General features: G+C 69.7%; 100 protein-coding genes and 2 pseudogenes (1 of these 102 only partly in view). 46 read left to right on the forward strand and 56 right to left on the reverse strand.

All coding sequences use genetic code 11. The features are described 5' to 3' along the window. On the forward strand, positions 1-302 hold a 302-nt coding region (locus BM060_RS20165), incomplete at its 5' end, for a transposase (RefSeq protein WP_143096598.1). A gap of 150 nt (positions 303-452) precedes the next feature. On the opposite strand, the gene BM060_RS20170 is transcribed toward BM060_RS20165, so the two are convergent. Both BM060_RS20170 and BM060_RS20175 read right to left on the reverse strand, forming a co-directional pair. Then, on the reverse strand, positions 453-1,445 hold the full coding sequence (locus tag BM060_RS20170; protein WP_074982339.1) for an asparaginase: 993 nt from the start codon (positions 1,443-1,445) through the stop codon (positions 453-455). A gap of 60 nt (positions 1,446-1,505) precedes the next feature. After that, entirely contained in the window at positions 1,506-2,948 is a 1,443-nt protein-coding gene (locus BM060_RS20175) for an alanine/glycine:cation symporter family protein (protein WP_074982341.1), read from the reverse strand. 181 nt (positions 2,949-3,129) lie between these two features. Between BM060_RS20175 and BM060_RS20180 the strand changes: the two genes are divergently transcribed. From BM060_RS20180 to BM060_RS20240, 13 genes are all read left to right on the forward strand, one after another. Then, a complete protein-coding gene (locus BM060_RS20180; protein ID WP_069865235.1) occupies positions 3,130-3,945 on the forward strand; it encodes a helix-turn-helix domain-containing protein in 816 nt (271 codons plus the stop codon). A 188-nt stretch (positions 3,946-4,133) separates the two neighbouring features. After that, positions 4,134-5,009, forward strand: coding sequence for a MurR/RpiR family transcriptional regulator (locus BM060_RS20185; RefSeq protein WP_074982344.1), 876 nt, complete (start codon positions 4,134-4,136; stop codon positions 5,007-5,009). Between the two features lie 76 nt (positions 5,010-5,085). Beyond that, a complete protein-coding gene (locus BM060_RS20190; protein WP_074982346.1) occupies positions 5,086-5,349 on the forward strand; it encodes a hypothetical protein in 264 nt (87 codons plus the stop codon). Next, entirely contained in the window at positions 5,342-6,868 is a 1,527-nt protein-coding gene (locus BM060_RS20195) for a sodium:solute symporter family protein (protein WP_074982348.1), read from the forward strand. The genes BM060_RS20190 and BM060_RS20195 overlap by 8 nt, the downstream gene beginning before the upstream one ends. Then, on the forward strand, positions 6,850-7,554 hold the full coding sequence (locus BM060_RS20200) for a creatininase family protein (RefSeq protein WP_074982350.1): 705 nt from the start codon (positions 6,850-6,852) through the stop codon (positions 7,552-7,554). Before BM060_RS20195 ends, BM060_RS20200 begins: the two co-directional genes overlap by 19 nt. Continuing rightward, complete coding sequence (gene iadA, locus BM060_RS20205; protein WP_074982352.1) at positions 7,551-8,756, forward strand: beta-aspartyl-peptidase; 1,206 nt, start codon at positions 7,551-7,553, stop codon at positions 8,754-8,756. Before BM060_RS20200 ends, iadA begins: the two co-directional genes overlap by 4 nt. A gap of 522 nt (positions 8,757-9,278) precedes the next feature. After that, positions 9,279-9,956 (forward strand): thermostable hemolysin, encoded by a 678-nt coding sequence (locus tag BM060_RS20210; protein WP_074982355.1) that lies wholly within the window; start codon positions 9,279-9,281, stop codon positions 9,954-9,956. Continuing rightward, on the forward strand, positions 9,946-11,412 hold the full coding sequence (locus BM060_RS20215; RefSeq protein WP_074982358.1) for an AMP-binding protein: 1,467 nt from the start codon (positions 9,946-9,948) through the stop codon (positions 11,410-11,412). The genes BM060_RS20210 and BM060_RS20215 overlap by 11 nt, the downstream gene beginning before the upstream one ends. 11 nt (positions 11,413-11,423) lie before the next feature. After that, on the forward strand, positions 11,424-12,110 hold the full coding sequence (locus BM060_RS20220) for an iron-containing redox enzyme family protein (protein ID WP_074982559.1): 687 nt from the start codon (positions 11,424-11,426) through the stop codon (positions 12,108-12,110). Then, positions 12,097-12,903 (forward strand): SDR family oxidoreductase, encoded by an 807-nt coding sequence (locus BM060_RS20225; RefSeq protein WP_074982359.1) that lies wholly within the window; start codon positions 12,097-12,099, stop codon positions 12,901-12,903. Before BM060_RS20220 ends, BM060_RS20225 begins: the two co-directional genes overlap by 14 nt. Beyond that, on the forward strand, positions 12,900-13,541 hold the full coding sequence (locus BM060_RS20230) for a tetratricopeptide repeat protein (protein WP_074982362.1): 642 nt from the start codon (positions 12,900-12,902) through the stop codon (positions 13,539-13,541). The genes BM060_RS20225 and BM060_RS20230 overlap by 4 nt, the downstream gene beginning before the upstream one ends. A 2-nt stretch (positions 13,542-13,543) precedes the next feature. Further along, complete coding sequence (locus BM060_RS20235; RefSeq protein ID WP_074982365.1) at positions 13,544-14,206, forward strand: response regulator; 663 nt, start codon at positions 13,544-13,546, stop codon at positions 14,204-14,206. Beyond that, positions 14,203-15,570 carry a sensor histidine kinase gene (locus BM060_RS20240; RefSeq protein WP_074982367.1) on the forward strand — a complete coding sequence of 456 codons (1,368 nt, stop codon included), beginning with the start codon at positions 14,203-14,205 and terminating at the stop codon, positions 15,568-15,570. The genes BM060_RS20235 and BM060_RS20240 overlap by 4 nt, the downstream gene beginning before the upstream one ends. Positions 15,571-15,585: 15 nt before the next feature. On the opposite strand, the gene BM060_RS20245 is transcribed toward BM060_RS20240, so the two are convergent. Genes BM060_RS20245 through otsB form a run of 3 tightly spaced genes read right to left on the reverse strand, consistent with a single transcriptional unit; the run spans position 15,586 to position 19,594 of the window. Continuing rightward, positions 15,586-16,998, reverse strand: a complete 1,413-nt coding sequence (locus BM060_RS20245; RefSeq protein ID WP_074982369.1) for an alpha,alpha-trehalose-phosphate synthase (UDP-forming) — start codon at positions 16,996-16,998, stop codon at positions 15,586-15,588. After that, complete coding sequence (locus BM060_RS20250; protein WP_074982371.1) at positions 16,983-18,776, reverse strand: glycoside hydrolase family 15 protein; 1,794 nt, start codon at positions 18,774-18,776, stop codon at positions 16,983-16,985. The genes BM060_RS20245 and BM060_RS20250 overlap by 16 nt, the downstream gene beginning before the upstream one ends. Then, entirely contained in the window at positions 18,773-19,594 is an 822-nt protein-coding gene (gene otsB / locus BM060_RS20255; protein WP_074982373.1) for a trehalose-phosphatase, read from the reverse strand. Before otsB ends, BM060_RS20250 begins: the two co-directional genes overlap by 4 nt. A gap of 346 nt (positions 19,595-19,940) precedes the next feature. Between otsB and BM060_RS33385 the strand changes: the two are divergent. Then, positions 19,941-20,131, forward strand: a pseudogene (locus BM060_RS33385) (helix-turn-helix domain-containing protein); the annotation flags it as partial. A 35-nt stretch (positions 20,132-20,166) separates the two neighbouring features. Here the strand turns inward: BM060_RS33385 and BM060_RS20265 are convergent. Beyond that, positions 20,167-21,693 (reverse strand): DHA2 family efflux MFS transporter permease subunit, encoded by a 1,527-nt coding sequence (locus tag BM060_RS20265; protein WP_074982375.1) that lies wholly within the window; start codon positions 21,691-21,693, stop codon positions 20,167-20,169. Positions 21,694-21,877: 184 nt separating this feature from the next. Between BM060_RS20265 and BM060_RS20270 the strand changes: the two genes are divergently transcribed. Further along, complete coding sequence (locus BM060_RS20270; protein WP_074982377.1) at positions 21,878-22,345, forward strand: MarR family winged helix-turn-helix transcriptional regulator; 468 nt, start codon at positions 21,878-21,880, stop codon at positions 22,343-22,345. On the opposite strand, the gene BM060_RS20275 is transcribed toward BM060_RS20270, so the two are convergent. After that, positions 22,346-24,097 (reverse strand): GGDEF domain-containing protein, encoded by a 1,752-nt coding sequence (locus BM060_RS20275; RefSeq protein ID WP_074982379.1) that lies wholly within the window; start codon positions 24,095-24,097, stop codon positions 22,346-22,348. Beyond that, entirely contained in the window at positions 24,097-25,134 is a 1,038-nt protein-coding gene (locus tag BM060_RS20280) for an extracellular solute-binding protein (protein WP_074982381.1), read from the reverse strand. The genes BM060_RS20275 and BM060_RS20280 overlap by 1 nt, the downstream gene beginning before the upstream one ends. 1,231 nt (positions 25,135-26,365) lie before the next feature. On the opposite strand from BM060_RS20280, the gene BM060_RS33010 reads away from it, so the two are divergent. The 3 genes from BM060_RS33010 (at position 26,366) to BM060_RS20295 (ending at position 30,574) form a co-directional block, all read left to right on the forward strand. Continuing rightward, positions 26,366-26,770, forward strand: coding sequence for a DUF2946 domain-containing protein (locus tag BM060_RS33010; protein ID WP_009620314.1), 405 nt, complete (start codon positions 26,366-26,368; stop codon positions 26,768-26,770). A gap of 97 nt (positions 26,771-26,867) precedes the next feature. Further along, the gene (locus BM060_RS20290) at positions 26,868-29,180 is read left to right on the forward strand and encodes a TonB-dependent receptor (protein ID WP_074982383.1); all 2,313 of its coding nucleotides are present in this window, start codon (positions 26,868-26,870) and stop codon (positions 29,178-29,180) included. An 8-nt stretch (positions 29,181-29,188) separates the two neighbouring features. Further along, positions 29,189-30,574 (forward strand): PepSY-associated TM helix domain-containing protein, encoded by a 1,386-nt coding sequence (locus BM060_RS20295; protein ID WP_074982385.1) that lies wholly within the window; start codon positions 29,189-29,191, stop codon positions 30,572-30,574. Here the strand turns inward: BM060_RS20295 and BM060_RS20300 are convergent. After that, entirely contained in the window at positions 30,550-31,671 is a 1,122-nt protein-coding gene (locus BM060_RS20300; RefSeq protein ID WP_074982387.1) for an ATP-NAD kinase family protein, read from the reverse strand. The genes BM060_RS20295 and BM060_RS20300 overlap by 25 nt on opposite strands. A 187-nt stretch (positions 31,672-31,858) precedes the next feature. On the opposite strand from BM060_RS20300, the gene BM060_RS20305 reads away from it, so the two are divergent. After that, the gene (locus BM060_RS20305; protein ID WP_009620307.1) at positions 31,859-32,041 is read left to right on the forward strand and encodes a PA1571 family protein; all 183 of its coding nucleotides are present in this window, start codon (positions 31,859-31,861) and stop codon (positions 32,039-32,041) included. 39 nt (positions 32,042-32,080) lie between these two features. On the opposite strand, the gene pdxB is transcribed toward BM060_RS20305, so the two are convergent. Then, the gene (pdxB, locus tag BM060_RS20310) at positions 32,081-33,229 is read right to left on the reverse strand and encodes a 4-phosphoerythronate dehydrogenase PdxB (RefSeq protein WP_074982389.1); all 1,149 of its coding nucleotides are present in this window, start codon (positions 33,227-33,229) and stop codon (positions 32,081-32,083) included. Between the two features lie 143 nt (positions 33,230-33,372). Here pdxB and BM060_RS20315 point away from each other — a divergent pair, with 143 nt between their 5' ends. From BM060_RS20315 to BM060_RS20325, 3 genes are all read left to right on the forward strand, one after another. Then, positions 33,373-34,773, forward strand: coding sequence for an MATE family efflux transporter (locus BM060_RS20315; RefSeq protein ID WP_074982391.1), 1,401 nt, complete (start codon positions 33,373-33,375; stop codon positions 34,771-34,773). A 63-nt stretch (positions 34,774-34,836) separates the two neighbouring features. Beyond that, complete coding sequence (locus BM060_RS20320; RefSeq protein WP_074982393.1) at positions 34,837-35,034, forward strand: hypothetical protein; 198 nt, start codon at positions 34,837-34,839, stop codon at positions 35,032-35,034. Positions 35,035-35,072: 38 nt separating this feature from the next. Then, entirely contained in the window at positions 35,073-35,468 is a 396-nt protein-coding gene (locus tag BM060_RS20325; protein WP_074982395.1) for an OsmC family protein, read from the forward strand. 24 nt (positions 35,469-35,492) lie between these two features. Here the strand turns inward: BM060_RS20325 and BM060_RS20330 are convergent, their stop codons facing one another. Genes BM060_RS20330 through BM060_RS20340 form a run of 3 tightly spaced genes read right to left on the reverse strand, consistent with a single transcriptional unit; the run spans position 35,493 to position 37,371 of the window. After that, positions 35,493-35,750 (reverse strand): DUF2790 domain-containing protein, encoded by a 258-nt coding sequence (locus BM060_RS20330; protein ID WP_083426802.1) that lies wholly within the window; start codon positions 35,748-35,750, stop codon positions 35,493-35,495. Continuing rightward, positions 35,747-36,313 (reverse strand): cytochrome b, encoded by a 567-nt coding sequence (locus BM060_RS20335; RefSeq protein ID WP_074982397.1) that lies wholly within the window; start codon positions 36,311-36,313, stop codon positions 35,747-35,749. Before BM060_RS20335 ends, BM060_RS20330 begins: the two co-directional genes overlap by 4 nt. Further along, positions 36,310-37,371, reverse strand: coding sequence for a catalase family peroxidase (locus BM060_RS20340; RefSeq protein WP_074982400.1), 1,062 nt, complete (start codon positions 37,369-37,371; stop codon positions 36,310-36,312). The genes BM060_RS20335 and BM060_RS20340 overlap by 4 nt, the downstream gene beginning before the upstream one ends. A gap of 170 nt (positions 37,372-37,541) precedes the next feature. Here BM060_RS20340 and BM060_RS20345 point away from each other — a divergent pair, with 170 nt between their 5' ends. The 7 genes from BM060_RS20345 to BM060_RS20375 all read left to right on the forward strand — a co-directional run bounded on the left by BM060_RS20345 (position 37,542) and on the right by BM060_RS20375 (position 44,185). After that, positions 37,542-38,051, forward strand: coding sequence for a sigma-70 family RNA polymerase sigma factor (locus tag BM060_RS20345; RefSeq protein ID WP_058489505.1), 510 nt, complete (start codon positions 37,542-37,544; stop codon positions 38,049-38,051). After that, positions 38,048-38,797 carry an anti-sigma factor family protein gene (locus BM060_RS20350; RefSeq protein WP_074982402.1) on the forward strand — a complete coding sequence of 250 codons (750 nt, stop codon included), beginning with the start codon at positions 38,048-38,050 and terminating at the stop codon, positions 38,795-38,797. Before BM060_RS20345 ends, BM060_RS20350 begins: the two co-directional genes overlap by 4 nt. Before the next feature lie 289 nt (positions 38,798-39,086). Next, positions 39,087-41,690 (forward strand): TonB-dependent receptor, encoded by a 2,604-nt coding sequence (locus BM060_RS20355; RefSeq protein WP_074982403.1) that lies wholly within the window; start codon positions 39,087-39,089, stop codon positions 41,688-41,690. Positions 41,691-41,943: 253 nt separating this feature from the next. Then, entirely contained in the window at positions 41,944-42,543 is a 600-nt protein-coding gene (locus tag BM060_RS20360; protein ID WP_074982406.1) for a biliverdin-producing heme oxygenase, read from the forward strand. A gap of 67 nt (positions 42,544-42,610) precedes the next feature. After that, a complete protein-coding gene (locus tag BM060_RS20365; protein WP_074982408.1) occupies positions 42,611-43,021 on the forward strand; it encodes a YbaN family protein in 411 nt (136 codons plus the stop codon). Positions 43,022-43,391: 370 nt separating this feature from the next. Then, positions 43,392-43,754, forward strand: coding sequence for a YajD family HNH nuclease (locus BM060_RS20370; protein ID WP_009620259.1), 363 nt, complete (start codon positions 43,392-43,394; stop codon positions 43,752-43,754). Positions 43,755-43,843: 89 nt separating this feature from the next. Continuing rightward, positions 43,844-44,185, forward strand: coding sequence for an FKBP-type peptidyl-prolyl cis-trans isomerase (locus BM060_RS20375; RefSeq protein WP_074982411.1), 342 nt, complete (start codon positions 43,844-43,846; stop codon positions 44,183-44,185). Positions 44,186-44,197: 12 nt separating this feature from the next. Here BM060_RS20375 and thiM read toward each other — a convergent pair whose 3' ends face one another. The 5 genes from thiM to BM060_RS20400 form a co-directional block, all read right to left on the reverse strand. Beyond that, a complete protein-coding gene (gene thiM, locus BM060_RS20380; protein ID WP_135499991.1) occupies positions 44,198-45,061 on the reverse strand; it encodes a hydroxyethylthiazole kinase in 864 nt (287 codons plus the stop codon). A gap of 61 nt (positions 45,062-45,122) precedes the next feature. Continuing rightward, complete coding sequence (locus BM060_RS20385; protein ID WP_074982413.1) at positions 45,123-46,142, reverse strand: hypothetical protein; 1,020 nt, start codon at positions 46,140-46,142, stop codon at positions 45,123-45,125. A gap of 110 nt (positions 46,143-46,252) precedes the next feature. Beyond that, a complete protein-coding gene (locus BM060_RS20390) occupies positions 46,253-46,789 on the reverse strand; it encodes a cysteine hydrolase family protein (RefSeq protein WP_074982415.1) in 537 nt (178 codons plus the stop codon). A gap of 70 nt (positions 46,790-46,859) precedes the next feature. Further along, entirely contained in the window at positions 46,860-47,477 is a 618-nt protein-coding gene (locus BM060_RS20395; protein ID WP_074982418.1) for an FMN-binding negative transcriptional regulator, read from the reverse strand. 103 nt (positions 47,478-47,580) lie between these two features. Then, a complete protein-coding gene (locus BM060_RS20400; protein WP_009620247.1) occupies positions 47,581-47,811 on the reverse strand; it encodes a hypothetical protein in 231 nt (76 codons plus the stop codon). A 232-nt stretch (positions 47,812-48,043) separates the two neighbouring features. Between BM060_RS20400 and BM060_RS20405 the strand changes: the two are divergent. Continuing rightward, positions 48,044-48,193 (forward strand): annotated as a pseudogene (locus BM060_RS20405) (con-10 family general stress protein); the annotation flags it as partial. 61 nt (positions 48,194-48,254) lie between these two features. Here the strand turns inward: BM060_RS20405 and BM060_RS20410 are convergent. The 4 genes from BM060_RS20410 to BM060_RS20425 all read right to left on the reverse strand — a co-directional run bounded on the left by BM060_RS20410 (position 48,255) and on the right by BM060_RS20425 (position 52,767). Next, complete coding sequence (locus BM060_RS20410; RefSeq protein ID WP_074982421.1) at positions 48,255-48,914, reverse strand: hypothetical protein; 660 nt, start codon at positions 48,912-48,914, stop codon at positions 48,255-48,257. A gap of 78 nt (positions 48,915-48,992) precedes the next feature. Next, positions 48,993-49,853, reverse strand: coding sequence for a LysR family transcriptional regulator (locus BM060_RS20415; protein WP_074982424.1), 861 nt, complete (start codon positions 49,851-49,853; stop codon positions 48,993-48,995). A gap of 339 nt (positions 49,854-50,192) precedes the next feature. Further along, positions 50,193-51,350 (reverse strand): cyclopropane fatty acyl phospholipid synthase, encoded by a 1,158-nt coding sequence (cfa, locus tag BM060_RS20420; protein ID WP_074982427.1) that lies wholly within the window; start codon positions 51,348-51,350, stop codon positions 50,193-50,195. A 37-nt stretch (positions 51,351-51,387) separates the two neighbouring features. Further along, positions 51,388-52,767: a nitronate monooxygenase gene (locus BM060_RS20425; RefSeq protein ID WP_074982429.1), complete on the reverse strand. Its 1,380-nt coding sequence runs from the start codon at positions 52,765-52,767 to the stop codon at positions 51,388-51,390. A 401-nt stretch (positions 52,768-53,168) separates the two neighbouring features. Between BM060_RS20425 and ccoN the strand changes: the two genes are divergently transcribed. Together ccoN and BM060_RS20435 are read left to right on the forward strand one after the other, a co-directional pair. Next, a complete protein-coding gene (ccoN, locus tag BM060_RS20430) occupies positions 53,169-54,605 on the forward strand; it encodes a cytochrome-c oxidase, cbb3-type subunit I (RefSeq protein WP_074982432.1) in 1,437 nt (478 codons plus the stop codon). A gap of 11 nt (positions 54,606-54,616) precedes the next feature. Further along, complete coding sequence (locus BM060_RS20435; protein ID WP_245323031.1) at positions 54,617-54,826, forward strand: hypothetical protein; 210 nt, start codon at positions 54,617-54,619, stop codon at positions 54,824-54,826. Positions 54,827-55,415: 589 nt separating this feature from the next. Here BM060_RS20435 and BM060_RS20440 read toward each other — a convergent pair. Further along, a complete protein-coding gene (locus BM060_RS20440) occupies positions 55,416-57,695 on the reverse strand; it encodes a nitric-oxide reductase large subunit (protein WP_074982434.1) in 2,280 nt (759 codons plus the stop codon). Positions 57,696-57,885: 190 nt separating this feature from the next. On the opposite strand from BM060_RS20440, the gene norR reads away from it, so the two are divergent. Beyond that, positions 57,886-59,451 (forward strand): nitric oxide reductase transcriptional regulator NorR, encoded by a 1,566-nt coding sequence (gene norR / locus BM060_RS20445; protein ID WP_074982436.1) that lies wholly within the window; start codon positions 57,886-57,888, stop codon positions 59,449-59,451. Positions 59,452-59,502: 51 nt separating this feature from the next. On the opposite strand, the gene BM060_RS20450 is transcribed toward norR, so the two are convergent. Beyond that, a complete protein-coding gene (locus BM060_RS20450) occupies positions 59,503-61,476 on the reverse strand; it encodes a BCCT family transporter (protein WP_074982438.1) in 1,974 nt (657 codons plus the stop codon). A gap of 361 nt (positions 61,477-61,837) precedes the next feature. Here BM060_RS20450 and BM060_RS20455 point away from each other — a divergent pair, with 361 nt between their 5' ends. Both BM060_RS20455 and BM060_RS20460 read left to right on the forward strand, forming a co-directional pair. Further along, positions 61,838-62,182, forward strand: a complete 345-nt coding sequence (locus BM060_RS20455) for a DUF3302 domain-containing protein (protein ID WP_074982440.1) — start codon at positions 61,838-61,840, stop codon at positions 62,180-62,182. Position 62,183: 1 nt separating this feature from the next. Beyond that, positions 62,184-63,143 carry an HlyD family secretion protein gene (locus tag BM060_RS20460; RefSeq protein ID WP_074982442.1) on the forward strand — a complete coding sequence of 320 codons (960 nt, stop codon included), beginning with the start codon at positions 62,184-62,186 and terminating at the stop codon, positions 63,141-63,143. A gap of 333 nt (positions 63,144-63,476) precedes the next feature. On the opposite strand, the gene BM060_RS20465 is transcribed toward BM060_RS20460, so the two are convergent. The 5 genes from BM060_RS20465 to BM060_RS20485 all read right to left on the reverse strand — a co-directional run bounded on the left by BM060_RS20465 (position 63,477) and on the right by BM060_RS20485 (position 68,630). After that, positions 63,477-64,019: a PqiC family protein gene (locus BM060_RS20465; RefSeq protein ID WP_074982444.1), complete on the reverse strand. Its 543-nt coding sequence runs from the start codon at positions 64,017-64,019 to the stop codon at positions 63,477-63,479. A 28-nt stretch (positions 64,020-64,047) separates the two neighbouring features. Then, a complete protein-coding gene (locus tag BM060_RS20470) occupies positions 64,048-65,685 on the reverse strand; it encodes a PqiB family protein (RefSeq protein ID WP_074982447.1) in 1,638 nt (545 codons plus the stop codon). Continuing rightward, on the reverse strand, positions 65,666-66,313 hold the full coding sequence (locus BM060_RS20475; RefSeq protein ID WP_074982450.1) for a paraquat-inducible protein A: 648 nt from the start codon (positions 66,311-66,313) through the stop codon (positions 65,666-65,668). Before BM060_RS20475 ends, BM060_RS20470 begins: the two co-directional genes overlap by 20 nt. Then, on the reverse strand, positions 66,310-66,906 hold the full coding sequence (locus BM060_RS20480) for a paraquat-inducible protein A (protein ID WP_074982451.1): 597 nt from the start codon (positions 66,904-66,906) through the stop codon (positions 66,310-66,312). The genes BM060_RS20475 and BM060_RS20480 overlap by 4 nt, the downstream gene beginning before the upstream one ends. A gap of 140 nt (positions 66,907-67,046) precedes the next feature. Next, positions 67,047-68,630 carry a GMC family oxidoreductase gene (locus BM060_RS20485; protein WP_074982453.1) on the reverse strand — a complete coding sequence of 528 codons (1,584 nt, stop codon included), beginning with the start codon at positions 68,628-68,630 and terminating at the stop codon, positions 67,047-67,049. 100 nt (positions 68,631-68,730) lie between these two features. Between BM060_RS20485 and BM060_RS20490 the strand changes: the two genes are divergently transcribed. After that, entirely contained in the window at positions 68,731-69,744 is a 1,014-nt protein-coding gene (locus BM060_RS20490; protein ID WP_074982456.1) for an AraC family transcriptional regulator, read from the forward strand. Between the two features lie 852 nt (positions 69,745-70,596). On the opposite strand, the gene BM060_RS20495 is transcribed toward BM060_RS20490, so the two are convergent. The 9 genes from BM060_RS20495 to BM060_RS20535 form a co-directional block, all read right to left on the reverse strand. Beyond that, positions 70,597-73,107, reverse strand: a complete 2,511-nt coding sequence (locus tag BM060_RS20495) for a fused MFS/spermidine synthase (RefSeq protein ID WP_074982458.1) — start codon at positions 73,105-73,107, stop codon at positions 70,597-70,599. A 124-nt stretch (positions 73,108-73,231) separates the two neighbouring features. Then, entirely contained in the window at positions 73,232-74,806 is a 1,575-nt protein-coding gene (locus BM060_RS20500) for an arylsulfatase (protein ID WP_074982460.1), read from the reverse strand. 99 nt (positions 74,807-74,905) lie between these two features. Beyond that, positions 74,906-75,919 (reverse strand): HAD family hydrolase, encoded by a 1,014-nt coding sequence (locus tag BM060_RS20505; RefSeq protein WP_135499993.1) that lies wholly within the window; start codon positions 75,917-75,919, stop codon positions 74,906-74,908. Positions 75,920-75,933: 14 nt separating this feature from the next. Continuing rightward, a complete protein-coding gene (locus BM060_RS20510; protein ID WP_074982465.1) occupies positions 75,934-77,247 on the reverse strand; it encodes a BatD family protein in 1,314 nt (437 codons plus the stop codon). After that, on the reverse strand, positions 77,244-78,830 hold the full coding sequence (locus tag BM060_RS20515) for a VWA domain-containing protein (protein ID WP_074982467.1): 1,587 nt from the start codon (positions 78,828-78,830) through the stop codon (positions 77,244-77,246). Before BM060_RS20515 ends, BM060_RS20510 begins: the two co-directional genes overlap by 4 nt. A 1-nt stretch (position 78,831) precedes the next feature. Then, positions 78,832-79,833: a vWA domain-containing protein gene (locus BM060_RS20520; RefSeq protein ID WP_074982469.1), complete on the reverse strand. Its 1,002-nt coding sequence runs from the start codon at positions 79,831-79,833 to the stop codon at positions 78,832-78,834. Continuing rightward, positions 79,820-80,326, reverse strand: coding sequence for a DUF4381 domain-containing protein (locus tag BM060_RS20525; protein WP_074982470.1), 507 nt, complete (start codon positions 80,324-80,326; stop codon positions 79,820-79,822). Before BM060_RS20525 ends, BM060_RS20520 begins: the two co-directional genes overlap by 14 nt. Continuing rightward, positions 80,323-81,273, reverse strand: a complete 951-nt coding sequence (locus BM060_RS20530; RefSeq protein WP_074982471.1) for a DUF58 domain-containing protein — start codon at positions 81,271-81,273, stop codon at positions 80,323-80,325. The genes BM060_RS20525 and BM060_RS20530 overlap by 4 nt, the downstream gene beginning before the upstream one ends. A gap of 13 nt (positions 81,274-81,286) precedes the next feature. Continuing rightward, complete coding sequence (locus BM060_RS20535; protein ID WP_074982474.1) at positions 81,287-82,267, reverse strand: AAA family ATPase; 981 nt, start codon at positions 82,265-82,267, stop codon at positions 81,287-81,289. A gap of 290 nt (positions 82,268-82,557) precedes the next feature. On the opposite strand from BM060_RS20535, the gene BM060_RS20540 reads away from it, so the two are divergent. The 3 genes from BM060_RS20540 (at position 82,558) to BM060_RS20550 (ending at position 85,791) form a co-directional block, all read left to right on the forward strand. Further along, positions 82,558-83,889, forward strand: coding sequence for an OmpP1/FadL family transporter (locus BM060_RS20540; RefSeq protein WP_083426804.1), 1,332 nt, complete (start codon positions 82,558-82,560; stop codon positions 83,887-83,889). A gap of 65 nt (positions 83,890-83,954) precedes the next feature. Next, entirely contained in the window at positions 83,955-84,623 is a 669-nt protein-coding gene (locus BM060_RS20545; RefSeq protein WP_074982477.1) for a DUF3313 domain-containing protein, read from the forward strand. A gap of 142 nt (positions 84,624-84,765) precedes the next feature. After that, on the forward strand, positions 84,766-85,791 hold the full coding sequence (locus tag BM060_RS20550; RefSeq protein ID WP_074982478.1) for an AraC family transcriptional regulator: 1,026 nt from the start codon (positions 84,766-84,768) through the stop codon (positions 85,789-85,791). 69 nt (positions 85,792-85,860) lie between these two features. On the opposite strand, the gene BM060_RS20555 is transcribed toward BM060_RS20550, so the two are convergent. Together BM060_RS20555 and BM060_RS20560 are read right to left on the reverse strand one after the other, a co-directional pair. Continuing rightward, positions 85,861-86,367, reverse strand: coding sequence for a DUF3015 domain-containing protein (locus tag BM060_RS20555; RefSeq protein ID WP_074982479.1), 507 nt, complete (start codon positions 86,365-86,367; stop codon positions 85,861-85,863). A 133-nt stretch (positions 86,368-86,500) separates the two neighbouring features. Next, positions 86,501-88,114, reverse strand: coding sequence for a mechanosensitive ion channel family protein (locus BM060_RS20560; protein ID WP_501037489.1), 1,614 nt, complete (start codon positions 88,112-88,114; stop codon positions 86,501-86,503). A gap of 698 nt (positions 88,115-88,812) precedes the next feature. Between BM060_RS20560 and BM060_RS20565 the strand changes: the two genes are divergently transcribed. Then, positions 88,813-90,159, forward strand: a complete 1,347-nt coding sequence (locus tag BM060_RS20565) for a chloride channel protein (RefSeq protein WP_074982485.1) — start codon at positions 88,813-88,815, stop codon at positions 90,157-90,159. Positions 90,160-90,358: 199 nt separating this feature from the next. Here BM060_RS20565 and epsC read toward each other — a convergent pair whose 3' ends face one another. Continuing rightward, a complete protein-coding gene (gene epsC / locus BM060_RS20570; RefSeq protein ID WP_074982486.1) occupies positions 90,359-91,309 on the reverse strand; it encodes a serine O-acetyltransferase EpsC in 951 nt (316 codons plus the stop codon). 314 nt (positions 91,310-91,623) lie between these two features. Between epsC and BM060_RS20575 the strand changes: the two genes are divergently transcribed. After that, positions 91,624-93,195: a GGDEF domain-containing protein gene (locus BM060_RS20575; RefSeq protein ID WP_074982488.1), complete on the forward strand. Its 1,572-nt coding sequence runs from the start codon at positions 91,624-91,626 to the stop codon at positions 93,193-93,195. 22 nt (positions 93,196-93,217) lie between these two features. Here BM060_RS20575 and BM060_RS20580 read toward each other — a convergent pair whose 3' ends face one another. The 3 genes from BM060_RS20580 to BM060_RS20590 all read right to left on the reverse strand — a co-directional run bounded on the left by BM060_RS20580 (position 93,218) and on the right by BM060_RS20590 (position 95,799). Then, positions 93,218-93,457 carry a hypothetical protein gene (locus BM060_RS20580; protein ID WP_074982492.1) on the reverse strand — a complete coding sequence of 80 codons (240 nt, stop codon included), beginning with the start codon at positions 93,455-93,457 and terminating at the stop codon, positions 93,218-93,220. Between the two features lie 1,123 nt (positions 93,458-94,580). Continuing rightward, positions 94,581-95,222 carry a DUF1109 domain-containing protein gene (locus tag BM060_RS20585; RefSeq protein ID WP_074982495.1) on the reverse strand — a complete coding sequence of 214 codons (642 nt, stop codon included), beginning with the start codon at positions 95,220-95,222 and terminating at the stop codon, positions 94,581-94,583. Then, positions 95,209-95,799 (reverse strand): sigma-70 family RNA polymerase sigma factor, encoded by a 591-nt coding sequence (locus BM060_RS20590; RefSeq protein ID WP_074982497.1) that lies wholly within the window; start codon positions 95,797-95,799, stop codon positions 95,209-95,211. The genes BM060_RS20585 and BM060_RS20590 overlap by 14 nt, the downstream gene beginning before the upstream one ends. 232 nt (positions 95,800-96,031) lie before the next feature. Between BM060_RS20590 and BM060_RS20595 the strand changes: the two genes are divergently transcribed. The 4 genes from BM060_RS20595 to BM060_RS20610 are packed head-to-tail and all read left to right on the forward strand — an operon-like array spanning position 96,032 to position 98,402. Next, positions 96,032-96,319, forward strand: coding sequence for a BufA1 family periplasmic bufferin-type metallophore (locus BM060_RS20595; RefSeq protein WP_074982499.1), 288 nt, complete (start codon positions 96,032-96,034; stop codon positions 96,317-96,319). Between the two features lie 16 nt (positions 96,320-96,335). After that, positions 96,336-97,169 carry an MNIO family bufferin maturase gene (gene bufB, locus BM060_RS20600; RefSeq protein WP_074982502.1) on the forward strand — a complete coding sequence of 278 codons (834 nt, stop codon included), beginning with the start codon at positions 96,336-96,338 and terminating at the stop codon, positions 97,167-97,169. Then, positions 97,166-97,924, forward strand: coding sequence for an HvfC/BufC N-terminal domain-containing protein (locus BM060_RS20605; protein ID WP_074982507.1), 759 nt, complete (start codon positions 97,166-97,168; stop codon positions 97,922-97,924). The genes bufB and BM060_RS20605 overlap by 4 nt, the downstream gene beginning before the upstream one ends. A 10-nt stretch (positions 97,925-97,934) precedes the next feature. Next, a complete protein-coding gene (locus BM060_RS20610; protein ID WP_074982508.1) occupies positions 97,935-98,402 on the forward strand; it encodes a DoxX family protein in 468 nt (155 codons plus the stop codon). Between the two features lie 11 nt (positions 98,403-98,413). Here the strand turns inward: BM060_RS20610 and BM060_RS20615 are convergent, their stop codons facing one another. The 12 genes from BM060_RS20615 to BM060_RS20670 form a co-directional block, all read right to left on the reverse strand. Beyond that, the gene (locus tag BM060_RS20615; RefSeq protein WP_074982510.1) at positions 98,414-99,199 is read right to left on the reverse strand and encodes a cyclase family protein; all 786 of its coding nucleotides are present in this window, start codon (positions 99,197-99,199) and stop codon (positions 98,414-98,416) included. Continuing rightward, on the reverse strand, positions 99,196-100,179 hold the full coding sequence (locus tag BM060_RS20620; RefSeq protein WP_074982512.1) for an NAD-dependent epimerase/dehydratase family protein: 984 nt from the start codon (positions 100,177-100,179) through the stop codon (positions 99,196-99,198). Before BM060_RS20620 ends, BM060_RS20615 begins: the two co-directional genes overlap by 4 nt. Beyond that, complete coding sequence (locus BM060_RS20625; protein WP_074982514.1) at positions 100,170-101,162, reverse strand: fumarylacetoacetate hydrolase family protein; 993 nt, start codon at positions 101,160-101,162, stop codon at positions 100,170-100,172. The genes BM060_RS20620 and BM060_RS20625 overlap by 10 nt, the downstream gene beginning before the upstream one ends. Next, on the reverse strand, positions 101,159-101,731 hold the full coding sequence (locus tag BM060_RS20630) for a cupin domain-containing protein (protein WP_074982516.1): 573 nt from the start codon (positions 101,729-101,731) through the stop codon (positions 101,159-101,161). Before BM060_RS20630 ends, BM060_RS20625 begins: the two co-directional genes overlap by 4 nt. Positions 101,732-101,742: 11 nt before the next feature. Further along, positions 101,743-102,516, reverse strand: a complete 774-nt coding sequence (locus tag BM060_RS20635) for an SDR family NAD(P)-dependent oxidoreductase (RefSeq protein WP_074982518.1) — start codon at positions 102,514-102,516, stop codon at positions 101,743-101,745. After that, on the reverse strand, positions 102,513-103,703 hold the full coding sequence (locus BM060_RS20640; protein WP_074982521.1) for an MFS transporter: 1,191 nt from the start codon (positions 103,701-103,703) through the stop codon (positions 102,513-102,515). Before BM060_RS20640 ends, BM060_RS20635 begins: the two co-directional genes overlap by 4 nt. Before the next feature lie 160 nt (positions 103,704-103,863). Further along, positions 103,864-106,335: an efflux RND transporter permease subunit gene (locus BM060_RS20645; protein WP_074982523.1), complete on the reverse strand. Its 2,472-nt coding sequence runs from the start codon at positions 106,333-106,335 to the stop codon at positions 103,864-103,866. Positions 106,336-106,338: 3 nt separating this feature from the next. Beyond that, positions 106,339-107,403 (reverse strand): WD40/YVTN/BNR-like repeat-containing protein, encoded by a 1,065-nt coding sequence (locus BM060_RS20650; protein WP_074982524.1) that lies wholly within the window; start codon positions 107,401-107,403, stop codon positions 106,339-106,341. Positions 107,404-107,608: 205 nt separating this feature from the next. After that, entirely contained in the window at positions 107,609-108,976 is a 1,368-nt protein-coding gene (locus BM060_RS20655; RefSeq protein WP_074982525.1) for a DUF1329 domain-containing protein, read from the reverse strand. A 14-nt stretch (positions 108,977-108,990) separates the two neighbouring features. Next, a complete protein-coding gene (locus BM060_RS20660) occupies positions 108,991-110,661 on the reverse strand; it encodes a DUF1302 domain-containing protein (protein WP_074982526.1) in 1,671 nt (556 codons plus the stop codon). 86 nt (positions 110,662-110,747) lie between these two features. Next, positions 110,748-111,872: an FAD-dependent oxidoreductase gene (locus BM060_RS20665; protein WP_074982527.1), complete on the reverse strand. Its 1,125-nt coding sequence runs from the start codon at positions 111,870-111,872 to the stop codon at positions 110,748-110,750. 141 nt (positions 111,873-112,013) lie between these two features. After that, positions 112,014-112,233 carry the 3' portion of a Rieske (2Fe-2S) protein gene (locus tag BM060_RS20670; protein WP_074982528.1) on the reverse strand. Its footprint extends 128 nt past the window's final position, so only the last 220 of its 348 coding nucleotides appear in the window; its start codon lies beyond the right edge, outside the window; the stop codon is at positions 112,014-112,016.

Here is a 112,233-nt window from a genome sequence, read left to right on the forward strand (position 1 = left end):
ACCGGGATCGCTGGCGGATCGAGCTGTTTTTCAAATGGATCAAGCAACACCTGAAGGTCAGGCGTTTCCTGGGCCGTAGCGAGAATGCCGTGCGCCTCCAGATTCTCTGTGCGCTGATCAGCTACTTGCTGCTGAACCTTTACCAACGCAGGACGGGAACGCGGCAGAGCCTGTGGATGCTGATGGTGGAGGTACAGGCGACGCTGTTTCAGCGTCCTGGCCTGGAGGCTGAACGTTACCGACGACGGCAAGAGCGAATACGCGAGATCAACCTGCGTCAGGGGCAACTGTTAATAGCATGAGGCGTGCCGGACAGCAGTGCGCGTTCGCGGGAATGACGGGTTAGAGATCGGAGCACGGGGCCAAGAGCCGCAAGCGAAACCATAGTCTCACCCCATATGAAAAATGCCGTTCCTCCCATGGAGAGAAACGGCATCAGGCCCAGGAAGCACCTATTCGGCCAGCTCCCCACACAGATCCAGGCCAAACCAACGCTCAGCCTCTTCCACGCCCAGCCCCGCACCCAACAGGGCGAACAACTTACCCAAAGCCGCCTCACGGGTCATACCACCACCAGACACCAGTCCAGTGTCGCGCAGACGACTACCTGCGGCGTAGGTATCGAACACCACACTACCCGCCGGACACTGACTGATAGCAGCCAGCAGCACCCCACGCTTACGGGCCGCGCCCAGCGCAGCAAGCAAGGCTTCATTGTCGGAAGGACCGGTACCACTGCCATAGCACTCCAGCAGCAGCCCCTGCACGCCGCTATTCAGCACAGCCTCCAACTGTTCGGCCTGCAGCCCGGGGAACAACGGCTGCACAGCCAGCTTCACCGTCTGGCGCGTCTGGCGGTAATCCAGGGCAGACGGCACCTGCCCTGCACGCTGGCCATCGCGATGACGCGGCAGCGTGGTAAAGGCGTCGAAGGCTTCGCTATGCAGCTTGGTGGCACGCGCGCCGTGCAGCAGCGCGCCGCCGAAGTAGAGCTGCACATCACTGGCCTGGCCACCTTCCAGCACGTCCAGGGCGCCGCCAAGGTTGGCCCAGGCATCACTGCCGGGCGCACCGGCGGGCAACATGGAGCCGGTCAGCAACACCGGCACATCCAGCCCCAGCAGCACAAACGACAGCGCCGCCGCGGTGTAGGCCAGCGTGTCAGTGCCATGCAGCACCAGCACGCCGTCATGGCCGCCCTGCTCCACCGCGTCGACTATGGCGTCGCGCATGGCCAGCCAGTTCGCCTGCTGCATGTTGGCGCTGTCCAGCAGCGGCTGCATTTCCCGGAAGGCCCAGGCGAAGGTCGGCTGCCGGCCACTGCCGGCCAGCCACTCGCGCATGCGCGCCTCGAAGCCGCTGGCCGGGGCCAGGCCCTCGGGGGTCTGCAGCATGCCGATGGTGCCGCCGGTGTAGAGGACGAAGAGGTTCTTGACTGCGCGCATGGGCTGATCCTGCGTTCTTGTAGTGGCGCGGGCCGACCGCCGGGACGACCCGCGCGGCCGTCAGCCCTGCGCCTGCGGCAGGCCGGCGGGGATTTCGCGGGCGGCCTCGGCGCGCTGGCTGGCCGGCCAGGCTTCGCGGTCCAGGTCGAGGTCGGCGAACTGGGCGGAGTCGAACACCGGCTGCTGAACGCCGGCGCGACGCTGTGCATCGTAATCGCCCATCACCCGCAGGCCAACCTTGAACAGCAGGGCCAGGGCCAGCAGGTTGACGAAGGCCAGGCAGGTCATGGTGATGTCGGCGAAGGCGAACACAGTGGACAGGTTCTGCACCGAGCCCCAGACGATCAGCGCCAGCACCAGGGCGCGGTAGCCGATCAGCACCAGGCGGTTGCGGCTGAGGAACTGCAGGCTGTTCTCGCCCAGGTAGTAGTTGTAGAGGATGCAGGTGAAGACGAACAGCGACAGCGCGACGCTGACGAACAGCCGGCCCCAGTCACCGACCACCGCGGCCAGGGAGTTCTGCGTGAGGACGATGCCGTCGCCTTCGAAGCCCGGGGTGTAGAAGCCCGAGAGCAGGATCAGCAGCGCGGTGCAGGTGCAGATGACGAAGGTGTCGAGGAACACGCTGAAGGCCTGTACCACGCCCTGCGCGGCCGGGTGGCGCACGGCGGCCACGGCGGCGACGTTGGGCGCGCTGCCCAGGCCCGCTTCGTTGGCGAACACGCCACGCTTCACGCCCATGACGATGGCGCTGCCGAGCAGGCCGCCGAACGCGGGATCGAGGCCGAAGGCGCTCTTGAAGATGGTTTCCAGCATGGCCGGGACGTGCTCGATCTGGCTGCCGATCACGTACAGGGTGACGCCGATGTAGGCCAGGGTCTTGACCGGCACCAGCAGGTCGGAGACCGCGGCGATGCGCTTGATGCCGCCGATGAAGACGATGGCCAGCAGCACGGCCAGGGCGATGCCGGTGTGCTGCGGGGCGAAGCCGAAGGCGTTCTGCAGCGAATGGGTCACGGTGTAGGACTGCAGGCCGTTGAAGGCGAAGCCGTAGGTCACCAGCAGCAGCACCGAGAACACCACGGCCATGCCCTTGAGCTTCAGGCCGTGCTGGATGTAGTACGCCGGGCCGCCGCGGTACAGGCCGTCGCCGTCGGCGCGCTTGTAGACCTGGGCCAGGGTGCACTCGAAGAAGCTGCTGGACATGCCCACCAGCGCGGTCACCCACATCCAGAACACCGCGCCCGGGCCGCCGAGGGTCACGGCGATGCCGACGCCGGCGATGTTGCCCGCGCCCACGCGCCCGGCGAGGCTCAGCATCAGCGCCTGGAACGAGCTCAGCTGGCCGGCCTGGCCGCGGATGGATTCCTTGAACACGCCGAACATGTGGCCGAAATGGCGGAACTGGACGAACCGGGAGCGCAGGGTGAAGTAGCTGCCGAGTCCGACGATGAGCACGATGAGAACCTTCCCGGAAAGGAAGTCGTTGAGCGCTTCGAGCATGGGGTGTGACCTCGATTCTTGTTCTTCGGTTGGAAGAGAGGCGCCAGGCGCGCGGGTTGGGCCTGGCGCTGGCGGGCAAGGTTGGCCAAGACGAGGGGACGTGACAATTTCGCATCTTGTTACGTTCTGGCGCGAGTTGATGCTAGGCTTGCGTCACTCGCATCACACCGGAATACCGTCGATGTCCGATCACCTGGGCGAAAACCTCAAGCTCGCCTGCAGCCACTACCGCTCTATCTCCGAGGTCTGCCGCCAATTGCAGATCAACCGCGCGCAGTTCAACAAGTACCTCAGCGGGCAGAGCCGCCCCACCCCGTTCAACCTCAAGCGCATCGGCGACTTCTTCGGCGTCGAGGACTACGAGCTGGGCCTGCCGCCGGAACAGTTCGCCCGCCTGATCGGCGCCCGCGCAAGCCAGGCCGGCGTGCAGGCGAACGACCCGCTGCTGCGCCTGCTGGAACCACTGCGCGAGCAGGGCGGCAACCTGTCGCGCTACTGCGGCTACTATTTCGAATACTCCAACTGCATGTCGGTGCCCGGCAGCATCCTGCTGTCGCTGGTGCACCTGTGGGAGGAGGACGGCAACTTCCTGTTCGAGCGCCAGGAGCGCCAGGAACGCTCCAGCAGCACCGACGTGCAGGCCGAGGACTGGGTGCGCTGTCGCTACCTGGGCGCGGCCTTCCAGCTGCAGGACCGGCTGTTCCTGATCGACTACGAGTCGCTCACCGTCAACGAGATGAGCCAGACCATCCTCATCCCCAGCTTCAAGAGCCGCATCACCCGCCTCAACGGCCTGAAGACCGGCGTCTCCAGCGGCGACCGGCGCACCCCGGCGTGCACCCGGGTGGTCTGGGAATACCTGGGCGCGGAGATCAACCGGATCAACGCCTACCGCCAGGTGAAGCTGTACCGCCCGGACGACCCGCGCATCGACGACGACGTGCGCGAGCGCCTGAGCGTGGGGCCGATCCGCAACGGCCTGTTCGAGATCGAATGACCGCCGCGATCAGGCTCCGGGCGCGGGCCTGATCCAGTCGCACAAGTTCTTCGGAATATTCCCTCCCAACTATTCAGCGAGGCCGATAAGTGCCTGCCTGTAAATTAATTTTCAGGCAACACGAAAAGTAAAAATCGATTTCCAGACAGCAGCGCTTTCCAGGCACAAGCGCAGCGGGGCCCGCCGCCATGTCCGATGAACCTTCCCATTTGCTGCTCGGCGCCATCGCCCGCGCCCGCCCGGGTTATTCCCCGGCCTTCCGCAAGCTGGCCGACTTCGTGCTGAACAACGCGCTGGCGGTCTCCACCATGAACATCGACGAGCTGGCCAGGGCCGCCGGCGTCTCGGTCGCCACCATCAACCGCTTCGCCCACCGTTGCGGCTGCGACGGCTACCCGCCCTTCCGCGCCACGCTGCGCAAGCTCTACGAAAGCGCCTACGCCCCGGTGGAGAAGCTGCGCCTGGGCCTTGCGCGGGACATCGGCGCCGCCGGCGTCGTGCGCGAATCCCTCGATAGCGCCGCCGGCAACATCCGCCGCAGCCACGAGCTGCTGCAGGACGAGCAGGTGCGCCGCGCCGTCGAGCTGCTCGCCAACGCCAGCCAGGTGTACGTCGCCGGCCTCGGCGTCAGCGCCATCCACGCGGCCTTCGCCGCCAACTGCCTGGAGCCGTTCCGCGCCGGGGTCAAGGACCTCGCCGCCATGGGCGGCGTCGAGTCGGCCCTGCGGCGGATCAACGTGCTGCGCGCAGGCGACCTGGTGATCGGCATCGCCCTGCCCCGCTATTCGCGCGGCATCGTCGAGCTGCTCGGCCTGGCCCGCCAGCGCGGCTGCAAGGTGCTGGCCCTCACCGACGGCCCGGCCTCGCCCATCGCCACGCTGGCCGACACCGCGCTCTACGCGGTTGCGGAGCACCCGCTGCTGTACGCCTCCAACGCCGGCATGGTCGCGCTCATCGAGGCCCTGGGCGCGGCGCTGGCCCAGCACACCGGCGATTCGCTCGAAGCCATCAGCGCCCAGACCGAACGGCTGCTGCCCTACCTCTACCTGGACGAGCCTCCGTAGCCCGCCCTAACACGCACATGCGGGCCCCGCGTTCGCCGGGGCCCCTCACCACACTTCGCATTCAGGAGCAGTAACGATGGGCGTCTGGGAAAACCGATTCGAGCGGGGCTGGTTCCTCGTCTTCATGTTCATGTACGGGCTGATCATGCTGCCGCTGCCCTGGTACTACAGCGAAACCTACGTGGCCGGCCCCTGGGGCGTGCCGCTGTTTCTCTTCGGCTGGATCGTCCACGGCGGCGTGGTCATCGCACTCACCGCGCTGTTCGCCGTGCAATGCCTGAAGCGCCCGGAATACCGCGGCTTCCAGGCGGAACCGGAAGGAGCCGACACGCATGTCTGACATCGATCATCTGCTGACGCCCACGCCCGGCCCCTTCCTGCTGACCATGGGCGTCTACTTCCTGGTCATCGCCGCCATCGGCTACGTCGCCGCGCGCCAGACGCGCGACATGAAGGAGTTCCTGGTGATGGGCGGCAAGGCCGGCGCCATCGTCTCGGGCATCGCCTATTTCGCCACCCAGTACAGCATGAGCACCTTCATGGGCGTGCCGGCCATCGCCTACGGCAACGGCTTCGCCGGGATGAGCATCACCATCCCCGGGGTGGCCTTCTCCATGCTGATTCCCGCGCTGCTGGTCGGCCGCCGGCTGATGGAACTGGGCCGGCGCAACCACTACCTGACCATGAGCGACTACCTGGCCGACCGCTACCAGTCCTCGCCGATGCGCGCCATCCACGCCATCGCCATGGTGGTGTTCCTGGTCGCCATGACCGGCGCGCAACTGGTGGGCGCCGGCATCATCGTCAAGACCTTCACCGGCTACCCGGAGTGGGTCGGCGTGGTGGTGACCGGTGGCATCGTGATCCTCTACTGCATGTACGGCGGCATGCGCGGCGCCATGCTAACCGACGTGCTGCAGGGCAGCCTGATGGTGCTCACCGCGGTGGTCACCTTCGTCATCTCCGTCCGCGCCGGCGGCGGCCTGGAAGCCATCACCGCGCAGCTGGCGACGGACAGCCCCGGCCACCTCGCCCACCCCGGCAGCAAGGGCGAATACGGCTGGAGCGTCTACGTCACCATGATCCTGATGTGGAGCTTCTTCACCATCGGCCAGCCGACGCTGTTCACCAAGTTCTACGCCATGAAGAGCCACGCCGTGCTGTTCAAGAGCGTGCTGCTGGGCACCCTGGGCATGCTGGTCTCGGCCACCCTGATCGAGTGGGCCGGGGTCAACGCCTTCATCTCGCTGCCGGGCCTCGTCGGCCGCGACGCCGACTTCGTGGTGCCGATGCTGCTGCAGCGCTCGCTGGACCCGATCCTGGCCTCGGTCATGATCGCCGGCATCGTCTCGGCGGGCATGTCGACGGTGTCGGCGCTGATGGTGGTGGCCACCGGCGGCATCAGCCGCGACCTCTACCAGAAGCTGATCAACCCCGCGGCCAGCGACGCCAGGGTGCTCCGGCTGTCGCACTGGGTCACCCTGCTGATCGGCCTGGCCGGCATCGCCATCGGCGTGCTCAAGCCCGCCAGCATCTTCGAGATCGTGCGCTTCGCCTTCGGCGGCCTGGGCATCTGGGTCATCGCCGTGATCCTCGGCATGTACTGGAAGCGCGCCACCGCCGCTGGCGCGCTGGCCGGCGTACTGCTTGGCGAGCTGTGCTTCGTCGTGCTGAAGGCCGGCTGGCTGGACGGCTGGCTGACCTTGCGGACCGACCCGCTGCTGCCGGCCTGGCTGCTCGGCATGGCCGTCGCCGTGGTCGTCAGCCTGGCCACCCCGGCCGTCGAACGCGAGGTGCTGGAACGGCACTTCACAACCGCCCGCAATGACAGGAGCAAGCCATGTTCATCGGCGACATGAACTGGATGCAGGTGGAGCGCCAGGTGCAGTTGGACGACCGCGTCCTGCTGCCCCTGGGCAGCACCGAGCAGCACGCCTACCTCAGCCTGATGACCGACGTGATCCTCGCCCAGCGGGTGGCCATCGAGGCCGCCGAGCCCCTGGGGCTGCCGGTGTTCCCGGCCCTGCCCTACGGCATGACGCCCTACTTCGGCGACTTCCCCGGCACCGTCTCGCTGCGCCCGGCAACCTACTTCGCGCTGCTGGTCGACGTGCTGGACAGCCTGCACCAGCAGGGTTTCCGCCGCATCCTGCTGGTCAACGGCCATGGCGGCAACTGCCCGGTGCAGGCGGAAATCCAGCAGTGGCTGTGCCGGCACCCGCAGGCGCGGGTCAAGCTGCACAACTGGTGGAGCACGCCGCGCACCCTGGCGAAGGTCCGCGAGATCGACGCGCTGGCCTCCCATGCCTCGTGGATGGAGAACTTTCCCTGGACGCGCATCCCCGGCCAGACCCCGCCCGAGGAACGCAAGCCCATGGTCGACCTGTCCCGCCTGCGCCAACTGGGCGCCCAGGCCGTGCGCGCCTACATCGGCGACGGCAACTACGGCGGCGCCTACCACAAGGACGACGCGCTGATGCAGGAGCTGTGGCAGGTCGGCGTCGAGGAAACCCGCGAACAACTGCAAGGCGGCTGGGCCGAATGACGATGACCAACGCGGCTCCCGCGCCGCCGGCGTTCCTGTTGCTGCGCGGCGGCGAACTCTACGCCCCCGAGAAGCTCGGCCAACGCGACGTACTGATCGGCGGCGAACGCATCCTGGCGATCGCCGAGCATCTGCAGGCGCCCAACCTGCCGGGTTGCCAGGAAATCGATGCGCGGGGCCTGACGCTCTGCCCCGGCCTCATCGACCAGCACCTGCACCTGATCGGCGGCGGCGGCGAAGCCGGGCCCCACAGCCGCACGCCGGAGGTGCGCCTGTCCAGCCTGCTGGAAGGCGGCATCACCACCGTGGTCGGCCTGCTCGGCACCGACGCCATCACCCGCCACCCCGAATCGCTGCTGGCCAAGGCCCGCGCCCTGAACACCGAGGGCATCACAGCCTTCATGCTGACGGGCGCCTACGGCGTCCCGACGCCCACCATCACCGGCAGCATCCAGCGCGACATCGCCTTCATCGACCCCATCATCGGGGTGAAGACGGCCATCTCCGACCATCGCTCGTCCGCGCCGGGCATCGGCGAACTGTCGCGCATCGCCGCCGAAGCCCGGCTCGGCGGCCTGCTGGGCGGCAAGGCGGGCATCAGCGTGTTCCACCTGGGCAACGGGCGCCGGGCGCTGGAGCCGCTGTACGGCATCCTCGAACACAGCGACATCCCCATCGGCCAACTGCTGCCGACCCACGTCAACCGCACGGCCGCGCTCTACGAGGCGGCGATCCGCTTCGCCCTGGACGGCGGCAACATCGACCTCACCAGCGGCATCAACCCCGAACTGGGCGCCAAGCAGGCGCTGAAGTCCAGCCGCGCGGTGATCCAGGCGCTGAGCGCGGGCGTCGCGCTGCAGCGGCTGACCATCAGCTCGGACGCCAACGGCAGCCAGCCGGTGTTCGATAGCGACGGCCGGCTGACGGGGCTGGCCCTGGCGGGGTGCAAGAGCCTGATGAATGAGCTGCGTGATCTGGTCCTGCGCGAGCGACTACCGCTGGAGCAGGCGCTGCGGCCGTTCACCAGCAACGTGGCCGACCTGCTGCGCCTCCAGGGGCGCAAGGGGCGCCTGGCTGTGGGGTTGGAGGCGGACGTTCTGTTGCTGGATGAGCGGTTGGAGTTGGTGCAGGCCTTTGCGCGGGGGCGGCAGGTGGTGCTTGGTGGCAGGGCTTGTCTGTGGGGGACGTTTGAGGGGGAGTGAGTTTTTTGGGGGCCAGATGGGAGGTAATGGTGCTGGACTCGGCTTCGTCCCCTCTCCCTAACCCTCTCCCTGAAGGGAGAGGGGACCGTTCGGTGTACTTGGATGTTCTGAAGTCAGCCGGCAGCGCCGAAGGTTTCCATTTGAAACCTACCTTTTCTCGGCACGAACAAGCCCCCTCTCCCTTCAGGGAGAGGGCTGGGGAGAGGGAACGGCATCCACCCAACACACCAAAGCCTCCGGTAAACACCCGTTCGCGAGCAAGCTCGCTCCTACAACAGCAAAGCCGACGTAGGATGGGTTGAGCGAAGCGATACCCATCGCCAAGGCCGCACGGGTTTCGCAAACTCAACCCATCCTACGAAAAGCCCCTCGACGCAGCCGGCAGGACCGTTGCACCTACCACGGCAAGTCCCCCTCCAGAACCCGCTCCACGCCTGAACACCCCCGCCCCCGCTTCAGACTGCATTCAGATTCGCTGCCGATACTCCCCTCCAGCCGCCAGTCCCGCTTGGGGGGAACGACATGACACAGACACAATGGAACGCCCTTTTTCCATTGCGCTTCGGCACCCATGCCGAGCGCATGGCCAGCCTGGTCCTGCGCCGCGCGGGCGAACCCGGCCGCGAGGCGCTGGAGGCGTTCATCCACGAGCGCTTCGAGCGCATGCACCATGCCGACGTGCAGCACTTCCTGCCCGACCTGCTCGGCCTGTACGACAGCCAGGGCCGGCTCAGCGCCGCGGTGGGCATCCGCCTGGCGGCCGGCGGGCCGCTGTTTCTCGAAGGCTACCTGGACGAACCGCTGGAAGCGCCGGTGTCACGCCTGGCCGGGCGCATCGTCGGGCGCGACGAGCTGGTGGAGGTGGGCAACCTGTCCGCGCTCAGCGCCGGCAGCGCGCGGCTGATCATCGTGGCGGTGACCTGGCTGCTGGCCGCCCGCGAGCTGAACTGGGTGGCCTTCACCGGCGCCGCCAGCCTGGTCAACAGCTTCCATCGCCTGGGGCTGGAACCGAGCGTGCTGGGCCACGCCGACCCCGCCCGGCTGAACGGCGAAGGCGCCAGTTGGGGCAGCTACTACGAGCAGCATCCGCAGGTGTTCGCCGGCGACATCCGCTACGGCCATGCGCAGCTGGAGCGCAACCGGGTGTTCGAGCGCCTGGGCTTTCCCCTGCTGCTGACGGAGGCCGGCCATGCAGCCTGAACTGCAAGCCTTCCGCCAGCGCCTGGAGGAACACGCGCGGCTTCCGGGCGAGCCCATCGCCCTGCGCGGCGCCAACGAACGCTATAGCCATGCCCAACTGCTGGAGCAGGTGCAGGCCCGCGAGGAACTGCTGCGCCAACAGCCGCCGGGCGTCGTCGCCTTCGCCCTGGACAACGGCCCCGAAGCGCTGTTCTGGGACCTGGCGGCGCTGTTCGGCGAGCGCCCCTGCGTGCTCCTGCCGCCGTTCTTCAGCCCGGCCCAGCGCGCCCATTGCCTGATGCAGAGCCAGGCCACGCTGGTGCTGGCCCCGGCCGAGCTGCACGACGAATTGCGCGAACTGGGCTTCAGCCCCGGCGAGCCGTTCTGGTGGCGCCCATCGGTGATGGATGCCGGCATGCCGCCGGGTACCGCCAAGCTCACCTATACCTCCGGCAGCACCGGCGCGCCCAAGGGTGTGTGCCTGTCCGCCGCGGCGCTGCTGCAGGTGGCCAACGAGCTGGAGCGGGCCAGCCGCCCGGCCGAGCCCGCCAGCTACCTGGCGGTGCTGCCGCTGGCAGTGTTGCTGGAGAACCTCGGCCTGTACGCCGCGCTGCTGGCCGGCGCCAGCATCACCCTGCTGCCGCAGGCGCAGTTGGGCATCAGCGGCGCCAGCGGGGTCGACTGGCAGCGCCTGCTCGGCTGCGTGGCGCTCAGCGGCGCGCAGAGCCTGATCCTGGTGCCGCAACTGCTGCTCGGCCTGGTCAGCGCCATCGAGCGCGGGCTGATGCGCGTCGGCCCGCTGCGCTTCGTCGCGGTGGGCGGCGCGCCGGTATCGGCCAGCCTGCTGCAGCGCGCCGCCGCCGTCGGCCTGCCGGTGTACGAGGGCTATGGGCTGTCCGAATGCGCCTCGGTGGTCTGCCTCAACCGCCCCGGCGAGCAGCGCCCGGGCAGCGTCGGCCGGCCGCTGCCGCACGCCGAGATACGCCTGGCCGAGGACGGCGAGGTGCTGGTGCGCGGCGCCACCCTGCTCGGCTACCTGGGCGAGCCGCCCTGCACCGGGCAGTGGTGGCCCACCGGCGATCTCGGCCGTTTCGACGCCGAGGGCTACCTGTACCTGGCCGGGCGCAAGAAGAACCAGTTCATCACCAGCTTCGGGCGCAACGTCAACCCGGAATGGATCGAGGCCGAGCTGAGCCAGGGCGGCGCCATCCTCCAGGCCTTCGTCCATGGCGAGGGCCTGCACCAGAACCTGGCGCTGCTCTGGCCGCTGGACCCGCAGGCCAGCGACGGCGACCTGGAGCAGGCGGTGCAGCGCTGCAACGCCGCCCTCCCCGACTACGCCCGGGTGCACGCCTGGCGCCGCCTGCCGCGGCCCTTCAGCGCCGCCGAGGGCACCCTCACCGCCAACGGCCGGCCACGTCGCGCGGCCATCCTCGAACGCTACCGCAACGAACTCTTTTCCCTCGTGACCGAATGAGGTTCAACACCATGGCATTCTTCGACACCCTGCAATCGGCCACCGCCCAGGAGCGCCAGGCGCTGTTCGGCGTACCGGTGATCCGCGACGCCCTGGACGGCGTCGTCAGCCTGGAGGGCTACGTCGCCTTCCTCACCCAGGCCTACCACCACGTGCGCCATACCGTGCCGCTGATGATGGCCTGCGGCGCCCGCCTGCCCCCGCGCCTGGAGTGGCTGCGCAAGGCGGTATGCGACTACATCGAGGAAGAGTACGGCCACGAGCAGTGGATCCTCGACGACATCGCCGCCTGCGGCGGCGACCCCGAGCAGGTGCGCAACAGCCGCCCGGCGCTGCCCATCGAGCTGATGGTGGCCTTCCTCTACGACCTGATCGCCCGCGACAACCCGGTGGGCCTGTTCGGCATGGTCAACGTGCTGGAGGGCACCAGCATCGCCCTGGCCACCCAGGCCGCCGGCAACATCCAGCAGGGCCTCGGCCTGCCGCCGGGCGCCTTCGGCTACCTGAGCTCCCACGGCGCCCTGGACCAGGACCACATGGCCACCTACCGCACGCTGATGAACCGCCTGGACGATGCCGCCGACCAGCAGGCGGTGGTCCACGCCGCCAGGGTGGTGTACCAGCTGTACGCCGACATGTTCCGCGGCCTGCCGCGGGCCCGGGCCGGCCTGGGTGAGGTGCAGCATGCGCCTGCCTGACTGCCGCGCGGTGCTCACCGGCGCCAGCGGCGGCATCGGCCTGCAACTGGCCGAACAGCTGTGCGCCGCCGGGGCCCGGGTGCTGGCGGTCAGCCGTCATGCGGGCCCGTTGGCCGAGCTGCGGCGGCGCTACCCGCAGCAGCTGCTCTGGGCGTGCGCCGACCTGCGCACGGCCGGAGGCCGCCAGGCGGTGGTCGAGGCGGCGTGGCAGATGGGCGGCGCCAACCTGCTGATCAACGCCGCCGGGATGAATCGCTTCGCCCTGCTCGACCAGTTGGACGAACAGGCCCTGGACGACCTGCTGGCGTTGAACATCACCGCCACCCTGCAGCTGACGCGGGTGATGCTGCCGCTGCTGCGCGAGCAGCCCCACGCCCTGGTGCTGAACGTCGGCTCCACCTACGGCTCCATCGGCTACCCCGGCTATGCCGCCTACTGCGCCAGCAAGTTCGCCCTGCGCGGCTTCTCCGAGGCCCTGCGCCGGGAGCTGGCCGACACCCCGGTGGACGTGCTCTACGCCGCCCCGCGGGCAACCCGCACCAGCATGAACTCGGCCGCCGCCACGGCGCTGAACCTGGCCCTGAAGGTGGGCATGGACGACCCGCGCGACGTCGCCCGGGCGGTGCTCGACGCCGTGCAGAAGAACCGCAGCGAGCTGTACCTGGGCTGGCCGGAGAAGCTTTTCGTGCGCCTCAACGGCATGCTCCCCGGCCTGGTCGACCGCGCCCTGCGCAAGCAACTGCCACTGATCCGTCGCTACAGCGACGCCAACACCCGGGAGCCCCTGGAATGAAGCGCCTGATCCTCATCTTCCTGCTGGCCATCGCTCCCTTCGCCTGGGCCCTCGACCCCGCCGGCACGCAGCGCCTGGCCGCCCTCCAGCAACGCTGGGCGCAGATCCAGTACCAGTTGCCGGAGGCCCAGCGCGCCGCGGCCTTCGAGAAGCTCGCCGGCGACAGCGAAGCCTTCACCCGCGAGCAACCCGGCGCCGCCGAAGCCTGGATCTGGAACGGCATCATCACCAGCAGCTGGGCCGGCGCGGTCGGCGGCCTCGGCGCCCTGGGCAAGGTGAAGAGCGCCCGCGCCAGCCTGGAGAAGGCCCTGCAGCTCGACCCCGGCGCGCTGCAAGGCTCGGCCTATACCAGCCTGGGCGCCCTCTACGACCGAGTGCCGGGCTGGCCGATCGGCTTCGGCGACGCCGACAAGGCCGAGGCCATGCTGCGCAAGGCGCTGCAGATCAACCCCACGGGCATCGACAGCCTGTACTTCTGGGGCGACCATCTGTACCGCGAGGGCCGCTACGAAGAGGCCCGCAGCGCCCTGCAGAAGGCCCTGCAGGCCCCGCTGCGGCCGGGGCGCGAGCTGGCCGACCAGGGCCGCCGCGGCGAAATCGATGCTTTACTCAAGGCGATCAAGGACAAGCAGGACTGAGCATGCGGCTATTGCTGGTAGAGGACGACAGCGCCCTGGGCGAAGGCGTGCGCACGGGGTTGCGCCAGGAGGGCTACACCATCGATTGGCTCAAGGACGGCGCCAGCGCGCTGCACGCCTTGCAGCACGAGGCATTCGACCTGGCGGTGCTCGACCTCGGCCTGCCGCGCATGGATGGCGTGGAAGTGCTCAAGCGCCTGCGCGCCGGCGGCGCCAACCTGCCGGTGCTGATCCTCACCGCGCGCGACGCCACCGAGGACCGCATCGCCGGGCTGGACGCCGGCGCCGACGACTACCTGGTCAAGCCCTTCGACCTGGACGAGCTCAAGGCCCGCCTGCGCGCCCTGCTGCGGCGCAGCGCCGGGCGCGCCCGGGTGCTGATCGAACATGCCGGGGTGAGCCTCGACCCGGCCACCCAGCAGGTCAGCTACCAGGGCCAGCCGGTGCTGCTGACGCCCAAGGAATACCTGCTGCTGCACGAGCTGCTGGCGCAGCCGGGCAAGGTCTTCACCCGCGAGCGCCTGACGCAGCTGCTCTACGGCTGGGACGAGGAAGCCGAGAGCAACACCCTGGAGGTGCACATCTACCACCTGCGCAAGAAGCTCTCCGGCGACCTCATCCGCACCGTGCGCGGCATCGGCTACCTGGTGGAAGGCCAGGCATGAGTTCGCTGCGTCGGCGCACCCTGCTGCGGGTGACGGCCCTGCTGCTGCTCGGCACCGGGCTGCTGGCGCTGTACAACTACCACGACAGCAGCCACGAGATCGCCGAGGTCTACGACGCCCACCTGGCGCAGAACGCCCGCCTGCTGCAGGGGGTGATGAGCATGCCGCTGGACGAGGCCGGGCGGCGCAACCTCTACGCCGCCTTCGACGAGGCGCTGAGCCAGGTCGGCCGGCACCGCGTCGGCCATCCCTACGAGAACAAGCTGGCCTTCCAGGTGTGGCGCGAGGATGGCCAGATCCTGGTGCACACGCCCAGCGCGCCCACCTTCAGCGCGCCGCTGCGCACGCCGGGGTTCGCCAACTACGAGGTGGAGGGCCGGCACTGGCGCGGCTTCCTGCTGCCGGTGCCGGCGCAGAAGCTGCTGATCTGGGTGGGCGAGCGCGACGACGTGCGCGAGGACCTGGTGGGGCGCATCGTCCGCCACACCCTGCTGCCCTTCATGCTCGGCAGCCTGGCCCTGGTGCTGCTGGTGTGGCTGGCCATCGGCTGGGGCCTGCAGCCGCTGCAGAACATGGCGAAGGTGATCCGCGCCCGCCACGCCGACTCCCTGGAGCCGCTGCAGCTGGTGCCGCTGCCCAGGGAACTGGAACCCATGCAGGCCGCGCTCAACCGCCTGCTCGGCCAGTTAGAGGCGCTGCTGCGCCGCGAACACCGCTTCATCGCCGATGCCGCCCACGAGATGCGCACGCCCCTGGCGGTGCTCCGCCTGCACGCGCAAAACGCCTTGCAGGCGCGCAACGAGACCGAACGCCGCGAGGCCCTGGACTTCCTCATCGGCGGCGTCGACCGCCTGAGCCGGGTGGTCAACCAGTTGCTCACCCTGGCCCGCGTCGAGCCGCAGCTGGCGCAGCGCCAGTTCGCCCCGGTGGACCTGGCCGCGGTGGTCACCGACACCCTCGCCGAACTCACCCCCTGGATACTGCGCCAGGGCCTGGAGCCGGTGCTGGAGATCGAACCCGGCGACTACCGCCTGGACAGCGACGCCGGCGCCATCGGCATCGCCCTGCAGAACCTGGTGACCAACGCGGTGAACTTCTCCCCGCCCGGCGGGCTGGTCCGCATCGGCCTGCGCACCGATGGCGCGCATTTCGAGCTGGCCGTCGAGGACCAGGGCCCGGGCATCGCCGAAGCGCACCTGGAGCGCGCCTTCCAGCGCTTCTACAGCGAAGGCAACGAAGGCGGCGCAGGGCTGGGGTTGTCCATCGTCGCCATGATCATGCAGCGCCTGGGCGGCAGCGCGAGCCTGGCCAACCGCGCGCAAGGCGGCCTGCGGGCGTGCCTGCGCCTGCCGCGGGGGCGGTGAGCGGGCCCGGCCGGCTCAGCGGTTGGCCCCGCGGCTGGACAGCCAGTTCAGCGGCACGCCAGGGCGCGTCAGGGCCTCGATGAAGCCGTGGCCCCAGTAGCGGATGTGGTTGGCCTCCAGCACCGAATACATCTCCTGGTGGCGCGCCTGGCGTTCTTCCAGCGGCATCTCCAGGGCGCGCTCGATGGTGTCGGCCAGGGCGTCGCGGTCATGGGGGTTGACGATGAGCGCGGCGCCCAGCTCGGCGGCGGCGCCGGCGAACTGCGAGAGGATCAGCACGCCGGGGTCGGCCGGGTCCTGCGCTGCGACGAACTCCTTGGCCACCAGGTTCATGCCGTCGCGCAGCGGCGTGACCAGGCCGATGCGCGCGCGGCGCATGACCAGGGCGATGTCCTCGCGGCCCAGGTTGCGGCTGACGAAGCGCAGCGGCACCCAGGAGACCGCGGCGAAACGGCCGTTGATGTGCCCCACGCGGGCGCTCACCGCAGCGTCGATCTCGGCGTACTCGGGAATCTCCTGGCGGCTGCCGGGGGCGATCTGCAGGCAGGTCACCTTGCCTTGCCGCTCGGGGTATTTCTCCAGGAAGCGCTCGTAGGCGTCCAGGCGGTTGGTGATGCCCTTGGAGTAGTCCAGGCGGTCCACCCCGACCATCAGCGCCCGGCCCACCAGGCTCTCCTCCAGCTTGGCGGCCAGCGGGCCGTGTTCGGCCTCCTCGGCCAGATGGCGGAAGCCCTCGACGTCCACCCCCACCGGGAACACGCCGACGCGGAAGTGCTGGTGGCCCAGGCTGAAACGCCGCGAATCGGGGGTGGCCGCGCCCACCACGCGGGTCAGGTAGCGGGCGAAGTTGTCGGCGTCGTTCTCGGTCTGGAAGCCGATCAGGTTGTATTCGGTGAGCGCGCGCACCAGTTCCTCGTGGTGCGGCAGCGCGGTGAGCAGGTCCGGCGGCGGCATGGGGATGTGCAGGAAGAAGCCGATGCGGTTGCGGTGGCCGCGCTCGCGCAGCGCCACGGCCAGGGGGATCAGGTGATAGTCGTGGACCCACAGCACGTCGTCCGGCTGCAGCAGCGGGCTCAGGCGCTCGGCGAAGAATTCGTTGACGCGCAGGTAGCCGCCGAAGTCGGCCTCGGTGAACTCGGCCAGGTCCACCCGGTAGTGCAGGATCGGCCAGAGGACGCGGTTGGCGAAGCCGTTGTAGTACTCCTGGAAGTCCTGCGGCGGCAGGTCGGTGACCATGTAGGTGATGTTGTCGTTCTGCAGGGTGGTCGGCTCGGCCGGCACCTCCGCCACCTGGCCGCTCCAGCCGAACCACAGCCCCTCGCGCTCGCGCAGGGTGGCCGCCACCGCCACGGCCAGGCCGCCCGGCGCGGGCCGGCCCTCGGCATCGGGCATGCCCACCCGGTTGGAAATCACTACAAGCCGCGACATAGGCCCTCCTCCCAGCTCATGGACAGACGCATGGCGGTGTTGATCAAGCCGGCCATGGAGTAGGTCTGCGGAATGTTGCCCCACATCTCGCCGGTGTGCGGATGCAGGTCCTCGGACAGCAGGCCGAAGCTGTTGCGCGCGGCCAGCAGCTCGGCGTACAGCTCGCGGGCCTGGTCGCGGCGGCCGATGGCGGCCAGGGCGTCCAGGTACCAGAACTTGACCACCAGGAAGGCGGTCTCCGGCACCCCGAAGTCGTCGGCGGCGGCGTAGCGCAGCAGGTGGCCGTTGACGTTCAGCTCGCGGCCGATGCAGTCGACGGTGGCGACGAAGCGCGGGTCGTCGGCCTCGATCAGCCCCAGCTCGTGCATCAACAGCACGCTGGCGTCGAGGTCGTCGACGCCGAAGCTGCCGGTGAAGGACTGCCGCCGCTCGCTCCAGGCCTCGCGCAGGATGCCCTCGCGGATGCGCATGGCCTCCTTGCGCCAGCGCGCCGCCGAGTCGCCGTGGCCCAGGCGCGCGGCGATGCGCGCCACGCGGTCGCAGGCGGCCCAGCAGAGCATCGCCGAATGGGTGTGCACGCGCTGCCGGCCGCGGTATTCCCAGATGCCCGCGTCGGGCACGAAGGCGTTGCGCGCGGCGCGCTCGGCCAGGCTTTCCAGCAGGCGCAGCATGCCTTCGTCGCCGGGATGCGGCAGGCGCTGGTCGACGAAGCTCTGCAGCACCGCCAGCACCACCGAGCCGAACACGTCGTGCTGCACCTGCTCCACCGCCTGGTTGCCGACGCGCACCGGGGCGTGGCCGAGGAAGCCGGCCAGGTCCGGCTCGATGCGCTCGCTCAGGTCCATGGCCGGGACCACGCCGTACAGCGGGCGCAGCTCGGCGCCCTCCACCGCCACCGTGGTGATGAAGTCGACGTAGCGTTCCATGGTCTTGGTGGCGCCCAGGCGGTTCAGCGCCAGCACCACGAAGTAGGCGTCGCGCAGCCAGCAGTAGCGGTAGTCCCAGTTGCGCTGGGTGCCCGGCGCCTCGGGCACCGAGGTGGTCACCGCGGCGATGATCGCCCCGGTCTCCTCGAAGCTGCACAGCTTCAGGGTGATGGCCGCGCGGATCACCACGTCCTGCCATTCGAAGGGGATGGCCAGCGAGCGCACCCACTCGTACCAGCCGGCGCGGGTGCGTTCGAGGAAGCTGCGCACCACCTGCTCGGGGGATTCGTCCAGCGGTTCGTCGACGCCCATCACCAGGCTCACCGGGTGCTTGAGGGCGAAGGGCGTTTCCTGCATGACGTAGGACAGCGGCGCATCGGTGGTCAAGCGCAGCGCCTGGTCGCCGCCCAGGTAGCGGATGTGGCTGGAGCCGGCCACCGCCTCGCACGGCTTGCCGTAGTGGTGCGTGGGGCGCATGCGCAGGGTCACCCGCGGCAGCCCCTGCACCGGCTCCACCAGCCGGCACAGCTGCGCCGGGCGGAAGTAGCGGCCGTACTGCAGGAAGCGCGGGGCGAAGTCGGTGATGCGCACGGCGTTGCCCGCGGCGTCGGTGAGGGTGGTGCGGATGATCGCGGTATTGGGCTGGTATTCCGAGTGGCTGCTGACCATGCCGTCGAGCAGCACGTCGCAGAAGCCCTTTTCCTCGTCGCCGGCCAGCAGCCGGGAGAAGGCCGGGTCGCCGTCGAAGTTCGGGTAGCACCACCACACCAGGCGCGCCTGCCGGTTCACCAGGGCGGCGACGCGGCAGTTGCCGATCAGCCCCAGGTCCAGCGCGCCATTGTGCTTGCTCATGCCTGTGTCCTCCTCGTGGCCTGAATGAGTGTCTCGCGCACCGCGCGCGGATGGTCGAAGGCGGCCCGGGCGCCGGGCGCCATGCGCCCGACCGAAAGGCCCAGGCCGTGCAAAAGCGGCATCAGCGCCAGGGCCGGCTCGTCGGTATGGTCGTCGCCGATGAACAGCGGTCGGCGCCCGGCGAAGGGCGGCTCGCCGAGGAAGCGGCGGATGGCCTGGGCCTTGTCGCTGGTGTGGGCCAGCACCTCGAACACCATCTTCCCCGGCAGCAGCCGCAACCCGGCGCCCTCGGGGCCGCGCAGCAGGCGCTCCAGAGCCGCCGCCAGGGCCAGGCCGGCCTCGGGCGCGGCGCGGTAATGCAGGGCCAGGCTGCTGCCCTTGTCCTCGGCCAGCACGCCGGGGTGGCGCCGGGCCAGGGCCAGCAGCTGTTCGCGCTGCGGCGCGCCAAGATGGGCCGCCGGCAACTGTTGCATGGGCTGCCCGCCAGCCAGGCGCCACTGCGCGCCGTGGCCACCGCTGGCCGGCAGGCTCAGGGGGGCGAACAGGTCATCAAGCTGCGCCAGCGGGCGTCCGCTGACCAGCGCCAGGGCGCCGTCCAGTTGGCGATGCAGGCTTTGCAGGGCGGCGCGCAGGTCGTCGGGGACGCGCACCGCGTCGGGAGTTTCGACGATATCCAGGAGGGTACCGTCGACATCGAGAAAGAGCGCGCAGGGTGCGTCGCGCTCGCTCAACCAGTCATCGAGCAGGGCCCTGGCCGAGGCATCACCGCAAGCAGCAATGGCCGCGTCGGCCAGACCTGAATCGATCGGGCGGGACATGGGCCGATCTCCACGTTTCGGGCCGCCCGCGAAGAGCCGCTGCGGACGACGAAGCGAATGAGAATCCAAAAGACTAACACGGGAAAATCCACCGGGCGGCCAGCGCGCCGGCTGCATCTTCCACCCTGGGACGGACCTTCCGGGGGCCCGGCAAGTTCAGCAAGGTCCATGCCTTGGCGCCCTGCCCGGCTGCCGCCCGCGCCGCCACGATGCCCGGCCTGCCGGGGCTGGCGCCGTTCGTCGTGTACCGCTCGCGGGCAAGCCGCCGCTCCCCGGCCGCAGTGTGAATGCCCACAAGCGGTGCGCTGGCTAGACTGGCGGGAACCCCGGGAGCCGACCGATGGATGCCCTGATCAACGCCGCCGCCCGCGCCCTGGCCCGCGGGGAGCCGTGGCCCGCGCGCGCTGCCAGGTGGCCGAGGCGGAAATCGCCTTCGCCGACCGCGAGCTGGGCTGGCCGGTGGCGCGCCTGGAAGCGGCGCAGGCCACCCTGGAGGCCCACGGCGACCGGTTGAACGCCGCCCAAGTCCGGAGACTGAATGACCCGCCGTGCCCCGCGCGGGCACGGCGGCCCTAGTGGTCCGCCACCGCCACCCGCGCCTTGCCGCTGAACGGCGGGCGCGTCAGCCAGATCACGCTCATCAGTATCAGGAAGATCCAGCCCAGGGCGTGGAACAGCTCGTTGAAGCTGATCTGGTAGGCCTGCTGGGTGATCATCTGGTTCAGCAGGCTGGCGCCCAGGTGCGAGTCGCCCTGGCCCAGCAGCTCCAGGCTGTTGCGCGTGCCGCTGTCGAAGGTCGTTATGCTTTCGCTGAGCTGGGCGTGGTGCAACACCGCGCGGCGGTCCCAGAGGAAGGTGGTGAGCGAGGCCGAGAAGCTGCCGGCGAGGGTCCGCAGGAAGGTCGACAGCCCGGAGCCGGCGGCTATCTCGTGGGCCTCCAGGTCCGACAGCAGAATCACCGTGGTGGGCATGAAGAACAGTGCCACGCCCACGCCCATCAGCGCCTGCATCAGGGCGACGTGGCGGAAGTCGATGTCCAGGGTGAAGTCCGAGCGCATGAAACAGGTGGCGCCCATGGCGACGAAGGCCACCGAGGCCACCAGGCGCAGGTCGAAGTTGGCCGCGTAGCGCCCCACCAGCAGGCTCAGCAGCAAGGGCGCGATGCCCAGCGGCGCCGCCGCCAGGCCCGCCCAGGTGGCGGTGTAGCCGAGGTTGCGCTGCAGCCACTGGGGCAGCAGCAGGTTGATGGCGAAGTAGGCCGAGAACGACAGCACCAGCGCCAGGGTGCCGTAGCGGAAGTTGTGGTGGCGGAACAGCCGCAGGTCCACCACCGGCTCGTCCTCGGTCAGTTCCCAGATGAGGAAGGCCGCCAGGGCGATGGCCGCCACCACCGCGCAGGCGATGATGAAGGGCGAGGAAAACCAGTCCTCGTCGTTGCCCTTGTCCAGCAGGACCTGCAGGGCGCCGACGCCGACCACCAGGGTCGCCAGGCCAACGTAGTCGATGCGGGTGCGTTGCAGGCGTTCCGGGCGGCCGCGCATCTGCCGGCTGACCACGAACACGGCGAAGGCGCCGATGGGCAGGTTGATGAAGAAGATCCACGGCCAGGAATAGTTGTCGGTGATCCAGCCGCCGAGGATGGGCCCGGTAATCGGCGCCACCACCGCCACCATCGACAGCAGCGCCAGGGCGGTGCCGCGCTTGTGCGGCGGGTAGATGCTGATCATCAGGCTCTGGGTGATCGGGTACATGGGCCCGGCCACGGCGCCCTGCAGCGCGCGGAACAGGATGAGCATGCCCATGTCCTGGGATACGCCGCAGAGGAAGGAAGCGACCACGAACAGCAGCGAGCAGCCGATGAACAGCGGCACCTCGCCGAAGCGCCGGGAGAGGAAGCCGGTCAGCGGCAGGGAGATGGCTTGGCTGACAGCGAACGAGGTGATCACCCAGGTGCCCTGGTTGGCGCTCACCCCCAGGTTGCCGGCGATGGTCGGCAGCGCCACGTTGGCGATGGTGGTGTCCAGCACCTGCATGAAGATGGCCAGGGCCAGCCCGAGGGTGGTGAGGGCCAGACTCGGCGGGCGGAATTCGGTGCTCATGGAAGGCGAACCTGGGGTGGGTCGTGAGGTGCCGGTGCTGCCGCCGGCCTGGGCGAATTCTGGAACCGGCGGCGAATTGCTGTCAATGCAATTATTGACTTTGCACAGATAAGCCACGGCGGGTTTCGTACTCCCCGCCCGTGCCCGTATCATCGGCGCCAATCCACCCGCAACGGACCGCGCCATGCCCAGCCCGCCCCAGGATCACCTGTTCGCCCTCACCGGCTCGCTGCAACCGGCGCGCCGCGCCTGGCAGCAGGCCGCCAGCCTGGTGCTGGCCGAGAGCGGCCTGTCGCTGGCGGTGGCCACGCCGGTGCTGCTGGTCTCGCGCATGGGCGACGGGGTGCTGCAGAACGTGCTGGCCGACTGCATCGGCGTGCACCCGGCGGCGCTGGTGCGCACGCTCGACCAGGCAGAAGCCGCCGGCCTGCTGGAACGGCGCATGGTGCCGGGCAACCGGCGGTTGCGCGCCATCCATTTGCAAGATGCGGGACGGGAATTGGCCGAGCGCCTGGAGAAAGCCCTCAACGCCTTGCGCGCCGAAGTGCTCGGCAGCATCCCCCGGGAAGACGTCGAGACCGCCACCCGGGTGCTGCGGCTGATGGAAGAAAAGGCCCGCGCCTACGCCCAGCAGAAACCCACGGACGCCTAGCTAGCCCTCCGGGCGCCGGTCGATCTCCAGGCCGCCGCCCTGCTGGCAGGCGAAGCTGCGCCGGCCCTCGATCTTGGCCCGGTACATGGCGTCGTCGGCGCACAGCAGCAGTTCCTCGGCGCTGCTGCCATCCTCGGGATACAGGGCGATGCCGATGCTCGCCCCCACCTGCACCACCGCGCCCTGCAGCAGCAGCTTCTCGCCGAGGGCGGCGAGGATCTTGCGCGCCACGGCCGAGGCGGTACCGGCGATGCCCGGCCCGTGCAGCAGCACCACGAATTCGTCGCCGCCCAGGCGCGCCACCTGATCCTGGTCGCGCACCGCGTGGCGCAGGCGGCGGGCGATGATGGTCAGCACCTCGTCGCCGGCGGCGTGGCCCATCTCGTCGTTGATGCGCTTGAAGTGGTCCAGGTCGATGAACAGCAGCGCCAGTTGCTCGTGGCTGGCGGCCACCCGGGCGATGGCCTGCTCCAGCTGCCCGAAGAACTGCATGCGGTTGGGCAGGCCGGTCAGCGAATCGTGGTTGGCCAGGTGCTGCAGCTCCTGCTGGCTGCGGCTCATCGCCTCGATGCGCGCCTTGAGTTCCTTGCGCAACTGGTCGAAGCCGCGCGCCAGCAGGCCGATCTCGTCCTGGCGCTGCAACGGCAGCTCGGCCGCCAGGCTGTGCTCGGCCTGGAAGCGCACCGCGGCGTGGATCAGCATCTGCAGCGGGCGCGTCAGCGCGCGGGCGAAGAGCACCGCCAGGGCGATGGCCAGCAGGCTGAACACCAGCACCATCTGGATGATGCTCAGGCCCAGCGGCCGGCCGCTGGCCAGCACCTCGTCCAGCGGCCGGGCCAGGCCGAGCACCACGAAATGCCCCTGGCCGGGCAGGCCGAAGGGCTTGCGCACGAAGGCCATGATCCGCCCCTGCTCGCGCTGCGCGCCCTGCAGGTCGTTGACCAGCACGTTGCCGGCGCCCTCGAACAGCCCGCGGGTCTCGGCGAAGCTGTCCTGCACCAGGATGCGCCGGCCCTTGTCGAAGCCGAAGGTCATGGCCGGATCCGGGTGCACCAGGAAGTCGCCCCACTCGTTGGTCAGGTACAGCTCCAGGCCCTGCGGCAGGTCGGCCACCAGTTGGGCGAGGAATTTCTTCAGGTCGACGTTGATCACCACCACGCCTTCATTGGCGCCCCCGCCGCCGGGCACCGGGGTGGCCACGCGCAACGTCGGCGCGCCGTCGGCGGCATGGGCGCCCTGCTCGTGGTTGACCGTGATCGGCGAGACGAACAGTTGCCCCGGCGCCAGCGCCAGGCTTTCGAAGACGTAGGGGAAGTGCCCCTTTTCCTGCAACTGCTCGCCGTCCACGCGCAGCACCCGTGGGCCGTCGCGGTCGTAGCGCAGCACTTCCAGGCCGTACTCGCGGCGGCCGATCAGGCGCACCTGGGAATACTGCGGGTGCAGGCGCATGAAGGTGGCGAACACGCCGGCCAGGCGTTCCTGCGCCACCGCGTCCAGCACGCCATCGGGCGGCGCGAGCACCTTGGGCGCCGAGGGCATGTTGGCCAGGGTCAGGGCGTCGGCGCCGATGTCGTCCAGCAGCGAGGTGAAGCGCTGGGCCAGCAACTGGGTGGAGGTCAGCAGGTTGCGCTCGGCCTCGTTGGCCAGCAACTGGCGGTTGGCGGTGTAGGCGTAGTAGCCGGTGACGCCGGAGGACAGGATGCCGATGCAGGCCAGGAGGATGCTGAGCTTGGCGGTGATTCCCAGGCGCATCAGAAGCGCTCCGCCCGGTCGCCGGAGACGATGCGGCTCCACAGCGCCTCGCGGCGGCCCACGTCCTCCACCGGCTGCAGCCAGTACAGGCGGGCCCCGGTGTCCGGCGCGGCTGAGGCGTTCAGGGTGTTGTCCAGGCCCTGGCGGCGGGTCAGCAGGTCGCTGACCGAGGGTTCCAGCATGTAGTCGATCCAGGCCTGGGCCAGGGCCCGGTCGCCGGCGGCGCGGGTCACCGCCCAGCAATCCAGCCAGGCCAGCGCGCCCTCCTCGGGGATGGCGTAGCCGACGTCGGCGCCAGCCTGGCGCAGCTGCGTCAACTGCTGGGCGCCGTAGTTGGCGAACATCAGCGCCGCGCGGTGGCGCACGAACAGCTCGGTGGCCTCCTCGGGCAGGCTGTAGTAGGCCAGCAGGTTGCGCCGCAGCGCCACCAGGCGCTGGGTCACGCGCTGCGTCTGCCGGGCGTCGAGGTGGAAGGGGTCGGGCATGCCCAGGCTCAGCGCGGTGAACGAAAAGTTGTGCTGGGCGCTGTTGAAGGCCAGCACCTTGCCCTGGTAGCGCGGGTTCCACAGCTCGGCCATGCTGCGCGGCGGCTGCGGCACCTGGCGGCGGTCGTAGATCAGCCCGATGGCGGCATAGGTATAGGGGATGGCATAGACCTGGCCGTCGGCGACCAGCCCGCCGATGCCGGCCAGGTCGCGGAAGCGCGGCTGCTGCCGGCGGGTGTTGGGAATGGCCGCCAGGTCCAGCGGCTGCAGCAGCCCGGCGCGCTGGTAGCGCTGGATTTCCGCGGTATTGGCGGCGACCACGTCGAACAGCCGCCCGCCCTGGGCATGCAGGCGGTCCCACAGGGCCTCGTCGGAGTCCACGAAGGTCACCGTCACCCGCGCCCCTTCGCGCTGCTCGAAGGCCTTCACCACGTCGGCGTCGGCATAGCCGGGCCAGGCGAGCACGTGCAGGGTCCGCTCGTCCTGAGCCGGGGCCTGGGCCGTCAGCCCCGCCAGAATCACCGCCAACAGCCAACTGCCGATGCCACGCATAGCCCATCCTGGTAGGCGCCGCTGCCCGCCCGGCGACAAGGCGGGCGTGGCGCCGTCATTGTGTTCGCTTCCCCGAAAGGCCCGGCGGCCGGGGCCGCCGAAACCGGTGATGACAGCATGACAGTATCGCTGGACTGCGCAAGGGAGGTGGTGTGGATTCGGTTGGCTGTTCGTCGGCCTGAGGGGTTGTGTGGTTTCGTTTTCGGACCTTGGTTTCCACTCCAGCTCGTCATTCCCGCGAACGCGGGAACCCAGAGACTTCTTGTTTGGGTGTGTTTGCGCCGCTTTGGCGTGCTCGGATGTTTTTTGTTTCGCCCCCTCGGGCGAGTCCCTTTTGTCAAACGGTGGAAGGCCACCCCCGCAAAAAGGAACCAAAAAGGCTTGCCCCGCATACGGGCCCGACAGAGTCGGGCTACCCTCACGAACTCCCCCGCCACGGAGGCCCGCCCCGAGGGTACGTCCCTGTAGCCCGCGGGGCTCTCGCGACATCCATGTCGCATGACCTCCTGAGCGCGGGTTTCGCTCGGCCTTCTGAAGGGGCGTTTCGGTGCGCGCGGATGTTTCTCTGGAAGTCCAAGACCAAACGCGCTTTTGCTCTTCGTAGGAGCGAGCTTGCTCGCGAACCCCGCAGTCACTGGGTTCCCGCGTTCGCGGGAATGACGAGGATAGTGAGGAGTATCAGGATAAACTCAGGATTCTCCCTTCACTCAGGACAGCCCCCTCTCCCTTCAGGGAGAGGGTTGGGGAGAGGGCGCTCTTGAACCCAGCACCTACGCCGTCGGGAAACTCTGTTCGCGAGCAAGCTCGCTCCTACAGTTCCATGAAAGCATCAGCGCACCGGCCAACGGCGTATAACCGCGAACGGTTATACGCCCTACGAACCTGCCAGCTGACACTGCGTTATCCACCCACTCCAAACGGCCCCCTCTCCCTCCGGGAGAGGGCTGGGGTGAGGGCAACGAACTCCGCTCACACACCTCTGCCAACCCTGTACTCCGCCCCCTCCCTAACCCTCCCCCGCAAGCGGGAGAGGGGACCGTTGGGCAGAACGAACGGCCACGCAGTCAGCCGGATACCTCGTGAGCGTGAAGCCGGAGCCCACGCGAACGGCAGAATGTCCAGCCACTGCGGACAGCCCCCTCACTCTCAGACACCGCCCACATTGAAGCCGCAACCCCCGGCATGGCAGCATAACGCCCCCAACCCCCGGCCCCACCGATCGGGACGACACTTGCGCCGTCACTCAGCACAGTACCGCCTCGCCACCTGGCTGGCCGTCATGGCCCTCGGGCTGTTGCTGTTCGCCCCGACTTTCTCGCGCACCCTCGAAGCCGTCGAGCACTCCCCGCCGCCGCAGGGCGCCTGGTGTTCCGCCCATGACATGGGGCAGATGCCCATGGACCACGGGGCCATGCAGCATGCCCCGGCCGGCGACCATGGCGGCATGGTCCACAACAGCCTCGATCCGGCTTGCGGCTACTGCACCCTGCTGCACGACAGCCCGGCGCTGCTCTGGGCCATCGCCATGGCCCCGGCGCTGGGGCCGGTCAATGCCCAGGCGCCGCCGCCGGCGCTGCCCCTCCCGCCCTTCCTGCACCTGCTGGACGTCCGTCCGCGCGGCCCGCCCCTGGCCTGATCCCGTTCCACGACACCCCGAACCCGCGCCCCCGGCGTGCGTGCCCCTGCGCGCATGCCCGGCCGCGCTCCCGTCGTCCTGAACAAGGATCATCCGGATGTCCACATCCCTGCGCCGGTGCGTTGCCTACGCACTGAAGCCCCCGGCCGCCCGCACCCTGCTCTGCGGCCTGGCCGGCAGCCTGTTGCTGCCGGCCCACGCCGAAACCGCCGCCGATGGCGACGCCCCTACCCGCCTGGCCGACGTGGTGGTCAGCGCCGAAGGCCAGCAGCCATTGCCCGCGGCCCTGGCCAGCGCCCCCGCCGTGGTCGAGAGCCGCACGGCCGAGCAACTGCGCGAGAGCACCAACCTGGTCACTTCCGCCCAGGCCCTGAAGTACCTGCCCAGCATCGAGGTGCGCGAGCGCTTCATCGGCGACCGCAACGGCATTCTCGCCACCCGCACCACCGGCACCATTTCCAGCGCGCAGTCGCTGGTCTACGCCGACGACCTGCTGCTCTCCAACCTGCTCGGCAACAGCTACGCCTTCCCGCCGCGCTGGGGCCTGGTGACGCCCGCCGAGATTTCCCGCGTCGACGTGCTCTACGGCCCGTTCAGCGCGCTCTACCCGGGCAACTCCCTGGGCGGCGTGGTGACACTGGAGACGCGCATGCCCACGCGCCCGGAATTCCACGCCTCGGTCACCGGCTCGCGGCAGGACTTCGACCTCTACGGCAGCCACGACGACTACGCCACCGGCAATATCAGCCTGGCCGCTGGCGACCGCCGCGGGCCGCTGTCGGTGTGGGTGTCCTACGACCACCTGGACAGCCAGGGCCAGCCGATGAGCTACGCCACCGCCGGCCTGTCGAGCAAGGCGCCGACGGCCGGCGCACCCATGGCCAGCGGCGCCCACGCGGACAGCGACCAGAACGGCAAACAGCGCCTGGTGTTCGGCGGCTACTCCATCGACCACACCCTGCAGGACCAGGGCAAGCTCAAGCTGGGCTGGGACCTGAACGACGACATCACCGCGGTCTACACCCTGGGCCTGTGGTCCAACGACTCCCACACCGGCGTCGACAGCTACCTGAAGGACGCCAGCGGGCGCACCCTGTACAACGGCACGGTCAACATCGACGGGCATTCGTACAAGGTCTCCGGCCTCAACCCCAGCCGCACCGACGAGCTGCACCTGCTCAACGGCCTGTCGTTCGCCAGCCACAGCGGCGGCCTCTTCGACTGGCAGGCCTCGGCCAGCGACTACCGCTACCTCGACTCCTCCACCCGCACCGCCTCCAGCTACGGCCAGAGCCAGGCCGGCACCCGCCAGGTGCAGGACGGCACCGGCTGGCAGACCGGCGAGTTGCGCGGCATCTGGCGCCCCGACAGCCACGAGGTCACCTTCGGCTACCACATCGACGACTACCTGCTGAAGCAGCGCACCTACCAGCTGGACGACTGGAAGTCCGCCGGCAACGGCGCCAAGGTCGCGGCCTCCGGCGGCGAGACGCGCACCCAGGCGCTGTACCTGCAGGACGCCTGGCGGTTCGCCCCGCGCTGGACCCTGACCCTGGGCGCCCGCGCCGAACACTGGGAAGCCTTCGACGGCTTCAACCGCGACGCCACCACCACCCCGCAGCAGGTCCACTACGACGACCAGCAGCGCAACGACATCTCGCCCAAGGCGGCGCTGGCCTTCGACATCACCGACGCCCTGCAGACGCGCTTCTCCTACGGCCGCGCCGTGCGCTACCCGACCGTGGGCGAGCTGTTCCAGCAGATCAGCAGCGGCACCCAGCTGGTGCAGAACAACCCGGACCTCAAGCCCGAGGACGTGCGCTCCTTCGACTGGACCACCCAGTACGGCTGGGACCGCTACCTGCTGCGCGTCTCGCTGTTCCAGGAAGAACGCCACGACGCGCTGTTCTCGCAGACCGACACCAGCGTCAGCCCCAACCTCACCCGCATCGACAACATCGACCGCGCCCGCCTGCGCGGCATCGAGAGCGCGCTGGATGCGAAGGACGTCGGCCTGCCCGGCCTGGACCTGTCCGCCAGCCTGACCTGGACCCAGGCGCGAATCCTCGAAGACGCCCTGACCCCGGCCGCCGAAGGCAACGACTACCCGCGCATCCCACGCTGGCGGGCGCGCCTGTCCGCGGTCTACCACCAGGATGCGCGCCTGACCTACGCCCTGGGCTACCGCTACGCCAGCGCCTCCTACGGCACCCTGCTGAACACCGACGACAACCACGACACCTACGGCGGCATCAGCCGCTACAGCGTGTTCGACGTCAAGGCCAGCTACCGCATCGACGAGCACCTGACCGCCTCGGCCGGGATCGACAACCTGGGCAACGAGAAGTACTACGTCAGCCACCCCTACCCGCAGCGCACGGCCTTCCTCGGCCTGAGCTACGACTACTGAGGCCCGCCATGACACCAGCCAACCGCGCCGCGCTGTACCGCCTGATCTGGCGCTGGCACTTCTACGCCGGGCTGTTCTGCATCCCGTTCATCCTCGCCCTGTCGCTCACCGGCTCGATCTACCTGTTCCGCCCGCAGATCGACGCCCTGCTCGACAGCCCCTACAACCAGGTGGACGCGACTGCCGCGCGGCTGCCGGTCAGCGAGCAGGTGCGCGCAGCTCTGGCCGCGGTGCCCGGCGCGCGCCTGAATGCCTACCAGTTGCCGGATGGCCCGCGCGACGCCGCACAGGTCCTGGTCGGCAACGGCGAGGACCTGCACCGCGTCTACGTCGATCCGACCGACGCCCGAGTGCTGCACCAGGTCGTCGAGGACCAGCGCTTCAGCCGCCAGCTGTTCCACCTGCACGGCGAGCTGCTGATGGGCAGCACCGGCTCCTACCTGGTGGAACTGGCGGCCTGCTGGACGGTGCTGTTGCTGGTGACCGGCCTGTACCTCTGGTGGCCGCGCGGCACGCGCCTGGGCGGGGTGCTCTACCCGCGCCTGGGCCAGCGCGGCCGGCTGTTCTGGCGCGACCTGCACGGAGTGACCGGATTCTGGGTGTCGCTGTTCGCCCTGCTGCTGATCCTCAGCGGCCTCCCCTGGGCGACCTTCTGGGGCGGCGCGCTCAAGGAGGTCCGCCAGTGGGCGGCGAAGCAGACGGTGCAACAGGACTGGACCACCGGCCGCGCCGAGGAGATGGCCCAGCGCCGCGCGCAGAACGCCGCCCCGGCGGACGAGCACGCCAACATGCCGGGCATGCACCACGCCATGCCCGACATGCCACCACCGACGCCGGACTACACCGCCCTCGATCGAGTGCTGCCGACCGTACAGGCACTGGACCTGCCCTACCCCGTGCTGCTGGCGCCGCCCTCGGCCATGGCCCCGCAGTGGACCGCGCGTTCGGACGCGGCCAACCGCCCGCAGCGCGTCAACCTGGTGCTCGACGCGCAGACCGGCGCAGTGCTCAAGCGCGTGGACTTCGCCCAGCGGCCGCTGCTCGACCGCGTGATCGGCTACGGCGTGGCGGCCCACGAGGGCCAGCTGTTCGGCGTGGCCAACCAGGCGCTCGGGCTGTTCACCACCCTGGGCTTGATCTGCCTGGCGCTCAGCGCCCTGGTGCTGTGGTGGCGGCGCCGGCCGCAGGGCGTACTGGGCGCGCCGGCGGCCATGGCGGGTGCGCGCTACCCGGCGCTGGCCCTCGCCGTGCTGGTGCTGCTGGGGCTGTACCTGCCGCTGCTGGGCGCCTCGCTGCTGCTGGTCTGGCTGATGGAGCGCTGGCTGCTGTCACGCGTCGCCCCGCTGGCGCGCTTCCTCGGCCTGGGCGGCTACAGCGCCTCGGCCAGCGGGTAGAGCAGCTCTTCCTTGTAGCCGGCCCAGACCCGCAGCGCGTCGGGGAAACTCGCGTCCAGCTGCAGGTCGCCGCTGTCCACCAGCAGCGGCCGGCCTTCCAGGGTGCCGAGCTTGCGCTTGGTGGCCACCACCCGCAGGCGCTCCAGGCCGATGGCGCGCAGCACCCGCGGGCTGATCTGCTGGTTGCCGCGGCCGATCACGTGGCCCTGGCCGCCGATCACCGTCACCAGCAGCCAGCTGGGGTAGTCGTCCACCAGCTCGAACAGCTGCTGCTCGGTGACGTCGCGGGCGATCACCTCGCCGTTCTCGATCACGTCCACGCCCAGCAGCGTGGTCTCCAGGCCCAGTTCGCGGGCCAGGCCGTGCAGCGTCGAGCCGGGGCCGAAGACGTAGCGCACGCCGTCTTCCCAGGTGTCGCGCAGCCAGTCGGCGATGTCGGCCAGTACCAGCTCCTCGGTCTCCACCCCGGCCTGCTTCACGTGCTGCATGAAGCGGCCTTCCTCCGGCACCGTCAGCTCGGCGTACCAGCGCGCCGCCACCCGACCCTCGCGCAGCGCCGCCTCGTCGAGGTCGCGCACCTCGCCCTGGGCCAGGCGCACCAGGCCGCCCTCCACCAGGCGCCGGGCCAGCTCGCCGGCCGCCCGCGGGCTGACCGCGTAGACCCCGGAATGGATCTTCACCCCGGCCGGGATGCCCAGCACCGGCTGGCCCTCGCGCGCCACCGCGGCGACGTCGCGGGCGGTGCCGTCGCCGCCGGCGAAAAGGATCAGCGCCACCTCGGTGTCCTGCAGCAGGGTCACGGCGCGGCGGGTGTCCTCGGCGCTGGTGCGCTCGCCTGCCAGTTCGCCGATCACCTCGAAACGGAAGCCCATATCGGCCAGCAGGTCGCCGCCCATCGGCCCCGGGAAGGTGAGGAAGCGCAGGCGCTCGCGCAGCGGCAGCAGCACCTCCAGCGCCTGCCGGGTACGCTCGGCCGCGCGCGGCGCGGCCCCCAGCGCCAGGGCCTGCTCAGCGACGCCGTCGCTGCCCTTGAGCGCGGCAGTGCCGCCGATACCGGCCAGCGGATTGACGATCAGGCCCAGGTGAAATCCGTCCATACTCAACCTCAAAGGACTTTCCCACGGATACCAGGTCCGGGAGGGACCGGCTCATAACAAGCATTCACCGCCCCGCCGCCCGGCTCGCGCCCGCGGCCACGGCGGTCGTTTCGCCCGGCGCGCGCTGTCACCGGGACTTCATGTGATTCTGCCTAGACTGCAGCAGCTTTCGATGAGGAGTTTGGCCATGAGCTCGCACCCCACCCATGACAACGCCCCGCGCCGCGAACCCCCGCGTCCCGCCCCGGACCAGCCGGTGGGCGGCTCGATCATCGACGCCCAGGGCCGCGAGATACCCATTACCGAAGACATGATCCAGCGCGCCTGCCGCGAACTGGAAGGCAGCTGCGTGCAGAAGCGCGCGCGCTGACCCCTCCGGCCCGCCGCCCTGGCGGGCCCTTTCCCCTGTCTACTCGCCGACGCGGTTGGCGCCCAGCGCCTGGACCAGGCGTTCCAGCGCCGGCGCCTCACCCTGGATGTCCACCCACAGGCCGGTGATCTCGCGGCGCGGCGGGTAGTGCTTGCGCAGCGCGTCGAAGGCTTCGCGGCGCGCCTCGGCGCCGCCCACCAGGCTACGGCGGAAGGCCGCGTCGTCGCCGCGCGGGTCGTACACCGCGCGGCACAGCAGGCCCAGTGCCCAGTCCGGCGCGCAGTCCTCGCCCAGGTTCAGCTCCATCAGCCACTGCGCCGGCAGCAGGTCGTCCAGCTGCACGCTGGGCTCGATGCCGCGCCAGGCGCAGAAGGCCTCGTAGATCTGCGCGGTGCCGCGCAGCTTGCCGTCCAGGCTGTAGCCGGCGATGTGCGGGGTGGCGATGCGGCACAGCTGGGCCAGCTCGGGGTCGGCCTGGGGCTCGCCTTCCCAGACGTCCAGCGCCACGTCCAGGTCGGCGCCGCTTTCCAGGCGCTGGCGCAGCGCCAGGTTGTCCACCACCGCGCCGCGGCTGGCGTTGAGCAGCCAGGCGCCGGGGCGCAGGTGGGCCAGGCGCTCGGCATCGATCAGGTGGCGGGTCATGTGCGCGCCCATGCTGGTCAGCGGCGTGTGCAGGCTGATCACGTCGCACTCGTGGACGATCTCCTCCAGGCTGACGAAGTCGCCGCCCTCGGCGGCCTGCCGCGGCGGGTCGCACACCCGCACGTCCCAGCCCAGGCCGCGCAGCACGTCCACCAGGCGCCCGCCGACCTGGCCGGCGCCGACCACGCCGTAGCGGCGCTTGCCCAGGTCCGCGCCGTGGGCCTCGGCCAGCGCCAGCAGGCTGCCCAGCACCCAGTCCACCACGCCGCGGGCGTTGCAGCCCGGCGCGCTGGACCAGGCGATGCCGGCCTCGGCGAAGTAGCCCAGGTCCAGATGGTCGGTGCCGATGGTGCAGGTGCCGACGAAGCGCACCGCGCTGCCCTGCAGCAGTTCGCGGTCAACCTGGGTCACCGAGCGCACCAGCAGCACCTCGGCATCGCCCAGGGCGGCGCGGTCGATGGCGCGCCCGGGGACGCGGCGGATCTCGCCCTGGGCGCCGAAGAAGGCCTCGGCCAGGGGAATGTTCTCGTCGGCAAGGATGCGCATGAGGAAAGCTCCTACGGATGATTCCCGTCACTTTACCAGCGCCATGGCCGGGGGTCGCGGCCCGCGTGCGTGGCGCTTTCCTGACCCTACCGTCAGGCGATAGACTGGCCGGCTTCCCCACGTAAGCTCAGCCAAGGACAGCCGTGACTGCCATTGCCCAGCCCGTCTCGCGCGGACGGCGCCTCGCCACCGAACTCAGGGAGCTGCTCACCCTCGCCGCGCCCATCATGATCGCCCAACTGGCCACCACCGCCATGGGCTTCGTCGATGCCGTCATGGCCGGCCGCGTCGGCCCCCGCGACCTGGCCGCGGTGGCCCTGGGCAACTCCATCTGGATCCCGGTGTTCCTGCTGATGACCGGCACCCTGCTGGCCACCACCGCCAAGGTCGCCCAGCGCTTCGGCGCCGGCGACCAGCCCGGCACCGGCCCGCTGGTGCGCCAGGCGCTGTGGCTGGCGCTGCTGGTGGGGCCGCTGGCGGCGGCCGCGCTGTGGTTCCTTTCCGAGCCCATCCTGCGGGCGATGAAGGTCGAGGAAGCGCTGATCGAACCCAGCCGCTTCTACCTGCGCGGCATCGCCTGCGGCCTGCCGGCGGTGGCCCTGTACCACGTGCTGCGCTGCTTCAGCGACGGCCTGGGGCGCACCCGGCCGAGCATGGTGCTGGGCATCTGCGGATTGCTGCTGAACATCCCCCTCAACTACGTGCTGATCTACGGCCACCTGGGCGTCCCGGCCCTGGGCGGCGCCGGCTGCGGCTGGGCCACCGGCACGGTGATGTGGTTCATGCTGCTGGGCATGCTGGTGTGGGTGAAAAGCGCCCGGATGTACCAGCCCAGCGCCCTGTTCGCCCGCTGGGAGCGGCCCGACCGCAAGGTGATCGGCGGCCTGCTCAGCGTCGGCCTGCCCATCGGCATCGCCATCTTCGCCGAGTCGAGCATCTTCTCGGTGATCGCCCTGCTGATCGGCGAGCTGGGCGAGAAGGTCGTGGCCGGGCACCAGATCGCCCTGAACATCAGCGCCCTGGCCTTCATGATCCCCTACGCCCTGGCCATGGCGGTGACCGTGCGCGTCGGCCAGGCCCTGGGCGCCAGCCGCCCGCGCGACGCACGCTTCTCCGCCGGCACCGGGATGGCCACGGCGCTGGCCTGGGCGGCCATCTCGGCCAGCGCCATGCTGGTGTTCCGCGAACACATCGCCGCGCTCTACACCCGCGACCCCGAGGTGCTGACGCTGGCCGCCGCGCTGCTGGTGTACTCGGCGCTGTTCCAGTTCTCCGACGGCCTGCAGGTCACCGCCGCCGGCGCCCTGCGCGGCTACCAGGACACCCGCGCGGTCATGCTCATCACCCTGTTCGCCTACTGGGGCATCGGCCTGCCGGTGGGCTACAGCCTCGGCCTCGCCGACTGGCTGCAACAGCCCACCGGCCCGCGCGGGCTGTGGGAAGGCCTGATCGTCGGCCTGACCTGCGCGGCGATCCTGCTCGGCATCCGCCTGGCGCGCAGCGCGCGGCGGCATATCAGGTTGCAGCAGATGCGCGGGGTCTGACGGTACTGCTCGTCACCGTACAGATAGAATGCGAAGTTTTCCTGGCCTACCTGGAAATGAGCGATGAACGCAACGACGAAGAAGGAATCGATCGCCGTCGCTGCCCCCGCAGTTGAACAGACACGGCTCGACGAATACGACGACTACCTGCAGCGAAAGGTTGATGCGGCACGCGCCTCGTTGCAGGCAAGCCGCGGTCGTTCCCATGCCGAAGTAGAGTCGACTTTCAGCGCGCTGCGCGCCGAGGCGCTAGGCGGTTAGACTCCCAGGCCTCCCCTTCCAGGCCAAGGAGCCTTGCCATGAGCGACGCCACCGTCACCGCCAGCCACGCCGGCATTCCCTACCAGGTCAGCCTGTCCGACGGCCTGCACCAGTGGCTGGCCGACGAACCCGCCGAGCTGGGCGGCGGCAACCAGGGCCCGGGCCCCTTCCAGCTGTTGCTGTCGTCCCTGGGCGCCTGCACCGCCATCACCCTGGCCATGTACGCGCGGCGCAAGCAATGGCCGCTGGACAGCATCCAGGTGCAACTCAGGCTCAGCCAGGAGAAACCCGGCAACAGCCGCATCGCCCGTGACATCGGCCTGAACGGCGCGCTGGACGACACCCAGCGCCAGCGCCTGCTGGAAATCGCCAACGCCTGCCCCGTGCACAAGCTGCTCAGCGGCGAAATCCATATCGACAGCCAACTGGTGTGACGCCGCGCTGAAGGCAGCGCTGGCCTAATTCTGGCTCGGGCAGCTGCCCCACACCGGGTAGCGCAACCGGTGCTTCTGCCCCTGGTGGTCGAGGTAAAGCATCTCCACCTCGCGGATGCCACAGAAGTCCAGGTCGGCCGGGCGCAGCACCTCGGCAATGTCCGGGCGGCTGCCGAAGTGGTAGTCCTCGGCCGGCGGGTCGCCGGGCTCGGCGGCGAAGGCGGCCGGAGTGGCGGCCAAGGCCAGGGCCAGCAGGACGGGCTGGAGGGCGCGGATGTTCATGGACGTTCTCCCGGGGTGAGGGTCGGCAGGCGGCCGCCGGTCATGCTGGGCAGCACATCGTCTCGGCGAATCAGGCCGTGGAACAGCGCGGCCGCCAGGTGCAGCAGGATGGTCACCATCAGCAGGTAGGCGATCACGCTGTGGGCGCTGCGCAGCAGGCTGTGCAGCCACACCGAGGGGTCGACCAGGGCCGGCAGCTCGTGGCCCTCGAACAGCACCACCGGGTAGCCGCCGGCCGACTGCATGGTCCAGCCCACCAGCGGCTGCAGGATCAGCAGCGCGTACAGCAGGTAGTGCGAGGCATGGGCCAGGCGCTGCTGCCAGGCCGGCATTTCCCGCGGCAGCGCCGGCACCCGCCGGCTCAGGCGGATGGCCAGGCGCAGCAGCACCAGCACCAGAAGCGCCGCGCCCAGGGGCTTGTGGATCGCCACCAGGGTGGCATGGGCGGGCGAAGCGCTGGCGACCATGGCCAGGCCGATCAGCAGCATGGCGATCACCAGCGGCGCCATCAGCCAATGCAACACGCGCAGCGGCAAGGGGAAGTAGCGGGGTTCGGCTTTCACGGCTGCGGCTCCTTGGCCGGCATGGCGGCCTGCTCGCGGGTACGGCGGTTGAAGGATTCCGAATAGGCCGCCGAGCGCGCGCTCAGCAGCGGGTCGTCCGAGGCGCGGATGCCGTCGGGCAGGATCAGCGGGTCGTAGTTGACGTCCTGGCAGGGCCCGCCCTGCTCGGGCAGCGCGCGCTCGATGACCAGTTCGCCGGCATCGATGCTGCGGCGCTGCGCCGGCCAGGCCTGGGTGGCGTCGGCGGTGGAGTCGCCGGGTTCGCCGAGGGTCAGCAGCAGGCGCCATTTCAGCGGCCCCTGGGCCAGGCGCTGCTGCAGCTCGGCGGCCAGGAAGTCGGCCTCGCCGCGCTGCTCGGCGCTGATCGGCTGGTAGGCTGCCTCCGGCTGCACCGACCAGCGCACCGGGTGCTCGCGGCCCTGCCCGTCCACCAGGAAGAAGGCGTTGAGGCCGTAGTAGGCGCTGTTGGCGTAGCTGGACGAAGGCGTGGAACTCTTCACCCAGGCGCGGAAGGCGGCGGTTTCCGGGTGCGCCTGGAAGAACGCGGCCAGCTTCGCCGGGTCGGGCTTGCCGCTGCCCGGCTGCGGCTGCGAGGCCTGCTGCAGCGCGTAGAAGCCCTGCACGCTGTTCACCACGAACACCGGCATGGCGTTCATCCCGGTGCGCCATTCCCCGCCGTGCCCGGGCAGGAAGCGCAGGGCCAGGCTGCGGATGGGCGCGGCGCCGTCGCTGGCGGCCGGGTTGCCGCCGGGAATCGCCAGGCGCCCCACCACCGGCACGCTGCCCCTGGCGAACACCGCGGCGCGGGAGACTTCGCCGCCGGCGCCGTTGCTGTCGAAATGGCCGACCACGCAAAGGCCTTTGGCATGGTTGCGGCGGTAGGCCGGGTAGACGCCGGCGTTCTGCTCCAGGCTGTCCACCAGGCGCGCCGGGGTCAGGCGCTGCGGGCCTATCCAGCCGGCGGCGTAGGCGAAGGCGGCAGCCAGGCCGCCTACGGCCAGGGCGATGGTCGCCAGGCGCAGGGGCAGGTTCGGCGGCGCCGAGTCGGGTTGGGTCATGGGTAGGTCCTCATTGGGCCAGGTTCGATGAGCCCGTACGACGCACCAGGCGCCGGGTTATTCCCGGCAGCGGAAATTCGCCTGAAAGCCGACCGGCGGTGGAATAAACTGCGCGGGGATTCGTCCCACCGGCTCGACGAACCACGGAGACGGCCGACGGCCGCGGCGCGATGAACGAACTGGATGACCAGCAACTGCGCGAACTGCTGCCGCGCCTGCGGCGCTTCGCGCTGTCCCTGACGCGCGAGGCGGCCAGCGCCGACGACCTGGTCCAGGCCACCCTGGAAAAGGCCCTGTCGGCCTGGGGCGGCAAGCGCGGCGACGGCGACCTGCGCGCCTGGCTGTTCGCCATCCTCTACCGCCTGTTCGTCGACGGCCAGCGCCGCGCCCGCCGCTACGCGCGCATCCTCGCGCTGTTCGGCGGCGCGGAAGAACGCAGCCCCTCCGCCGAGGACATCGTCAGCGCGCGCTCCACCCTGGAGGCCTTCGAACGCCTGCCGGCCGAACAGCGCGCCCTGCTCACCCTGGTCAGCGTCGAGGGGCTGAGCTACCGCGAGGTCGGCGAGGCCCTGCAGATCCCCATCGGCACCGTGATGTCGCGCCTGTCGCGCGCACGCCAGGCCCTGCGCGCGCTCAGCGAAGGCAGCAGCGGCGCCCCTTCCCTACGGGTACTCAAATGAGCGAACTGACGCCTACCGAAAGCGACCTGCACGCCTACCTCGACGGCCAGCTGGACGCCGAGCGCCGGCAATGGATCGAAGCCTGGCTGGCCAGCCACCCGCAGGAGGCCCGCCGCGTCGAGCAATGGCGGCAGGACGCCCAGCACCTGCGCGCCGCCCTGGCCAGCCGCGCCCTGCCGCCGGCCGGCCCGGCGCTGGACCCGGCGCGCATCCGCCGCCGCCTGCGCGAACGCCGCCGCGCCCGCCTGGCCACCGCCGCCGCCCTGCTGCTGGCCCTGGGCGTGGGCAGCCTGGGCGGCTGGCAGGCCCGCGAAATGAGCCTGGTCAGGCACGGCAAGCCGATGGAAGACGCGGTGCAGGCCTACCGCCTGTTCGCCGCCAACGGCAGCAGCGCGCCGCTGGACACCCGCGCCGGCGAGAACGTACGCAACTGGCTGGGCCGCTACCTGGAGAACGCCAACCTGCCCGCCGACCTCGACCGCCTGGGCCTGCGCAGCGTCGGCGCGCGACTGCTGGCCACCGAGCAGGGCGCGGCGGCGCTGGTGATCTACGAGGATGCCCAGGGCCATCGCCTGAGCTTCTTCATCCGCCCGCCGGGCCCCGGCCACCTCATGCTGCCCCACGGCCAGCGGCAGGATGGCGAGCTGCTGACGCGCTACTGGAGCCAGGGCGACTACAACTACGCGCTGGTGAGCCGCAGCGACAACCCGCAAGGGGACCAGGTAGGGCAGTTGCTGGGGTTCTGAGCCACGAACCGTTATCCGCCGAATCGCGGACGGAGTCCGCTCCTACACCCTCCGGCCCCGTAGGATGGGTTGAGCGAAGCGATACCCATCCTACGAAAAGCGCCTCGCAGCTGCTCCTACGGTTCCAGGAAGCACGGCCGTAGGAGCGGACTCCGTCCGCGATTGCCACCCCCGGCCGCCACCCCCCAAAAACTATTTTTACGCGATCCCGAAGCCTCATCCGTTTCGTCAGATGCCAATGCAACTGATTCGCATTTTGAATGCGACGAAACTCAGAAGAGAGCCTTCGATGACCACCCACGCCCGACGCTCCACCCTGCATCGCCTGCGCGCACCGGCCAGCCTTTCGCTGCTGGCACTGTCCATCGCCCTGGCCGCCGTGCCTGCCGCCGGCGCCCAGGCCGCCGAGCCCAGCAGCCAGGCCCAGGCCGGCTACCGCTTCGCCATCGAGCGCCAGCCGCTGGCCGGCGCGCTGAATGCCTTCAGTTCGGTCACCGGCTGGCAGGTGGCCCTGCCGGCGGAGCTGGCCAGCGGCGTCACCTCCCCCGGCGTCAGCGGCCGGCTGGGCGCCGAGCAGGCGCTCAAGCGCCTGCTAGCCGGCAGCGGCCTGGACTACCGCCAGGTCTCCGAACGCAACGTCGTGCTGTTCCGCGCCCCGGGCGCCCGCGCCATCGAGCTGCAGCCGCAGACCGTCACCGCCACCCGCCAGGCGCAGAACGTCAACGAGGTGCCGAACACCGTCAGCGTGCGTAGCCGCACCGACCTCGACCGCAACAACGTCAACAGCATCAAGGACCTGGTGCGCGACGAACCCGGCGTCAGCGTCGGCGGCACCGGCCAGCGCTCGGGCATCACCGGCTACAACATCCGCGGCATCGACGGCGACCGCGTGCTGACGCAGATCGACGGCGTCGAGATTCCCGGCTCCTTCTTCAACGGCCCCTACGCCCAGACCGAGCGCAACTACGTCGACCCGGAGATCGTCAAGCGCGTGGAAATCCTCCGCGGCCCGGCCTCGGCGCTGTATGGCAGCAACGCCATCGGCGGCGCGGTGAGCTACTTCACCCTCGACCCGAGCGACATCATCAAGGACGGCAAGGACGTCGGCGCGCGCCTGAAGGCCGGCTACAGCTCGGCCGACGACAGCTGGCTGACCTCCGCCACCGTCGCCGGCCGCCACGACGACTTCGACGCCCTGCTCCACGTCAGCCAGCGCAACGGCCACGAGACCGAGTCCTACGGCAGCCACGGCGGCACCGGCCTCTCCCGCACCGAAGCCAACCCCGAGGACGTGCGCACCACCAACGTGCTGGCCAAGCTGGGCTGGAACTACGCCGAAGGCTCGCGCTTCGGCCTGACCTACGAGCACTACAAGGACGACGTCGACACCGACCAGAAGAGCGCCTATGGCGGCCCCTACTCCAACGGCGCGCCGGCCATCCCCGCGAGCATCCTGCCCGGCGGCATGTACCAGTGGCGCAAGGGCAACGACACCATCACCCGCGAGCGCTTCGGCCTGGACCACCAGTTCCTCGTCGACAGCGCCCTGGCCGACCACGCCAAGTGGACCTTCAACTACCAGGTGGCGAAGACCGACCAAGGCACCGAGGAGTTCTACTACCCCATCACCCGCCAGGTCCTGCGCACCCGCGACACCCTCTACAAGGAACGCCAGTGGGTGTTCGACCTGCAGCTGGACAAGAGCTTCGAGCTGGGTGAGACCGACCACCTGCTGACCTACGGCACCAACCTCAAGCGGCAGAAGGTCACCGGCTACCGCGAAGGCAGCGGCACCTGCCTGGCCGTGGGTCGCGGCTGCACCGCCGTGGGCGCCAGCAGCGCCAGCGACGCCCTGGCGCGCAGCAGCGACTTCCCGGACCCGACCATCGACACCTACGGCCTGTTCGCCCAGGACGAGATCCGCTGGAACGCCTGGACCTTCCTGCCCGGCCTGCGCTACGACTACACCCGGCTGAAGCCGCACATCACCGAGGAATTCCTCAACACCGCCGACCAGAGCGGCGACGGCGAGGTCAGCAGCGAGGACAAGACCTGGCACCAGCTCTCGCCCAAGCTCGGCGTGACCTACGCCTTCGACGACAACTACCTGTGGTACGGCCAGTACGCCCAGGGCTTCCGCACCCCGACCGCCAAGGCGCTGTACGGCCGCTTCGACAACCCCACCAGCGGCTACCGCGTCGAGCCCAACCCGGACCTGGACCCGGAACGCAGCCAGAGCTACGAGACCGGCCTGCGCGGCACCTTCGACGTCGGCTCCTTCGATGTCTCGGTGTTCTACAACAAGTACCGCGACTTCATTAACGAGGACGCCATCACCGCCGGCTACAACGAGGTCACCTTCCAGAGCAACAACATCAAGCACGCCATCATCAAGGGCGTGGAGCTCAAGGGCCGCCTGGAACTGGCTCCGTTCGGCGCGCCAGAGGGCCTCTACAGCAAGGGCTCGGTGGCCTACGCCTACGGCCGCAACAAGGACACCGGCGAGCCGCTCAACAGCGTCAACCCGCTGACCGGCGTGTTCGGCCTGGGCTACGACGCGCCCAGCCAGGTCTACGGCGGCCTGCTGAACTGGACCCTGGTCAAGCGCAAGGACCGCGTCGACGACACCACCTTCAACGCCCCGGACGGCACCAGCAGCCAGTTCAAGACCCCCGGCTTCGGCATCCTCGACCTGACCGCCTACTACAAGCTGACCGACGACCTGACGCTGAACGCCGGCGTGTACAACCTCACCGACAAGAAGTACTGGCTGTGGGACGACGTGCGCGGCTACGACAGCGTCGGCGAAGCCTCGGTGCTGGCCCCGGCCAACCTCGACCGCCTGACCCAGCCGGGCCGCAACTTCTCGGTCAACCTGGTGTGGGATATCTGAGGTAAGCGCTCTTCGTAGGATGGGTCGAGCTTGCGAAAGCCATGCGGTCATGGCGATGGGTATCGCTTCGCTCAACACCATCCTACGGGGTGTTGCGGGTGCCTACATCCGGATTCACCTGTAGGAGCGCGCCCTGCGCGCGAAATCGCGGGCAGGGCCCGCTCCTACAGGGAAACCCCTCACCGTTCTTTACGTTTTTCCCGCTCTCGTTCGTCTCGTCTTCTGTGAATCCATCGCTCAAGGAACCTGCTGCATGACCACCCTGGAAGCCCCCGCCCTGCGTTCCCAGCGCCTGAACCTGGCGACCAACGCCCCGCACCGGCGCCTGGACGCCGCGGTGAAGGCCCATGATCCCTTCGCCAGCCGCGAGAACTTCACCCCCTTCGTCGTCGCCCAGTACCTGTTCCAGTCGGAGCTGCAGGCGCTGTACCAGGATGCCGAGCTGGGCGCGATCTTCCCCGACCTGCCCGAGCGCTGCCGCGCCCAGCAGGCGAAGGCCGACCTCGCCGACCTCGGCGCCCAGGTCCCGGCGCCGGTGGCCGGCGCGCTGGCCAACCCGTCCCGTGCGCAGGCCCTGGGTTGGCTGTTCGTCTCCGAGGGCTCCAAGCTCGGCGCCGCCTTCCTGATCAAGCGCGTGGCCGCCCTGGGCCTGGACGAGAACTTCGGCGCTCGCCACCTGGGCGAGCCGGCTGGCGGCCGCGCCGAAGGCTGGAAGCGTTTCACCCGCACCCTCGACGGCCTGGACCTGAGCGCCGAGGAAGAACGCGCGGCCGAAGCCGGCGCCCTGGCCGCCTTCGAGCGTTTCGGCGCCCTGCTGCAGCACGCCTACGAGCATGCCACCGCCCACGCCTGACGCGGTGATTGACGCGCATCCCGGCAGCCGCCAGGATGCGCCCTTCACCCCCGTCGCTGCCGTCCCGATGTCCCAGCCCGCCCGTTCGCGCACCGCCCGCCTGCTCTATGCCCTGCTCGCCTACACCAGCCTGGGCGTGGGCATGGTCGGCCTGGTGGTGCCCGGCCTGCCGACCACCGAGTTCGTCCTGCTGGCGGCCTGGGCCGCGGCCAAGAGCTCGCCCAGGCTCAGCGCCTGGCTGGAGAACCACCGGCTGTTCGGCCCCATCCTCGCCAACTGGCGCAACGGCCGCGCCATCGCCCGCCGGGCCAAGGTCGCCGCCAGCCTGGCGATGCTCGCGGCGCTGGCGATCATGCTGCTCACCCTGCCCCATGGTTACTGGCTGTATGCGGTGGTGCTGGGCATGGCGATCGGCAACCTATGGATCTGGTCGCGGCCGGACGATCGGCCGGCGACGGGGTCAGAGCGGAATTCGTAGGACAGGCAGTCTCCAGGCTCTTGTAGGAGCGAGCTTGCTCGCGAACCGTGCTCGCCGGGGGCCATGGTGTTGTCGGTTGCTCCGTTCCCTCTCCCTAACCCTCTCCCTGAAGGGAGAGGGGACCGTTGGGCAGATGCTGATATTTCGGCGTTAGCCGGCTTGCACCGAGTAACCGGCTGACACCAAATCCTTCTCGGCACGGACAAGCCCCCTCTCCCTTCAGGGAGAGGGCTGGGGAGAGGGCGCTCTCATGCCCAACACCCGCGCAACCGAGATACTCCATTCGCAGCGCCCTCGCCCCCACAAAAAGCAAATCCCCCCCAACGGCGGTATGCTGAAAACCTCCCCCCAACCACCCCGAGCCACCACCATGTCCACCCCCGCCAAACCCACCAGCAAGGTCGACCAACTCCTGGCCGAGGCCCAGCAGCGCCGCGAAAGCAGCTACCGGGAAAAGGCCCTGAAGATGTACCCGTGGATCTGCGGGCGCTGCGGCCGCGAGTTCTCCGGCAAGCGCCTGAGCGAGCTGACCGTGCACCACCGCGACCACAACCACGACAACAACCCCGAGGACGGCTCCAACTGGGAGCTGCTGTGCCTCTACTGCCACGACAACGAGCACCAGCGCCAGGTCGACGCCCACTACCAGGGCAACGACGCCGGCGCCAGCGGGCCGAAGGTCACGCACAAGGCCCTGGCCGGGTTAGCCGCGTTGCTCAACAAGGATTCCTGAGCGCGCCTGTTGCCTTGCGTGGCGTTTCCTGCGAAAACGGCGCCCCGAAACGGCCCGGCCGGGCCGCCACCTGCGACAGAGGCACAGACATGAGCGACGAACTGCGTATCGAGGACATCCGCCCGGGCGACGGCAAGGCGGCGGTAAAGGGCGCGCTGATCACCACCCACTACCGGGGCACCCTGGAAGACGGCACCGTCTTCGACTCCTCCTACGACAAGGGCTGCCCCTTCCAGTGCGTGATCGGCACCGGACGCGTCATCAAGGGCTGGGATATCGGCCTGATGAACATGCGCGTCGGCGGCAAGCGCAAGCTCTTCGTGCCGGCGCACCTGGCCTATGGCGAGCGGCAGATCGGCGCGCACATCAAGCCGAACGCCAACCTCATCTTCGAAATCGAGCTGCTGGAAGTGCTGACCCGCGACGACTGAGTGTGCCCCGCCTCAGGCCGTGGACTGCACCGACATGAGCCTGGCGCGCTGGCGCAGCAGGTTGGCGTCCACCGCATCCAGGGCATCGATGAAGGCCACGGCGAAGGAGCCCGGCCCGCGGCTGGCCGCCTCGGCGATTTCTGCGGCCACGGCGAAATGCACGTGAGCCGCGGCCAGGGCGGTGAAGGCGTCCACCGCCAACGCCGTGTAGGCCGCCACCAGCGCGCCCAGGGCGCAGCCGGAAGCGGTCACCCGTGGCAGCAACACACTGCCACCGCCGATGCGTAGCAGGCGCGGCACGGCGCTTTCGCGGCTGTCGCCGACCCAGCCCAGCAGGTGGTCCACCGCGCCCGAGGCCGACACCGCCTGGCAGTTGCGTAGCAGTTCCACCGCCGCCGGCACCGCGCGGGCCGGGTCGTCGGAGCTGTCGAAGCCCGGAGCGCCCTGCCCCAGCCCGGCCAGGCCGATGATTTCCGAGGCGTTGCCACGCACCACCGCCGGGCGCTGCTGCAGCAGCTCGGCGGCCACTCCGCCGCGCCAGGGCAGGCCGCCGGCGCCGATGGGGTCCAGCACCCAGGGCGTGCCGTGGACCACCGCCGAACGCACCGCCTGGCGCATGCCCTCCACCTGGGCGCTGGTCGGGGTGCCCAGGTTGACCAGCACGGCGCCGGCCACGCGGGCGAAGCCGGCCGCCTCCTCGGGGTTGTCGACCATTGCCGGCGAGGCCCCGGCGGCCAGCAGCACGTTGGCCATGAAGTTGGCCGACACCACATTGGTCAGGCACTGCACCAGCGGCCGCGCGGCGCGCAGTTCGGCGTGGGCGACGATGATCGAGTCCAGGCTGGGCATGAACCTGGCGGGCGCGGCGGTGGACATGGGGCGGCTCCGGGAGGGCGGCGGAAAGTGCGCCTAATCTACCCGTTCCGCGCCGCGCCCTCTATGGCTGCGCCGTCCAGGGCGTGGCCGCGCCCGCCTCCACCTGCAGCGACAGGTAGTGCACGCCGGCCAGCACGCCGCTCTGGCTGTTGCCCATCAGCGCCAGCCACTGCTGGTCGAAGGCGTCGTTGAGGTCCTTGCGCAACTGCGCCTCCAGTTGCGGGCGCTCGCGGTCGCGGGACAACGCGGTGAAGCCGGCGCTGCCCAGCGACAGCACCGTCCCCGCCGCCTTGCCCACCGCCGCGGCGATGGCGCCGACGGCGCCGCTGACGGTCACCTCGCCCAGCAGTTTCTCGCTGGTGCGCCGGGCCACGGCGGACACGCCCTGGTCCGGCTCGTCCACGTCCACGCCGGTGCGCGTCGAGGCATCGTGCACCCGGGCGATCAACGCCTGGTAGGCCGGCAACTGGTCCAGGCGCTTCGCCTGCAGCAACTGGTACAGCGAGGCATCGCGGGCGGCGGGCGGGCCCAGGGCGATGGCGGGGATGGCCTGCAGGCGCTGGTCCAGCTGCGCGCGCGGTACGCCCAGGCGTTCGGGGATGGCGTCCAGTTGCCCGGCGAGGGCCTGCACGTAGAAGCGGGTGGCGGCCTCCATCACCGCGGCCGGGTCGACCTGCCGCGCCACCGGCTCGAGCACGCGGCGCTGGTACTGGCCCTGCAGGTAGACGGACAGGCGGCTGACCGCCGGGCTCTTCTGGCTGTCGCCGAGCTTGTACCAGGCCACCCGCAGGCCCAGCCACTGCTGCGTCCAGTAGCCGGAGAACCAGGGAATGAAGTCGCTGTCGGTGCGCTGGTAGACCAGGTCCATCCAGTTTTCCATGGCGCCGCGGGCGTAGTCCTCGGCCTTGTCGGCGGCGGTCATGGAAGCGGAAGCGATGTCGCGGTCCACCTGTGCCCAGGTCGCTGCCGTCACCGGCGCCACCGGCTCGGCGGCCTTGTGCCCGGCGCAGGCCGCAAGCGCCAGCAACGCCGCCAGCAACAGGCAGCGCAGCGGTCGCCAGGCTGTCGCTCGGCTGGCCATCGACTATCCCTCCGCCACGGGCGCTGCCGGCGCGGGAAAGTCGCCGGCGCCCTACTCCACCTTATCCGCAGCGCCGCCGGCGGGGCTGGCGGCCGGACGCACGGCAGGCATCAGTCGAAGGCCACCGCGGCGCTGGGCAGCACGTCCAGGCGCGGGGCGAAGCTGCTCATGCGGCTGAACACCTCGTTGTGGTGGGCGATGATCTGCTCGGCGCGCAGCACGCGGTTATCCAGGGTGCTGTGGGCGTCTCCGACCAGCACCACGTCGTAGCCCTCGGCCAGGGCGCGGCGCAGCGTGGTGTCGACGCAGAAGTCGGTCTGCATGCCGCAGATCACCAGGCCGGTCACGCCCAGCTTGCGCAGCAGGGCATCCAGTTCAGTGCCGTTGAAGGAGTCGGGCGTGGTCTTGCGCACCCGCGGGTCGCCGTCGGCCACCTGCAGCGCCGGGGCCAGTTGCCAGCCTTCGCTGCCATGGCGGAAGTCGCCCTCGGGCTCCTCGTGCTGGACGAAGATGACCGGCAGGCCGAGGTCGCGGGCGCGGCGGCTCAGGCCGTTGATGCGCTCGACCACGCCCGGGTGGTCGAAGCAGGCGTCGGCGCCGCCGCACAGGGCGTGCTGGACGTCGATGATGAGCAGGGCGACGGACATGGTGAAACTCCTCGGTAGCGATGAAAAGGGCCAACGATAGCCGGCGGCGGCGGGGCCGGCCAGCGCCGCGTCAGGACGGCAGCTGCTCGCGCATGGCCCCGGCCAGCTCGGCGGCGCCCTCCTCGTCCAGGCGCCCGGCCGCGCCACGGACGTCGTCGGCCAGCTTGTTCTGGCTGAGCTTGGACTTGCCGACCAGCTCGTGGATCTGCACCTCGATGCCGACCACCTTGGCCAGCATCCCGGCGATGAATTCGGGGGTGGAATCGGCCATGCGCCAGGGCCGCGCCTCGCCGGCCTCGTGGGTGCGCGTGAGGCGGCCCACCAGGCCGCGGACGAAGCGTTCGTCGTCGACCACCCGCAGGGTGCCGCGCACGTGCACCACCTGGTAGTTCCAGGTGGGCACCTGTTCGTGGGTCAGGTGCTTGCTGGGGTACCAGTTGGGCGAGATGTAGTGCTCCGCGCCGCGGAACACCACCAGCACCTCGCTGCCGTCGGCGTGCTGCCACAAGGGGTTGGCCCGGGCGACGTGGGCGCGCAGGCAGCCCTCTTCGGGGAGCAGTTCGAAGGGGATGTGGTCGGCGTCCAGCCCCCCGCCGCTGCCGTGCACCAGCATGCCCAGCGGGTGAGCCTGGATCAGGCGGTGCAGCGCGTCGACACGGGTCTCGCGGAAATGCTCGGGCAGGTACATGCCGTTCTCCGGGTACTGGGAAGGCCCCCATGATGCGCGGGGATTGGTCCACTACAAAGAGCCATTTCCCCTTCGCCACAGGGAGCCATTCCCCGGCGGCCCGTCATTCGCGGGTGATGCCCGTGATGGTGATGCCATACAGGCGCAGCAACGCATCGGTCGCGTCGCCTTCGGGGGTCTCGTGGGCGGCGCCGTACTCGCCCTTCTCCAGGTTGCGGCGCGCCCACTCCAGCAGGTAGCGCTCCGCCTCCTGCATGCTCGGCTTGTGCGCGGACGGCATGGACAGGACGCTCGTGTTGTTGTCCTTGTGGTAACTGATCTTCCAGCGTGCCATGGGCCTCTCCCTCTCGAAGCATGGGTATCAGGGTAAGAAGCGCATGCGCCGCCAGGGTTCAAACCGATCGATCGCCTGCCGCCCGGCAGGCCCCGAGCAACCGCTGGCGAAACTTCTTCGAACCATTCGGCCACGTGGCCTTCCCACTACATGTGCGGGCCGATGACGGTTCGCCCATTCAGTGGAAAGCAACCCTGAGGAGTTCATCATGACTTCGAAGAGCAGCAACCCCGGCAACTTCGCCAACGACCGCGAGAAAGCCTCGGAAGCCGGCAAGAAAGGCGGCTCCCGCAGTGGCGGCAACTTCGCCAATGACCGTGAAAGAGCCGCGGAGGCCGGCCGCAAAGGTGGCCAGCACAGCCACGGCGGCGGCAGGAGCTAGGCCGCGACCCTGAGCTGGCCCGGCGGAGCTCCAGGTTCCGCCGGGCTTCTTCATGAAACGCCTAGCCGTGGTGGTCCCGCTCGCCGTCCAGCGGCAGCGCCACGCCCGTTCCCCCGCCACCACCGAGGCCGCCGCCCAGGCCGCCCTTGCCCTGCCCGCCGCCCTTGCCTTCCCCATCGCCCTTGGCCTTGACGCCGGAGGGACGCGTCGGCCCCTGCCGCGGGATGGCCAGCCCGGCCGGCACCGCCTCCAGGTCCAGCACCCGGCGAATGAAGTCACGCAGCGAGATCACCAGTTCCGCCGTATGGATCGGCCGTCCTTCCGCCAGCTCCGTGGCGGCGCGCGCGGCCAGGCGCACCTGTTCCTCGGTGCCCAGCAGCAGGATGTCGGACAGCGCCGCCTCGACCGCATCGCGGATGCGCCGGGAGCGGTCGGTGCTGGCCCGTTCGTCTTCCGCCACGGCTGTTTCGTCCTGCCGGCGCAAAGCGCCCAGGTGCGTGGGGTCCACCGCGAGATTGCCGGTGAAGGAGCCGCCGAGGGTCTTGTAGGCCGCGATCAGCGTGCGCAGGCGTTCGTTGATCTGGCGGTTCTCGCGCTCGCGGCGCTGCTGGATCGTCTGCATCGCCAGCAGGCGGATGCCGACGCCGACGAGGGTGATCAGGGCCAGCCCGAACAGGGTGGAAAGCAGGCCCTCCCAGGAACTGAAATCGAGGTTGCGCATGCCTGGCCTCCCGAGGCGGTGAAAGTTGGCGCCCGGCGGAAACAGGCTAGCCGTTGGGCAGTGTAGCCCCGGGCTCCGTCAGAGCGTCGGGTCCCAGCGCTGCGACCAGTCCGGGTCCTCGCGCACCAGCTCGCGCAGCAGCGCGAAGGCCTGCTGCAACTGCGCCGAGTCGCGCTCGCGGGAATACACCAGGTAGGTCGGGTAGCTGAACTCCGGGGCCCGCGGCACGCGGCGCAGCACGCCCTTGTCGAGGTAGCTCTGCACCACCCGCGTGCGGAAGTAGCCCGAGCCGCCGTTCTCCAGGATGTACTGCAGCGCCAGCGGGCCGAGGTTGAAGGCCACCGGCGCGCGGGCCTTGTCCGGCAGCGCGCTGTCGTGCTGCTGGCGGAAGCCCTCGCCCCAGTCGATGTACACGTAGGGCTCGGGGTTCTTCGCGCGCACCAGGATGAGCTTCTCTTCCAGCAGCTGCTCCACCTGCATGCCCGGCCAGTAGTGCGGCTGGTACACCAGGGCGGCGTCCAATACGCCCAGCTCCAGCTGGCGCAGCAGGGCCTCGCTGCTGCCGATCTCGGCGCGCACCGCGTAGCTGTCGATGGTCTCCCGGATGCGGCTGACCCAGCGCAGCATCAGCGGGTTGCACAGGCTCACCTCGCCGCCGATGTGCAGCACGTTGTCCACGCCCTCGGGCAGCGGCAGGTCGCGCTGCGCGGCCTCCCAGGTCTGCAGCATCTGGTTGGCGTAGATGATGAACGCCTCGCCGTCGGCGGTCAGGCGCGCGCCGGCGCGGTTGCGCACGAACAGCTTGCAGTTGAGGTGGCTTTCCAGCTTCTGGATGCGCGCGGTGATGGCCGTCTGGGTGACGTGCATGCGCTCGGCGGCGGCGACGAAGCTGCCGTGGCGGGCGATTTCCAGGAAGGTGCGGGTGAGGTCGATGTCCATGCTGTGGGGCGGGGCTGTGGGGCGGGTGGCGGCATTCTAAACCAGGGTGGGGGGACTGCTGGGGGAATGACGATGGTTTTTTCCGGTAGGGAGTGGTGTTGGGTGAAGGTCCGCAACCCTCTCCCCCCGCCCTCTCCCTGAAGGGAGAGGGGGCTTGTCCGTGCCTGCGGGAAGAATGGCCTACACCGGTAAGTACCGGCTGACGCGGGAACACCAGCGCACACCGAACGGTCCCCTCTCCCTTCAGGGAGAGGGTTAGGGAGAGGGCGCTCTCGGTCTTGGCACCGAAGTCCCGGGAAACCCCGTTCGCGAGCAAGCTCGCTCCTACAGGACGGAAGCTCAGCTCACCCGCCGATACCCACCCAACACCCCGCGCCGCGACAGCACCCACTGCCACAGCTGGATGTCCCTTGCCCGGAAGGCCCCCGCGCAGGACAGCAGGTAGTAGCGCCACATGCGGTAGAAGCGCTCGCCCAGTTCCTCGGCGAAGCGCGGCCAGCTGGCTTCGAAGTTGCGCGCCCAGGCCATCAGCGTGCGGTCGTAGTCGGCGCCGAAGTTGTGCAGGTCTTCCACCACCAGCAGGCCGTCGGCGGCGTCGCCGATCTGGCCGATGGAGGGCAGGTCGCCGTTGGGGAAGATGTATTTGTCGATCCAGCGGTCCGGCACGCTACGGCGCTGGTTCTTGCCGATGGTGTGCAGCAGGAACAGGCCGTCGTCGTCCAGGCAGCGCGCCGCGACTTCCATGAAGGTGCGGTGGTTCTTGCGCCCGACGTGCTCGAACATGCCGATGCTGACGATGCGCTCGAAGCGCTCATCGAGGTCGCGGTAATCCAGCAGGCGGAACTCCAGTGGCAGCCCGGCGTAGCGCTGGCGCGCCCAGTCGCACTGCTCGCGGGAGATGGTCACGCCCACGCACTCCACGTCGTAGCGCTCGGCGGCGAAGGCCATGAAGCTGCCCCAGCCGCAGCCGATGTCCAGCACGCGCATGCCCGGGCGCAGGTCGAGCTTGCGGCACACCAGGTCGAGCTTGGCCTCCTGGGCCTGGGCCAGGTCCTCGGCGTCCTTCCAGTAGCCGCAGGTGTAGGTCATGCGCGGGTCGAGCATGGCGGCGTAGAAGTCGTTGCCCAGGTCGTAGTGGCGCTCGCCCACCGCCCAGGCGCGGTTCGCCGTCTGCAGATTGCACAGGCGCGCCTGCAGGGCGTGGAAGATCAGCGAGGCCGGGCTGACCTGGTCGACCACCCCGCTGCGCAGCAGGCGGGCGAAGAACTCGTCGAGTTGGTCGCAGTCCCAGTCGCTGTCCATGTAGGCCTCGCCGAGGCCGAGGTTGCCCTGGGCCAGGGCGCGTTGCGGCACGCCGGGGTGGTTCAGGCGCATGTCCCAGGGCTGGCGGCCGTCAAGGCCCAGGCCGGCCTGCTCGAGTAGCGAGCGGGCGAAACGCTGGGCACGGCTGTCGGCAGCCGCCGGGGTCGGGCGGGAGGTGGAGAGCTCGGAAGGCATGGTGTTTCCCTTGTGTTTTCTAGATATCCGTCGGCGCTCAGGCGTCGTCGCGGTGCAGGCGCAGGACCGCGCGCAATTCCTCGCGCAGCCAGGCCTGGCGGATGCGCGGCAGGCGCTGGGCGAGGCGCCGCGCCACCCAGCGCTGGCCGCGGGCGACGAAGCGCAGGCGCTCGGCCATCTCCTCGATGGCCATGGCCTTGGCATGGAAGGCGCCCAGCTCGCGCCCGGGCTCGGCGCCCAGGCGCTGCAGGCTGCGGCGCAGGCGGCGGCAGCTTTCCGCCTCGCCCTGGTGCAGCGCGTGCAGGCGCTCCAGAAGTTGTGGATCCTCGGTCTGCCGGGCGCTGTCGAGCATCACCCGGGCGCCGGCGCGCTCGGCGCTCAGCAACTCCTGCAGCCAGTCGATGAGGTCGGCGTCTTCATCGCCGCCCTGCAGGCGCGCCAGGCAGGCATCGGCCTCCGCCACCAGCTGCGCCAGGCGCTCGGCGGCCGGGCGGATATCGTGCAGCTGGGCGCAGGACTGGCCGGCGTAGATCGGCATGTCCTCCAGGCGGCCATAGGCGCCGCGCAACGGCGAGTCGGTGGAGAACAGGTAGATGGGGCCGCCGTCCTGCTCGCCGATCACCGGCGTCTCGCGGCGGGCGTGCAGGTTCGCGTAGTCGCCGCGGGTCACCGCGTTGGGCAGCACGCGCACCGGCGCCGGCATCGGCCAGTTGCGGAAGAAGGCCTCGGTCAGCAGCGTCTGCTCCGCCTCGGCCTCGACCAGGCAGCGCTTGTGGTAGTCGTGGGCGAAGGACTCGTCGGTGGCGAGGAAGGCCGACCCGCAGGCCACGCCCTGGGCGCCCAGGGCCAGCGCCGCGGCGATGGCGGCGCCGCTGGCGATGCCGCCGCAGGCCACCACCGGCACCTCGCCCAGGGCCACCAGTTCCGGCACCAGGGCGAAGGTGGAAACCTGACCGCGCACGTGCCCGCCGGCTTCCACGCCCTGGGCGATCAGCACGTCCACCCCGGCGCGTAGCGCGGCCTCGGCATCGGCGCGATTACCCACCTGGTGCAGCACCAGCATGCCGGCGTCCTTGAAGCGGCGGACCACGTCGGCCCGCACGTCCCAGAACAGCGCCACCGCCGGCACCCGCAGTTCCAGGCAGACGGCCACCTGCGCCTCCAGCAGCTCGGCGGGGGTGGCCGCGGGGATCAGGTTGACGGCGAAGGGTTCGTGGCTAAGCTCGCGGTAGGCCGCCACCTCGCGGCGGATCAGCGCCACCGGCTCGCGCACCATGCCCAGGCAGCCGAAGCCGCCGGCGTTGCTCACCGCCGCGACCAGTTCGTGGCGCGCCACGCCGCCCATGCCGGCGCAGATGATCGGTACCCGGCAACCCAAGAGTTCGACCAGGGGGGTGTTCAGCGCAGGATGAGGCATGGCGGTACTCCTGAAGCCGCAAGGCAGAGCGGCGACAGGACAATGGTAGGCCCTAGGCTTAACTGAATTTAAATGAAATTTAATGGCCGATTAGTGCATTCAAATGAATACGTCGACGCCGCGCCGTCGAGCGTACCTGCCCCCTGCAAGCCACGCTTTCCTTGCCCAGGCCCGTCTGCGGCAAAGGGTCGCGCGGGATACGGTCGCAGCGTTCATATCAAAATAAGTTGATTCAGCCTTCATTATTATTAATTTGTTGCATGCCTTGACGTTCCGCAGACTGTATCGGCTCCCTGCAAAGGTTCTGGCCCCCCACTCCGGCCAGGGTCTTGCGCCCGCTGCCACGTTCCCCGTGCAGTGGGGGGAGCAGCCAGTCACCGCGCATTTCGACGGAACCCAAGATGGCCAGCGTGCAAGTCCTCGACAAGAACGACACCTACAACTACGAGATCGTCCGCCGCTTCACCCTCACCACCCTGTTCTGGGGCGTGCTGGGCATGAGCATGGGCGTGGTGATCGCCGCCCAGCTGGTGTGGCCGGAACTCAACCTCGGCCTGCCCTGGACCAGCTTCGGGCGCATCCGCCCGATCCACACCAACCTGGTGATCTTCGCCTTCGGCGGCAGCGCGCTGTTCGCCACCTCCTTCTACGTGGTGCAGCGCACCTGCCGGGTGCGCCTGGTCTCCGACAGCCTGGCCAACTTCGTGTTCTGGGGCTGGCAGGCGAGCATCCTGGCGATGCTGGTGAGCTACCCGCTGGGCATCACCACCTCCAAGGAATACGCGGAGATGGAGTGGCCCATCGCGCTCTGGGTCACCGTGGTGTGGATCGCCTACGCCTATCTGTTCTTCGGCACCATCGCCCGCCGCACGGTGCAGCACATCTACGTGGGCAACTGGTTCTACGGCGCCTTCATCGTGGTCACCGGCATGGTCCACGTGGTCAACCACCTGGCGCGCCCGGTCAGCCTGCTGAAGTCCTACCCGATCTACTCCGGCGCCACCGATGCGATGATCCAGTGGTGGTACGGCCACAGCGTGGTCGGCTTCATCCTCTCGGTGGGCTTCCTCGGCATGATGTACTACTACGTGCCGCGCCAGGCCGAGCGGCCGATCTACTCCTACCGCCTGTCCATCGTGCACTTCTGGGCGATCATCACCCTGTACATCTGGGCCGGCCCGCACCACCTGCACTACACCGCCCTGCCCGACTGGGCGCAGTCCCTGGGCATGGTGATGTCGCTGATCCTCCTGGCCCCGAGCTGGGGCGGCATGATCAACGGCATGATGACCCTCTCCGGCGCCTGGCATAAGCTGCGCACCGACCCCATCCTGCGCTTCCTGGTGGTGTCCCTGGCCTTCTACGGCATGTCCACCTTCGAAGGCCCGATGATGGCCATCAAGACGGTGAACTCGCTGTCCCACTACACCGACTGGACCATCGGCCACGTGCATGCCGGCGCCCTGGGCTGGGTGGCGATGATCTCCATCGGCGCGCTGTACCACATGATCCCGAAACTCTACGGCCGCGAGCGGATGTACAGCGTCGGGCTGATCAACGCGCACTTCTGGCTGGCCACCATCGGCACCGTGCTCTACATCGCCTCGATGTGGGTCAACGGCATCACCCAGGGCCTGATGTGGCGCGCGGTCAACGCCGACGGCACCCTCACCTACTCCTTCGTGGAAGCCCTGCAGGCCAGCCACCCCGGCTACATGGTGCGGCTGTTCGGCGGCGCCCTGTTCGCCAGCGGCATGTTCCTGATGGCCGGCAACACCTGGCTGACCGTGCGCGCCGGCCAACGCATCGACCGCATGCCCATCGCCAGCGCCGCCTGAGGAACCCCGCCATGCAACTGCTGCTCGCCCTGGCCACGCTGCTGGTCGTGGCCGTCGCCCCCTGCCTGCACCTGCGCCGCGCCAGCCGCCACGACCTGCAACAGGCGGCGCTGCTGCCCTTCGCCGACGACCCCGAGGCCGCCGCGCGGATGAGCGCCGCCACCGGCCAGCACTGCGACCGCCTGTTCGACCCGCGCCGCGAGTGCCGCCTGCGGGCCTGATTTACCCCGATCCAAGGACGGATCCCTCCCTTGTGCCTGTCTGGCACTTTTCGGGGCCCACCTCGTTGTTCCGTGAGGTGGGCCCTTTTTTTCGTGGCGCATGATGCGTTGGCGTTTTCCGGTTCATCTCCGAGGGGGTTCGGGCAAGGTCAGGCGGCGGATAACCGCGAACGGTTATTCGCCCTACGGTCCAGCCATCCGGCAACCTGTAGGAGCGAGCTTGCTCGCGAACAAGAGCCCCTCTCCCTAACCCTCTCCCTGAAGGGAGAGGGGACCGTTGGGCAGGGTTTGGTGTTCTGGCGTTAGCCGGCAGCTCCAGAATTGCCGGCTGATATTAAATCCTCTCTCGGCACGAACTAGCCCCCTCTCCCTTCAGGGCGGGGCGCGCAGCCGAGGGCTGGGGAGAGGGAGCAGACTCAACCCAGCACGCCATAACCACCAGTAAGCACCGGTGGCCAACATCAACGCCCGCCTGGCACAGGGAGAGATGTCGCAGAGTTTCTGAGGCCGACGGACACATGCAAAAACGCACGCGCCCCACCTCCCTGGCGGGCCGCGTGCGTTACCAACGCTTGTTCCTATCGAATCGTCAGACCTGCTCCTGCACACCTCCTTCCGCGAAGACTTTCACGGGCTTGTCGCTCGGGGAAAGCACGCCGGTCACCACCTGCCAGGCCATCGACAGGGCCCCGACGATGAACACCAGGTCGCCGAAGGTGCGCACCCAGCGCAGGGTCTGCAGCAGCGGTTGCTGCATGAATTCCTCGCTGCGGGCGTACCAGAGACCGACGCTGGCGCTGGCGTGGAACTGGATGATGCCGATGGGCAGCAGGCTGGTGGCGAGCATCAGCACCAGGCCGCCGTTGAGGCAGCAGAAGGCGGTTTTCATCAGCCGTTCGTTGAAGTGCAGCTGCGGGCGGATGTAGCGCAGCACCAGCAGGGTGAAGCCCAGGGCGAGGAAGCCGTAGACGCCGAACAGCGCGGCGTGGGCGTGGGTCGGCGTGGTGTTCAGGCCCTGGATGTAGTAGAGCGCCACCGGCGGGTTGATCATGAAGCCGAATACCCCGGCGCCGAGCATGTTCCAGAAGGCCACGGCGACGAAGCAGGCCAGCGGCCATTTCACCCGCTGCATCCAGGCGGCACGGTTCTTCAGGCGCCAGTTCTCCCAGGCCTCGTAGCCCAGCACCACCAGCGGCACCACTTCCAGGGCGCTGAAGGTGGCGCCCACCGCCATCACCGGCGTGGTGGTGCCGGCGAAGTACAGGTGGTGGAAGGTGCCGGGCACGCCGCCGAGCATGAACAGCGAGGCCGAGGCCAGGCTGGCGGTGGTGGCGGCGCGGCCGGAGACCAGGCCCATGTTGGAGAAGATGAAGGCCAGCGCGGTGGTGGCGAAGACCTCGAAGAAGCCCTCCACCCACAGGTGCACCACCCACCAGCGCCAGTACTCCATCACCGACAGGTTGGTGCGCTCGCCGTAGGCCAGGCCGGCGCCGTAGAACAGGCCGATGGCGATCACCGAGGCCGACAGCAGCGCCAGCAGGTTCTTGTCGCCCGGCTTGCCGAAGGCCGGCAGGATGCCGCGCAGCATCAGCAGCAGCCAGAAGGCGATGCCGAGGAACTTGCCGATCTGCCACAGGCGCCCCAGGTCGACGTATTCGTAGCCCTGGTGGCCCAGCCAGAAGTTCCACTCCGGCGGCATCAGCTGGGCGATGGCCAGGTAGTTGCCGATGAACGAGCCGACCACCACCACGACCAGTGCCCAGAACAGCACGTCGACGCCGAGCTTCTGGTGTTTCGGGTCCTTGCCGCCGTTGATGATCGGCGCCAGGAACAGCCCCGCGGCGAGAAAGCCCGTGGCGATCCAGAACAGCGCGCTCTGGATGTGCCAGGTGCGCAGCAGCGAATAGGGGAACCACTGCGACAGCGGGATGCCGTAGAAGTCCTGGCCTTCCACCGTGTAGTGCGCGGTGGCGCCGCCCAGCAGCACCTGGAAGCCGAACAGCCCGACCACCAGCAGCAGGTACTTGCCCAGCGCCCGCTGCGACGGGGTGAGCGCCACCAGGCTGAGCGGGTCCTGCAGCGGCGGCTCCGGCTCCGCCTCCTCATGCCCGCGCAGGAAGGCCCAGGCCCAGACCAGGAAGCCCACCCCGGCGATCAGCAGCACCACGCTGACGATGGACCACATGACGTTCTCGGCGGTCGGCTGGTTGCCGATCAGCGGCTCGTGGGGCCAGTTGTTGGTGTAGGTGGCGGCCGAGCCCGGGCGCTCGGTGGCGGCGGCCCAGGCGGTCCAGAAGAAGAAGTGCGTCAGCTCCTGGCGCCGCGCCAGGTCCGGCAGGGTGCCCTCCTTCATGGCGAAGCTCTTGCGGCTGTGCTGCAGCGCCGGGTCGTCGCCGAACAGCGCGATGTAGTAATCGGCGGTGTGGCGGATGGCCTCGACGCGGCGTGCGCTCAAGGTCAGCACGCCATCTTCGGCACGGTTGCCGCGGTACTCGCGCTTCAGGCGGGCGAGCAGCACGGCCTGCTGGTCGCCGTCCAGTTCGCCGAAGGCCTTGCCGTACTGCTCGTGGGCGCCGATGTCGAGCCAGGCGCTCAGCTCGCGGTGCAGCCAGTCCGCGGTCCAGTCCGGGGCCTGGTAGGCGCCGTGGCCCCAGATGGAGCCCAGTTGCATCCCGCCCACGCTCTGCCAGGCGGTCTGGCCGTCGAGGATGTCGGTGCCGGTGAACAGGGTTTCGCCGGTCTCGCTGCGCACCTGCGCGGGGATCGGCGGCGCCTGCCGGTAGACCTCGCGGCCGAACCAGCCGAGTATGCAGAAGGTCACGCCGAGCACGGCGATCAGCGCCCACCACAACTTGCGGTATTCACCCATGATGGCGCTCCTCCCCGGCGACCGGGCGAAGGGGGCTGGCGGATTTGACGTAGGCACGACGGCCTGGGATGTTGCTGAGCGGGACGTGCATGGGATGGCTCCTTGGTCAGGCACTGCTTGCGCTATCGCAAGCGCTGTGCCATCCCATAAACCTCCCAGGATCAATAACTTGCGAAATTCACGAGTCGAAATGACCGCACCCGGAACGGGTTCAAATGACCTCGCGAAGGTAAAAAACACCTCATTGCTGGACAGGCTGCTGGCGGACCTGGCCGACGACCTGCCCACCGCCGAGCGCCTGCAGCGGCTGGTGCTGGCGCTGCGCGACGAGTTCGCCTGCAGCGCCGTGGTGCTGCTGCAGCTCGATGGCGACAGCCTCCAGCCCCAGGCGGCCGTGGGCCTGGACCGCGAAGTGCTCGGCCGGCGTTTCGCCGTGGCCAGCCACCCGCGCCTGGCGCACATCCTCGCGCAGCGCGAGCCGCTGCAGTTCAGCGCCGACAGCGAGCTGCCCGATCCCTACGACGGCCTGCTCCAGGACAGCCCCGACAAGCCCCTGCCGGTGCACGACTGCATGGGCATGAGCCTCTACCTGGAAGGCCGCGCCTGGGGCGCGCTGACCCTGGACGCCCTGCGCCCCGGCAGCTTCTCGCCGGTGCTGGTCCGGCGCCTGGAGCACTACGCGCCGCTGATCGAGGCCGCCGTGCGCGTCGGCCGCCTGGAAAGCGAAGTGCGCCGCCTGCGCCTGACCCGCAGCGCCCTGGCCGAGCCGGCCCTGGAGCCCGGCGCCGGCATCCTCGGCGAGAGCCCGGTGCTGCACCAGTTGCTGGACGAGCTGAAGATAGTCGCCGACTCCGAGCTGCCGGTGCTGCTGCAGGGCGAGACCGGCGTCGGCAAGGAACTGTTCGCCCGCGCCCTGCACGCCAGTTCGCCGCGTTCGCGCAAGCCGCTGGTGTACGTGAACTGTGCGGCGCTGCCGGAAACCCTCGCCGAAAGCGAGCTGTTCGGCCACGTGCGCGGCGCCTTCTCCGGCGCCGCCCAGGACCGCCAGGGCCGCTTCGAGGCGGCCAACGGCGGCACGCTGTTCCTCGACGAGATCGGCGAGCTGCCGCTATCGATCCAGGCCAAGCTGCTGCGCGCCCTGCAGGGTGGCGAGATCCAGCGCCTGGGGGCCGACCGGCCCAAGCACGTCGACGTGCGCATCATCGCCGCCACCAACCGCCACCTGGCCGACGAGGTGCGCGGCGGGCGCTTCCGCGCCGACCTCTACCACCGGCTGTCGGTGTACCCGGTGCACATCCCGCCGCTGCGCGAGCGCGGCCAGGACGTGCTGGTGCTGGCCGGGCACTTCCTCGAACTCAACCGCACCCGCCTGGGCCTGCGCTGCCTGCGCCTGACGCCCGATGCCGAGCAGGCCCTGCTGGACTACGCCTGGCCGGGGAACGTGCGCGAGCTGGAACACCTCATCAGCCGCGCAGCGCTCAAGACCCTGAGCCAGGCGGCCTCGCGGCGCGAGCTGCTGAGCATCGACGCGGCAGGGCTCGGCCTGGAGCTGCCGGCGGCCGACGATGCCGTCGAGATACCCGCCCCTTCGACCGAGGACGCCCATTCCCTGCAGGAGGCGGTGGACGACTACCAGCGCCGCCTGCTGCAACGCGCGCTGCAGCGCCACGGAGGCAAATGGGCCGCTGCCGCCCGCGCGCTGAAGATGGACCCGAGCAACCTGCGCAAGCTGGCGCGCCGCCTGGACCTGCACTGAGCGCGGCGGGGCACCGCGCGAGCGGCCCGCGGGCCGCTCGCAGCGGGCGCTTCAGCGCACCATGTGCAGGTAGTGCAGGTGGCGTTCGTACTGGTCGAGGATGTCGCCGATCACGTCCTCGCGGCTCCAGCCCATGATGTCGTAGTCCTGGCCGCCCTCGCGCAGGTGCACCTCGGCGCGGAAGTACTTGCGGGCGTCGTTGCCCTCGTCGCTGTCCTGCACCACGAAGCTGGGCGAGGCGAAGGCCCGCGGGCGCACCTCGTAGAGGAAGCGGCCTTCGCCGGCATGGTCCAGCGCCAGGCTCACGCGGCCGTCGTCGCGCTCCTCCACCGCCACCTCGTAGCCCTGCTTGCGCAGCTCGTCGGCCACCTGCTCGCAGGCCGGGCGCACCACCTCGGCGATGAAGCGCGCCACATGGGCCCGCCGCGGACGCATGGCGATGCTGCGCAGGCGCCGTTGCCAGCCGCCCTGCGCGTGGGGCGCATGGCGCGGCGAGGGCAGCGCCTGGTAGCGCAGGTCACGGCGGGTGGCATCCAGGTGCAGCGCCTTGAACAGGCCCCAGATCGACGCCAGGAGGATGATGGAGAACGGCAGCGCGCTGGCGATGGTCGCCGTCTGCAGCGCCTTCAGGCCGTTGGCCAATAGCAGCGCCACCGCCACCACGCCGATGCTCACCGACCAGAAGATGCGCTGCCACAGCGGCGAATGGTCGTGCCCGGACGAGGCCAGCATGTCCACCACCAATGCGCCGGAGTCGGCCGAGGTGACGAAGAACACCACCACCATCAGCACCGCCACCAGCGACACCACGCTGGACAGCGGGAAGTGCTCGAGGAAGGCGAACAGCGCCAGGGAGCTGTCCTGGCCGACCACGGTCGCCAGGTCGGTCACCCCCTCGTTGAGGATCATGTGCAGCGCCGAGTCGCCGAACACCGTCATCCACAGCAGGGTGAAGCCGGCCGGCACGAACAGCACGCCGCAGACGAACTGACGGATGGTCCGCCCGCGCGAGATGCGCGCGATGAACAGCCCGACGAAGGGCGACCAGGACAGCCACCAGCCCCAGTACAGCAAGGTCCAGCCGCCGATCCAGTCGGTGGGCTGGTAGGCGTAGAGGTTGAAGGTCTTGTTGACGATCTCCGAGAGGTAGGCGCCGGTGTTCTGCACGTAGGCCTGCAGCAGGAAGACCGTGGGGCCCAGCAGCAGCACGAACAGCAGCAGCACCACCGCCAGGCCCAGGTTCAGCTCGGAGAGGATGCGGATGCCGCGGTCCAGGCCGCTGGCCACCGAGAGGGTCGCCAGGCCGCAGGTGGCGGCGATCAGGATGACCTGCACGGTGGCGTTCACCGGCAGGCCGAAGACGTGATGGAAACCGCTGTTGATCTGCAGCACGCCGTAGCCCAGGGAGGTGGCCACGCCGAACACGGTGCCGAGGATGGCGAAGACGTCCACGGCATGGCCGATGGGGCCGTAGATGCGTTCGCCGATCAGCGGGTAGAGCGCCGAGCGCAGGGTCAGCGGCAGGCCCTTGCGGAAGCTGAAGTAGGCCAGGATCAGCCCGACGATGGCGTAGATCGCCCAGGCGTGCAGGCCCCAGTGGAAGAAGGTGATCTTCATCGCCTCGCGCGCCGCGGTCACCGTGCCCGGCTCGCCCACCGGCGGCGTGGTGAAATGCATCACCGGCTCGGCGACGCCGAAGAACATCAGGCCGATGCCCATGCCGGCGGAGAACAGCATGGCGAACCAGCTGCCGTTGCGGTATTCGGGCTCGCTGTGGTCGGGGCCCAGCTTGATGTCGCCGTAGCGGCTGACGGCCAGGAACACGACGCTGATGAGCACCAGCGCCACCGCCAGGATGTAGAACCAGCTGGCGTTGCCGACGATCCATCGCTGGATGCCGTCGAACTGGGCCTGGGCCTGGTCCTGGAACGCCACTGCGTAGAACACCAGCAAGACGATGAGCAGTGCGCTGCTGTAGAAGACCGGAGGGTTGAGCGTGCTCCTTGGCTTGGAAGAGTTGGACATCGGGGACAGTTTCTCCTTGTGAAGCGAAGACGCCAGCGGCGCCCTGAACCTGCGTTCAGCCTGCAAGGGTAGCGCATCGGCATCTCGTAAACATTCGAGCGGGCCCCTCGCTAGAGTGGCAACCCGGCGTGGAAGGCGCATGGCAGCAGCCCTTCCCGCTTTTCAGAAGGCACTGGCGCGGGGCGCGTTGTCGTCAAATGAGCATCGCGCCCGCGCCCGTCACAAGGCATGGTTTGCGCCGCCGCGAATCGAAACTAGATTCAAAGGCAGTGCCCGTGCACGGCCCCGTCCCCTCGCTGGCGCGACAGGCGGCAGCCCACCCCGCCTGGTCGCCCGGCCCCGCACAAGGAATAGATCGCCCATGCTGAACTACGTGGCCCTGGGAATCCTCATCGTCGTCGCCCTGATCCTCTTCTACGGCATCATCGCCCTCCACGACATCCCCTACGAGATCGCCAAGGAGCGCAACCACCCGCACCAGGACTCCATCCACGTGGCCGGCTGGGTGAGCCTGTTCACCCTGCACGTCATCTGGCCGCTGCTGTGGATCTGGGCGACGCTCTACCGCGAGGACCGCGGCTGGGGCATGGGCAACCCGAACGCGCCGGCCACCGAAGGCGAGCTGGCGGAGCTCAAGGCCGAGTTGCTGGAGCTCAAGCGCACCCTCGCCGCGCCCCATGCGCCGCACGAAGAAGGGAGCCACTGAGATGGAAACGCTGCTCCTGCTGACCTATGCCGCGCTCTGCGTCGTCGTCTTCAAGCTGTTCCGCATTCCCAAGAACAAGTGGACCGTGCCCACCGCCGCCCTCGGCGGCGTGGTCCTGGTGGGCTGCCTGGTGTTCTTCATGAACTACAACCACCCCTACTCCGAGGTGGCCCGCAGCTACTTCATCAGCACGCCCATCTCGCCCAACGTCAGCGGCCAGGTGGTCGAGGTGCCGGTGGAACGCGACCGCGCGGTGAAGAAAGGCGACGTGCTGTTCCGCATGGACCCGACGCCCTTCGAAAGCAAGGTCAAGTCGCTGGAGGCCCAGCTGGTCTCGGCCAAGGCCGACCTCTACCGCGCCTCCACCCTGGTGCAGCGCAACGTCGGCAACCGCCGCGACCTCGACCAGGCCACCGCCCAGGTCAACGCCATCGAGGCGCAACTGATCGGCGCCCGCTACGACCTGGACAGCACCACGGTGCGCGCCCCGGCCGACGGCATCGTGTCCCAGCTGATCCTGCGCCCCGGCGTGCGCGCCACGCGCTTCGCCACCCGGCCGTCCATGGTGTTCATCCCCAACGAGGACTACTTCTACGTCGCCTGGATGCGGCAGAACAGCCAGTTGCGCCTGAAGGCCGGCGATGCTGCCGAGATCGCCTTCGACGGCCTGCCCGGCCAGGTGTTCCAGGCCAAGGTGCGGCGCGTGCTGCCGGTGATCGGCGAAGGCCAGATCCAGCCCGGCGGCAACCTGATCAGCTTCAGCGGTTCGCCGCCACCGGGGCGCGTGCCGGTGATCCTCGACATCACCGACCCCGCCTTCGAGCAATACCGCGCCACCCTGCCCGGAGGCTCCTTCGGCCAGGCCGCGGTGTACAGCGAACACGCCCACGAACTGGCGGTGATGCGCAAGATCCTGCTGCGCATGGCTTCCTGGCTGAACTACATCTATCCGTTCCATTGACATCGGGCAGTTGTTCGTAGGATGGGTTGAGCGAAGCGATACCCATCGTTTAGGCGCGCACCCTGCGCGCGATAGCCGGACACATCGGCGCGATTCGCGGATGAGATCCGCTCCTACGCTGCCCCACCCACGCCATTCCCCTGTAGGAGCGCGCCCTGCGCGCGAATCGCAGGCAGGGCCCGCTCCTACAGGTCGCCGGGAGGCACGGTATTCCTCTCCCGTAGGAGCGGACCTTGTCCGCGATAGCCGGCCATCCCGGCGCGATTCGCGGATGAGATCCGCTCCTACGCTGCCCCACCACACCGGTCCCCTGCGCGCAGGGCCCGCTTGCGTCTACGGCGCCGGGCAGCGGCCCTGGCCGGTTGCGGCCTGGGCGATGGCCGTGGCCAGCTGGCGCAGGTTGGCCTGGTGCGCGCTCACCAGGCTTTCCACGCTGTTCTGCGCCGGCGTCTGCACCGTGGTGTGGCAGCTCAACTCGCCCTGCCCGCCCGCGCGCTTCAGGCGCCAGGTGGCGTCCAGCAGCGCGTAGCGCCCCGGCACCGAGTCGAAGCGCTGCACCTCCACCCGCAGCAGGGCCCTGGGCGCAGCGCCAGGTGGGCCGCCAAGCTGGTCCTGCAGGGCGTTCTGGAACTCGTCCACCAGGTTGGCGCCCCACCATTCGGTTTCCAGGATGGCCAGGCCGCTACCGCCCTGGCGCACCACCAGTTGCGAACGGTCCACCTGCGGCGGCAGGCTCACGCGCTCCACGCGCACCCCCGTCGCCGCGCCCTGCCCCGGTTGCGCGGGCACCAGCGTGTGGTAGTGGATGGGCGCGCTGCTGCAGCCCCAGAACAGCGGGAACAGCCCGGCCATGAGCAGCTTCGGCAGCTTCGGCATCTGAATTCACTCCTTTGGCATTCCGCTATCAGGGCTGCAGGTCGTTGGCGTTCGCGGCTTTCGGGCGCCCGCGGATCAGCGACTCGGGGTGCCGGCCGAGGTAGTCCGAGAGGTCGCGCAGCGAGCGCGACATACGCTCCAGCTCGTCCAGGGTGTCGCCGAGCTTCTCGCGCTGCGGCGAGTCCTTGGCCAGCGCGGCATTGGCCGTCTGCAGCGTCTTGCGCACGTCGTCCAGGGTGCCCTTCACCCCGGGCAGGGTCTGCTGGTTGAACTGCTTCAGGCTGCCCTGCAGTTCGCGCAGGCTGCCATCCAGGTTGCCGGCGATGCGCTCCAGCGGCAGCTTGCGGATGCGCTCCACCACTTCCTGCAGTTGCTCCTGCAGCTTGTCCAGGCTACCGGGCACGGTGGGGATGGCGATCGGCTGGGCCGCGGCGTCGAAGGCCACTTTCTTCGCATCGGGGTAGAAGTCCAGGGACACGTACATCTGCCCGGTGATCAGGTTGCCGCTGCGGGCCTGGGCGCGCAGGCCGTGCTCGACGAAGGTGCCGATCAGGCGGCTCGCGGCTTCTTCGCCGGCCGTCTGGCCGAAGGCCTTGAGCATCTTCTGGTGCACCGGGCCCAGACGCGCCGGGTAGACCACGGCATCGACCATCACCGGGAAGCTCTGCTTCGCCTCGTCGTAGTCCAGCTGCACCGAGGTGACCTTGCCGAAGGCCACGCCCATGAACTCCACCGGCGCGCCCACCGACAGGCCGCGCATCGACTGGTCGAAGCGGAAGCGCAGGTGTTGCGCGATGCCGCTGGGCGGCGCCAGGGCGCTGTCGCGATCGGCGAACAGGCGGAAGCGCTGCTGGTCGGCCGCCGCCTCCGCATTGGCGGCGAACGGCGGGTTGCCGAAGGCCAGGCCGCCCATCAGCAGCGAGGACAGCGACTCGGTGTTGACCTTCAGGCCGTTGGCGTCCACCGACAGGTCCACGCCGCTGGCGTTCCAGAAGCGGGTGTCCTGGGTGACGAAGGCGTCGTAGGGCGCATTGACGAAGACGCCGATGTCCACGCCCTTGCCGTCCTGGCGCAGGGCGTAGGACACCACCTGCCCCACCGGGATGCGCCGGTAGTAGATCGACGAGCCGATATCCAGCGAGCCCAGGTCGTCGGCCGTGAGCATGAAGCGCTTGCCCTTCTCGCCATAGGTGATCGGCGGCGGCGACTCCAGGCCGGTGAAGTTCTTCTCCGGCGCGCTGGACTCGCCGGCATCGGCGCCGATGAAGGCCCCCGAGAGCAGGGTGTCCACCCCGGACACGCCGCCGGCGCCGATGCGCGGGCGCACCACCCAGAACTGCGCGCCACGGCTGGCGAAGGACTCGGCCTCCTTGGACAGCTGCACCTTGGTGACCACGCCCTTGCGGTCCCTGGCCAGCTCCACCGAGGTCACCTCGCCGATCACCACGCTGCGGTACTTCACCTGGGTCTTGTGCACCTCCAGCCCCTCGCCGGTGGCGAAGGAAATGGCGATCACCGGCCCCTGCTGCATCCAGTTGCGCACCACCAGCGAGGCGCCGACCAGCAGCGCGACTATCGGCACTATCCAGACCAGCGACAGGTTCCAGCGCCGCGTGCGCACCTCCGCCTGCCCCGGCGAGGCCGGGTCATGTGTGTCCTGCGCCATCGCTTCTGTCTCCCTTGTGCGGATCGTCATCCCAGATCAGGCGAGGGTCGAAACTCATCGCCGAAAGCATGGTGAGCACCACCACCAGGCCGAAGAACAGAATGCCCGGGCGCGGCTCGATGGTGCCCAGCCCGCGCATCTGCACCAGCGCCGCCACCAGCGCCACCACCATCACGTCGAGCATCGACCAGTAGCCGATCAGCTCGACGAAGCGGTACAGCTGCGAGCGCTGCCGGCGCGCCCAGGCGCTGCGGCGCTGGGCGGTGAACAGCAACAGGCCGAGGGAGCAGAACTTGATCGCCGGCACGCCGATGCTGGCGATGAAAATGATCAGCGCGATGTCCCAGGCGCCGGCTTCCCAGAACTCCAGCACGCCGCCGCCGATGGTGCTGTCCGCGCCCTGGCCGAGCAGCTCGGTGCGCATCACCGGCAGCAGGTTGGCCGGCACGTAGAACACCAGCGCCGCCACCAGGTAGGCCCAGCCGCGGTTGATGGCGTCGGCCTTGCGCACGTGCAGCGGCGCGCCGCAGCGCTCGCACTCATGGGCGTTGCGCGCAAGGTCGCAGGCATGGCCGCAGCCGTGGCACAGGCACAGGTTCAGTTGCGGGGCCAGCGGCGGCGCGCTCATACCAGCTCCCAGAGGTCGCGGATGTCGCGCCCGGCGATGGCGATCAGCAGCACGCTCAGCGCCGCCAGGGCCACCAGGCCGATGCCGGGGATCACCTCCAGCAGCCCGGCCAGCTTGATCACCGCCACCATGGCGCCGAGCAGGCACACCTCCAGCATGCTCCACGGCCGCAGCCCCTCCAGGGCGCGCATGCACAGGGCGAAGGCCGGCGCGCGGCGGCCGCCCAGGGCGAAGCCCAGCACCCAGGTGAGCAGCCCCACCTGCAGCACCGGGGCGATGATGATGGCCAGGGCCACCACCAGGGCGATGAAGGTGATGCTGCCGCTGCTGAGGATCATCACCGAGTCCCACAGCGTCGCCGAATTGCTCAGCCCCTTCATGTTGATGGTCATCACCGGGTAGGCATTGGCGAAGGCCAGCAACACGGCGCCGGTCAGGCTCAGCGCCAGGCGCTGCTGCAGCGTCAGCGCGGTGTGCCGCTGCAGCACGCCGCCACAGCGCACGCACAGCGCGCGCTGGTGGCGTTGCAACGGCGCGCGCTCATAAACAGCGTCGCAGTATTCGCAGATGATCAGGTCGCGGGCCTGGGGCATGCAGGGCTCTGGGCAGTGGGAACCGGGGCCGAGGGGCCGCGCGAATGCCGGCGCGCTCGACCATGCCAGGCAAGCCTAGTCGAAGATGGCGACGCGGCCGGCGCACCCTGCTCTTTCCACGACAGCCGGTCCGCGCCGGCTCAGGCCTCGCCGATCCACCCTGCCGCGCGCTCGGCGATCATGATCGCCGCCGCGTTGGTGTTGCCGCCCACCAGGGTCGGCATGATCGACGCGTCGACCACGCGCAGGCCCTCGATGCCGCGGACCTTCAGGCGGCTGTCCACCACCGCGTCCTCGTCGGGGCCCATGCGGCAGGTGCCCACCGGGTGGTAGATGGTGTCGGTGCGGCGGCGCAGCACCTCCACCAGTTGCTCGTCGCTGTGCAGGCCGGCGCTGTACATGTCGCGCAGGCCGAAGCGCGCCATGGGCCGCTGCTCGCAGATTTCCCGCGCCATGCGGTAGCCCTTGAGCAGCGTCTGCACGTCGTCGTCATGGCCGAGGATGTTCGGGTCGATGCGCGGCGCCGCGGCCGGGTCGGCGGACTGCAGGCCCAGGCTGCCGGCGCTCTTGGGCCGCAGCACGCAGACGTGGCAGCTGAAGCCGTGGCCCCAGTGCAGCGTGCGGTTGTGGTTGTCCAGCAGGCTCACCACCGAGTGCAGCTGCACGTCGGGGCGGCTCTGCTCGGGGCCGGTGCGCAGGAAGGCGCCGGCCTCGGCGAAGTTGCTCGCCAGCGGGCCGCTGCGGCAGGCCAGGTACTGCGCCAGGGCCGCGCTCATGCGCGCGCCGCCGCGCACCGAGTAGCCGGGCAGCGAGGTGTCGTGGCTGCGGTAGCAGAGCACCACGTCCGGGTGGTCGCGCAGGTTCTGCCCCACGCCCGGCAGCTCGTGCTCCACGCGGATGCCGTGGGGTTTCAGCTCGGCCTCCGGGCCGATGCCGGAGAGCATCAGCAGCTGCGGGCTGCCGAACACCCCGGCGCTGAGCAGCACCTCGCGGCGCGCCTTGAGTTCCAGGTGCTGGCCCTTGTGCGTCACCCGCACGCCGCAGGCCTGCCCGCCCTGCAGCAGGATGCGTTCGGCACGGGCGCCGGTCAGCACCGTCAGGTTGCCGCGCGCCTGGCGGATCGGCTTGAGGAAGGCGGTGGCGGCGCTCCAGCGGCGGCCGTCACGGATGGTCACCTCGTAGTGGCCCACGCCTTCCTGCTCGGCGCCGTTGAAGTCCTCGTTGTAGCGATGGCCGGCGTGCAGCCCGGCCTCGATGAAGGCATGGGAAGCCACGTGGGCGTCCACCTTGCCGACGTAGAGTTCGCCCTGGCCGCCGTGGTACTCGCAGCCGCCGCCATGGTGGCGCTCGCTCTTGCGGAAGTACGGCAGCACCTCGGCGAAGGACCAGCCGGGGTTGCCCAGCGCCGCCCAGTCGTCGAAGTCGCTGTGGTGCCCGCGGATGTAGATCATGCCGTTGATCGAGCTGCTGCCGCCCAGCACCTTGCCCCGCGGCTGGTAGCCGATGCGCCCGCCCAGGCCGGGCTGGGGCACGGTGTCGAAGGCCCAGTTGACGTGGTGCGTCGGCAGGATGGCGGCGATGCCGGCCGGCGCGTGCACCAGCGGCGAGCGGTCCTCGGGCCCCGCTTCGAGCAGGCACACGGAAACGCCGGGGTCGGCGCTCAGGCGGTTGGCCAGCACGCAGCCAGCCGAGCCGGCGCCAACGATGATGTAGTCGAATTCCATGGGTGCTCCGGGGGTGAGGGGAATGGGAACGCCATGGATTCTTTGCCGGACGCGAACGGATTGATTGATCTTTGATGACAGATAATTGATTCTTCATGACATGGAACCCTTCATCCGCACCACCTCCTTCACCGGCTTCCGCGAGCTGGTCGCCCAGCACGGCCGGGACCCGGCCGCCTACCTGGAGCGCTTCCGCATCAAGCCGCAGTTGCTCGACGACGAAGACGCCCGGGTGCCCTTCCGCTCGCTGGTGGGGCTGCTGGAGTGCGCCGCCGCCGAACTGGATTGCCCGGACTTCGGCCTGCGCATGGCCGAATACCAGAACCTGCACGTGCTCGGCCCCATCGCCGCCATCGCCCGCCACTCGGTGACCGTGGCCCATGCGTTGGCCGACGTGGTGCGCTTCATCGGCTACCACAGCCCGGGCATCCAGCTGGACCTCGACCAGACGCCCGGCCAGGCCCCGCGGCTGAGCATCGCCCTGCGCATCCCCGGGGTGACGCAGCAGCGGCAGATGGCCGAACTGGCCATGGGCGTGACGCACAACACCATGACGCTGCTCTGCGGCCCCGCCTTCAAGGCGCAGGCGGTGGAACTGCACGGCGCCAGCCCGCTGCCCCTGCTGCGCTACCGCCGCTACTTCCACACCGAGGTGCGCAGCGGCCAGGCCGGCTACGCCATGCTGCTGACCCACGCCCAGTTGCAGCAGCGCATCGAGCAGCAGGACCCGACGCTGCACCGCACCCTGGTGCAGTACCTCAGCCAGTTCGAGCAGGAAGGCGCCAGCGACCTGGGCGAGCTGGTGCGGCGCATGGTCATGCGCATGCTGCCCACCCAGCGCTGCCGACTGCCCCTGGTGGCCGAGCAGATGGGCCTGCACGAGCGCACCCTGCAGCGCCGCCTGGGCGAGTTGGGGCTGACCTTCGAGGAAGTGGTCGAGGGCGTCCGCCGCGAGCGCGCGCAAACCTACCTGGCGGCGCGGGACATCCCCCTGGCGCAGATCGCCAACATGCTCGGCTACAGCGAGCAGGCAGTGTTCAACCGCGCCTGCCGACGCTGGTTTGCCCTCACGCCCGGCGCATACCGCCGCCAGTTGCTGGGGCCGCGCGCGTAGCCGAAGCGCTTTTCGTAGGATGGGTTGAGCCTTGGCGAAACCCATGCGGCCATGGCGATGGGTATCGCTTCGCTCAACCCATCCTACGAGGCTGGAGCCGTCGGAGATGATGGTGGCGTCAGGGTTGGCAGAGGTGTGTCAGCGAAGTCCGTAACCCTCACCCCAGCCCTCTCCCAAAGGGAGAGGGGCCGTTCGGAGCCGCCGGAGAAGCCGGAGTTATCCTGCTGCTCCTGGCTACGTGGTGATTCCCACCGTAGGGCGTATAACCGTTCGCGGTTATACGCCGTCGGCCGGTGCGCTGAAGCCCGTGCACGACGGCTCTGGGGTCGCAGGAGCTGATGGCGGAGCCAGGGAGCTTCGTGATTCTGCCTCGCGCCGAACGGTCCCCTCTCCCTTCAGGGGGAGGGTTAGGGAGGGGGAGCGGAGTCAGGATTGGCAGAGGTGTGTGGGCGAAGTCCGTTGCCCTCACCCCAGCCCTCTCCCGGAGGGAGAGGGAGCCGTTCGGTGCCGCCGGAAAACCCAGAGTCATCCTGGTACTCCTGGCTACCCGGTGATTCCCATCGTAGGGCGTATAACCGTTCGCGGTTATACGCCGTTGGCCGGTGCGCCGAAGCCCGTTCACGACGGCTCTGGGGTCGCAGGAGCTGATGGCGGAGCCAGGGAGCTCGTGATTCCGCCTCGCGCCGAACGGTCCCCTCTCCCGCTTGCGGGGAGGGTTAGGGTGGGGGAGCGGAGTAAGGGTTGGCAGAGGTGTGTGAGTGAAGTCCGTAACCCTCACCCCAGCCCTCTCCCGGAGGGAGAGGGGGCCGTTCGAAGCCGCCGGCGAACCCGGAGTCATCCTGATGCTCCTGGCTACGGCGCACCAAGGAACCAGCGGTAATAGGGATTATCGCCGTCGTCGCGCACCACCTGGCGGGCGTCCCGCGCCCAGGCCTGGCGGTCGCCGCGGTAGGCGTGCAGGCTCAGGTCGTAGAAGCGCCGCAGGCGCGTCCAGTGGTCGTCCACCGCGGCGCGGAAGGATGGCTCGGCACCCTCCAGCGGTGGCGCGCGGCGCAGCGCCAGCAGCGCCGGCAGCACCCGGGTGATCTCCTTGGCGCGCACCCAGGGTGCGTACTCGATGCGCGGCTGGTCGTCGGTGACCGGTGGCGCGTCGCCGGCGAAGCTCTCCAGCCCGGCGCGGTCGGTCACCCAGGTGGCCAGCAGCGCTTCCGGTGAGTCCACGCCCACTTCGGCCAGGGCCGCGGAAACCTCCGGCTGGGCGAAGCGCTCGCGGATGCGCGGCACGTCCAGGCGCAGCGGCTGCAGCGAGCCCACCAGCAGCATCTCGTGGAACTCGGTGGTCCACAGCCAGGCATGGGGGAAGACGTCGATGAAGCTGCGCACCAGCGCGCGGCTGTCCTCTTCGTTCTGCGTCGGCAGCGGCAGCCACTGGGCGACGATGCCGCCCTGCTCCAGGCGGCTGGCGGCCAGCTGGTAGAAGTCCCGCGAGTACAGGTTGACCACGCCTGCGGCCGAGGGCGGCGGCGGCTCCAGGGTGATCATGTCGTAGTGCTCGGCGCTGCGCAGCAGCTCGCGGCGGCCGTCGCGCAGGCGGATCTCCAGGCGCGGGTCGTGGCGGGCGTCGAAGGTGCCCTTGAAGTGTGGCGCGGCGGCCAGCACCTCGGGCAGCAGCTCGGCCACCACCGGGTGCTGCAGGCCCTGGTAGCGCAGCATGGCGCCGGCGGTGATGCCGGTGCCGAAGCCGATCACCAGCGCCGAGCGCGGCTCGCCATCGTGCACCAGCAGCGGCAGCAGCGCCTGCAGGCGCATGTAGCGCAGCGAAGGCATGGCGTCGCCGGTGTTGGACACGCCCTGGATGTACAGGCGGCTGAAGCGGTTCTGCCCCCTGCCCTGCTCCACCACCGCCACGGTGCCGCCGCGGCCTTCCTCGTAGAAGGTGATCTGCCCGTGGCGCGCCGCCGGCATCAGTTCGGCCAGGTGCCGGGGCGAAGTGAGCGCGCCAACGGCCAGGGTGGCCGCCGCGACCAGCGCCACGCCCAGGCGCAGCCGCTTGCCCACGCCTTCGCCGCGCCACACCGCCAGCAGGCCGACGGCCGCGGCCAGCGCCGCGAGCAGCGCCAGGGTGCGCACCAGGCCCAGGCCGGGCACCAGCACGAAGCCGGTGAGCATCACGCCGAGGATGCCGCCGAGGGTGTTGAGCGCCACCACCCGGCCGACATCGCGGCCGACGTGGGCGCTGTCCACCGCCAGGCGCAGGGCCAGGGGGAAGGCGGCGCCCAGCAGGGTCGTCGGCAGGAACACCACGCACAGCGCGGCCACGGCGAAGCGCGCGCACATGCCGGCCAGCTCGCTGCCGCCCAGCCCCAGCACCAGTGCCTCGGCGCGGGTCTGCGCGCCCACCAGCCAGGCGCCCAGGCCGGCGACCTGGAGGATGGCCAGCAGCCCGGCGGCGGCGATCAGCAGGCCGAACAGCCCCCAGGGGTCGCGCAGGCGGTCGGCGCGCCGGGCGTACAGCGCGCTGCCCAGCACCAGGCCGCACAGGTAGGTGGCCAGCACCACGGCGAAGGCGAAGGCGCGGGTACTCATGAACTGCACGATGGATTGCGTCCACACCACTTCGTAGCCCAGGGCCACGCCACCGGCCACGCAGTACAGGGCGATGGCCAGGCGCGCGGCCGGGCGGCGCGGCGGCGCAACCTGCCCGGCGGGCGCGGCGGGTTCCACGGCTTCGCGGCGAGCGAGCAAGGCGCCGGCGGCGGCCAGCAGGTTGAAGCCGGCGGCGGCGCAGGCGCTGCCCAGCACGCCCAGGGCCGGCAGCAGCACGAAGGCGGCCAGCAGCGTGCCGGCGATGGCGCCGGCGGTATTGGCCGCGTACAGCCCGCCGCCGGCGCGGCCCAGCTGCCCTTCGACGGGCTTGAGCGCACGCACCAGCACCGGCAGCGTGCCGCCCATGAAGAAGGCCGGCAGCCCCACCAGGGCGAAGGGCAACAGCCAGGCCAGCAGGCCCAGGCTGGCCTCCAGGCGGGCGAAGGCCCCGGCGGCATGGGCCAGGGCGAAGGTGGCGCCTACGCCCAGCAGCGCCACCAGCAGTTCCAGGCCGGCATACAGGCGCACCGGCCGGCGCAGGCGGTCGGCCCAGCGGCCGAAGGCCAGGCCGCCCAGGGCCAGGCCGGCGAAGAAGGCGCTGATGGCGGTGGTGACGGCATACACCTCCACCCCCACCACCAGGGAAAGCTGTTTCACCCACAGCACCTGGAACACCAGGGCCGCGCCACCGGAAGCGAACATCAGCAGGGCCGGCAGCGCCATGGCCAGGTGCGCCCGCGGGCGGGCCTGTTCTGCTGCGCTGCGACGGGGGCTCATGCGGGACGGGCTGGCGGCTGAGGGCATCGGGACGGCCTTGTCGGACAGAGGAAGGCCCGCGACGGCGGAACCGTCGCGGGCCGGAGAACGGACGCCGCCGGAGCGGCGTCCACTGCCATGCGCACTACTTGGCGCCCTGTTTCATCTTCTCTTCGATCTTCTGGTCCACTGCCTTGCGTACCGCGTCGATGCTGAAGCTGGCCGGGCGCTGGCTCGGCGGGTACTCGACGAAGGTCTGCAGGAAGGCCGCGGCCTTGCGCTCACCCTGGAACAGCAGGTAGTCGTTCTTGGTCAGCCAGTCGTAGTACTGGTCGGAGACCACGTCCGCCCGCTCGTACGGGTCCATGCGCAGGTTGAACAGCTTGGGCACCCGCAGGCAGGTGAAGGGCTCGCTCCAGACGGCGAAGCCGCCAGGGGCGCGCTGCTCGCAGAACACCAGTTTCCAGTCGCCGAAGCGCATGGCCACCAGGTCGCCATCGTCGTTGAAGTAGTAGAACTCGTCGCGCGCGCCCTTGTCGGACTTGCCGGTCAGGTAGTCCAGCTGGTTGAAGCCGTCGAGGTGCACCTTGAAGTTCTTGCCGCCGATATTGGCGCCCTTGAGCAGGCGGTCCTTGATATCGGTGTCACCCACTGCGGCGAGCAGCGTCGGGAACCAGTCCATGCCGGAGAACATCTGGTTGGAGACGGTGCCCGGCTTGACGTGGTTCGGCCAGCGGATCATCGCCGGTACCCGGTAGGCGCCTTCCCAGTTGGAGTTCTTCTCGTTGCGGAACGGGGTGGTCGCCGCGTCCGGCCAGGAGAACTGGTTCGGCCCGTTGTCGGTGGTGTAGACGACGATGGTGTTGTCGGTGATCTTCAGGTCATCCAGGGCCTTGAGCAGTTTGCCGACGTCGCCGTCGTGCTCGACCATGCCGTCGGCGTACTCGTTGCCGAGCATGCCGCTCTGGCCTTTCATCGAATCACGCACGTGGGTGAACAGGTGCATGCGCGTGGTGTTCATCCAGACGAAGAACGGCTTGTCGGCCTTCACCTGCTTGTCCATGAAGTTGATGGCGGCCTGGGTGGTGTCGTCGTCGATGGTCTCCATGCGCTTGCTGTTCAGCGGGCCGGTGTCCTCGATCTTGCCGTCGGCCGTGGAGTGGATCACCCCGCGCGGCGTGGCGGCCTTGGTGAAGGCCTCGTCGTCCTTCGGCCAGTACGGGCGCTCGGGCTCTTCCTCGGCGTTCAGGTGGTACAGGTTGCCGAAGAACTCGTCGAAGCCGTGCTTGGTCGGCAGGTACTCGTCGCGGTCGCCCAGGTGGTTCTTGCCGAACTGGCCGGTGGCGTAGCCCTGGGCCTTGAGCGCCTGGGCGATGGTGATGTCGCGGTCCTGCAGGCCCACCGGCACGCCGGGCATGCCCACCTTGGACAGGCCGGTGCGCAGGGCCGACTGGCCGGTGATGAAGGTGGAACGGCCGGCGGTGCAACTGTTCTCCGCGTAGTAGTCGGTGAACATCATGCCTTCGTGGGCGATACGGTCGATGTTCGGCGTCTTGTAGCCGACCACGCCGAAGGAATAGGCGCTGATGTTGGTCTGGCCGATATCGTCGCCGAAGATCACCAGGATGTTCGGCTTGTCAGCGGCGCTGGCGAGCGAACATCCGACTATCGCCGTCGCCGCCAGGGCGAACTGCGACAACCATCTTCCCGTGCGTTTCATGTAGGTGTTACTCCCTTCCGGTTTGCTTGTCGTGAGCCACGACTACGTTCACCGGGAGCGCCGACTGACTGGCTGGCGCCCCTCGTGCTCCTGCGGTTCTCAGTTGTTTCCCGCTTGCTGTTCGAACGGGTAGACCCGTTTCCACTCCTTCGCCATGTCCACCACCGTCCAACCCTTGGCGGTGGCTTCGTCGAGCGCCTTGTCCAGGCGGCCGACCTTGCTCTGCCGGTCATAGGCCCATTCGCGCTCTGCGTCGGTGTGGTGCACCAGGCCGGCGAAGCGCAGGCCTTCGCCCGCGGTGGTCCACTGCAGCATCTGCAGGTCGCCGTCGGAGTTGCCGAAGGCGAGGATCGGCCGGCGGCCGATGATGGCGTCGATGCTTTCCGGCTTGCCGGCGCCGTCGTCGTTGTGGGTGAGCTTGGGCAGGCGCTGGATCGACAGCGCGCCCTCTTCGTCCTGGAAGCGGGTGGCGAAGGTGGTGCCGATCACCTGCTCCGGCGGAATGCCATAGACCTCCTCGGCGAAGGCGCGCATGAAGGCCACTTCGCCGCCGGAAACGATGTAGGTCTTGAAGCCGTGCTCGCGCAGGTAGCCCAGCAGCTCCAGCATCGGCTGGTAGACCATCTCGGTGTAGGGCTTGCCGCTGCGCGGGTGCCTGGCGCTGGCCAGCCAGCGCTGGGCGTTGGCGGTGAAGGCCTCGGTGCTCATGTTGGTATGGGTGGCCAGGACGATTTCCAGCAGGCCGCGCATGCCGGTTTCCGCCAGCGCCTTCTGGTCATCCTCCAGCACCGCCTTGAACGGCATCTGCGTCTTCCACTCCGGGTGCTGCGGCGCCATGCGCTTCACCTCGGCCAGGGCGAACAGCACCTGGAAGTACATCGGCTGCTCGCTCCACAGGGTGCCGTCGTTGTCGAACACGGCGATGCGCTCGGCCGGCGCCACGTAGCCCTTGTCGCCCTCGGTCGTGACCGCCTCGACGAACTTCACGATGGCCTGCCGCGAAGGCCCGTCGTTCCACGACGGCAGCACCTCCGCCGCCTGGGCCAGCAACGGCAGGCAGAGCAGCAGGGCGAAGATCCAGCGCAGGCTGGGCAGTGTGCGTTGTGGGTACATGGGACGTCCTTGCTTCATGGGTTCAACGGCTTGAGGCTGCAGCGCGCCGGTGGCGGGCTGTCGTGTTCGGCGACGGCCTTCGGCAGCCCGGGCAGGGCCTCGAGCAACTGCGCCGAAGTGTCTGCGCGGTGTTCGCGTCCATAGCGAGTTCTGAAAAACGCTAGCAAATAATTGACAGTCGGTTCGGGCAATTGCCCAAAGGCGCTGCTCATTTCGCGACATCCCGTGCGCCGGCGCAGCCACAGGTACAGCGCCCCCAGTTGCGGCGGCGAGCCCGCCAGCTGCGGGCGCACCTGGCGCCAGGCGTATTCGGGCGAAGCCAGCCAGGCCTCGCGGCGGTGCTGGCGCCAGGCGCGCCACTGGCCGACCAGCGGCGCGCCCCAGGTGTTCGCGGCCCAGGCCAGGGCCGCCAGCAGCACCAGGGCGAGGCCGACCACCAGCCAGTGCCCGGCGATGTGCAGCTGGGCCCGCTGGCCCAGGCGGCGCAGGTCCTCGGTGATGGAGAACGGCGCCTGGTAGCCGGCCTCGCCCTTGGCCTCCAGCGCCAGGGCCGGCAGCGTGGCGGTGTGCTGCTCGCCCGTGCTGGCGTCCCACCAGTGCAGCTCGATGGCCGGCAGGCTGTAGTGCCCGGCCTCGCTCACCACGTAGGTCGCCGCATCCTCGCGCTGGCCGCCATCCACGCCGCCACGGCCATCGCCCAGGGGCCCCACGCTGGGCGACTGCACATAGCGCTTGAGGCCGTCCACCTCGGCGAACACCGGCGCCGGGATGAGCATCGCCTGGGCCCCTTCGGCCTGCACGCGCAGGCGCCGGGTGACGCTGTCGCCCACCCGCAGCGGCTTGTGCGAAAGCTCCAGCGCCTGGCTGAAGGTCAGTTGCCGGGCCACCAGGCGCTGCCCCGCGGCCTCCCCGCCGGCGGGCTCGCGGGCAGTGAAATGCAGGGCCTGGGTGCTCACCGTCTGCGGCCCGCTGCCCTGCCCCGGCTGCACCTGGATGGCCAGGGCGGGAATGTCGAAGGCGCGGGCCTGCTGCGGGGTGATCTGGTAGCTGTAGCGCAGGCCGAAGAACGGCTTGCCGTCGATCTGCTCGTTCAGGTGCGTGGCCTCGCCGCTGGGCACCGAGACCACCGCGCCGTCCAGCGTCAACTTGGGCAACTGCGGCGCGGCGCTGAACCAGGTGTCCACCAGCACGTCCACCTGCAGATCGAGGGTGCCGCCCACCAGCACCGAATCGCCCGGCAGCAACTGGCTGCGCACCTTCACCACGGGGTCGTCGGCCAGGGCCGGCAGCGACAGGGCCAGCAGCAGGCACAGCAACAGGCGCTTCATGGGCTGGCCTCCGTGGCCGGGGCGTGGGCGGCGTCCTGCAGCAGGAACTTGCGCTTGAGGAAGCGCGCCGGCGAGGTGGTCAGGTTGCTCAGCCACTGCTCGTCGGAGCTGGCCTGGCCGGTCTGGCTGGGCACCGTCTTGCCCTTGCCGGCGGTGTTGTCGAACACCTCCTTGTCGGCCTTCTCGTCCGGCGGTCCGGCCTCCTGCTGGGCGTCGTGGTCCTTCTGCAGGGCCTCGGCCAGGGCCAGGTTGGCCTGCGCCTCGGGGAACTGCGGCTGGCGCGCCAGGGCCTGGCGATAGGCGGCGATGGCCTGCTCGAACCTGGACAGGTGCACGTAGGTGTTGCCCAGGTAGAAGTACGCCGGCGCCGTGTCCAGCCGGGCGAAGGTGGCCAGGGCCAGTTGGTAGTCCGCCGCGCGGTAGGCGGCGATGCCCTTCCAGTAGGTGTCCTGGAAGTGCGCCGCGGCCTGCGGGTAATGCTCGTGCTCGAAGGCCCAGCGGCCCTGCTGGTCGGCCGTGAAGAAGGCGTCCGCCAGCGGCCCCGCGTGGGCCGGCGGCGCCGCCCAGCCCAGGCCCAGGGCCAGCAGCGCCGCGCCCATCCAGTGCACCTGCCAGCCCTTGCGGATGCCCAGCAGCGCCAGCACCAGCAACGGCCAGCACAGCCAGTAGCCGGCATCCTTCCAGTGCAGCTCGCGGCCGTCGTCCTGGGCCGCCTGGAAGTGCTGCTGGGCGTGCAGCTCGATCCAGTCCAGGTCGTCGTCGTTCAGCGTCAGGCTGCCCAGGGGCGCGTCGGCGGCGTCGGCCAGGCCCTTCAGGCCCTCGGCGTCGAAGCGCGCCAGCAGCGGCCGGCCCTCGGCGTCTTCCTGTCCGCCCTTGAGCAGGCCGCCGTCCTGGCTGCCCACGGCCAGCACCAGCACCTGCAGTTCGCTGTCCTGCAGGGCCTTGCCGATGGCCGCGAACTGCTCGCGGTCGGCGCCGTCGGTGACCAGCACCAGGGTGCCCGGCGCCTGCTCGGCGGCCAGCAGGCGCTTGGCCACCTCGATGGCGCCCAGGGCGTCCTTGCCCTGGCGCTCGATCAGGTTGCTGGCCAGGGCCTGGAGGAAGCTGTCCAGCAGCGCCGGGTCCTCGGTGGCCGGCAGCACCAGGTGCGCGCTGCCGGCGTAGGCCAGCAGCGCGGTGCGGCTGCCGGCGCGGCGCTGGATGAGGTCGTGCAGCTTGTCCTTGGCCGCCTCCAGGCGCGAGGGCGGCACGTCGTCGGCGTCCATCGAGGGCGACAGGTCCAGGGCCAGGATCAGCGGCGCGCGGTTGTCGAGGAAGGCCGGGCGGTCCTGCTCCCAAGTCGGCCCGGCGGCGGCGATGCCGCCCAGCACCAGCAAGGCGCCGAGCAGGTGCACCGGGCGCAGGCGCTGGTTGTCCTGCGGGGTGATCACCAGGTGCTGCAGCAGGTGCGGGGCGATGATGCCGTCCAGGCGCCGCACCAGGTCGTGGCGGCGCGTCCACAGCAGCGGCAGGAGCACGCCCGGCAGCAGCGTCAGCAGCCACAGCGGGCGCAGGAAGTGGAAGGCGGCGAGGTCGATGTCCATCTCAACCCTCCGCCTGCGCCTGGCGCCGGCCCGGCGTACTGACACGCCCGGCCAGGGCCGCCAGGCCGTGGGCCAGCAGCAGGGCCAGCAGCGCGGCGCCCAGGGGCAGCCAGAACAGGTCGCGCTTGGGCTGGTGGCTGAAGGTCTTCACCTTGTGCGGGGTGATCCGGTCGAGGGTCGCATACACCTGCTGCAGGGCGCCGCTGTCGCCGGCGCGGAAGAAACGCCCGCCGGTGGTCTGGGCGATGCCGCGCAGGCTGTCCAGGTCCACCTTGGCCTCGCCGCTGGCGGCGGGGTCGCCGATGCCGATGGTGTGCACCACGATGCCGCGCTCGCGGGCCATGGCCGCCGCGTGGTCCGGAGTGATGGCGCTGGCGGTGTCGTTGCCGTCGGTGAGCAGGATCAGCACTTTTTCCTGCTCCTTGGCGTCGGCCAGCAGCTTGATGGTCAGGCCGATGGCGTCGCCCAGCGCGGTGTTCGGCCCGGCCATGCCGATGCCCACTTCGTCCAGCAGCGTCGACAGGCTGGCGTGGTCCAGCGTCGGCGGGGCCTGGGGGAAGGCGCCGGTGCCGAAGACGATCAGGCCGATGCGGTCGTCCTTGCGCTTGGCGATGAAGTCGCGCACCACGCTCTTCACCGCGGTCAGGCGGTCCACCTTCTGCCCGCCCGAGTCGGTGTAGTCGCGGGTTTCCATGGACTGGGAGATGTCCAGCGCCAGCATCAGGTCGCGGATCGGCCGCTCCTTCTCGATGGGCTTCTCCACCAGCACCGGGCGCGCGCAGGCGGCCACCAGCAGGGCCCACACCAGCAGGTTGAGCGCCAGTTGCCAGCGCCCGCCGCCGGCCTTGCCATTGCCCGGCGCCTGGCCGGTGGCGCGGCTCATGGCGGCGAAGAATGGCACGCGCAGGGCGCTGCGCGACTCGTGGTAGGCGCGCAGGTAGCGGTACACCAGCCAGGGCAGCGGCAGCAGGAACAGCAGCCAGGGGTAGTCAAACTGCCACATGGTGGGCCTCGATCCAGTGCCGGCAGGCCGCCAGCAATGCCTGTACGTCGCCGTCGGCCAGCGCCTGCAGGCGCTCCGCCGGGGCATAGGCCAGCAGCGCCAGGCGCTGCGCCAGGTCCGCCGGCAAGGGAGTGGCGCTGCGCCGCTGCAGGAACGTCTGCCACTGCTCCCCGCCCAGCCGCGCCGCGGCCTCGCCCCCGGGCAGCGACAGGGCCACGCGCTTGAGCAGCTGCGGCAGTTCGCGCAGGGCGCCCAGGCGGCGCTGCGGGTCGTCCAGGGCGGCGCTCAATGCTTCCAGCAGCGCCAGGGCCTCGCGCCGGTAGCGGTCGCGCCGCCAGCGCAGGTAGCGCCAGATGCCCCAGGCCACCAGCAGCGCCAGCAACACCAGCGCCAGCACCAGCCAGCCCCAGGTCTGCGGCCAGTAGCCGGTGGCCGGCGGCGGCAGGGCCAGCTCCTGCAGCTGGTCGATGCTCGGTACCGCGGCGAGGCTCATCGCGGCACGCCCGATAGCCGGCCCAGCTCGCCGCGCAATTGCTCCAGGCTCTCGCGGCCGGTGCTGAACATCATCAACGGCACCTGGCTGCGGCGCAGCAACGTGGCCACGTCCTTCAGGCGCCCGGAAAGGAACTCGCCCAGGGGCCGGTGCACCTGGCGCCGCCCCACTTCCAGCTCCACCTGCAGCTCGCCCTGGGTCACGGTGACGCGGCCGCGGTCGGGAATCTTCAGGGCGATGGGGTCGAACACCTGCAGCGCCAGCACGTCGTTGTGCGCGCCCAGCTGGCGCAGCAGCTGCAGGGTCTGCGGGCCGACGCCGGCGAAGTCGCTGATGATCACGATCAGCGCGTCGTGCCCGGCCACCGCCAGGCATTCGCGCAGCACCCGGTCGAGCTGCCCCGGCGACTCGTCGTCGGTGCGTGTCGCGTGAAGCGAATGGTTGTGGCGGATCACCGCCGAGCACAGCGCCTCGACCCGCGCGCGGCTGCGCAGCGGGCGCACATAGTCGATGCGCTGGTCGCCGAACACCAGCCCGCCCACCCGGTCGCCGGCGTGGAAGGCCATCCAGGCGCCGATGGCCGCCAGCTCCGCCGCGGTCACCGACTTGAAGTAGCGCCGCGAGCCGAAATACATGCTCATGCGCTGGTCCACCAGCAGCAGCGTCGGGCGGTCGCGCTCCTCGGTGTAGCTGCGCACGAAGGGCTTGCCGTAGCGCAGCGAGGCGCGCCAGTCGAGGTGCCGCAGGTCGTCCCCGGGGCTGTACTGGCGCAGCTCGTCGAAGCTCAGCCCGCGGCCGCGCAGGCGCGCCGCATGGTTGCCGGAAAGCACGCTGGACAGCGGCTGCCGCGACAGGAAACTGAGCCCGCGCACCTGGTGCTCCAGCAGCATCAGTTGCTCCAGCGAGGCATAGACGAAGCCGTCGGCGACGGGTGTTGCAGGGGCCATGGCTACCCTCCCCTCAGGCCGGTACCGCGACCTTGTCGAGCAGGCGGTCGACCACCTGCTCGGCGCTCACGCCATCGGCCACGGCGTCGTAGGACAGCAGCAGGCGGTGGCGCAGCACCGGGTGCAGCACGGCGCGCACGTCATCGGGCGAAACGTAGTCGCTGCCGGCCAGCCAAGCGTGGGCACGCGCCACCCGGTCCAGGCTGATGCCCCCGCGCGGGCTGGCGCCCACCTTGATCCAGCGCGCCAGGTCGGCGTCGTAGTCGGCCGGGCGGCGGGTGGCGTTGATCAGGTCGATCAGGTAGCGGTCGATGGCCTCGGCCACGTGCACCTGGCCGACCTCGCGGCGGGCGGCGAAGATCGCCTCCTGGGCCAGCGGCGCCGGGGCCTCGGCGGGCGCGCCGGCTTGCTGGCGCTGCTCCTCGGCGCGCACCAGGCGCAGCACCTGGGTCTCGTCCTCGACCTTGGGATAGTCGATCAGCAGCTTCATCAGGAAGCGGTCCATCTGCGCCTCGGGCAGCGGGTAGGTGCCCTCCTGCTCGATGGGGTTCTGCGTGGCCAGCACCATGAACAGCCCGGGCATGGCGTGGGTCTGCCCGGCCACGGTGATCTGGCGCTCCTCCATGGCCTCCAGCAGCGCCGCCTGGACCTTGGCCGGGGCGCGGTTGATCTCGTCGGCGAGGATCACGTTGCCGAACAGCGGGCCGGGCTGGAACTTCAGCTGGTTGCCGCTTTCGGTCTGCTGCAGGATCTCGCCGCCGGTGATGTCCGAGGGCAGCAGGTCGGGGGTGAACTGGATGCGGCTCATGCGCGCGTCCAGGTTCTTCGACAGGGCCTTGACCGTGCGCGTCTTGGCCAGGCCCGGCAGGCTTTCCAGCAGCACATGGCCGTTGGCCAGCAGGCCCAGCATGATATTGCGGATGGTCTGTTCCTGGCCCAGAACCTGCGCACCGACGCTGGCTTCCAGATTGGCGATCTGCTCACGTGTGGTCACTGTCGTTTTCCTTGTTCCGGCCGTCGCGTCGTATTCGTTTCCCTGCGGCGGGCGCGCCATGCCTGGCGCTTTGCCATTCCACTGCGCTGGCGCAGGGATGCCGTAACTCTAGTCCGCGGTTCGGCCGACGCCACGGGAAAACCGGCAATGTCGTGTAATGAGCATCCCCCGACGAACCGCAGAGTCGGCGAGATTGCGCAACCGCTGTCAGTATCTAGGCTGGACAGTGTCACCACACTCCCCCGAAGGGGTGGTTCACCTGCACGGCAGGTAGTAATCCCCGTGCCTGCATGACCGATAACGAGCAAAAGGAAGCGCTGCCAGTGGCGAGCAACAACCTCCGTCGTCTGCATTTGCACCCAGCCATACTGGCAGGTGCACTGGGGCTGGCCGCCGGCAATGCCTGGGCGGCCGATGCGCTGATCTACGAAGTGGGCCAGGAAGGCACGGGCCTGGCCAACGCCGGCTCGGCGGCGCTGGCCCGCGACCCCAGCGTGCTGATGAGCAACCCGGCGGGCATCGCCGCGCTGGCCGGCACCCAGATCAACGCCAACGGCCAGGTGCTGCTGGGGCACTACAAGTTCTCCCGCGACGATGCCAACCAGTTCGACGGCAACGAAGGCGGCAACGGCCTCAAATACCTGCCCGGCGCCAGCTTCTTCGTCAGCCACCGCATCGACGAGCGCAACGCCATCGGCTTTGGCATCTACGGCAACTTCGGCCTGGCGGTGGACTATGACGACGACTGGGCCGGCCGCTACTTCACCCAGGAGGCGTCGCTGCTCAGCGTGTCCTTCCAGCCGACCCTGGCGCACAAGTTCACCGACAAGCTCTCCGTCGGCATCGGCCCGCGCCTGGTGTACGGCTACTACCGCACCGAAGTCGCGGTCAACAACAGCCTGCTCGGCCTCATCGACCGCCCCGACGGCCAGCTGGAATACAAGGACACCGACGTCGGCACCGGCTTCAACATCGGCCTGCTCTACGAGCTGAACGAGCGCACCCGCGTCGGCCTGGCCTACACCAGCAAGGTCAAGCTGGAGTTCAAGGACCGCCCGGACCTGGACGGCATCAACAACCCGTTGCTCAACGCTGCCCTGAACCGGCTGAACGTGGACAAGCTGGAACTGGACCTGAACATCCCGCAGACCGCCCTGCTCAGCCTTGCCTACGACCTCGACCCGCAATGGACGCTGCTGGGCAGCCTGGGTTGGCAGGACTGGAGCGACTTCGGCAACATCGGCGTGGAAGTCGATGCCAACGCCGGCGGCGTCAGCCGCACCGTCGACCGCAACTACAAGGACTCCTGGAACGCCTCCGTCGGCGCGCAGTACCAGGCCACGCCGAAGCTGCGCTGGAGCATGGGCCTGGGCTACGACAGCCCCATGGTGGACGACAGCGACCGCACCGTGGACAACCCCGCCGGCGCCGTCTGGCGCCTCGCCACGGGCATCAACTACGACCTGGGCGACGGCATGGACGTGCACTTCGCCTACACTCTGATGTGGCTCGGGGACATGGACGTCGAACAGACCAAGTCACGCTCCGGGACCACCCTCTCCGGCACCTACAAGAATGCCGCACTGCATGCCCTGGCCGGGGGCGTCACCTGGCGCTACTAGCGGCCAGCCCCGGTCATGTACCCGATTCCCCTACCCCGTCATTACCGTCCACAAGGAGCAACTCGATGAAGTTGAAATCGTTAGCGGTATCCGTGTGCCTGGCGTCCCTGGTGCTCTCCGGCTGCGCGAGCAAATACGTCGAACCCGAGCAGTACTCCGGTTTCCTCAAGAACTACAGCGTGCTGAAGGAAGAAAAATCGCCCTCCGGCGCTCCGGTCATGCGCTGGATCCAGCCCGGCATCGACGTCAACCGCTTCAGCAGCGTGTACGTCGAGCCGAGCCAGCTCTACCCGCAACCGCAGCCCACCGAGAAGATCCCGCAGAGCACCCTGCAGGGCATCACCAGCTACTACGACCAGGCCCTGCAGACGCAATTCGCCAAGGCCCTGCCGCTGGCCAGCGGCCCCGGCCCGGGCGTGCTGGTGGTGCGCCCGGCGATCACCGGGGTGAGCGCCTCGACCAAGGGCCTGCAGCCCTACGAGGTGATCCCCATCGCCCTGGTGGCCGCCGGCGTCAGCGCCGCCACCGGCATCCGCGACCAGGACACCAGCATCGCCACCGAGGCGGCCTTCCTCGACGGCGGCAGCAACGAGGTGGTGGCCGAGGTGGTGCGCAAGGGCGCCGGCACCGAGCTGGACAACTCCTCCCAGGTGATGAAGGCCTCGGACGCCCGCGCGGTGCTCGATGGCTGGGCCTCGGACATGGTCAAGTCGTACCAGGCACTGAAGAAGTGACACCTTGCCGCCCGGCGCCTTCGCGGCGCCGGGTGGTTCTCCGCCCCCCCTTCCGCAAACGACAGCTCATCGCCCCGGCGTGCAGGCGCCGCCTCCGCGGCCATACTCACGAACAACCCACTCGCTACACACAAGAACAGCCATGGATAGCATTCGCGGTACTGCCTTTCTCAAATTCGGCGAACTGGTCGCCGAGCGCGGCGCCTGCGTGCGCGACTTTCTCGCCCCTTATCGCATCGGCCTGGACGTGGTCGGCAGCTTCGACAAACAACTGCCCTACAAGAGCCTGGTGCAGATCTTCGAGGGCAGCGCCCAGGCCCTCCAGTTGCCGCACTTCGGCCTGGAGCTGGCCACCCGCCAGGGTTTCGCGCTGGCCGGTCCGCTGCAGCAACTGGCCCACTCCGCGCCCACGGTGGGCGATGCGCTGGTGGCGGTGATCCGCTACATGAGCGTCTACAGCCCCTCGATCCTGTTCCGCCTGGAGCGCCGCCCCAACCAGGCGCTGCTGTACTTCGACAACGCTCTGCCCAGCAACACCGAAACGCCGCAGATCGTGGAGAAATCGGTGCTGCACGGCAAACTGCTGATCAGCGAGCTGACCGGCCGCCCGTGGCAGCCCAAGGCCGTGATGTTCCGCCACCAGGCCCTCGGCGAAATGGCGACCTATCGCGACTACTTCGGCTGCTCCGCACTGTTCGGCCAGGACCACAACGCCCTGGTCATGCCCGTGGAGGTCCTGCAGCGCGCCTGCCTCCACCACGACGCCACCCTGCACGCCATCGTGCGCTTCTACCTAGAGGCCCATGGCGACGTCGACGACGACCTGGGTGCGAAGGTGGCGCACAAGATCCAGACGCTGCTGCCGAGCCACCGCTGCAACCTGGAACAGGTCGCGTACTCCCTCGGCCTGCATCCCAGGACGCTGCAGCGGCGCCTATCCGACAACGGCGTCGACTTCGAGCAACACCTGGAGCGCATCCGCCGCCGCCAGGCCACACAGATGCTGCGCCACACCACCCTGGGCGTGGCGCAGATCGCCGGCGAACTGGGCTACCGGCGCACCACCTCGTTCTGCCGCGCGCACCAGCGCTGGTTCGACATGACACCCCTGGAGCATCGGCGCCTGCACGGCGACCCCGGCGTCGTGCAGATGGCAACCGGCGAGTAGCGCCACCACGGCCCCGGCCGGATGAACGAAAAATGCCCTCCGAAGAGGGCATTTTTCGTTGCGGACGCGTCAGGCCGGCTGGCGGGCGTAGCGGGCCAGCACATTGTCGCGGCTCATCACCGCCAGGGTGTTGGCGTAGACCTGCTCGCCGGTGGTGTCCTTGCTGGCGAAGATCTCGCCGAAGTGCTGCCGGGTGACCTGGGCGAAGTGGGCGCGGTCCTGGGGCTGCACGCCCAGCAGGGTGGCGTAGGCGTCCAGCGCCTCGCCGTGGCCCTTGGCCATGTCCTCGGCGATGTTGTCGAGCATGCCGTTCATGGCGAAGATCGAACGGCCGCCGTAGCCCAGGCGCGCATCGGAGTTGCAGCCGTTGGTGCCGGAGGTCAGGCCGAAGGTGGCGTTGCCCGAAGTGCCGTTGGTGGTGGTCGCCAGCAGGTGCGGGAACAGCCCGCGCTGCCCTTCGAACACCATGTTGCCCCAGCCGCAGCCGTTGCCCCCGGCCTCATCGGCCTGGGCCAGCAGGCTGGCGGCGCTCAGTACGGCGAAGATCGCGCTCTTGGTCAACAGTTGACTTCTCATGGGATCGGTCCTTGCTCGGTGAACTTCATCGACATGCGCTATCCAGTATGGCCTCCAGCGCTGGAACACGCGGCTCGCCTACAGGTTTAGGCAACGATCGAGCGGCTTTCAAACCAGCCCGGCCCATGTATTTTCATTTCCCGCCACGCCCTTCCCCCCCGGCCGGCGGCGTGGCCGGCGCGCTGTACCACTTGTCCCGCGGCACCCGCTTCTCCTGCGCGGGGTCGCCCAGGTAGTGCGGCGACATGATCTGCACGCCGTACTCGTTGAACACGTCCTGGATGTTGGCGTGCAGCAGGCTCAGCAGCTCCGCGCGCGGGCGCGGCTCGCTGGGCACGGCCTGGGCCACCAGGCGGTACTCCGGGTAGAAGTCCGACAGCCCGGTCTGGAACACCTGCGGCCGGGGCTTCTCGAGGATGCCGTCGGTGCGCCTGGCGGCTTCGACCAGCATCGCCTCCACCTGGCGCCAGGGCGTGTCGTAGCCGATGGTGACAACGGTGTCGACGATGTAGCCGGCGCCCTGCACGGCGCGCGAATAGTTGCGCGTCACCGAGCCGGTGATCATCGAGTTGGGCAGCGTCAGCACCTCGCCCAGGCCGGTGCGGATGGTGGTGTTGAACATGCCCACCTCGGTGACCGTGCCCTCGTTGTCGCCCACCCGCACGTACTCGCCCACCTTCAGCGTGCGCGAATAGGTGAGGATGAGCCCGGCGGCGGCCTGGCCGACCATGCTCGACGCGCCCAGGGAAATCATCAGGCCCAGCAGCACGGAAAGGCCCTTGAAGGCATCGGTGCCCGAGCCCGGCAGGTACGGGTAGGCCATCACCAGGGCGAACAGCCAGATGGCCAGGGAGGTCAGCCGCGTGGTCGGCTGCAGGGTTTCCACGGTCAGCCAGCGGATGCTCCCGGGGCGCGCCAGGCGTTCCAGCAGGCGCCGGCTGAAGGCGCTCACGCCGCGGGCGATGAAGAAGATCGCCACGGCCACGGCGAGGCCGGGAATGGCGCCGACGATGCCGTCCAGCAGGTAGTTGGCCAGCTCCAGCAGGTACAGGTTGAGGCCCTCGCCCCAGGGCCGGGTGTAGGGGAACTGCGAGAGCACGAAGCTCAGCCACTTGTAGCCGCACAGCAGCACGAACACCCAGTAGAGCAGCGCCAGCAGGCGGTCCACCAGGTAGAACACGTACTGCATGTCGAACAGCGGCGTGTGCCCGACCTTGATCTGGTAGGTGCGCTCGCGCATCAGCTGCGGCAGCAGCCCGCGCAGCTTGCGCCGCAGGTAGCCGGCGCCCTTGAGCAGCGCCGCGTAGACCAGCGTGGCCAGGGCCGAGAAGCCCAGGGCCGTGAGCAGAAAGCGCAGGCTGCGCGCCTGGCCGGTCTCCTCCACCACCAGGCGCAGGTTCGCCGCCGCCTGGGCGGCCGCCTCCTGCACCGAGCCGCCGGGCGGGTCCAGGTCCAGCGGCACGACGATGAAGGCGCGCCGGCCGCCCAGCAGCACTAGTTGGCTGTGCAGGATGGCGTCGATGCTCACCGTCAGCTCATCGGTGCCCTGCAACGCCTCCTCGATCACCGCCTTGGCCCTCTGCGCGCGGGCCGCCGGCGTCTCGCCGAGCAGGGTGGCGCGGAACACGACGATGCTGCGGTTGGCCACCTTCAGCTCCGCCGGCACGCCCGGCCCCCCTTCCGTGGCGTCGGCCGGCATCTGCGCCAGGGCCCAGCCCGGCAACGCGACGCAGAGCAACAACAGCATGCCGAACCAGCGCCTCATTCACTCCGCTCCTTGGCCCCTCGCTACGGGCGTCGATGGTGATCCAGCGGGCGAATGCGACCGCCCTGGCTCAAGCGTAGCCACTGCCGCGGCAGTCGTCGGCCCGGCGCAGCGAACTCTCGAAACCCTCGACTGCGCCACACTTCGCCAGCGAAGCGGCCATCGCCATCGGCTATACCTGGGGTGTCGCCCACCCGGTTACGGGCGGGCGGCTCTCGTGTTCCGATGCAATGGCCTACTGGCCCGCCACGTTGCGGGCGAGCGCTCCCCGCCGGGCCCGGCCAGGCTCCTGGGCCCGGCCCTGGCGGGGGCCTGTCGTTCAGGAAGGACGAGGGCATTCTTATGCCCGCTCGCCAGCCCAACCGTAGGGCGCATAACGCCCCAGGCGTTACCTATGTGTCCCGGCAGAACATTTGCAAAACCCATCGCCTACCCTGCCGACACAATCGCGGACAAAGTCCGCTCCTGCGCGGCAGGCGAGCACGGCTTTTCGTAGGAGCGAGCACCCCGGCGCAGTGGGCAAGGCAGTTGTTCCTACGGGATAACATCGCGTCTCCGTCCACGATTCGCATGCAGGGCGAGCGCCTGCACGGGAAAACGTGGAGACACCTGAACGCGAAGTGCAAGGCGATGGCAAGACGGCCATAATCCGCCCTTGCCCCGCGATCCAGGCCCCGTCGATGTCCGAACAGCCCAGCCCCGCCAACGCAGAACCCGCCCCCACCGCCAGCCTCCGGCGCTTCCGACGGCCACGCTGGCTGGAATGGCGACAGCGCCTGGCGTTCTGGGTCGGCGCGCTGCTGGTGGGCCTGGTGGCGCTGGCCTTCGCCTGGCTCGCGGACCAGTCCTTCGCCCTGTTCAAGCGCATGCTCGGCATTGCCCCCTGGCTGCCGCTGCTGGTCACCCCGGCGGGTTTCGCCCTGCTGGCCTGGATCACCCAGCGCTGGTTCGGCGAGGCCAAGGGCAGCGGCATTCCCCAGGTGATCGCCGCGCTGGAATCACCCTCGCGGCGCTTCCGCGCCCGGGTGCTGGCGCTGCCGGTGGCCGCCGTGCGCATGCTCTTCACCCTGGGCGCGCTGCTGGTGGGCGGCTCGGTGGGCCGCGAAGGGCCCACGGTGCACGTCGGCGCCGCGGTCATCTACGCCTTCGGCCGGCGCCTGGGGCTGCATGGCCGGCGCACCATCGCCGGGCTGATCCTCGCCGGCGGCGCGGCCGGCATCGCCGCGGCCTTCAACACCCCGCTGGCGGGCATCGTGTTCGCCATCGAGGAACTCAGCCGCACCTTCGAGCAGCGCTTCAGCGGCCTGGTGCTGACCGCGGTGCTGATCGGCGGCGCCGTCACCCTCGGCCTGATGGGCCACTACTCCTATTTCGGCGAGATCGGCGGCAGCCTGCCGGCCGGCTGGGGCTGGAGCGAGGTGCCGGCCTGCGCCCTGCTCGGCGGCCTGCTGGGCGGGCTCTACGTCAAGCTGGTGCTGCCCACCCAGGCCGGCTGGCTGGGCCGCATGTGCCGCCTGCGCGAGCGCTGGCCGGTACGCTTCGCCGCCGCCTGCGGCCTGCTGCTGGCGCTGCTGGGGCTGGCCTCGGGCAACCACGTGTTCGGCACCGGCTACGAGGAAACCCGCGCCCTGCTCGAAGGCCACCCGATGACCGACCAGGGCTTCGTGCTGTGGAAGTTCCTGGCCAACGTGGTGTCCTACCTCGCCGGCATCCCCGGCGGCCTGTTCTCGCCCTCGCTGAGCATAGGCGCGGCCTTCGCCCCGCTGCTGTCGCAGTTGCCCGACGTCAACCCGCAGACCTGCGCGCTGCTGGGCATGGGCGCCTACCTCGCCGGCGTGACCCGCTCGCCGCTGACCGCCTCGGTGATCGTCCTGGAACTCTCCCACAGCCCCGACCTGGTCATCCCCATGCTGGCCGCCACGGTCATGGCCGCCAGCATTTCCGGCTGGATCGCCCCGGTCTCGCTGTACCACGCCCTGGCCCGGCAGGTGCTGGACAAGCTGGCGCCGGCGCAGGGAACTCGCTGACGGAACAGGCCCGCTCGCGCCAAGACGCTTTTCGTAGGATGGGTTGAGCGAAGCGATACCCATCGCCACGACTACGAGGGCCGTGCAGTTGCATAGTTCGGTGCAACGGATCGGACCGATCGCGGACGGAGTCCGCTCCTACGATTCCAGGAAGCACGGTCGTAGGAGCGGACTCCGTCCGCGATTATCCGCCCTACGCCTAGTCCAGCCCCGCGTCGTTGGCCTGCTGCTGCAGGCTGGCCTGGCTGATCTGGCTGCCCGGCGGCACGCTGCGCGTCAGCCAGACGTTGCCGCCGATGGTGGAGCCCTTGCCGATGGTGACGCGCCCCAGGATGGTGGCGCCGGCGTAGATCACCACTTCGTCTTCGACGATCGGGTGGCGCGGCTGGCCCTTGTGCAGTTGGCCGGTCTCGTCGGCGGTGAAGCGCTTGGCGCCCAGGGTGACCGCCTGGTAGATGCGCACCTGCTCGCCGATGATCGCCGTTTCGCCGATCACTACGCCGGTGCCGTGGTCGATGAAGAAGCTGCCGCCGATCTGCGCGCCGGGGTGGATGTCGATGCCGGTGGCCGAGTGCGCCAGCTCGGAGATGATCCGCGCCACCAGCGGCAGGCCGGCGCGGTACAGGTGGTGCGCCATGCGGTGGTGGATGATGGCGAGCACGCCCGGATAGCACAGCAGCACCTCGTCGACGCTGCGCGCCGCCGGGTCACCCTGGTAGGCGGCCAGCACGTCGGAGTCCAGCAGTTGGCGCAGCAGCGGCAGGGCCAAGGCGAAGTCGCGGATGATGGCCAGCGCCCGCTCGTCGATGCCGTCCTCCGGCTCGCCGCGCTGGCGCGCGCTGTAGCGCAGCTCCAGGCGGGCCTGGATCAGCAGCGCGTTCAGGGCGCTGTCCAGGGTGTGGCCGACGAAGAAGTCCTCGCTCTCCTCGCGCAGGTCGTTGGGCCCCAGGCGCATGGGGAAGAGCGCGCAGGCCAGGCGCTCGACGACCTCCTCGATGGACCGCCGCGAAGGCAGCTCGCGCCCACCCTGCTCCCGCGGCCGGCCGCTGCGGCTGCGCCATTCGCTGCGCGCCGCGCGCAGTTCCTCGACGATGCGCTCCAGTTGCCAGCTCACCGGGCTGTTCTCAGTCTGTTTGCCGATCTCGTGCATGTATCGATACTTCCAATGCCGTGGTTCTTTCCAAGCGTAGGCCGGCTCGGGGGCCTTCGTCGCCATTACCGGTCTATCCTGAGGTTTCCCGGGCCCGCCGACAAATCGCTGCCGGTTCTAAGCTCATGCCAGGCCGGCGCACACCATTGGTCAACTAATGGCCATATGCCACCAAATTTTCACCTACCATGAACCTTGGCAGGATAGACGGATGCAGCACCGGAGGACCGGCCGCTGACGGGCCGCTGCCTTGCCAGAACCCGGCGGCCCGCCGTTTCCGGCCGCCATCTACCACGCGCCACTGGAATACGTCCATGTCATCCGGGGCCATCCCCAAGCTCAACCTGCGCACGCTGATCCTGCTGTTCACCTCGCTGGCCATCCTCGCCACGCTGTTGAACGACCTCTATGCCACCTACCGGATCCAGCGCGAGACGCTGGTGCGCAATTCGCTGGAGACCAACCGCGCGTACGCGGCGAAAGTCGCCCTGACCCTCGGCCAGAGCCTCGACGCCGACCTCGGCCGGCTGCGCTACAGCGCCCAGGTGATGGGCAAGGATTTCGCCTCCCGGGCGACGATGCAGGCCGAGGCCCGGCGCCTGGCGGAGCAGGACCAGAGCTTCAACACCCTGGTGATCGCCGATGCCCAGGGCCGGATTCTCGCCTCGCACCCGCCGGCGCTCAGTGTGGCCGGCCAGAACCTGCGCTCGCGGGAGCCGCTGGAACGGCGCCAGGCGATGATCAGCCCGGCCTTCAATTCGCTGGTGGGCAACCTGATCGTCTTCGTCTCCCACCCCATCCGCAGCCCGCAAGGCGAGTACCTGGGGCTGGTCGGCGGGACCATCTACCTGCGCAAGAACAACGCGCTCAACGAGATCGTCAGCAAGCACTTCCAGACCGACGCCTCGCACCTGTACCTGGTGGACGGCAACCGCCACCTGCTGTTCCACCCCGATGCCGACCACATCGGCAAGGCCGTGGGCCGCAACGCGGCGGTGGACGCCGTGCTGCACGGCGAGAGCGGCGCGATGCAGGTCACCGATGCCGACGGGGTGCAGATGCTGGCGGGCTATGCCCCGGTGCCCAACAGCGGCTGGGGGGTGGTCGTCCAGCAACCGATGAGCGTGCCCCTCGCCGCCCTGCGGGCGCTGATGCTCCAGGTGGTGCAGGGCATAGTGCCGATGATCCTGCTGGGGCTGGTCCTGCTCTGGTGGGCCGCCTCGCGGATCAGCCAGCCCCTGAGCAGGCTCGCCGACTATGCCGAGCAACTGGACGACTCCCGCGGCATCGGCCAGGTGAGCGCCTGGTACTACGAGGCCTGGCGCATCCGCCGCGCGCTGATCCAGGGCGCGCTGCTGACCCAGGAGCGCATCGGCAAGCTCAACCACCAGGTGCTCAGCGACCCGCTGACCGGCCTGGCGAACCGGCGGATGCTGGAGGACTGCCTGCGCGACTGGGCGCTGCTGGAGAAGCCTTTCGCGGTGATCAGCATGGACATCGACCATTTCAAGCGGGTCAACGACCAATACGGCCACGACGTCGGCGACAAGGTGCTGCAGGCCTTCGCCGGCCTGCTGCGGCAGAACTGCCGCGACGGCGACGTGCCCTGCCGGGTGGGTGGCGAGGAGTTCATCCTGCTGCTGCCGCTGACCGGCCTCACCGACGCCGCGGAAGTGGCGGAGCGGATCAGGCGCTCGCTGGCCGAGGCCGTCATGCCTCCGGCCGGGCAGGTCACCCTGTCGCTGGGGGTGGCCTGCTGGACGGCGGACCGGCCCGACGTCGCCGCCACGCTCAAGGAGGCGGATGAGCTGCTCTACCAGGCCAAGCAGGCCGGCAGGAACCGGGTGATGGTCCACGGCAAGGGGACCTCGACGACGGCCGCCTGACGAGCGCGTCGGCCAGGCAGGCTCACTCCAGCGGCGCGAGCCCGGCCTGGTCCTCCTCCCGGGTGTCGGGGTGCAGCGCCAATTCGATCCGGTGCGCGGCCTGCAGCAGCGCATCGGCATTCTCCTCGAGGCGTTTCGCGGCGGTGAGCAGGGCCGCGGCGGTAACGGGCGAGACGGCTTCCGCCGCGGCCTGGCGCAAGACCTGCACAGCGGAAGTCTCGTTGATGGCTGAGGCCAGCAATACCTTCCTTAGTCGTTCCATCTCCTCCTCCATCGTTGGTTGGAGCAGTGCAGGAATAGCTCTGAATTTGATGGGGTAGTGGATGAGCCGACAATCGGCAGTGTGGGGTTATGGCTTCGTTTGCGAGCCCTTGCATCCAACCTAACCCCGTCATTCCCGCGAACGCGGGACGCGGCTCCATCGCGAACAGCGCTTGCGCTGGCCCGAAGGGGAATAACCCAGTTGCCTTGGCTTGGGTGTTTCTGCGCCGCTCCGAGTTTGCCCGACCGTCTGGTTTCGCCCCCTCGGGCGAGTCCCTTTTGTCAAACGGTGGAAGGCCACCCCCGCAAAAAGGAACCAAAAAGGCTTGCCCCGCATACGGGCCCGATAAAGCCGGGCTACCCTCACGAACTCCCCCGCCACGGAGGCCCGCCCCGAGGGTACGTCCCTGTAGCCCGCGGGGCTCTCGCGACATCCATGTCGCATGACCTCCTGAGCACGGGTTTCGCTCGGCCTTCTGAAGGGGCGTTTCGGTGCGCTCGGCTATTTCTCTGGAAGTCCCAAGAGCAAACGCGCTTTTGCTTTTGCTTTTGTTCTTCGTAGGAGCGAGCTTGCTCGCGAACCCGGCAGTCACTGGGTTATTCCCCTTCGGGCCAGCGCAAGCGCTGTTCGCGATGGAGCCGCGTCCCGCGTTCGCGGGAATGACGAGGTTGAAGGATGATGCCTGACTCCAACGCCACTCCGAACAGCCCCCTCTCCCTTCAGGGAGAGGGCTGGGGAGAGGGTTACGGACTCCACCCCACACCTCTGCCAACCCTGACTCCGCTCCCCCTCCCTAACCCTCCCCCGCAAGCGGGAGAGGGGACCGTTCGGCGTGAAGTGCATTCACGAAGCTCCCTGACCCCACATCCGTCTAACCAAACCAATCGCGGACAGAGTCCGCTCCTACGGGTCCGGAATCATCAGGCATCGGAGCTTCGGCCAACGGCGTATAACCGCGAACGGTTATACGCCCTACGCGCTCACAGGATGACTCCGAACTTTCCGCCCGCTCCGGACGGCCCCCTCTCCCTCTGGGAGAGGGCTGGGGTGAGGGAACGGCGGCCAGGATTGAACACTCTTGCCGAACCCAGACACCGCTTGCCCTTCCTCGGGCGCCCCACCCTCACCAGCGCAACAGCCGCGGCCCCAGCAACGCCCCCAGCAGCGTCGGCAGCAGCATCCCCAGCAGGTACCAGATGCCCCAGAAGGGCACGCCCATTTCCGGGCAATGCAGGCAGTAGGCCAGGGTCGCTGTGGCGCCGGCCAGCAGGCCGCCGGCGGCGCCGGCCTGGCGCGGGCGTGTCGGCGCCAGGCCGCGCAGGGCCCAGAACACGCCGATGAAGGCCGGCAGCGAGAGCAGCGCGATGTTCAGCGGGCAGGTGCGCCAGGTGCGGCCGAAGATCAGGTCGGCGCGCGCCTCCAGCGGCGCGCCGGCCAGCGCCAGGGCGCCGCCCAGCCATACCAGCAGCACCGGCACGCACAGCGCGGCCCAGGCCGCGCCGCCGCGCACGCCTGGGCGCGCCAGGCGGCTGCACAGCCACAGCGCCAGCGGCGCCAGGCTGCCCGGCAGCGCGACCTTGGCCCAGAACAGCGGCGTGCGCGCCACCTGGGCGAGGTCGGCGCGCACGCCGTAGAGCGCCGCCACCAGCAGCAGTGCGCCCAGGCCGCCGCCCAGCAGGGCCAGGGCGAAGCGCCGGGCCAGGGCGTGCCGGTCCACCGCCGTTTCGCCGGCGGCCAGCAGGTCGATCAGCTCATCGGTCTTCATCGTTGCGCTTACCTCGAATCATGCCCGCCAGGGCCTTGAGCCCGCGGTGGATGCCTACTTTCACCGCCGAGCTGGACAGCCCGGTGAGCCGCGCCGTTTCTTCCACCGACAACCCTTCCAGCTTCACATGGACGATCGGCAGGCGCTGCCGCTCAGGCAGTCGCTGCAACAGGCGGCCGAGGTCGCGGCTGGCCTGCGCCGGTTCGCCGTCCTCGCTGGCGAAGAGTTCGTGATCATCCTCTTCCAGTGGCTGCTGCAGCGCCTCGCGACGGGCGTAGGCGCGGAAGTGATCGGCCAGCTTGTAGCGCGCGATGGCCTGCACCCAGGCGGTCAGCGGCTGCTCGGCGCGGTAGGTGTGGCGGGCGTTGTGCACGGCCAGCAGCACCTCCTGCAGCAGGTCCTCGACCTCCGCCGGGCGCTGCGCCAGGCGGCGGCGCAGGAAGGCCCGCAGGTGTACGCCAAGGGCGCCGAGAAAGTCGCGGTAGGCCGCGGCGTCGCCGGTCAGGCCACGCAACAGCAGGGCCTGGAGCTGCGCCTCGCGTGCGTTCAACTGCGCCTGGCTGGTAGTTCGTTGCATCGCTCGCCCTGGTTACACCGCGGATGAAATTTTTCTGCACGGCGCGCACCAGCCAGCATGCACACCCCGGCGGCATGAAAAAACCGGCCGCCGTTCAATACGTTAGGGCCGCGCCGGGGAAATCTCAAAAAAATTTTCGCGCACCTGTAACCGGATGGCGACAGGCGACGAACTGGTTCATGAGCCGACGGTAAGCCTCCGCCGGCCATCCCAATCTTTCGGAGACCGCACCATGAAAAGCATCGCCCTCGCTACCGCCGCCCTGACCCTCGCCTCCCTCGCCGGCGCCGCCCTGGCCGACGACATGAACACCCAGGCCGGCGCAGGCGCCGCCATGGAGAAATGCTACGGCGTGGCCCTGGCCGGCAAGAACGACTGCAAGGCCGGCGCCGGCACCACCTGCGCCGGCAGCGCCAAGAAGGACTACGACGGCATGCACTGGAAGAATGTCCCGGCCGGCACCTGCACCTCGATCAAGACGCCCCACGGCATGGGCTCGCTGACGCCGACCAAGGCCTGAGCGGAGGCCGCCGACCATGAACGCCATGCATGAACCGGGCGCCGGCCTGGGCCTGAAGGCCGAGCATTACTCCCAGGCCCTGGAATGCGACGCCGAGGGCCTGTGGTTCGAGGTCCACCCGGAGAACTACATGGTCGGCGGCCCGCGCCGCGCCTGGCTGGAGCGGATCGGCGAACGCCATCCGCTGTCGCTGCACGGGGTCTCGCTGTCCCTGGCAGCCGATGCACCGCCCGACGCGGCGCACCTGCAACGCCTGCGCGCGCTCGCCGAGCGCGTGCAGCCGATGCTGATTTCCGAGCACCTGGCCTGGTCGACCTGGCGTGGCCAGTACCTGCCGGACCTGCTGCCCTTCCCGCGCAGCCATACCGCCCTCGCGCGCATCGCCGAGAACATCCAGCGCACCCAGGACGCCCTGGGCCGGCGCATCGCCATCGAGAACCCCAGCCACTACCTGCGCCTCGACGGCCACGACTGGGACGAGATCGACTTCCTCACCGAACTGGCGCTGCGCACCGGTTGCGGCCTGCTGCTGGACGTCAACAACGTGCATGTCAGCGCCCACAACCTCGGCTTCGACGCCGCGCACTACCTCGACCGTTTTCCCGCCGCGGCGATCCTCGAAATCCACCTTGCCGGGCACAGCCACGACGAAGGCGGCGAACTGCTGATCGACTCCCACGACGCCGCCATCGCCGAACCGGTCTGGGCCCTTTACCAACGCCTGATCCAGCGCATCGGCCCACGCCCGACCTTGATCGAGCGCGACGACCACATCCCCGCATTCGGCGAATTGCTGGACGAGCGCGATGTCGCCCAGGCCATCCTCAACCTGGCGCAGGTGCCGGTATGAACAGCTCCCTCGGCGCCTTCCAGGACGCCTTCGTCGACGCCCTCTACCAGCACCCGGCGGGCGAGCTGGCGGTGCTGGCCGCGCAGCCGGGCTTCAGCGTCTACCGCAACACCGTGCTCAAGGGCTGCGTCGATGCCCTGTGCGACAACTTCCCCGCCGTCGAGCGCCTGGTCGGCCGCGAGTGGCTGGCCGCCGTCGCGGCGCTATATGCCCGCGAGACGCCGCCGAACGACGCGCGGCTGATCCTCTACGGCGAAGGCTTCGCCGACTTCCTCGATGCTTTCGAACCGGCCCGCCAGTTGCCCTACCTGGCCGACGTGGCGCGCCTGGACCGGCTCTGGCTGGAGGCCTTCGCCGCCGAGCAGGAACCCGCCCTGGCCCTGGCCGAACTGGCCGGCATGACCGCCACCGACCTCGCCCGCTGCCGCCTGCGCCCGCGGAGCAATGTGCGCTGGCGCTGGTTCGGCGGCCAGCCGATCTACAGCCTGTGGCGCTACAACCGCGAGGCGCTGCCCTTGCCGGAGGACATCCCCTGGCACGGCGAAGGCGCCCTGCTGGTGGGCAGCGCCGCGGGCGTCGCCTGGCAGCCGCTGGACCTCGGCGCCTGCGCCTTCCTCGACGCCTGCGCCGCCGGGCACGACCTCGACCGGGCCTCCGCCCTGGCGCTGCAGGCCCAGCCCGACCTGGACTTCACCGCCCTGCTCGGCCGCCTGCTGGCCGCCGCGGCCTTCGCCCCGCTCATCCTGCCCCACTGAGGAACCCGCCATGGACATCACCCACGCCCCGTCGACGAACCCCGGCCTGCGCCAGCGCTGGAACCGCCTGGCCGACGCCCTGCAGCGCCTGCTCGGCGAATCCTTCCTGTGCCTGGTGGCGCGCCTGGGCATCGCCTCGATCTTCTTCCTCTCCGGGCGCACCAAGGTGGAGGGCCTGCTGACCATCACTCCAAGCACCTACGAGCTGTTCCAGAGTGAATACGCGCTGCCGCTGGTCCCGCCGCACATCGCCGCGCACCTGGCCACCTACGCCGAGCACCTGTTCCCGCTGCTGCTGGTGCTGGGCCTGGGCACGCGCCTCTCGGCCCTGGCCCTGCTGGGCATGACCACGGTGATCGAGGTGTTCGTCTACCCCGACGCCTGGCCCACCCACCTGTCCTGGGCCGGCCTGCTCCTGCTGCTGGTCGCCCGCGGCGGCGGCCGGCTGTCGCTGGACCGCCTGCTGGGCATCCGCTGAGCGGCGCCGTCTCAGCCTTCGAAGATCGCCACGGCGCGGACGAACCCCGCCGAGGCGTGGCGGATCTTGTAAGGGAAGCAACTGACCAGGAAGCCGTCGGCCGGCAGCTGGTCGAGGTTGGCCAGCTTCTCCATCTGCCCGTAGCCGATGTCGCGGCCGGCCTTGTGGCCTTCCCAGATGAGCGCGGCGTCACCGCTTTCGGCGAAGCGTTCGCGGGTGTACTTGAAGGGCGCGTCCCAGCTCCAGGCGTCGGTGCCCACCACCCGCACGCCGCGCTGCAGCAGGTAGAGCGTGGCCTCGCGGCCCATGCCGACGCCGGCCTCCAGGTAGCCCGGCTGGCCGAACAGGCTGCCGGCGCGGGTGTTCACCAGCACGATGTCCAGCGGTTGCAGCGCGTGGCCGATGCGCGCCAGTTCCGTCTCCACTTCGGCCGCCGTCACCACGTGGCCGTCGGGCAGGTGGCGGAAGTCCAGCTTCACCCCCGGTTGTAGGCACCACTCCAGCGGCAGTTCGTCGATGCCGAAGGCCGGCTTGCCGCCGTCGGTGGTGGAGGCGTAGTGCCAGGGCGCGTCCATGTGGGTGCCGCTGTGGGTGGTGATCTGCAGGCGCTCGGCGGCCCAGGCCTCGTTGCCCGGCAGGTCTTCCTTGCGCAGGCCGGGGAACATCGCGGCCATTTCCGGCCAGCCCTGCTGGTGGTCCATGTAGTCGATCTTCGGCAGCAACGGCGGCGGGTCGGTATAGGGGTTGTTCTCCAGGCTCACCGAGAGGTCGAGCAGGCGGCGCTTGCTCAGGTTCATGCGGAAACTCCTTTGCGGGCGGCCGCGCGGCTGCGGCGCGGCGCAAGGTCGAGGGCGTTGCGCAGCAGCGCGGCGGCCGAGCCGTCGTGGCGGAAGCCCAGGGCGCGGGCCTGCGGCGTGCGCAGCGGCGGGAAGCGGCCGAACAGCGCTTCCAGCTGCGCGTCGGGCTCGAAGGCGATGCGCGCGCGGTTGGCCTCGCCGAAGCTGGCGGCCAGGGCGTCGAGCACCTGGGCGATGGACAGCTGCAGCACCGGCAGTTGCCACACGCGCCGCGCGCCGGGGTTCTCCAGCTCGGCGGCGTGCAGCAGGTTGTCCACGCAGCAGCGCGCCGACATCCACCAGGCACTGGCCTGCGGCGACACCGGGCAGGTGTAGGGCTCGCCGGCGGCGTAGGCGTGCAACAGGTCGCTCATGAAGGCCGAGCGCAGGCCGTTGGGCTGCCGCGGCCGGGCGACGATGCCGGGCAGGCGCAGGGCGCGGCCGTCCACCTCGCCGCGGCGGGCCAGGTCCTCCAGGGCGGTTTCCACCATCAGCTTGTGCGCGGCGTAGGACAGTTGCGGGTGCGCCGGCTGCGCCTCGTCCATGCGCGCCGGCAGCTCGCCGCCGTACACTGCCACGCTGCTGGCGTACACCAGCACCGGCGGGCGCTCGCGGTGGCGCAGTTGCTGCAGCAGTTCCAGGCTGGCCTGCAGGTTGACCTGGTAGCCCAGTTCGTACTGCGCCTCGGCAGCGCCGCCGGGCACGCTGACCAGGTGGAACACCACGTCGATGCCGTCGGCCAGCACCCGGCGCAGCAGCGCCGGGTCGGTGACGCTGCCGAAGTGGCGGCGCAGGCGGCGGTCGTCCGGCAGGCCGTCCAGTTGCTGGTCGAGCAGCAGCAGCGCGTCTATCCGCCGCCCGCGCAGCTCGCCCTGCTCCAGCAGGCGGCGGACCAGTTCGCGACCGACGAAACCATTGGCCCCGCTGACCATCACGCGCATGGCCAGCCCCCTTGCACCACGCGCTGGTCGATGGCGCCGAACAGCGCTTCGCCGTCCATGCCGCGGGCCTCCATGCGCACGCGGTCGCCGAAGCGCATGAAGCCGGTGCGCGGCGCGCCCTGGGCGAGGGTCTCGATGGCGCGGCGCTCGGCGATGCAGGCCGAGCCCACCGCGCGGTCGGCGTTGGACACGGTACCCGAGCCGATCAGGGTGCCGGCACTCAGCCTGCGCGTCAGGGCCGCATGGGCGATCAACTGGTGGAAGCCGAAGTGCATGGCGCCGCCGTGGGGGTGGCCGAACCATTCGCCGTTCCACTCGACGTGCAGCGGCAGGTGCACGCGGCCATCGCGCCAGGCCGCGCCCAGTTCGTCCGGGGTCACCGCCACCGGGGCGAAACTGCTGGCGGGCTTGGCCTGGAGGAAGCCGAAGCCGGTCTTCATTTCCCGCGGCGCCAGGGCGCGCAGGCTGACGTCGTTGAGCTGCAGCACCAGGCGTACGTGCGTCAGGGCGCGTTCGGCCGGGCAGCCCATGGGCACCGCGTCCACCAGCACGGCGAACTCGCCTTCGAAGTCGATGCCGTGGGCCTCGCTGGGCAGCGGGATGTCCGCCCGCGGGCCGAGGAAGTCGTCGCCGGCGCCCTGGTAGATCAGCGGGATGCTGTCGGCGCCGTCGATGGGCTCCAGGTCGAAGGCCTTCTGCATCAGCTCGCCATGGCTGAGGAAGCAGGAGCCGTCCAGCCATTGCCAGGCGCGCGGCAGCGGCGCGGCCAGCTGCGCCGGGTCGAGGGCGAAGGCGCCATCCGCCTCGTCGGCGTTCAGGCGCTGGTAGAGGCGTTGCAGGGCGGGTTCGACGGCGGGCCAGTCGTCCAGCGCCGCCTGCAGGGTGGCGGCGATGGCGCTGGCGTCCACCGCCCGCTGCAGGTCGCGGGAGACCACCAGCAGGCGGCCGTCGCGGCTGCCGTCGTTGAGGCTGGCGAGCTTCATGGCAGCAGCTCCTTCAGCGCCTCGGCGTAGCGGCCGTCGAGGAGGATGAAGACCATCCGCGCCATCTGCTCGGTGCGGTTGCTCCAGGCGTGGTTGGTGCCGCGTTGCACCACGATGTCGCCGCGCTTCAACTGCACTTCGCCTTCGTCCAGCACCAGCCACACCTCGCCTTCGGTGACGATGCCGTAGTCCAGGGTTTCGGTGCGGTGCATCAGCTTGTGCTTCGACTCGGCCTTGCCGGTGCCGGCGTGGGCCTGGCCGATCTCGGCGAAGGCGGCCGCCGCGTCCGCAGCGCTGACCTGGTTCTGCAGACTGTCCGGCGGGATGTCCACCACGCGGATCACGCTGCCCAGCGGGCCGGGGCTCAGTTGCAGCGGCTGGTTGGTCGGGTCATCGCCATTGTCCAGCGGCGCCGGGCTGGCGGCGCTGTTCCACACCTCGTAGAACACGGTGCCGGGCACCGCCTTGAGCGGGAAGACGTTGGGCGTCGGGCCGCAGCTGGCGACCACCGCCTGGCCCCGGGCGTCGTGCCCGGTGACTATGCGCTTGAATTCGGGAAGCTGTTGCATGGCATCTCCTTTCAATTGCCGTCGCCGATGGTGGTGCCACCGTCGACGATGAGGTTCTGGCCGCTGATGAAGGCGCCGCCGGGCGCGGCGAGCAGCAGCGCCAGGGCGGCCACCTCCTCGGGGCGGCCGACGCGGCGCAACGGGGTGAGCGCCAGACGGCGCCGCAGGACTTCGGGGTTGTCGGTGAGCGGACGGGCGAACGCGGTCTGGATCACCCCGGGGCTGATGGCGTTGACGCGGATGTTCGCCGGGCCCCATTCCACCGCCAGGTTGCGCGCCAGCTGGGCCAGGCCGGCCTTGGACAGGCCGTAGAGGCCCAGGCCCTTGTTGCCGCGCACGCCGGCGATGCTGGCCATCAGCACCACGCTGCCGCCGCCGCGCGCGGCCATGGCCGGCAGCAGCGCATTGGTCAGCCAGAGGGCACTGCGCAGGTTGACGGTGAGGGTCAGCTCCCAGTCGGCGTCGCTGGCCGTGGCGAGCGGGCCCATGTGCGGCGCCACGCCGGCGTTGCAGACCAGCGCATCGAGGCCGCCGAGGCGCGCCAGGGCCTGTTCCGCCAGCCTCTGCACGGCTTGCGGGTCACGCAGGTCGGCGGGCAGCGCGAGGGCCTCGATGCCCTCCTCCGCCAGCTGCGCCACGCTGCGCGCGCAGTCCTCGGCGTTTTCGCTGCTGATCGCCAGGCGCGCGCCGGCGCGGCCGTACTCGCGGGCGATGGCCAGGCCGATGCCGCGGGTGGCGCCGGTGATGAGCGCGGCCTTGCCGACCAGGGAGAAGAGTTCGCTCATAGCGCCTCCACCGCCGGCGCCGACCGGCCTCGGCGCAGCAGCACCAGGCACAGCGGGGCCAGGACCAGTTGGCCGATGGCGACCGCCAGCAAGGCCTGGGGCAGCTGCGGGTTGGCGCCGCCGCTGATCGCCAGCACCAGCAGCGGGCTGAGGAATTCACCGGCGAAGATGGACGCGGTGAAGCCGCCGGTGGCGCGGCCGCGCTGGTGGAAGCCGACCTGCAGCATCACCTGGGTGATCAGCGTCGGCAGCAGCAGGCCCACGCCCAGACCGTTGACCAGCACCGCCAGCACCACAAGCGCGTGGCTGTCGGCCAGGGCCATGAGCGCACCGCCCAGGCCAGCGGTGGCGAAGCCCAGGGCCAGCAGGCGCCGCGCCGGCAGCGTGGCGAGCAGGCGGAAGGCCAGGGCCCCGGCGAGCACGCCGAGTTGGTTGGCGCCCATGGTCATGCCCACCTGCTGCGGAGCGTCCACGTGCAGCAGCTGCAGCAGGTAGCCGGCCTGCACCGGGACGATGAACAGGCTGACGCCGGCCAGCAGGGTCAGCAGGTACAGCGGCGCCAGCGCGGCCCAGGGGAAGCCTTCGGCGTCCGCGCGCGCCGGCCCGGCATGGCGCACCTGCGGCTCCCACAGCAATGCCGCCATCAGCGGCAGGCACAGCAGGCCCACCGCGTAGAGCGCGAAGGGCGTGCGCCAGCCGCTCTCCCCCAGCGCCCCGCCCAGGCCCATGAACAGCGCGGCGGACAGCGAGGTGGCGACCATCTGCAGGGCGAACAGGCGTTCGCGGCGCTGGCCGTCGAAGTAGTCGCCCATCAGGGTGGTGCAGCAGGTCATGATGCCCGCCTCGGCCAGGCCGATGCCGGCGCGGCTGGCGACGATCAGCCCCAGCGAGTCGAGCCACAGCGGCAGCACCCCGCACAGGCTGTACAGCAACATGCTGGCCAGCAGAAGCGGGCGCCGCCCGATGCGGTCGGCGAGCAACCCGGCCAGCGGCGCCAGGAAGGCGATCACCAGCGCTGGCAGGGTCAGGGCGACGGGCACCAGCACGGCGGCGCCGGGGGTTTCGGCGAAATGCGCCTGCATGCGCGGCAGCACCGGTGCGATGAGCACCGCGCCGAGCACCGGCAGGCAGCTGCCGAACAGCAGTAGCAGGGCTTGCGCGGCTCCGGCGGGGCGTGCGGCGGTCATTGCGCACCTCCGCGCCGGAAACCCATGGGGCCGTGGCGATGGGTATCGCTTCGCTCAACCCATCCTACGCAGGTGTTCCTGCCGCACCTGTAGGAGCGGGCCCTGCCCGCGATTCGCGCCCAGGGGGCGCTCCTACATGTGAAGCCGGCATTCGATGGATTCAGGCATGGCATCGGGCGGTCCTCTGGTTGGGGTTCGGCTCGCAGCAGTCGCGGTCGTGGTGGACTTCCTCCAGGTGGTGCGCCGGCACGGCGGGTTGCGTCTGGCGCCGGGGCAGCAGGAAGTAGGCGAGCGCCGGCAGCAGGACCAGGGCGCCGACCATGTTCCAGACGAACATGAAGGCCAGCAGCACGCCCATGTCGGCCTGGAACTTGATGGGCGAGAAGATCCAGGTGCCCACGCCGATGGCCAGGGTCACGCCGGTGAGCATCACCACCTTGCCGGTGAACAGCAGCGCCCGGTAATAGGCGCTGGACAGGCTGGCGCCCTGGCGCAGCTGGGCCAGGACGATGCTCATGACGTACAGCGCGTAGTCCACGCCGATGCCCACGCCCAGGGCGATCACCGGCAGGGTGGCGACCTTCACGCCGATGCCCAGGGCCACCATCAGCGCCTCGCAGAGGATCGAGGTGAGCACCAGCGGCAGCACCGCGCAGAGCACCGCGCGCCAGGAACGGAAGGTCACCAGGCAGAGCAGGATCACCGCGCCGTAGACCCACCAGAGCATGTCGTGGTTGGCCTGCCTGACCACGATGTTGGTGGCCGCCTCGATGCCGGCGCTGCCGGCGGCGAGGAGGAACTTCGCCTGTTCGCTGTCGTTGTCGCGGGCGAAGGCCTGCACGCTGTCGACCACCCGCGCCAGGGTGTCGGCCTTGTGGTCGGTGAGGTAGGCGTACAGCGTCAGCAGGCTGCAGTCGTCGTTGTACAGGCCGCGCGGGGCGTTGGCGGTGACCATGTTCAGGGTGGCCTGGTTGTTCACCAGCTCGTACCACTTCGGGCTGCCCTCGGAGAGGCCCACCAGCACCCGGCGGTTGAGCAGCGCCAGGGAGTTGGTCGAATCCACGCCCGGCAGGCCGCGCAGTTGCCAGTCCAGGTCGTCGACGCGCTTGAGGGTGTCGTAGGCCGAGCAGGCGCCGGCCGGGGTCTGCACCATCACCGCGAACACGTCGCTGCTGGCGCCGTAGTGCTGGGTGACGAAGGCGTTGTCGCGGTTGTAACGCGAGTCCGGGCGCAGTTCCGGGGCACCGGCGTCGAGGTCGCCGATCTTCAGGTTGAGGCTCACCGCGTAGCCGCCGGCGGCCAGCAGCGCGGCCACCACTATGCAGAGGGCGGCCCAGCGGCGCTGGGTGAAGAGGTCGAGGAAGCGCCACACAGCGTGCTTGTCCGCCCCGCTCGCCTCGGCTTCCTCGGCGCGCAGGCTGCGCCGCGCCGCCTTCGGGCTGACGCCGACGTAGGACAGCAGCACCGGCAGCAGGATCAGGTTGGTGAAGATCAGCACCGCCACGCCGAGGCTGGCGATCACCGCGAGGTCCTGGATGACCTGGATGCGGATGATCATCAGCACCGCGAAGCCCACCGCATCGCACAGCAGCGCGGTGAGCCCGGCGAGGAACAGCCGGCGGAAGGTGAAGCGCGCGGCGACCAGGCGGTGCATGCCGCGGCCGATGTCCTGCATGATGCCGTTCATCTTCTGTGCGCCATGGCTCATGCCGATGGCGAACACCAGGAAGGGCACCAGCACCGAATATGGGTCCAGTTCGTAGCCCAGCAAGGGCAGCAGGCCCAATTGCCAGACCACCGCCACCAGCGAGCACAGCACAACCAGCGCGGTGCTGCGCACGCAGCGGGTGTACCAGTAGAGCACCGCGGCGGTGATGGCGATGGCGGCGGCGAAGAACAGCAGGATCTGCTTCAGGCCGTCGATCAGGTCGCCGACCACCTTGGCGAAGCCGGTGATGTGGATGTCCACGCCCCGGGCCTGGTACTTGCCGCGCAGGGCCTCCAGCTCATGGGCGAAGGTGGTGTAGTCCAGCGCCTGGCCGTCGGGGGTCTTCTCCAGCAGCGGCACGTAGAGGATGCTCGAACGCTGGTCGAAGGCCACCAGTTGGCCGATCTCGTTGGAGCGCTCGACGTTGCGCTTGAGCGCTTCCAGGCTGGCGGCGCCGCCGTCGTAGCCGTCGGGGATCACCGGGCCGCCTTCCAGGCCGTCCTCGGTCACGCCGGTCCAGCGGGTGGACGGCGTCCACAGCGATTTCATCGCCGCGCGGTCCACGCCGGGCAGCAGGTACACCTCGTCGTTGAGCTGCTGCAGCACCTGCAGGTAGTGCTTGTCGTAGATGCTGCCTTGGGGGTTGGCCACGGCGATGCGCACGGCGTTGCCCAGGCCGGCCAGCTCCTGGCGGTGGTCCAGGTAGTTGAGGATGAACGGGTGCTCGCGCGGGATCATCTTCTCGAAGCTGGCGTTGAGCGTCAGCCGCGTGGCCTGCCAGCCCAGCAGCAGGGTCGCCGCCAGGCACAGCAGCAGGACCAGGCCGCGGTGGTTGAACAGGGCGCGTTCCAGCAGCGAGCCGGAAGCGCTGTCGAAGTCGTCGAGGCGGCCGCTGGACGGCGCGGGGGAAGTCGGGGCGTGCATGGCTCAGTCCGCTGTGCTGGAGGAGGAAGAAAGCGCCAGGCGGCGCGCGCCGGCCATGCCGACGGCCACCAGGGCGCCGTCGGCGGCGACGGTGGCGGCGCTCAGCGGCAGGCCGTCGGAGACCGGCAGCGGCGTTGCGGCGAACTCGCCCAGGCCGCTGCGCAGGAGCATGCCGGCCTGGTTGGCGAGCAGCAGCTGGCCGCCGGCCACGCGGATGCCGTTGAGCGAGGCCGGGATGGGATTGGCCAGGGCCTGGAAGCTGGCGCCGCCGTCGTCGGAGGCGAACAGCTTGCCGCGCAGGCCGCCCACCAGCAGCCGGCCGCTGGGCAGCACGGCAGCGACGAAGTAGCTGCCCTCGTAGGGGCCCTGCAGCGCCTCGAAGCGCTCGCCGGCGTCGCGCGAGCGCAACAGCAGGCCCTGTTCGCCGGCGATGTAGAGGTCGCTGCCCTGCCCCGCCACGGCATAAAGGTGCAGGCCCTGGGGGTTAGGCAGATGGCCCATCCACGACTGCCAACTGCGACCGCCGTCGGCGGTGGCCAGGGCAAGGCCGTAGGCGCCCAGCACCAGGCCGTGGCGGGCGTCGCTGAAATGCACGGCCAGCAAGGGCTTGTCGGCACCGTCGGCCACCAGGCGTTGGGCGGCGGCGACACGGCCGATATCAGCCGCGGCCTGGGCAGCCTGCAGTTCCAGGATGGCGGCGCGCCTGCCGTCCAGTTGCAGGTTCCAGTGCTCGCCGCCGTCGTCGCTGTGCAGCACCACGCCGGCATGGCCCACGGCCCAGCCGTTGCGTGCATCGACGAACTGCACGGCGACCAGGCTGGCGCTCACCGGCACCGCGCTCGCCTGGCGCCAGCTGGCGCCGTTGTCGTCGGAGAGCAGCACCACGCCGCGCTCGCCCACCGCCACCAGGCGCTGGCCGGCGCGGGTCACATCCTGCAGCACCGCGTGCAGGGCCTGGGGGCCTTGCACGGCGGGCTGGGCCAGCACGTCCGGGGTACCTGCCGCGAAGGCCGGCGGCAGGGTACAGCAGGCCGCCGCCAGGAGCAGGCCGGAAAGCATTTTGTTCATCGCACGCAACCTTGGTTTTTCTTGTAGTCGAAGCGGAGTCGCTGGGTTCCCGCATTCGCGGGAATGACGGGGACAGTACGAAGTCTCCCTTCGTCATTCCCGCGAACGCGGGAATCCAGTGGCGTAACGGGCCGGGTTCGCGAGCAAGCTCGCTCCTACGAAGAGCGTGGCGCCCCTGTAGGAGCGAGCTTGCTCGCGAACGCTTTCAGCGCACGCCCTCGCCCGCCATGGCGTCGGCGGTGAACACCGAGTCCTTGTACGGCGGCACGATGCGGTACTGCTCGTTCTTGCCGGCGAACAGGTCGCCGGCGAACCAGGCGCCGGAGAGCAGGTCGTAGAAGCCGTTGGTGAGGGTCACCACGCCGGGCAGGTCGGGCAGCACCACCGGCGAGGTCCAGAGCACCTTGGCCAGTTGGCCGCGGGCGTCGTAGCGCTCGCCCAGCACCGCCGCCCAGGTGTCTTCGTCCAGGTAGTAGGTGCTCTTCGGCATCACGTGGCGCTGGCCGCTCTTCAGACTCGCTTCCACCACCCAGACGCGGTGCTTCTCCCAGCGCAGGGCGTCGGACTTCAGGTGGTGCGCATCCAGCAGCGCCTCGGGGCCGGCGGCGCTGAACACCTTGTTGGCGTTGTAGGGGATGTACATCTCCTGCTTGCCCACCAGTTTCCAGTCGAAGCGGTCGATGCGGCCGTTGAACACGTACAGCTCGTCGAAGCTCATGACCCCGGCGGTGGCCGGCGTCGGGGTGTCGCAGCAGGCGTTGGGCAGGCGGCGCACGCGGCGCTGGCCGGGCAGGTAGGTCCACACCGAGGCCTTGTCGGCGTTGAGGTTCTCAAGGCCGGTGATGGCCTCGCCGGCGCGCAGCGGCGGGCCGTCGTTGATCATGCGGATGGACCAGAACACGCCCCGCTCGCCGGCACCGCCGGGCAGGTACCAGGGCATCTGCAGGTCCGAGCGCGAGTCGTTGGTCAGCACGTGCTTGCCGTCGGCGGTGGTCAGGTACTGGGTGAAGCTGGCGTGCCAGGAGGCGCCGCGCCAGCGCAGCAGGTGGTTCCAGATGGCCTCGGCGCCGCTCTGCGGGATGGGGAACGGGATGCCGCCGGCGGCGCCCTCGGGCATCGGCCCGGCCGGGCCGTCCACCAGCTTGCCGCTGGTGGCGTTGGCGAAGGTGGCGTCGTACACCGACTGCGGCGCGGCGGCGCTACGGTGCGTCGGGTAGACCTCCAGGCGGTAGCTGTCGGGGTACTTCTTCAACATCGCCTGCACCCCGGGGGTGAGCTGCCCGGCGTACTGCGCCATGTTCTGCGCGGTGATGGTGAACAGCGGCTTGTCGGCGGCGAAGGGGTCGCCGCGCTTGCCGCCGTCCTTGTAGGCCGGGTCGGCCTGGGTGTAGCCGCCGGTCCAGGCCGGGATGCTGCCGTCGGCGTTGCCGGCGCGCTCGCCGCCCAGCGGGGTGAGCGTGGTCCTGAGCTTGCCCGCCTCTTCGGCGGAGACGGCGGCCAGGGCGCCGTGGGCGAACAGCAGGGAGGCACTCAGGGCGGTGAGCAGGGAAACGACTTTCTTGTTGTGTTTCATCGGGCAGTCCTCGGTCAGAAGGTGCGGCTGACGGTGAAGGCGATGAAGTCGCGGTCTTTCAGCGACTGTTCGAAGGTGTAGTGGTTGTCGGCGTCGAGGAAGGTGTTCTGCGGGCCGTAGTAGTGCGTGTAGGTCAGGCCCAGGCTCCAGGTGTTGAGGTAGCTGCCCTTCAGGCCGATGTTGATGTCGCCGCCGTGGTCGCTGCCGAAGCCGGTGCCCAGGGCCTCGGAGGCGCCGTTGGTGTAGCTCGCGCCGAGCGGCACCGAGAGGTCCAGGCCGGGGTAGATCTGCCGGTACATCGGCTCGTACACCAGACGCAGGCTGGTGGCGTCGCGGTCGGCGTTGGGGTCGATGGCGTCGCGGTTCTTGCTCACGCTCAGCACCCGGTTCCAGGCGATCTCGCCGAGGAAGCTCGACTCGCCGGCGATGAAGTTCGGCTCAAGGCTGGCCAGCCAGGAGAAGTTGGCATGCAGGGTGCGGCCGGTGGCGTAGAGCGGGTCGTCGCTGTTGTTGATGGCCTCGCCGACGGCCAGGGCGTGCTGGTTGGTGGAGGCCAGCGGCTGGTTCCAGCGGGTGGAGACTTCGCCGGCGACGTTGAAGTTGCCCAGGGTGGTGGAGAAGCTGCCGCCCAGGGCGCTGATGCCTTCGGGGTACACCCAGTAGAACTCGCCGGCCTTGCCGGTGAGCGGGTTGAGGTTGGCGAAGTCGCTGCGCACGTTCAGCTGCGGCGACTTGTCATGGAAGCGGATGGCGTACAGGCCCCAGTCCACCGTCTCGGTGCGCCAGCGCAGTTGCACGCCGCCCTGCCCCGAGTCCTTCGCCTCCTTGTCGTTGCCGTGGTAGAAGGCCAGCGGCTGGCCGCCGGGCATCACCGGCGAGCCGATGTACATGCGCTCGGCGCCGTCGCCGAAGAAGTCGTCGGTGGAGAAGTAGCTGCCGGCGGCCGGCAGGCGGTTGGCCTCCCACTCGAACTGGTAGTAGGCGCCGATGGACACGTCCGGGGTCAGCTGCAACTGGCCGGAGACCTGCTGCACCGGGCGGATCAGTTCCTTGAACTGGGTGTTGGGCACCGACAGGCCCTTGACCACGTCGATCGGCGCCATGCCGCCGGCGATGCCGTTCATGCCGTAGAACAGGCTCTCGCCCCACTGCATGGCGTACTGGCCCAGGCGCCCGGAGAGCGGCATGCCGGCCAGCTCGGTCTTGCCGAAGACGAAGGCGTCGAGCAGCTCGCCCTTGCGCCCGTGCAGGGTGCGGGTGTCGTCGGTGAATTCGTCGTAGTCCACCGAATAGGCGTTGGCGCGGCTGGGGTCGTTGGCGTCGGTGCCGCGGTTGTAGACGTCGTCGTACCAGGCCGCGCCGCTGACCCGCGCGCCGACGTCGCCGTAGGTCACGTCCAGCTCGGAGAGCAGGTCGAGGCGGTTGGAGATCAGGCCCTTGTCGAAGTTGCGGTCGCCGTCGTCGAGGTTCAGCGCGGTCTGGCCCTCGCTCAGCTTGCTGCTGGCGTCCTGGGTGCGCCAGGCGGCGCTGTACTTCAGGGTGTTGTCCCAGCGCGCCCGCAGGTCGGGGTTGCCGGTGTCGAATTCGAAGGCCTGGGCCTGGCCGGCGGCCAGGGCCAGCAGCGCCAGGGTGAGGGGCTTGAGCGGCGGCAGCGGCCGCACGGTTGCACGCTTGTCAGCGGACATCGAGGTCACCTCTTTCTTGTTCTTGTGCGTTGGTGTTGGCATGGGCCGCGGCGCGCCGGCAAGGCAGGGCGCGCCGGGCCGTGGGATCAGATGGGCTGCGCGGTGACCTCCAGCATCTGCTTCACCAGGCCGATGCGGTCGAAGGACGGGTCCTGGGCGATCTCCTTCTCGCCAGCCAGCAGGGACTTCCCGGCGATGAATTTGCAGCGCTCGAAGCGCCGGCCCATGAAGCGCTGCAACTGCTCGGCCAGGCTGCCGCCGGCGGTCAGTTCCTCGGCCAGCACCACCGCGTCCTCGATGGCCATGCCGGCGCCCTGCCCCAGGTGCGGGGTGGTGGCGTGGGCGGCGTCGCCGATCAGCAGCACCCGGCCGCGGTGCCAGGGCTCGTCGACGAACACCGCTTCCAGCGGCTTGTAGACGACCTCGGCGCTGTCGGTGATCTGCTCGCGCAGCTCGCCGATCAGCCCGCCGAAGCCGGCCAGGCGCTGGCGCAGGCCCTCGGCCAGGCCGGCCGGGTCCATCCAGGGGTTGCCCGGCTCGTGGGAGGTGGTGAACAGGTACATCAGGTCGTCGGCCAGGGGCACCAGGCCGGCGTTGCCCGAGGGGCCCTGGTAGTTGGCCAGGTGATCGATCTGCGCGGCGCGGCGGAAGTTGTGCCGCCACACCGACTGGCCGGTGAAGCGTGGCTGGTACCTGTCGCCGAACAGCAGCCCGCGGACCCGCGAGTACAGCCCGTCGGCGCCCACCAGCAGCTGGTAGCGGCCCTGGCTGCCATCGCTGAACAGCACGTCGACGCCGCTGGCGTCCTGCTCGAAGCTCTCCACCGAGGTGCCCAGGCGCACGCGGGTGCCCAGCTCGATGGCGGTTTCGCTGAGCACCTTGTGCAGCGCGCGGCGGGAGATGCCGACGTTGGCCGGGTACTGCGGCCCCGCCAGGCGCTGGCCGGGGATGCGCGCCAGCTGCTGGCCGGCGGTGGTGTAGATGGCTACGTCCTCGAAGGCGTAGGCGGCGTCCAGGTAGGCGTCGAGCAGGCCCAGGCGGTGCATCTCGCGCACCACGTTACTCTGCTGGATGATGCCCACGCCGTAGACGGTCCACTCGGTCTTCAATTCGACCAGGTCGACGGCGATGCCCTTGCGGCGCAGGGCGATGGCGGCGCACAGCCCGCCGATGCCGCCGCCGACGATCAGCACGTTGCTCACAGTGTTCATGGCGTCTCTCACGTGTTGTTCTTGTTGTCCGCACCGACTGGCGGTGCGGCCGTTCTCCGTGCCCCGGGGCACAGCTTCCCGGCGGGGCCGGGCCTTGACCAATCGAGTCCGCGGATGCGACCTATCGCGCGGCGCGATACCTCAGCCCCGCAGTTGCGCCAGCGGCAATAGCAGCCAGCCGTCCTTCTCTTCATGCACCAGCGCCGCCAGCGACTGCCCAAGGCACGGGCCGTACACGCATTCGCCGTCGTGCGGGCGGAAGCGCGCGCCGTGGGCGTAGCAGATGACCCACTGGCCATCGGCGCTGAGGAACCTGTCCTTGCGGTACTCCAGGGGCACCTGCAGGTGCGGGCAGCGGTTG

It is taken from the genome of Pseudomonas citronellolis, from assembly GCF_900112375.1.
Lineage (GTDB): Bacteria > Pseudomonadota > Gammaproteobacteria > Pseudomonadales > Pseudomonadaceae > Pseudomonas > Pseudomonas citronellolis.

Bases quoted from the DNA above. Each gene is read 5' to 3' on its own strand.
- BM060_RS20345 (WP_058489505.1), top strand. From the start codon at position 37,542: ATGAACGAACTGGATGACCAGCAACTGCGCGAACTGCTGCCGCGCCTG.
- BM060_RS20250 (WP_074982371.1), bottom strand. From the start codon at position 18,776: ATGAGCAAGCACAATGGCGCGCTGGACCTGGGGCTGATCGGCAACTGC.
- BM060_RS20545 (WP_074982477.1), top strand. From the start codon at position 83,955: ATGAAGTTGAAATCGTTAGCGGTATCCGTGTGCCTGGCGTCCCTGGTG.
- BM060_RS20215 (WP_074982358.1), top strand. From the start codon at position 9,946: ATGCAGCCTGAACTGCAAGCCTTCCGCCAGCGCCTGGAGGAACACGCG.
- BM060_RS20395 (WP_074982418.1), bottom strand. From the start codon at position 47,477: ATGTACCTGCCCGAGCATTTCCGCGAGACCCGTGTCGACGCGCTGCAC.
- norR (WP_074982436.1), top strand. From the start codon at position 57,886: ATGACCGCACCCGGAACGGGTTCAAATGACCTCGCGAAGGTAAAAAAC.
- BM060_RS20540 (WP_083426804.1), top strand. From the start codon at position 82,558: ATGACCGATAACGAGCAAAAGGAAGCGCTGCCAGTGGCGAGCAACAAC.
- BM060_RS20555 (WP_074982479.1), bottom strand. From the start codon at position 86,367: ATGAGAAGTCAACTGTTGACCAAGAGCGCGATCTTCGCCGTACTGAGC.
- BM060_RS20585 (WP_074982495.1), bottom strand. From the start codon at position 95,222: ATGAAGACCGATGAGCTGATCGACCTGCTGGCCGCCGGCGAAACGGCG.
- BM060_RS20275 (WP_074982379.1), bottom strand. From the start codon at position 24,097: ATGCGCCTGGGAATCACCGCCAAGCTCAGCATCCTCCTGGCCTGCATC.
- BM060_RS20475 (WP_074982450.1), bottom strand. From the start codon at position 66,313: ATGAGCGCGCCGCCGCTGGCCCCGCAACTGAACCTGTGCCTGTGCCAC.
- BM060_RS20645 (WP_074982523.1), bottom strand. From the start codon at position 106,335: ATGCACGCCCCGACTTCCCCCGCGCCGTCCAGCGGCCGCCTCGACGAC.
- BM060_RS20200 (WP_074982350.1), top strand. From the start codon at position 6,850: ATGTTCATCGGCGACATGAACTGGATGCAGGTGGAGCGCCAGGTGCAG.
- BM060_RS20180 (WP_069865235.1), top strand. From the start codon at position 3,130: ATGTCCGATCACCTGGGCGAAAACCTCAAGCTCGCCTGCAGCCACTAC.
- BM060_RS20305 (WP_009620307.1), top strand. From the start codon at position 31,859: ATGAGCTCGCACCCCACCCATGACAACGCCCCGCGCCGCGAACCCCCG.
- BM060_RS20550 (WP_074982478.1), top strand. From the start codon at position 84,766: ATGGATAGCATTCGCGGTACTGCCTTTCTCAAATTCGGCGAACTGGTC.
- BM060_RS20170 (WP_074982339.1), bottom strand. From the start codon at position 1,445: ATGCGCGCAGTCAAGAACCTCTTCGTCCTCTACACCGGCGGCACCATC.
- BM060_RS20640 (WP_074982521.1), bottom strand. From the start codon at position 103,703: ATGACCGCCGCACGCCCCGCCGGAGCCGCGCAAGCCCTGCTACTGCTG.
- BM060_RS20565 (WP_074982485.1), top strand. From the start codon at position 88,813: ATGTCCGAACAGCCCAGCCCCGCCAACGCAGAACCCGCCCCCACCGCC.
- BM060_RS20590 (WP_074982497.1), bottom strand. From the start codon at position 95,799: ATGCAACGAACTACCAGCCAGGCGCAGTTGAACGCACGCGAGGCGCAG.
- BM060_RS20225 (WP_074982359.1), top strand. From the start codon at position 12,097: ATGCGCCTGCCTGACTGCCGCGCGGTGCTCACCGGCGCCAGCGGCGGC.
- BM060_RS20295 (WP_074982385.1), top strand. From the start codon at position 29,189: ATGACACCAGCCAACCGCGCCGCGCTGTACCGCCTGATCTGGCGCTGG.
- BM060_RS20495 (WP_074982458.1), bottom strand. From the start codon at position 73,107: ATGAGCCCCCGTCGCAGCGCAGCAGAACAGGCCCGCCCGCGGGCGCAC.
- BM060_RS20300 (WP_074982387.1), bottom strand. From the start codon at position 31,671: ATGGACGGATTTCACCTGGGCCTGATCGTCAATCCGCTGGCCGGTATC.
- BM060_RS20515 (WP_074982467.1), bottom strand. From the start codon at position 78,830: ATGGACATCGACCTCGCCGCCTTCCACTTCCTGCGCCCGCTGTGGCTG.
- BM060_RS20210 (WP_074982355.1), top strand. From the start codon at position 9,279: ATGACACAGACACAATGGAACGCCCTTTTTCCATTGCGCTTCGGCACC.
- BM060_RS20265 (WP_074982375.1), bottom strand. From the start codon at position 21,693: ATGAGCACCGAATTCCGCCCGCCGAGTCTGGCCCTCACCACCCTCGGG.
- BM060_RS20465 (WP_074982444.1), bottom strand. From the start codon at position 64,019: ATGCCGAAGCTGCCGAAGCTGCTCATGGCCGGGCTGTTCCCGCTGTTC.
- iadA (WP_074982352.1), top strand. From the start codon at position 7,551: ATGACGATGACCAACGCGGCTCCCGCGCCGCCGGCGTTCCTGTTGCTG.
- BM060_RS20340 (WP_074982400.1), bottom strand. From the start codon at position 37,371: ATGACCCAACCCGACTCGGCGCCGCCGAACCTGCCCCTGCGCCTGGCG.
- BM060_RS20410 (WP_074982421.1), bottom strand. From the start codon at position 48,914: ATGCGCAACCTCGATTTCAGTTCCTGGGAGGGCCTGCTTTCCACCCTG.
- BM060_RS20505 (WP_135499993.1), bottom strand. From the start codon at position 75,919: ATGTACCCACAACGCACACTGCCCAGCCTGCGCTGGATCTTCGCCCTG.
- BM060_RS20560 (WP_501037489.1), bottom strand. From the start codon at position 88,114: ATGCTGTTGTTGCTCTGCGTCGCGTTGCCGGGCTGGGCCCTGGCGCAG.
- BM060_RS20245 (WP_074982369.1), bottom strand. From the start codon at position 16,998: ATGTCGCGGCTTGTAGTGATTTCCAACCGGGTGGGCATGCCCGATGCC.
- BM060_RS20220 (WP_074982559.1), top strand. From the start codon at position 11,424: ATGGCATTCTTCGACACCCTGCAATCGGCCACCGCCCAGGAGCGCCAG.
- BM060_RS20440 (WP_074982434.1), bottom strand. From the start codon at position 57,695: ATGGGTGAATACCGCAAGTTGTGGTGGGCGCTGATCGCCGTGCTCGGC.
- otsB (WP_074982373.1), bottom strand. From the start codon at position 19,594: ATGTCCCGCCCGATCGATTCAGGTCTGGCCGACGCGGCCATTGCTGCT.
- BM060_RS20605 (WP_074982507.1), top strand. From the start codon at position 97,166: ATGAACAGCTCCCTCGGCGCCTTCCAGGACGCCTTCGTCGACGCCCTC.
- ccoN (WP_074982432.1), top strand. From the start codon at position 53,169: ATGGCCAGCGTGCAAGTCCTCGACAAGAACGACACCTACAACTACGAG.
- thiM (WP_135499991.1), bottom strand. From the start codon at position 45,061: ATGTCCACCGCCGCGCCCGCCAGGTTCATGCCCAGCCTGGACTCGATC.
- pdxB (WP_074982389.1), bottom strand. From the start codon at position 33,229: ATGCGCATCCTTGCCGACGAGAACATTCCCCTGGCCGAGGCCTTCTTC.
- BM060_RS20195 (WP_074982348.1), top strand. From the start codon at position 5,342: ATGTCTGACATCGATCATCTGCTGACGCCCACGCCCGGCCCCTTCCTG.
- BM060_RS20375 (WP_074982411.1), top strand. From the start codon at position 43,844: ATGAGCGACGAACTGCGTATCGAGGACATCCGCCCGGGCGACGGCAAG.
- BM060_RS20365 (WP_074982408.1), top strand. From the start codon at position 42,611: ATGTCCCAGCCCGCCCGTTCGCGCACCGCCCGCCTGCTCTATGCCCTG.
- BM060_RS20185 (WP_074982344.1), top strand. From the start codon at position 4,134: ATGTCCGATGAACCTTCCCATTTGCTGCTCGGCGCCATCGCCCGCGCC.
- BM060_RS20525 (WP_074982470.1), bottom strand. From the start codon at position 80,326: ATGAGCCTCGCCGCGGTACCGAGCATCGACCAGCTGCAGGAGCTGGCC.
- BM060_RS20320 (WP_074982393.1), top strand. From the start codon at position 34,837: ATGAACGCAACGACGAAGAAGGAATCGATCGCCGTCGCTGCCCCCGCA.
- BM060_RS20665 (WP_074982527.1), bottom strand. From the start codon at position 111,872: ATGAACACTGTGAGCAACGTGCTGATCGTCGGCGGCGGCATCGGCGGG.
- BM060_RS20280 (WP_074982381.1), bottom strand. From the start codon at position 25,134: ATGCGTGGCATCGGCAGTTGGCTGTTGGCGGTGATTCTGGCGGGGCTG.
- BM060_RS20435 (WP_245323031.1), top strand. From the start codon at position 54,617: ATGCAACTGCTGCTCGCCCTGGCCACGCTGCTGGTCGTGGCCGTCGCC.
- BM060_RS20655 (WP_074982525.1), bottom strand. From the start codon at position 108,976: ATGAAACACAACAAGAAAGTCGTTTCCCTGCTCACCGCCCTGAGTGCC.
- BM060_RS20230 (WP_074982362.1), top strand. From the start codon at position 12,900: ATGAAGCGCCTGATCCTCATCTTCCTGCTGGCCATCGCTCCCTTCGCC.
- BM060_RS20580 (WP_074982492.1), bottom strand. From the start codon at position 93,457: ATGGAACGACTAAGGAAGGTATTGCTGGCCTCAGCCATCAACGAGACT.
- BM060_RS20425 (WP_074982429.1), bottom strand. From the start codon at position 52,767: ATGCCTCATCCTGCGCTGAACACCCCCCTGGTCGAACTCTTGGGTTGC.
- BM060_RS20350 (WP_074982402.1), top strand. From the start codon at position 38,048: ATGAGCGAACTGACGCCTACCGAAAGCGACCTGCACGCCTACCTCGAC.
- BM060_RS20415 (WP_074982424.1), bottom strand. From the start codon at position 49,853: ATGGACATCGACCTCACCCGCACCTTCCTGGAAATCGCCCGCCACGGC.
- BM060_RS20190 (WP_074982346.1), top strand. From the start codon at position 5,086: ATGGGCGTCTGGGAAAACCGATTCGAGCGGGGCTGGTTCCTCGTCTTC.
- BM060_RS20520 (WP_074982469.1), bottom strand. From the start codon at position 79,833: ATGTGGCAGTTTGACTACCCCTGGCTGCTGTTCCTGCTGCCGCTGCCC.
- BM060_RS20660 (WP_074982526.1), bottom strand. From the start codon at position 110,661: ATGTCCGCTGACAAGCGTGCAACCGTGCGGCCGCTGCCGCCGCTCAAG.
- BM060_RS20325 (WP_074982395.1), top strand. From the start codon at position 35,073: ATGAGCGACGCCACCGTCACCGCCAGCCACGCCGGCATTCCCTACCAG.
- BM060_RS20460 (WP_074982442.1), top strand. From the start codon at position 62,184: ATGGAAACGCTGCTCCTGCTGACCTATGCCGCGCTCTGCGTCGTCGTC.
- BM060_RS20455 (WP_074982440.1), top strand. From the start codon at position 61,838: ATGCTGAACTACGTGGCCCTGGGAATCCTCATCGTCGTCGCCCTGATC.
- BM060_RS20615 (WP_074982510.1), bottom strand. From the start codon at position 99,199: ATGAACCTGAGCAAGCGCCGCCTGCTCGACCTCTCGGTGAGCCTGGAG.
- BM060_RS20175 (WP_074982341.1), bottom strand. From the start codon at position 2,948: ATGCTCGAAGCGCTCAACGACTTCCTTTCCGGGAAGGTTCTCATCGTG.
- BM060_RS20530 (WP_074982471.1), bottom strand. From the start codon at position 81,273: ATGGCCCCTGCAACACCCGTCGCCGACGGCTTCGTCTATGCCTCGCTG.
- BM060_RS20360 (WP_074982406.1), top strand. From the start codon at position 41,944: ATGACCACCCTGGAAGCCCCCGCCCTGCGTTCCCAGCGCCTGAACCTG.
- BM060_RS20485 (WP_074982453.1), bottom strand. From the start codon at position 68,630: ATGGAATTCGACTACATCATCGTTGGCGCCGGCTCGGCTGGCTGCGTG.
- cfa (WP_074982427.1), bottom strand. From the start codon at position 51,350: ATGCCTTCCGAGCTCTCCACCTCCCGCCCGACCCCGGCGGCTGCCGAC.
- BM060_RS20620 (WP_074982512.1), bottom strand. From the start codon at position 100,179: ATGCGCGTGATGGTCAGCGGGGCCAATGGTTTCGTCGGTCGCGAACTG.
- BM060_RS20235 (WP_074982365.1), top strand. From the start codon at position 13,544: ATGCGGCTATTGCTGGTAGAGGACGACAGCGCCCTGGGCGAAGGCGTG.
- BM060_RS20500 (WP_074982460.1), bottom strand. From the start codon at position 74,806: ATGAAACGCACGGGAAGATGGTTGTCGCAGTTCGCCCTGGCGGCGACG.
- BM060_RS20330 (WP_083426802.1), bottom strand. From the start codon at position 35,750: ATGAACATCCGCGCCCTCCAGCCCGTCCTGCTGGCCCTGGCCTTGGCC.
- epsC (WP_074982486.1), bottom strand. From the start codon at position 91,309: ATGCACGAGATCGGCAAACAGACTGAGAACAGCCCGGTGAGCTGGCAA.
- BM060_RS20290 (WP_074982383.1), top strand. From the start codon at position 26,868: ATGTCCACATCCCTGCGCCGGTGCGTTGCCTACGCACTGAAGCCCCCG.
- BM060_RS20595 (WP_074982499.1), top strand. From the start codon at position 96,032: ATGAAAAGCATCGCCCTCGCTACCGCCGCCCTGACCCTCGCCTCCCTC.
- BM060_RS20610 (WP_074982508.1), top strand. From the start codon at position 97,935: ATGGACATCACCCACGCCCCGTCGACGAACCCCGGCCTGCGCCAGCGC.
- BM060_RS20370 (WP_009620259.1), top strand. From the start codon at position 43,392: ATGTCCACCCCCGCCAAACCCACCAGCAAGGTCGACCAACTCCTGGCC.
- BM060_RS20355 (WP_074982403.1), top strand. From the start codon at position 39,087: ATGACCACCCACGCCCGACGCTCCACCCTGCATCGCCTGCGCGCACCG.
- BM060_RS20630 (WP_074982516.1), bottom strand. From the start codon at position 101,731: ATGCAACAGCTTCCCGAATTCAAGCGCATAGTCACCGGGCACGACGCC.
- BM060_RS20625 (WP_074982514.1), bottom strand. From the start codon at position 101,162: ATGAAGCTCGCCAGCCTCAACGACGGCAGCCGCGACGGCCGCCTGCTG.
- BM060_RS20575 (WP_074982488.1), top strand. From the start codon at position 91,624: ATGTCATCCGGGGCCATCCCCAAGCTCAACCTGCGCACGCTGATCCTG.
- BM060_RS20490 (WP_074982456.1), top strand. From the start codon at position 68,731: ATGGAACCCTTCATCCGCACCACCTCCTTCACCGGCTTCCGCGAGCTG.
- BM060_RS20240 (WP_074982367.1), top strand. From the start codon at position 14,203: ATGAGTTCGCTGCGTCGGCGCACCCTGCTGCGGGTGACGGCCCTGCTG.
- BM060_RS20470 (WP_074982447.1), bottom strand. From the start codon at position 65,685: ATGGCGCAGGACACACATGACCCGGCCTCGCCGGGGCAGGCGGAGGTG.
- BM060_RS20510 (WP_074982465.1), bottom strand. From the start codon at position 77,247: ATGAAGCGCCTGTTGCTGTGCCTGCTGCTGGCCCTGTCGCTGCCGGCC.
- BM060_RS20480 (WP_074982451.1), bottom strand. From the start codon at position 66,906: ATGCCCCAGGCCCGCGACCTGATCATCTGCGAATACTGCGACGCTGTT.
- BM060_RS20650 (WP_074982524.1), bottom strand. From the start codon at position 107,403: ATGAACAAAATGCTTTCCGGCCTGCTCCTGGCGGCGGCCTGCTGTACC.
- bufB (WP_074982502.1), top strand. From the start codon at position 96,336: ATGAACGCCATGCATGAACCGGGCGCCGGCCTGGGCCTGAAGGCCGAG.
- BM060_RS20450 (WP_074982438.1), bottom strand. From the start codon at position 61,476: ATGTCCAACTCTTCCAAGCCAAGGAGCACGCTCAACCCTCCGGTCTTC.
- BM060_RS20270 (WP_074982377.1), top strand. From the start codon at position 21,878: ATGCCCAGCCCGCCCCAGGATCACCTGTTCGCCCTCACCGGCTCGCTG.
- BM060_RS20390 (WP_074982415.1), bottom strand. From the start codon at position 46,789: ATGTCCGTCGCCCTGCTCATCATCGACGTCCAGCACGCCCTGTGCGGC.
- BM060_RS20385 (WP_074982413.1), bottom strand. From the start codon at position 46,142: ATGGCCAGCCGAGCGACAGCCTGGCGACCGCTGCGCTGCCTGTTGCTG.
- BM060_RS20400 (WP_009620247.1), bottom strand. From the start codon at position 47,811: ATGGCACGCTGGAAGATCAGTTACCACAAGGACAACAACACGAGCGTC.
- BM060_RS20635 (WP_074982518.1), bottom strand. From the start codon at position 102,516: ATGAGCGAACTCTTCTCCCTGGTCGGCAAGGCCGCGCTCATCACCGGC.